Below are 85,685 nucleotides of genomic sequence, written 5' to 3'. Positions count from 1 at the left end.
GAAGCAGTCGTAAATCCGGCTGACGCGTTATGTCTGACACACCGAAGGTGCTGGATATTGCTGTCGCTTCGCGCCAGATCGCAGGCAAGCCAGCTCCCACGGCCTTCGGCCAGAATCAAAAGCCTCATCGCAGCGTAATCTGCTTCTGCCGAAGGCGTAGGAGCAAGCTTGCTCGCGATCGGCTGCGAAGCAGTCGTAAATCCGGCTGACGCGTTATGTCTGACACACCGAAGGTGCTGGATATTGCTGTCGCTTCGCGCCAGATCGCAGGCAAGCCAGCTCCCACGGCCTTCGGCCAGAATCAAAAGCCTCATCGCAGCGTAATCTGCTTCTGCCGAAGGCGTAGGAGCAAGCTTGCTCGCGATCGGCTGCGAAGCAGTCGTAAATCCGGCTGACGCGGTATGTCTGACACACCGAAGGTGCCGGATATTGCTATCGGTTCAGTCGGCCGCGACCCCGGGCCCATCGCGGGCAAGGTGGAGCGCCACCCCGGCACTCCCACGGCCTTCGGCCAGAATCAAAAGCCTGGTCGCGCCATCCGGGCATGTCCACGGCCTTCGGCAGACGCTCGTTTAGGCTTGCCCCAGGGAAGGGGCCGTTACATCAGCCATTCACCCACTTCATCGCCGCTTCCGGATATCGCCCACCGGACACCGCTGCCACCGGGAACAAATCCTTCAGCGCCTGCAACTCACCGGCGCTGAGCGTCACGTTCAGCGCCGCCGCGTTCTCTTCCAGGTATTTACGCTGCTTGGTCCCGGGAATCGGGATCACGTCGTTGCCTTGGGCCAGCACCCAGGCCAATGCCAGTTGCCCGGCACTGATGCCTTGGTCCGCTGCAAGTTGCTGGACCTTTTCCACCAACCGAAGGTTTTTCGCGAAGTTTTCGCCCTGGAAGCGCGGGCTGCTGCGGCGGTAGTCGTCGGCTGCAAAGTCGTCAGGGCTTTTCAGGGTGCCGGTGAGAAAGCCACGCCCCAACGGGCTGTACGGCACGAACGCGATGCCCAGTTTGCGACAGGTCTCCAGTACACCGTTTTCTTCAGGCTCCCGGCTCCACAGCGAATATTCGGTCTGCAGGGCGGCAATCGGATGGACCTTGTGTGCGCGTTCCAGCGTGGCCGCCGACGCTTCGCTCAGCCCCAGGTAACGGACTTTACCGGCCTTGACCAGCTCGGCCATGGCGCCCACCGATTCTTCAATGGCGATCTTCGGATCGATCCGGTGCTGGTAGTACAGATCCAGCGTGTCGATCTTCAATCGCTTCAACGTGCCATCGATGGCGTTGCGAATGTATTCCGGGCTGCCGTCGACGCCACGGGCACCGGCATCGCCCGGGGTGCGCACGATGCCGAACTTGCTGGCGATGAACGCCTGATCCCGCTTGCCGACCAGTGCCTTGCCCAGCAGTTCTTCGTTGGTGTGCGGGCCGTACATGTCGGCGGTGTCGAACAGCGTGACCCCCAGTTCCAGCGCACGGTGAATCGTCGCAATGGCTTCCTGTGTGTCGCCGCCGGTGGTGTAGAAATCGGTCATGCCCATGCAGCCCAGCCCGACGGCCGATACCTGAGGCCCGTTTTTACCCAGTTGACGCGTTTGCATGCTGCGTTCCTTTTGAATGTCGAACGGTTTCAAGACTCACCCATGGTGCCCCTCGACAGGAGCGGGATAAACCGGCTAAAAGTGCTTTCACTGTTGGCTTTTTCTAAATAATCCTCGACCGCCGGAGCCACGATGGACCGTTTCAATGCCATGCGCGCTTTCACCCGCATCGTCGACCTGGGCGGTTTCGGCAAGGCCGCCGACAGCCTGCACATGCCTCGGGCGTCAGTGACGATCTTGATCAAACAGCTCGAAGCGCACCTTGGCGTGCAGTTGCTTCGGCGCACCACCCGGCAAGTCACACCGACGCCTGACGGGCAGGCGTATTACGAGCGCTGCGTCAGCCTGCTCAATGACTTGGACGACACCGAATCGATCTTTTCCTCCAGCGCCAAAGCCCCGGAAGGCGTGCTGCGGGTGGACATGCCGTCGGGCGTGGGGCGGCTGATTCTCATGCCTGCGCTGCCAGCCTTTACGGATCGTTATCCCGGTCTGGAAATGGAGGTGGGCATGAGCGACCGCCCGGTGGACTTGATCCGCGACGGCGTCGATTGCGTGATCCGGGGCGGGCAGGCGCTAGACCATTCGCTGGTGGCGCGCCCGTTGGCGCAGATGCGGCAAGTGGTGTGCGCCAGCCCGGCGTACCTGGAACGTCATGGCACGCCGCTGACCCTGGATGACCTGAAGCGGCACAAGGTCATTGAGTATTTTTCCGCGACATCGAATAAACGCTATGGGCTCGAATTCGTCATTGACGGCAGGGATCAGGAGCTCAGCTTGCCCAAGACCCTGGCGACCAACAGCGCGGACGGCTACCTGGCGGCATGCGCGGCGGGCTACGGTCTGGTGCAGACGCCCTGGTATCACGCCGCCGAGGCCTTGCAGCGCGGCGAAGTGGTCGAAGTGCTGAGTGATCATCCGCAGCCCCGATTGCCCCTGACCGCGCTGTACCCGGCGCACCGCCAGATGTCGCGGCGGGTGAGGGTGTTCGTCGACTGGATGGTCGAATTGTGTGCCACGCCGGGCCTGTTGAACAAACCCGCGGACTGACCGTGTCCCGACACCTCAATCGGGAACATTTTCGTGTATACCGGTAGGTCGCTAACCGGTTTCGTGGTTAACTTCCGGTCTTGTCGTACACCGAACCTGCCACCTCAGAATAAGGACTCAGCTCATGGCTCAAGTGACTCGTAGAGGCTCCCCGGTACAAATCAGCGGCGAACTGCCAAAAGTCGGCAGCAAGGCCCCGGCCTTCAAACTGGTCGGCGCCGACCTGTCTGACGTCACCCTGGACACCTTTGCCGGCAAGCGCAAAGTGCTGAACATCTTCCCAAGCGTCGACACCCCGACCTGCGCCACCTCGGTGCGCAAATTCAACGCCCAGGCCAATGACCTGAACAACGCCGTCGTGCTGTGCATTTCGGCTGACCTGCCGTTCGCTCAAGCCCGTTTCTGCGGCGCCGAAGGCCTGGAAAACGTGAAAAACCTGTCCACCATGCGCGGCGCAGAGTTCTTGGAGAACTACGGTGTGGCCATCGCTGACGGCCCAATGGTCGGCCTGACCACCCGTGCGGTCGTGGTGCTGGACGAAAACAACACCGTCCTGCACAGCGAGCTGGTGCCGGAAATCGGTCAGGAGCCGAACTACGACGCGGCGCTGTCCGTTCTCAAGTAACGCGCCGCCAGGTACTGCCGGACCGTTCCCGGTAATACTTCGAAACATAAGACGGCCTGACTCGATCAGGCCGTTTTCATTTGCAGTTCAGCACGTTAGCCACGTAAGCGTTGGGTAAATTGCCGGTAAAGGCCCTTTGCTTGGCACCTAACTATGCTTATTGTTCAGCCTCCCGCGCATTCTGGTCTTTTTATTCATGCAATCGTCCGTTCCTCGCAGTTCCCGTCGCTGGCTGATCAGCCTGTTGGTGTTAGTGATCGTTGCCGCGGTTTGCTGGCATTACTGGCCCGGCTCGGCCACCAAGACCGACGCGACGGCGCAAAAGAGCGAACAGGCCCATAAGGGCGCGGCTCGCAGCGGTGGCACGAGCAAGACCGGCGCACCACGGCCTGGCTTCGGCGGTTCCACCGGACCTGTGCCGGTCCGCGTCGCCCCGGCGAGCACCGGTGATTTCCCGATCTATTACAAGGCGCTGGGCACCGTCACCGCGCTCAACACCATCAACGTCCGCAGCCGGGTGGCGGGTGAACTGATGAAGATCAACTTCCAGGAAGGCCAGCAAGTCAAGGCCGGTGATTTGCTCGCGGTCATCGACCCGCGCAGCTACCAGATCGCCCTTCAGCAAGCCGAAGGCACGCTGATGCAGAATCAGGCGCTGTTGAAAAACGCGCAGATCGACGTCCAGCGGTATCGCGACCTCTATAAAGAAGACAGCATCGCCAAGCAGACGCTGGACACCGCCGAGTCCCAGGTGGGCCAATACCTGGGCACCATAAAGACCAATCAGGCCGCCGTCGGCGACGCCAAACTCAACCTCGACTTCACCCAGATCCGTGCACCGATCTCCGGCCGCATCGGCCTGCGCCAACTGGACGTCGGCAACCTGGTGGCCGCCAACGACACCACGGCACTTGCTGTGATCACCCAGACCAAGCCGATTTCGGTCAATTTCACCCTGCCGGAAAAAGACCTGGCGGATGTGATCAGCCACTATCGTACCGGCGAAAAGCTGCTGGTCGAAGCGTGGGACCGGGGCGACGTGAAACTTCAGGCCAAGGGTTTTCTGGCGAGCATCGACAACCAGATCGACATCACCACCGGCACCCTGAAGTTCAAGGCCCGCTTCGATAACGACAACGAAGCGCTGTTCCCCAATCAGTTCGTCAACGCGCGCCTGTTGGCGACGACCCTGAAAAACGTGGTGCTGGTGCCGTCTGCGGCGGTGCAGTTCGGGGTCAACGGCACCTTCGTCTACGTGATGGACGGCGACAAGAAAGTCCGCATCCGCCCGCTGAAAACCGGGCCGAGTGACGAAAACGCCACCGTGATCACCGAAGGCCTGGTCGCTGGTGACCGTGTGGTGCTGGAAGGCACCGACCGCCTGAAAGACGGCAGCACCGTGGAAGTGGTGAACGACAGCAAGGACGTGCCGGTGACGCCGGGCGAGAAACTGCAAGGGCAACCGTCCAAGGAGTCCGGTGAATCGGCCAGCGCCGACGCCGCGAAAAAAGGCAACGTATGAACCTGTCCCGCCTGTTCATCCTCAGGCCCGTCGCCACGACGCTGAGCATGCTGGCCATCGTGCTGGCCGGTCTGATCGCGTACACGCTGTTGCCGGTGTCGGCGCTGCCGCAGGTGGATTACCCGACCATTCGCGTCATGACGTTGTACCCCGGCGCCAGCCCGCAGGTAATGACCAGTGCCGTGACGGCGCCGCTGGAGCGCCAGTTCGGCCAGATGCCGGGCCTGACGCAAATGGCCTCCACCAGTTCTGGCGGCGCGTCGGTCATCACCCTGCGTTTCAGCCTCGACATCAACATGGACGTCGCCGAGCAGGAAGTGCAGGCCGCGATCAACGGCGCCACCAATCTGCTGCCCAATGATCTGCCCGCGCCGCCGACCTACAACAAGGTCAACCCGGCGGACACCCCGGTGCTGACCCTGGCGATCACCTCGAAAACCATGCTGCTGCCCAAGCTCAACGACCTGGTCGATACGCGCATGGCGCAGAAAATCTCGCAGATCAGCGGCGTGGGCATGGTCACCATCGCGGGCGGTCAGCGTCAGGCGGTGCGGATCAAGGTCAACCCGGATGCGCTGGCGGCCAATGGCCTGAACTTGTCGGACGTGCGCACGCTGGTCAGCGCCTCCAACGTCAACACCCCCAAGGGCAACTTTGACGGTCCAACCCGGGTGTCGATGCTCGACGCCAACGATCAGCTCAAGTCTCCCGAGGAATACGCCAACCTGATCCTCGCCTACAGCAACGGCGGGCCGCTGCGTCTGAAAGACGTGGCGCAGATTGTCGACGGCGCCGAAAACGAACGCCTCGCCGCGTGGGCCAATGAGAACCAGGCCGTGCTGCTGAACATCCAGCGCCAGCCGGGGGCCAACGTCATCGAGGTGGTGGACCGGATCAAGGCGCTGTTGCCGAGCATCACCAACAACCTGCCGGCCGGTCTGGAAGTCGTGGTATTGACCGACCGTACCCAGACCATCCGGGCCTCGGTGAGCGACGTGCAGCACGAATTGCTCGTGTCCATCGCGCTCGTGGTGCTGGTGACATTCCTGTTCCTGCGCCGTTTCAGCGCGACGGTCATTCCGTCGGTGGCCGTGCCGCTGTCGCTGATCGGTACCTTTGGCGTGATGTACCTTGCAGGCTTTTCGGTCAACAACCTGACCCTGATGGCCATGACCATCGCCACCGGTTTCGTGGTGGACGACGCCATCGTCATGCTGGAAAACATTTCCCGGCACCTGGAGGAGGGCGAGACTCCGTTGCAGGCCGCGCTCAAGGGCGCGAAGCAGATCGGCTTCACGTTGGTGTCGCTGACCGTTTCGCTGATTGCCGTGCTGATTCCGCTGCTGTTCATGGCGGACGTGGTGGGGCGGCTGTTCCGCGAGTTCGCCATCACCCTGGCCGTGGCGATCCTGATTTCGCTGGTGGTGTCCCTGACCCTGACGCCGATGATGTGTGCCCGCTTGCTCAAGCGTGAACCGAAGGAAGAGGAGCAGGGCCGTTTCTACCGCGCCAGCGGCGTGTGGATCGATTGGCTGGTCGAGGCCTACGGTCGCAAGTTGCAGTGGGTGCTCAGACACCAGCCCATCACCTTGCTGGTTGCCATCGCCACCTTGGGCATCACGGTGTTGTTGTATCTGGCCGTGCCCAAGGGCTTTTTCCCGGTGCAGGACACGGGCGTGATTCAGGGCATTTCCGAGGCGCCGCAGTCGGTGTCGTTTGCGGCCATGAGTGAGCGGCAGCAGGCGCTGGCGAAGATCGTCCTGCAAGACCCGGCCGTGGCCAGCCTGTCGTCCTACATCGGCGTGGACGGCGACAATGCCACGCTGAACAGCGGGCGCATGCTGATCAACCTAAAGCCACACGCCGAACGCAGTGAATCTGCGACCGAGGTGATTCAGCGTCTGCAACCGGAAGTGGATCAGCTCTCGGACATCCGCCTGTTCATGCAGCCGGTGCAGGACCTGACCATCGAAGACCGCGTTAGCCGCACGCAATACCAGTTCAGCATGTCCTCGCCGGACGCCGAGCTGCTCAGCCTGTGGAGCGGCAAACTGGTCGAGGCGCTGGTCGAACGCCCTGAACTCACCGACGTCGCCAGCGACCTTCAGGACAAAGGCTTGCAGGTGTACCTCAACATCGACCGCGACGCAGCGAGTCGCTTGGGCGTGACCGTTTCGACCATCACCGACGCGCTGTATGACGCTTTCGGTCAGCGGCAGATTTCCACCATTTACACCCAGGCCAGCCAGTACCGCGTGGTGCTGCAAGCGGCGGCGGGCAGCGAGCTGGGGCCGAAGGCGCTGGAGCAGATTCACGTCAAGACCACCGACGGTGGCCAGGTCAAACTGTCCAGTCTGGCGAAAGTGGAGCAGCGTCAGGCGCAGTTGGCCATCGCCCACATCGGCCAGTTCCCGGCGGTGATGATGTCGTTCAACCTTGCGCCCGGTGTGGCGCTGGGCAAGGCCGTTGAAGTGATTCAGCAGGTGCAGAAGGACATCGGCATGCCGATTGGCGTGCAGACAGAATTCCAGGGCGCCGCCGAAGCGTTTCAGGCCTCGCTCTCCAGCACGCTGCTGTTGGTGCTGGCGGCCGTGGTGACCATGTACATCGTGTTGGGCGTGCTCTACGAGAGTTACATCCATCCGATCACCATCCTCTCGACCCTGCCGTCGGCGGCCATCGGCGCCTTGCTGGCGCTGATCCTCAGCGGCAACGACCTGGGGATGATCGCCATCATCGGCATCATTCTGCTGATCGGCATCGTCAAGAAGAACGCGATCATGATGATCGACTTCGCCCTCGACGCCGAACGCAACCGGGGCATCGACCCGCAGACCGCGATCTACGAAGCGGCGTTGCTGCGCTTCCGGCCGATCCTGATGACCACCCTGGCCGCGCTTTTCGGCGCCATTCCCCTGATGTTCGCCACCGGCTCGGGTGCGGAATTGCGCCAACCGCTGGGGCTGGTGATGGTGGGCGGGTTGCTGGTCAGCCAAGTCCTGACGCTCTTCACCACGCCGGTCATTTATCTGTATTTTGATCGGTTGGGGCGCCGGTTTCGTCGTTCCGGTGACACCGAGGTGGTGGTATGACCGGCAGCTTCGAGTTTCGAACTGCAAGCTGCAAGCTGGTCGGTGGCGCGGCTTTTTCTTGGATTTCGCCGCTCGAATTTCGTAGCTGCGATAGAGGCAGCCACGAGCTTGAAGCTACAAGCTGTAAGCTGATTGGCGGCGGGGCTTTTTCTTGCAGCTTGCAGCTCGAAACTCAAGGCTGCTCTTCATGAACCTGTCGGCGCCTTTCATCCGTCGGCCCGTGGCGACGATTCTGCTGAGCCTGGCGATCATGTTGCTGGGCGGCATGAGCTTCAATCTGCTGCCGGTGTCGCCGCTGCCGAACATGGATTTCCCGGTGATCGTGGTGTCGGCCACGTTGCCCGGCGCGAGCCCGGAAATCATGGCGTCCAGCGTGGCCACGCCGCTCGAACGTTCCTTGGGTACGATTGCCGGGGTGAACACCATGAGCAGCCGGTCGAGCCAGGGCACCACGCGGATCATTCTGCAATTCGACATGGACCGCGACATCAACGGCGCTGCCCGTGAGGTGCAGGCCGCGATCAACGCGTCGCGCAGCTTGTTGCCCAGCGGGATGCGCAGCATGCCGACTTACAAGAAGGTCAACCCGTCCCAGGCACCGATCATGGTGCTGTCGCTGACGTCGGACGTGCTGGAGAAGGGCGAGCTGTACGACCTGGCCTCGACGATCCTGTCCCAGAGCCTGTCGCAGGTGAATGGCGTCGGTGAAGTGCAGATCGGCGGCAGTTCGTTGCCTGCCGTGCGGGTTGAGTTGGAGCCTAAGCTGTTGGACCAGTACGGCGTGTCGCTGGACGAAGTGCGCACGACCATTGCCAACGCCAACGTGCGTCGCCCGAAAGGTTCGGTGGAGAACGCCGACCACAACTGGCAGGTGCAGGCCAACGATCAACTGGAGAAGGCCAAGGATTACGGCCCGCTGGTGATTCGTTACCAGAACGGTGCGGCGCTGCGCCTCAAGGACGTGGCCCGGGTCAAGGATTCGGTCGAGGACCGCTACAACAGCGGGTTCTTCAATGAAAAATCCGCCGTGTTGCTGGTGATCAACCGGCAGGCAGGCGCGAACATCATCGAAACCGTGGCGGCGATCAAGGCGCAATTGCCCGCGTTGCAGGCCGTGCTCCCCGCCAGCGTCAAGCTCGACCTGGCGATGGACCGCTCGCCAGTCATCAAGGCGACGCTGCACGAGGCGGAAATGACCCTGCTGATCGCTGTGGTGCTGGTGATCATGGTGGTGTTCCTGTTCCTCGGCAATTTCCGCGCCTCGCTGATTCCCACGCTGGCCGTGCCGGTCTCGCTGGTGGGCACGTTCGCCATCATGTACCTCTATGGTTTTTCGTTGAACAACCTGTCGCTGATGGCGCTGATTCTCGCCACGGGGCTGGTGGTGGACGACGCCATCGTTGTGCTGGAAAACATTTCCCGGCATATCGACGAGGGTGTGCCGCCGATGGAGGCTGCGTATCGCGGGGCCCAGGAGGTCGGCTTCACGCTGCTGTCGATGAACGTGTCGCTGGTGGCGGTGTTCATCTCGATCCTGTTCATGGGCGGGCTGGTGGAAAGCCTGTTCCGCGAGTTCTCGATCACGCTGTCGGTGTCGATCATCGTGTCGTTGGTGGTTTCGCTAAGCCTGACCCCGATGCTCTGCGCCCGTTGGCTCAAGCCTCACGTGCCGGGCACGGAGAACCGCTTGCAGCGCTGGAGCCAGCGGGTCAACGACCGCATGGTCGCCGGGTATGACCGCAGCCTCGGCTGGGCGTTGCGTCACCGACGCCTGACCCTGTTGACCCTGTTGATCACCATCGGCGTGAACATCGCGCTCTACGTGGTGGTGCCGAAAACCTTCCTGCCGCAGCAGGACACCGGCCAGTTGATCGGCTTCGTGCGGGGCGATGATGGCCTGTCGTTCTCGGTCATGCAGCCCAAACTCAATGTGTTCCGGGATGCATTGCTCAAGGACCCGGCCGTGGAAAGCGTCGCCGGGTTCATTGGCGGCAACGGCGGCACGGGCAACGCGTTCATCATCGTTCGCCTCAAGCCTATCTCCGAGCGCAAGATCGGCTCCGAGCAGGTGGTGGAGCGGTTGCGCAAGGAAATGCCGCTGGTGCCGGGGGGCCGACTGTTCCTGCAACCGGATCAAGACCTGCAACTGGGCGGCGGCCGTGAGCAGACCACCTCGCAATACCAGTACATCCTGCAAAGCGGCGATCTGGAAAGCCTGCGCGAGTGGTACCCGAAAGTGGCTGCCGCGTTCAAGACACTGAAGGAACTGACCGCCATCGACGCCCGTGACGGCGGCGGCACCCAGCAGGTGACGCTGATCGTCGACCGCGACGCCGCCAAGCGTCTGGGCATCGACATGAACACGGTGACCACGGTGCTGAACAACGCCTACAGCCAGCGGCAGATTTCGACCATCTACGACCCGCTCAACCAGTACCGGGTGGTGATGGAGATCAACCCGAAATACGCGCTTGACCCGATCACCCTGGAGCAGGTGCAGGTGATTACCGCCGATGGCGCGCGAGTGCCGCTGTCGACCATCGCCCATTACGAACGCAGCTTGGAAGATGACCGGGTCAGCCATGACGGCCAGTTCGCCTCGGAAAGCATCTCCTTCGACCTCGCCGAAGGCGTCAGCCTCGATGACGCCAACGCCGCCATCGAACGCTCAGTGGCCGCGCTGGGGCTGCCCGAAGACGTGATTGCCAAAATGGCCGGCACCGCCGACGCCTTCGCCGCGACGCAAAAGAGCCAGCCGTTTATGATCCTTGGTGCGCTGGTAGCCGTGTACCTGGTGCTGGGCATCTTGTACGAAAGCTACGTGCACCCGCTGACCATCCTCTCAACGCTGCCTTCGGCGGGTGTCGGTGCGTTGTTGAGCATTTACCTCACCGGCGGGCAGTTCAGCCTAATTTCATTGCTGGGGCTGTTTCTGCTGATCGGCGTGGTGAAAAAGAACGCCATTCTGATGATCGACCTCGCGCTGCAACTGGAGCGGGGCAGCGGCATGACGCCGATAGAGTCGATCCGCAACGCGTGTCTGCAACGCTTGCGCCCCATTCTGATGACCACGCTGGCGGCGATTCTTGGCGCCGTGCCGTTGCTGCTCAGCAGTGCCGAGGGCGCGGAAATGCGTCACCCGCTGGGCCTGACGATCATCGGCGGCCTGATCCTGAGCCAGATTCTCACGCTGTACACCACGCCCGTGGTTTACCTTTACCTCGACCGCCTGCGTCACCGCGTCAATAAATGGCGCGGCGTGCGGACGGATGCTGCCCTGGAAACACCGCTATGACCCTTCGCCAGAACCTTTTGACCCATCAGCGGACGTTGCCCGTGCGACGCCTCTTCGCCGTCAGTCTCAGCGTGTTGCTGCTCAGCGCCTGCGCGGTCGGGCCGGATTACAAGAAGCCCGACGTCACCACGCCCGCGCACTTCAAGCAGGCCGACGGCTGGACCCAGGCCAACCCCAGCGACGCCATCGCTCGCGGTGCGTGGTGGGAAATTTACGGCGACGCGCAACTGAATGGGCTGGTGGAAAAACTCAACACCTCCAACCAGACCGTCGCCCAGTACGACGCGCAATACCGTCAGGCCGAGGCGTTGGTGCGCAGCGCACGGGGGGCGTTTTTCCCGACGCTGGACCTGACCACCAGCAAAAACCGTTCGAGTCAGGGCACCGGCAGCAGCAATTCCAGCCTGAGCAGCTCCAGCAGCGGGATTCGCGACACCTACAACGCGCAGTTGGGTGTGAGTTGGGAGGCCGACGTGTGGGGTAAGTTGCGTCGAGGGCTGGAAGCCGACAAGGCCAGCGCCCAGGCCAGTCTGGCTGATCTGGCTTCGATGCAACTGAGCCTGCAATCGCAACTGGTGCAGAATTACCTGCAATTGCGGGTGATCGACGAGCAGAAGCGTCTGCTGGAGTCCACGGTCCAGACCTACGAGCGCTCCCTCAAACTGACGCAGAATCAATACCGCGCCGGTATTTCCGGGCGTGACGCCATTGCTCAGGCGCAGACCCAACTCAAAAGCACACAGGCCGACCTCATCGACCTCGCCTGGCAGCGGGCGCAGTTCGAGAGCGCCATCGCGGTGTTGATGGGGCAGGCCCCGGCGGATTTCAGCCTGGCGCCGACCACGAACATTCCGGCCTTGCCGCAGATTCCGGCACAACTGCCCTCGCAGTTGCTGGAGCGTCGCCCGGACATTGCGGCCGCCGAGCGCTCGGTCATGACCGCCAACGCCAACATCGGCGTGGCCAAGGCGGCGTATTACCCTGATCTGACCCTGAGCATGAACGGCGGCTACAGCAGCAGTACGTTCAGTAACTGGATCACCTTGCCCAACCGTTTCTGGTCGGTGGGGCCGCAGTTGGCCATGACCCTGTTCGACGGCGGTCAGCGCGCCGCCGAGGTGGATCGCACCCAAGCTGTCTACGATCAGACGGTCGCTCAGTATCGCCAGACCGTGCTCGACGGCTTCAAGGAAGTCGAAGATTACATGGCGCAATTGCGGGTCTATGAGCAGGAAGCCCAAGTGCGCGCCGAGGCGCTGGACGCCGCCCGCGATTCGTTGCGCCTGACGAGTAACCAGTACAAGGCGGGCCTGATTGGCTATCTTGATGTCGTCAACGTGCAAACCACCGCATTGAGCAACGAACGCAGCGTGCTGAATGTGTTGCAGAGCCGGTTGATCGCCAGCGTTCAATTGATCGCGGCACTGGGCGGTGGATGGAATGCCGAGAGCGGGCTGTCGCGTGACCCGGAGATAACCCGGCGCTGAGCAAGGGCTAAATGGCTCAGTGCCATTATTTCGATGGACTGACGCGACATTCTTGCGGATTTCGGTAGAATTGCGCCGAGTTCATGGGGCCATCTGGCCCTTGTCGTTGAGTCGCGAGTTACGCCCATGTTGATTGGACACTACACCTTTTCGCTGGTCCTGGTTTCCATCCTTGTGGCGATCCTGGCGTCGTACACGGCGCTCGACCTTGCCGGCCGCATTTCCACCGCCAAAGGCAGAGCCAAACCCCTGTGGATTCTGGGCGGCGCGCTGTCCATGGGCATTGGCGTCTGGTCAATGCACTTCATCGGCATGCTCGCGTTCAAACTGCCCATCGACCTGGGTTTCGACCTTGCCCTGACCCTGCTTTCCCTGCTGCTCGCTGTGCTGTCTTCCGGCCTGGCCTTGTGGCTGGTGAGCCATGAGCGCGTGCCGTTGCTGCACGTCGTATTCGGTGCGCTGGCCATGGGCGTCGGCATCAGCACCATGCACTACACCGGCATGGCGGCGCTGCGCATGCTGCCGGGCATCGACTACGACCCGACGCTGTTCGGCGCGTCGCTGATCATCGCGGTCACGGCGTCCGGCGCTGCGCTGTGGATCGCCCTGAGATTGCGTAAAGAAACCCCCTATATCCGCTTGATGCGCGGCGGGGCGGCGGTGGTCATGGGCTTCGCCATCGTCGGCATGCATTACACCGGCATGGCGGCGGCCAACTTTCCCGAGGGCAGTTTCTGCGGCGCGGCGGCCACGGGGCTGCGCACGGACGGCCTGGATAAGCTGGTGCTGATCACCACCCTCGCGGTCCTGGCCATCACCTTACTGACGTCGGTGCTCGACGCGCGCCTCGAAGCCCGTACCGCTCAACTGGCCGAGTCACTGAGTGAAGCCAATCGCGAGCTGACCCAACTGGCGCTCCATGACACCCTGACCGGGCTCCCCAACCGTATTCTGCTAGCAGACCGCATCGAGCAGGCCATGCGCAAGGTGGATTCCCAAGGCGGCCTGTTCGCCCTGATGTTCATGGACCTGGACGGCTTCAAGCCGGTCAATGACGCCTTTGGCCACCACGTTGGCGACCAGCTGTTGCGTGAGGTGGCGTTGCGCATGCGCGACAACTTCCACCGGCATGACACGCTGGCCCGTATCGGCGGCGACGAGTTCGTGTTGCTGGTGGAACTGGAAGAAGTCGACGACGCAACCACCGTGGCGTCCCGTCAGGTCAGTCTGGTGGGCAGGCCGTTCAACGTGCAGGACCATGACCTGCAAGTGACGGTGAGCATCGGCATCAGCCTTTACCCCGGTAACGGGCGCACCCAGCAGGAATTGCTGATGAACGCCGACGCGGCCATGTACCACGCGAAAAGCGCGGGCAAAAACGGCTACAGCTTCTTCGATGCGTCGATGAACACCAACGCCCGCAACCAGCTGCAATTGCTGCAGGATCTGCGCATCGGCCTGCGTGAAGGGCAGTTCTGCCTGCATTACCAACCGAAATTCGCGGCGGGGTCGGGCACACCTGTCGGGGCTGAAGCGCTGGTGCGCTGGAACCACCCCGAGCACGGTTTGCTGATGCCGGATGCGTTCATCGGCCTGGCGGAGAAAACCGGGCTGATCATCAACCTCGGCGAGTGGGTGCTCAATGAGGCCTGTCGGCAGATGCGCGTCTGGTATGACGCGGGGTACACCGACTGGCGCATCGCGGTCAACCTGTCGGCTTTGCAGTTCTGTCACGCCGGGCTGGTCAGAAGTGTGGCGACGTCGCTGGCGGCCCACGGTTTGCCCGCCAACTGCCTGACCCTGGAAATCACCGAAACCACGGCCATGAGCGACGCTGACGCCAGCATGTCCGTGCTGCAAAAACTGTCGGAGATGGGCGTCGACATTTCCATCGACGACTTCGGCACCGGCTACTCCAGCCTGATGTACCTCAAGCGGTTGCCGGCCAACGAGCTGAAAATCGACCGTGGCTTCGTTCGCGACCTCGAACATGACAGCGACGACGCTGCGATCGTCTCGGCCATCGTCGCGCTGGGGCAGGCGTTGAACCTGCGAATCGTTGCCGAAGGGGTAGAGACCAGCAGCCAGCAGAATTTTCTGACGGAGCTGGGGTGCGATTCATTGCAGGGGTATTTGCTGGGCGTTCCGTTGCCAGCAGACCGCTTCATGGCGGATATTAGCGCGGCGCAGAACCGCGTCTCCGAGAACACCGTTTGACGTTTCACGCTTGGCATAACACTGGGACGCTACGAAAGACGGCGCATGCAGCTGGCGATTGGCAGAACCCGGAAAAAGATTAGAGCTTTGATTCGGATACTCCCATGGATAAAAACCTCCTCATCACTGGCGGCTCCAGAGGTATTGGTGCCGCCACGGCAGTTCTGGCGGCGTCGCAAGGTTATCGCGTGTGCATCAATTATCTGTCTGATCATGACGCGGCGGAACGCGTTTGCCATCAGATCCGCGAGGCAGGGGGTCATGCCATCGCGATTCAGGCGGACGTCAGCAACGAAGACGAAATCATTCGTCTGTTTGCCAAGGTGGACGCCGAGCTGGGGCGCATCAGTGCACTGGTGAACAACGCGGGCACCGTGGGCGAACAGTCCCGGGTCGAAAACATGTCCGAATTCCGCATGCTCAAGATCATGATGAGCAACGTCGTCGGCCCGATGCTGTGCAGCAAACACGCGTTGCTGCGCATGCTGCCGCGTCATGGCGGCCACGGCGGCAGCATCGTCAACGTCTCGTCGGTGGCGGCACGCCTGGGGTCGCCGGGCGAGTACGTGGATTACGCCGCGTCCAAGGGCGCGCTCGACACCTTCACTCTGGGTCTGTCCAAAGAAGTGGCGGGCGAGGGGGTTCGGGTCAACGCGGTGCGCCCTGGCTACATCTTCACCGATTTCCACGCCCTGAGCGGCGACCCACAACGGGTGACCAAGCTCGAACCGACCCTCCCGATGGGCCGTGGCGGGTTGGCGGACGAAGTGGCAGAGGCGATTTTGTGGCTGCTGTCGGACAAAGCGTCGTATTCGACCGGGACATTTATTGATCTGGGTGGCGGTCGCTGATCCTGCTACAGGACGGGATATTCCCCACATCCCGCCTGGAGATGATCATCTCTGTGGGAGCGAATTCATTCGCGAATGGGTCCAGCCGATGAAGAGGGGTCGTCTGTACCGACGTATCGCGAATGAATTCGCTCCCACAGGTCATGTGCCCTTCTGATCGTCACCCCATCATCGACTTGATGATCTTCCCCAACGTTTCCATCGCCCGCTCGGCCGTCTCGCTCCACGGGCTGCCGTAGTTCAGGCGGATGCAGTGCTGAAACCGTCGCGTCGGGGAGAAGATCGGGCCGGGCGCGAGGCTGATGCCTTGGGCGGAGGCGACCTGAAACACCTTCAACGAATCAATCTGCTCAGGCAGTTCAACCCACAGAAAATACCCGCCTGACGGCTGGCTGACCCGCACTTGCGACGGAAAATACCGGGCGACGGCGCTGAGCATGGCGCGCAACTGATCTTCCAGGCTGTTGCGCAATTTGCGCAGGTGCCGGTCGTAGCCGCCGTGTTGCAGGTAATCGGCAATCGCCGCCTGTGCCGGCATCGACGCACACAGCGAGGTCATGATTTTCAGCCGCTCGACCTTCTGCGCATAACGCCCGGCCGCCACCCAACCCACGCGATAGCCGGGGGCCAGGCTCTTGGCGAACGACCCGCAATGCAGCACCAGACCCTCGGTGTCGAAGGCCTTGGCGGGTTTCGGCGCGTGCTGCCCGTAATACAACTCGGCGTAGACATCGTCTTCGATCAGCGGGACCTCATGCTTGCGCAGCAGCTCCACCAGTTCACGTTTGCGCGCTTCAGGCACCGTCGCACCAGTGGGGTTCTGAAACGTGGTCATGCTCCAGCAGGCTTTGATCGGATAGCGCTCCAACGCCTGTTCGAGCACGTTGAGGTCGATGCCGGTCTGCGGGTGCACCGGGATTTCCACGGCCTTGAGCTTCAGCCGCTCCAGCACTTGCAGGCAGGCGTAGAACGCCGGGGCTTCGATGGCCACCAGGTCACCCGGCTCGGTGACCGCTTGCAGACACAGGTTCAAGGCTTCCAGCGCGCCGTTGGTGATCAGCAGCTCTTCCATCGGCAGCATCTGCCCGGCCACCATGTAGCGCAGGGCGATCTGCCGACGCAGGGTGGGGTTGCCGGGCGACAGGTCGCTGACCACCATGCTCGGGTCCATGTCACGGGTGGCGCTGGCCAGTGAACGGGCGAGGCGCTGCAACGGGAACAGCCCCGCGCTGGGAAACGCTGAGCCGAAAGGTACGGTGTTCGGGTCTTTGATCGATTCCAGCACGGAGAATACCAGCTCGCTGACATCGACTTCCGTGGACTCACTGACGTGGGCTTCCAGCGGGAGCCCCGACACGGGCTGGGCCTCAAAGCGAGGGGCTGCAAACGTTTCGGGGGCAAGGCTGTCGTTGACGAAGTACCCGGATCGCGGCCGTGCACGGATCAGGCCTCGACGCTCCAGTAGGTAATAGGCTTGAAAAACCGTTGAGGGGCTGACCCCGTGGGTCTGGCTGGCGTAACGCACCGAGGGCACTCGTTGTCCCGCGCCCAGTACGCCCGAACGGATGAGTTCTGCAATGTCGTCGGCGAATTTCTCATAGCGTTTCATGGCGGGCTCACACGGAAAGATGCCCGCACTATGCTCGCCCAACTGTTTTTAGTACAGAGGCAGTTTTTTCGATAAAAAGCAGATCAGAAGGTTGGTTTGTAGCGATCAGAGGACCGGAGAGTCTTCACCCGGTTCGACGCCAACGGTGTGATGCCTCCGATCCTGGGCCAGATACACCGTCAGCGCGTCAGCTTCGGCTTCGGTAATCGGCACCTGTTGCCCGCGAAGGTTGGCTTCGGACATGTGGGTCGCGTCGTTGGTGGTGATCACCACGTCAGTGATCGGGCTGCTGTAGGGGATTCCGTCGACCACCGCCGTACAGGTGGTGTGGTCGCTGTTGAATTCGAGAGGCATGGTCGTGCTCCTTCATAGGCCTATAAAGGTGCGACTGCGCAGAACGCTCATTGTTTCGGGCTTCAGACGTGAGGCGCAGGTTCGTCTGGCGGGTGAGCGAGCCGGCGGCGCGATACGCAAGATCGCCACCGCCGACACGTCAAGCTGTTAGGAGAGAGGGCCTTCGCTGTCAGCGGAGCACAGACACCATTTGCCCCAGCACGGTCAGCACATCCCGGGCCAATTGCATCGAGCGTTTGCCCGACCAGCCGGTGACGATGTCCGGTGCGTCGTCGTTGTCCTTGAACGGCATTTCAAGGGTCAGCGACAGGCATTTGTAGCGTTCGCCCACGCTGTTGCACGCGAGGTTCATGTTGGCCTTGCCGGGTTGACCTTTCGGGTAGCCATAGCGGGTCTGGAAATCTTTGGTCAGGTCACTCAGGCGAGCGCGGAAGTCGGCTTCCAGTGCTTTCTGCTGCTCGGTGTACCCCGGATTGCCCTCACAGGCGGCCGTGAAGACGTACGGAATTTCCTCGTCACCGTGGACGTCGAGGAACATGTCCACGCCGTATTTTTCCATCTGTTCCCTGGCGAAATACACTTCGGGGCTGAGTTCCGGTGTCGAGTCCTGCCACGCACGGTTCAAGTCTTTGCCTTGGGCGTTGGTGCGCAAATGACCATGGAACGAGCCGTCCGGGTTCATGTGCGGTATCAGGTACAGATCGGCCGAGGCGAGCAGGGCCTGTAATTCAGGGTCATTCTCTTGCAGCCGCTCGATAATGCCTTCCATGAACCATTCGGCCATGTGCTCGCCGGGGTGTTGCTGGGCGATGATCCAGATCTTGCGTTTGCCGGGTGCGCCGTCGCCTTTGCGCAGCAGCGGAATGTCGCGGCCCTCGACGCTTTTGCCCGTCGCCAGCAACTCGGTGCCAGCCTTGTTCAGCGCCTGATCGATCAGCCAATCGTGACGTTCACGGCTGTACGGCTCGAAATAGGCGAACCATATTTGCGGCTGTTCAGGTGACAGCTCGAAATTCAGCGCTTTGCCGTCGAAGTGGCTAGGGACACGGAACCAGGTTTTCTGGTCGTAGGAGGCGGCAGCGTTGTAGCCGGTCCACGCGCGGTTGTAGCTGGATTCGCTGGCGTTGGTCAGGCTGAACGCGTGAGGTTCGCCCACTTGCATGCCATCGACCTTGAAGTGGAACCACTGAAAATGCGGGCTGCGGGTGTCGGGGCGAATGGCCAGTTGGACATTCTGAGGGCTGCTTGCATCGAGTACGACGATGTTGCCGCTGTCGAAATCGCAGGTAACGGAGAGGGCGGTCTGAATCACGGAAAAGTCCTGAGTACGTAAGTGCCAACTCAGCGCCATGGCAGACCGTATCCATCAAAAGAGGAGGGCGCTGCTGGGCTGTTATGACCGCTACTTTACACGCATCAGGTCGAGGACCGGCGACAGAAACGGTTGCTGATGAGACTCAGGTGAACGCTTCGGCGGTGACCAGCAGGCTGCACAGAAAGGCGGTCAGCAGTAGCCAGCCGATGTAAACCCGGCGTTTGCGGCGGTGCCAGCCGCTGGCGCCCATCAGCGCAGCGGGTGCTTCCAGGCTACGCCAGAGGCGTTCGGCGTCTTGAAATACGTTCAAATGGCGTGAGTCGGCGTCGAGCCAGTGGCGGAATTCGATGCGCTGGCTGGCGGTGGCGAGGGGGCTTTGCAAATGGGCATACCAGCGAAGCGCCTTCTCTGCGGTTTCGTCGGCGCTGAGACTGCAATGGACGAGAACGCGGACGATCTTGCGCTCGACTGAGTCGACGTCCAGTTCAAGCAACTGAGCAATGGAGGTGTAGGGCAACTGATCGAGACGGCTGAGCAGAAAGACCTGCTGAGTCTTGCGCGGCAGCTTTTGAATCCGGCGACGACAGGTGTCGGTCTCGGCGCTGGCAGGCACGTTGGGTTGGCGAGGGGGCAAGGAAAACATCGAGCTGAGCTGATGGGTCATGGCGTATCACTCGCGGTCATCCGTTGATCATCCTGAAGAGCATCGTCCTGAACAGAGGCGTGGGGGCATCGTCCGTGATGCTCGTCGATGCTAGTGGGTATGAGATTCATTCTCAAGTAAAAGGTCGGTTATCCTCTACCTTTTTACTAAATATGTCGTTTTTGACCGCATCCCTGGTTCAGCGCTCATTTTTCTTTTGCTATGATGCGCGCCATCAAGCAGTCACCCTCTTCATTAGCCTGAAGATGCAACACCCGACCGAACCGCAGCACGAAATCAGACCCTTAAAGGGCACAAAAAAAGACCCGGCAAAAAGCCGGGTCAAAAACCGTGATTAGCCTGATGAGGAGATAATCCGGAAGCCGACCTAAGGCTTCTGGGTTACCGGCCCGTCTCGCGACGGGTTGCGCTCAATAATAATCATTATCATTTGCACGTCAAATGTTTTTTTACGTCTGCGCGAAAAAAGTCTCTGCACGCCAAGCTGCGCGCCGCGAACTCAAGCTCACCCCTAACACCTCTTGCAGCTTGAAGCTCGCCACTCGTCGCTGCTACTCGATGGGCAGTTCCGTCGTCCTCTTCACCACACTCATCGCGATATTCGAATGCGCCTCCTGAACATGGGGGCTTTGCAGCAAGTGATCGCGCAGAAATCGTTCATAACTGGCGATGTCCTGCACCACGACCTTGAGCATGAAATCCATGTCGCCCGCCATCGTGTAGCACTCCAGGACTTCGGGAAAACCGATGACCGCCGCTTCGAATTCGGTCAGGTAACGTCGACCGTGGCCTGACAGTTTCACGTCGACGAACACGGTCATGGTCAGCCCGAGCTTTGCCGGGTTGAGCAGGGCGACCTTGCGCTCGATCACCCCTTCTTCCTCCAGACGATTGATCCGCCGCCAGCAGGGTGACTGCGACAGTTCGACCCGTTCAGCGATTTCAGCGGCGGACAGGTCGGCGTCGTGCTGCAACAGGCGGAGAATTTTGCGATCGATGGGGCTCAGTTTGACCTGCATGAATTGACCCTTTTTTATTATAAAAATGAAACAGGCATGCAGAATATCAGCAGAAACCGGCCAAAAGAGAAAGAAAAAGCCCGCGCCGCACAGGCAGTATTTGGGCTGTGAGCGTTGGGCTGAACCGTCCCGGCGACCGAATGGCAGGACCACGGCCCACAAGGCACGAGACGCCGCCATTCGCCACATTCAAAACGCACTAATAACAATAAAGGAGTGCCTGAATGTCTTTGGCTGATATTCGTCTGGACGATAAATACCGACTCGCCACCGGTCATCTCTACCTGACCGGAACCCAGGCGTTGACCCGCCTGCCGATGCTGCAAAAGCAGCGCGACGAGGCCCGGGGCCTGAACACCGCCGGTTTCATCTCCGGTTATCGCGGCTCGCCACTGGGCAACCTCGACAAGAGCCTGTGGGACGCCAAGGATTACCTCCAGGAAAACGCCATCCATTTCCAGCCCGGCGTCAACGAAGAGTTGGCCGCCACGGCCGTCTGGGGCAGCCAGCAAGTCAACCTGTTTCCCCATGGCAAGTACGACGGCGTATTCGCCCTGTGGTACGGCAAGGGGCCTGGCGTTGACCGCTGCGGCGACGTTTTCAAGCACGGCAACTCGGCCGGCGTCGCGGAAAAGGGCGGGGTGCTGATCCTCGCGGGCGACGACCACGGCTGCAAATCCTCGACCATCGCCCACCAGAGCGAACACGCGTTCATTGCCTCGATGATCCCGGTGCTCAACCCGAGCAACGTTCAGGAAATCCTCGATTACGGCATCATTGGCTGGGAACTGTCCCGCTACAGCGGCTGCTGGGTGGCGATGAAGACCATTGCCGAAAACGTCGACTCCTCGGCCGTGGTCGAAGTCGATCCACTGCGCATCGAAACCCGCATTCCCGAAGATTTTCAGCTGCCGAAAGACGGCCTGCACATCCGCTGGCCCGACACGCCGCTGGCCCAGGAAGCGCGCCTCAACACCTACAAAATCTACGCCGCTCGGGCTTTTGCACGGGCCAACGAACTGAACAAGGTGGTCATCGATTCTCCCGAGCCGCGTCTTGGCATTATCACCACCGGAAAGTCCTACCTCGATGTGCGTCAGGCGCTGGAAGAGCTGGGCATCGACGAAGCGCTGTGCGCCTCAGTGGGCATTCGCGTGCTGAAAGTCGGCATGAGCTGGCCGCTGGAGCCGGTGTCGGTGCACGACTTCGCCGAAGGGCTCGACGAAATCCTGGTGGTCGAGGAAAAGCGCAGCGTCATCGAGGACCAATTGACCGGCCAACTGTACAACTGGCCCGTCGATAAACGCCCTCGTGTGGTGGGTGAGTTCGACGAAGAAGGGCGCTCGTTGCTGCCTAACCTGGCTGAATTGACCCCGGCGATGATTGCCCGGGTGATCGCCAAACGCCTGGCTCCGATCTACAGCAGCCCGACAATCGAAGCGCGGCTGCAATTCCTGCAAGACAAGGAAAAAGCCCTCGCCGCGCCGCTGTTCAACACGCAGCGTACCCCGCATTTCTGCTCCGGTTGTCCGCACAACAGCTCGACCAAAGTTCCGGACGGCAGCCGCGCGCTGGCGGGTATCGGTTGCCACTACATGACCATCTGGATGGACCGGGAAACCGAGACCTTCACCCAAATGGGCGGCGAAGGCGTGACCTGGATCGGTCAGGCGCCATTCACCGAGACCCCGCACGTGTTCCAGAACCTGGGCGACGGCACCTACTTCCACTCCGGCCATCTGGCGCTGCGGGCGGCGGTGGCTTCGAAGGTCAACATTACCTACAAGATTCTCTACAACGACGCGGTGGCCATGACCGGCGGCCAGCCCATCGACGGCATCTTGCGGGTCGATCAGCTCAGCCGTCAGGTGTTCAACGAAGGCGTGCAACGCATTGCGCTGGTGTCGGATGAGCCGGATAAATACCCGAGCCGCGAAGCGTTCGCGCCGATAACGACCTTTCACCATCGCCGCGATCTGGACGGTGTTCAACGCGAATTGCGCGAGTTCAAAGGTGTGTCGGTGATCATCTACGACCAGACCTGCGCCACCGAGAAACGCCGTCGCCGCAAGCGCGGCACGATGCTTGATCTGGACAAGCGCGCGATCATCAACCCGGCCGTCTGTGAAGGCTGCGGCGATTGCGGGGCGAAATCCGGGTGCCTGTCGGTTTTGCCGAAAGAGACCGCCGAAGGGCGTAAACGCGAGATCGATCAAAGCGCGTGCAACAAGGATTTCAGCTGCGTTGAGGGCTTCTGCCCGAGCTTCGTCACCGTTCACGGTGGAAAGCTGCGCAAGCCGCAACTGCCAAAACAGGCCCAGGCGTTCGCGGAGTTGCCTGAACCGACGCTGCCGAGCCTCGATCAGCCGTTTAACATCCTGCTGCCGGGCGTGGGCGGGACGGGTGTGACGACTGTGGGTGCGATGCTGGGTTACGCTGCGAACCTCGAAGGGAAGGGATGCAGCGTGCTTGATCAGGCCGGTCTGGCGCAGAAATTCGGCCCGGTCGTCAGCCACATTCGCATTGCAGCGCGGCAGGAAGACCTGTTCGCCGTGCGCATTGCGGCCGGTGAAGCGCATTTGCTGTTGGGGTGTGATCTGCTGGTGTCGTCCGGACCTGATGCGATTGCCAAGCTCAACAGCGCCAAATCCCACGCAGTGGTGAACAGTCAGCAAACGCCGACTGCGGAGTTCACCCGCAATCCCGATGCTGAGTTCCCGGCGGACGCGATGATGCAGACCATTCGCGAGGCCGTGGGCGCGGACAAGACCCACTTCGTGCCTGCCACCGACCTGGCGACCAAACTGATGGGCGACAGCATTGCCAGCAACCTGTTTATGCTCGGTTATGCGTTCCAGAAGGGGCTGATTCCGTTGACTTCAGCGGCCATCGAAAAAGCCATCGAGCTGAACGGTGTGGCGGTCAACCTGAACCAGCAAGCGTTTCTGTGGGGGCGTCGAGCGGCGTTCGATTTGAAAGCGGTGCAGGCGGCGGCCAATCCCGAAGCGGTGACCGTGTTCGAACCCGAGACGCTGAGCCTTGAGCAGCGCCTGGTGAACAATACCAAAACCCTCACCGCGTATCAGAACCTGGCGTATGCCGAGCGGTATCTGTCGCTGATCTATAAGGTGCGCGATGCCGAAGCGCGGCTGTTTCCGGGCGAGCAACCGGCGTTGACCGAGGCCGTTGCGTTCAACTACTTCAAGCTGTTGGCCTACAAGGACGAGTACGAAGTGGCGCGTCTGTACAGCAACGGCGAGTTCACCCGTCAGTTGCAGGCGCAGTTCGAAGGCGATTACCGGCTCGAATTTCATCTGGCGCCGTCGTGGCTGGCCAAGCGCGACCCGCACAACGGCACCCCGCGCAAACGCAGCTTCGGCCCGTGGATGTTGAAAGCGTTCGATGTGCTGGCAAACTTCAAATTCCTGCGTGGGACGGCGTTCGACCCGTTTGGCCGGAGTCTGGAGCGTCGGCAGGAGCGTGGGTTGATCGACAGTTATGTCGCGGATGTCGAGCTGATCCTGACGCATTTGAACGCCAGCAATCGCCACATGGCGCTGAGCCTGGCGCGTCTACCTGAGCGGATTCGCGGGTACGGCCATGTGAAGGAAAGCGCGATGAACGCGGCGGCGTTGCAGGCGGTGCGGATGCGTCAGGGGTTGGTGAATGGGGAGGTTGAGCTGCCGAAGTTGTATGAGGTGGCGGCTTGATGTGAATGAGAGCCGGGAGGACCTGTCATTCTTCCGGCTCTGCTAATCCTCTGACGGAACGGACTCCTACAGGATTTGCGTCCAACTGTGGGTTTTGCGCGCGGCGTTAGACCTCCTTCAGCTCCACCAACACCGTCCCTTCACTGACCATCTCGCCCTCTGCGCAATACAGTGCCGAGACGGTGCCCGCCTGATTCGCCCGAATGCTGTGCTCCATTTTCATGGCTTCCAGCACCACCAACGGCGTGCCTGCTTCCACCGCCTGACCCACGTCGACCAGCACGCGAACGATACTGCCGTTCATGGGCGCGCTGAGGCCGCCTTGTTGGCTGTGGCTGGCTTCAACGGCAGCAATCGGGTCGAACGGGGTGATGGCGTGCAGTTCGCCCTGCGAGCGCAGGTACAGGGTGTCGCCTCGGCGGATCGCCAGGATCTGGCGACGCAGCCCGTTGTGTTTGAGGGTCAGTTGTTCCCCTTGCAACGTCACGTCGGTCGAAGGCGCGCTCAGGGCCACTTTGCGGGTTTCGCCTGCACAGCTCAGCTTCAGCTCGACCTCATTCGGCAAGCCCAAACGCAAGCCGTTCGTGTTGGACCACGACGAATGAGGATCATCGGCCCGCACGGTGTTCGACGAGCCCTGACGGTACGCCTCGGCGGCTACCGTCCAGAATTCATCGGAGAGTCCTTCGGTCGGCGGCAACAACTCGGCCTGATAACGAGGAATGAACCCGGTGTCCAGTTCGCACGCCGCAAACGCGGAGTGCGCGATGATCCGGCGCAGAAACGCCAGGTTGGTGCGCAATCCGCCGATGGCGAATTCGTCGAGCATGGCCAGCAGCCGCAGCCGCGCCTGTTCGCGGTCTTCGCCCCAGGCGATCAGCTTGCCGAGCATCGGGTCGTAAAACGGCGAAACTTCATCGCCTTCTGTCACGCCACTGTCCACCCGGCGTCCGAGCCCCAGCGTCGACTCACGGTAGACGTCAAGGGTGCCGGTCGCAGGTAGGAAATCGTTGGCGGGGTCTTCAGCGTACAAGCGCACTTCGATGGCGTGGCCGTTGAGCGGCACCTGCGCCTGTGTGATCGGCAACGGCTCGCCCTGGGCGACGCGAATCTGCCAGGCCACCAGGTCCAGGCCAGTGATGGCCTCGGTCACCGGGTGTTCGACTTGCAGCCGCGTGTTCATCTCCATGAAGAAAAACTCGCCCCGCGCATCCAGCAAAAATTCCACCGTGCCCGCACCGACATAGCCGATGGCTTGCGCGGCACGCACGGCGGCTTCGCCCATGGCCCGGCGCAACTCAGCGCTGAGGCCGGGCGCCGGGGCTTCTTCGACGACTTTCTGGTGACGGCGTTGAATCGAGCAATCCCGTTCGTTCAGGTACAGGCAGTGGCCGTGCTGATCGGCGAACACCTGAATCTCCACATGACGCGGTTTTAGGACGTATTTCTCCACCAGCATGCGCGAATCGCCGAACGACGACTGCGCTTCACGCTGCGCTGAAGCCAGGGCGTCGGCGAGGTCTTCGTCACGCTCGACCACCTTCATGCCTTTGCCGCCGCCACCTGCCGTGGCCTTGAGCAGCACCGGGTAGCCGATGCGCGCGGCGGCATCGCGGAAGGTCTGGGCATCCTGGGCGTCGCCGTGGTAACCGGGCACCAGCGGTACACCTGCGATTTCCATCAAGGTCTTGGCGGCGGATTTGCTGCCCATGGCGTCGATGGCCGAGGCGGGCGGGCCAAGAAAAATCAGGCCGGCTTGCTCTACCGCTCGGGCGAATGCCGCATTTTCCGAGAGAAACCCATAGCCCGGATGAATGCCTTGGGCGCCGCTGCGCTTGGCGGCGGCGATCAGTTTGTCGATCTGCAAATAGCTGTCGGCGGCTTTGCTGCCGCCCAGGTCCACAGCGATGTCGGCCTCGCGCACGTGGCGGGCGTCGCGGTCAGTGGCGCTGTGTACCGCAACGGTCGTCAGGCCCATGGCCTTGGCGGTGCGCATCACACGGCAGGCGATTTCGCCCCGGTTGGCCACCAGCACGGACGTCAGGGCGTGGGTGTTCGGGCGGCTCATGGTGTGTCTCCGTTCTTGGATTCGTCTCGCCAGCTCGGCTCGCGCTTGTGCAGAAAGGCGCGCAGGCCTTCCTGGCCTTCGGGGCTGACGCGGATGCGGGCGATGGCGTTTTCGCAGTAGCGGCGCAGGGACGGGGTCAATTCGCCGTGGCCGACTTCGCGCAGCAAGTCTTTGCTGACCCGCATGGCCTGAGGGCTGTTGAGCAGCAGGTTCGACACCCAGTGTTGCAACTGGGCCTCAAGCTCGGCGGCCGGGTAAGACTCGGCCAGCAGACCGATCTCTCGCGCTCGCTGGCCGTCGAAACGTTCGGCGGTCAGGGCATAACGGCGGGCATGGCGCTCGCCAATGGCCTTGACCACGAAGGGGCTGATCACCGCCGGGGCCAGGCCGATCTTCACTTCCGACAGGCAGAACTGCGCGTCGTCTGTGCCGATGGCCATGTCGCAGCAACTGATCAGGCCCAGCGCGCCGCCATAGGCCGCGCCTTGCACCACGGCCAGCGTTGGCAATTTCAGCTTGGCGAGGCCGTACATCAACTCGCCCAGTTCGCGGGCGTCGCCCAAATTGGTTTGATAATCGAGGTTCGCGGACTCCTGCATCCAGGCCAGGTCGGCCCCGGCGCTGAAGTGCCGACCGCGCCCGCGCAGCAGCAGAAAGCGCAGGCGACTGTCGCTCTGGACCTTGTCCAGCGCCAGGATCAGCTCGCGAATCATTTGTGCGTTGAACGCGTTGTTCTTGTCAGGACGGTTGAGCCAGAGGGTCGCGAAACCTCGCGGGTCGTATTCCAGCTCGACGGTGTCGAAATCGGTCATGGTGGTTCCTCGGGTCACATCCGGAACACGCCGAAGCGGGTCGGTTCGATGGGGGCGTTGAGCGCCGCGCTGAGGGCCAGGGCGAGGATGTCACGGGTCTGCGCCGGGTCGATCACGCCGTCGTCCCAGAGGCGGGCGCTGGAGTAATAGGGGTGGCCCTGATGTTCGTACTGATCGAGAATCGGCTGCTTGATCTCGGCTTCCTGCTCGGCGCTGAAACCTTGGCCGCTGCGTTCGGCCTGCTCGCGCTTGACCTGCACCAGCACGCCCGCCGCCTGTTCGCCGCCCATCACGCCAATGCGCGCGTTGGGCCACATCCACAAGAAACGTGGATCGTAGGCCCGCCCACACATGCCGTAGTTACCGGCGCCGAAACTGCCACCGATGATCACCGTGAATTTCGGCACCTTGGCGCAGGCCACGGCGGTGACCAGCTTGGCGCCGTGCTTGGCGATGCCGCCCGCTTCGTATTTCTGGCCGACCATGAAGCCGGTGATGTTTTGCAGGAACAGCAGCGGAATGCCCCGTTGGCAGGCCAGTTCGATGAAGTGCGCGCCTTTCTGCGCCGCCTCGGCGAACAGGATGCCGTTGTTGGCGAGGATCGCGAGGGGGTAGCCGTTAAGGTGCGCGAAGCCGCACACCAGCGTGGTGCCGAACAGCGCCTTGAACTCATCGAACACCGAACCGTCGACCAGCCGCGCAATGACTTCACGTACGTCAAAAGGCTGTTTGGGGTCAGCGGAAATCACGCCGTATAGTTCGTCGCTGGGGTAGCGCGGGGCTTCAGGAGGACGTGTTTGCAGTGCGCCCAATTTGCGCCAGTTCAGGTTGGCGACGCTGCGTCGGGCCAGTGCCAGCGCGTGTTCGTCGCTGTCGGCGTAGTGGTCGGCCACGCCGGAAATCTTGCAGTGCACGTCGGCGCCGCCCAACTCTTCAGCACTCACGACTTCACCCGTCGCGGCTTTCACCAGCGGCGGTCCGGCGAGGAAGATCGTCGCCTGCTGGCGCACCATGATCGCTTCGTCGGCCATGGCCGGCACATAAGCGCCGCCCGCTGTGCATGAACCCATGACCACGGCGATTTGCGGGATGCCTTCGGCGCTCATGTTGGCTTGGTTGAAGAAGATCCGGCCAAAGTGTTCGCGGTCAGGAAACACCTCATCCTGGCGGGGCAGGTTGGCGCCGCCGGAGTCCACCAGATAGATGCACGGCAGGCGGTTCTGCTGAGCGATGGTCTGGGCGCGCAGGTGTTTTTTGACGGTCAGCGGATAATACGACCCGCCTTTGACCGTCGCGTCGTTGGCGATGATCATGCATTCCACGCCCTCGACCCGCCCGATGCCGGCGATCACACCTGCGGCGGGCACCTCCTCACCATAGACGCCGTGGGCCGCCAACTGACTGATTTCCAGAAACGGCGATCCCAAGTCCAGCAACCGATTGATGCGCTCACGCGGCAGCAACTTGCCCCGCGACGTGTGCCGCTCCTGTGCCTTCGGCCCACCGCCCTGATACACCTGCGCCAACAGCGTGTGCAGATCATCGACTTGCTTGCGCAACGCCTCGCTGTTCGCCAAAAACTCCGCCGAACGCGGATTGACCTGTGTCTTGAAAATCATCACTCATTCCCCCAGCGCAATTACTGCCGCCACCCAGAAAGGCCGGCCTCCACGGACCGCTTTTACTTGCAGCTCGCCACTTGCAGCTCGGCGCTGCCTCACTTCGTGTCGTTGAACAGCTCGCGCCCGATCAACATGCGGCGGATTTCACTGGTGCCAGCGCCGATTTCGTACAGCTTGGCGTCGCGCAGCAGACGACCTGCGGGGAATTCGTTGATGTAGCCGTTGCCGCCGAGAATCTGGATCGTGTCCAGCGCCATTTGCGTGGCGCGTTCGGCGCTGTAGAGGATGACCCCGGCGGCGTCCTTGCGCGTGGTTTCGCCGCGTTCACACGCCTGCGCCACGGCGTACAGGTAGGCGCGGCTGGCGTTGAGTTGGGTGTACATGTCGGCGACTTTGCCCTGGATCAGCTGGAATTCGCCGATGCTTTGGCCGAACTGTTTGCGGTCATGAATGTAAGGCAACACCACGTCCAGGCAGGCTTGCATGATGCCGGTCGGGCCGCCGGAGAGCACGACGCGCTCGTAGTCCAGGCCGCTCATCAGGACGCGGACGCCGCCGTTCAGCGCGCCGAGCAGGTTTTCTTCCGGCACTTCGACGTCGTCGAAAAACAGCTCGCAGGTATTGGAGCCGCGCATGCCGAGCTTGTCGAATTTGCTGCCACGGGAAAACCCTTTCCAGTCGCGCTCGACGATAAACGCGCTGATGCCGTGAGCGCCTTTTTCCAGGTCGGTCTTGGCGTAGATCACGTAGGTGTGGGCGTCGGGGCCGTTGGTGATCCAGGTCTTGCTGCCGTTGAGGACGAAGCGGTCACCGCGTTTATCGGCCCGTAGTTTCATCGACACCACATCGGAACCGGCATTGGGCTCGCTCATGGCCAGGGCGCCGATGTGCTCGCCGCTGATCAGCTTTGGCAGGTAACGGGCTTTCTGCTCAGAATTACCGTTGCGGTTGATCTGGTTCACGCAGAGATTGGAATGAGCGCCGTAGGAAAGGGCGACAGAGGCGGACGCCCGGCTGATTTCTTCCATGGCCACCACATGAGCGAGATAGCCCAGGCCCGCGCCACCGTATTGCTCTTCGACGGTGATGCCCAAGAGGCCCATGTCACCGAACTTGCGCCACATGTCGGCAGGGAACAGGTTCTCCTGATCGATCTGCGCCGCGCGGGGCGCCAGTTCCGCCGCGACGAAGGATTGCACCTGGTCGCGGAGCATGTCGATCGTCTCGCCAAGGCCGAAATTGAGCGTGGGGTAGTTCATGAGACTGCGTTCCCTTGTTGTTTTTGGAGGGGCTGTCAGACGGAAATGATCTGTATCACCTTTACGTTAACGTAAACCTGCGGACGAGGGGCTGTCAACGAGGAGGCGGGACGTGGAGGTGAAATGAGATGAGGGGTAGGTGTGCGATCCGGCCAGAATCAAAAGCAATGGTAAAGGCACATGGATATGCCTCTGCCGACGCCTCGGCCTTTGCTTCTGCTTCTGCCGAAGGCGTGGGAGCTGGCTTGCCTGCGATCGGCTGCGCAGCAGTCGTAAATCCGGTATCCGTGGTTTGCCTGACACAGCCCAAGTGTCCGGGTTTACTGCCGCTTCGCGCCAGATCGCGAGCAAGCAACGCTCCTACGCCTTCGGCAGAGTCAAAAGCAGGCAGTGCATCGGCTTATATCCTCGCCATAGCACCTCCATCAAAGGCGCAGGGGCCACGCCCATTGGGCCGGGTCAATCCACCGCCTTGGCCAGCATCGCGTGCAGCAACACATTCCCGCCGGCTTCCGACCAGTGAGGATGGATGTGCTCGGCTTCGTTATGACTTAGCCCGTTCACGCAGGGCACGAAGATCATTGAAGTAGGGGCGACTTTGCTCAAGTAACAAGCGTCGTGACCGGCGCCGGAGATCATGCGGCGGTGGCTGTAGCCGAGGTCCGAAGCGGCCCGTTCTACGCGGTCGATGCAGTCGGCGTCGAAGGCAATCGGCGCGTATTGAAAGATCTGCTCCAGCTTGAGTTGCAGGCCGATGGTGTCGGCGATGGTCTGCACTTCCTGACGCAACTGCCAGTCGAGCACTTCGAGCACCGCTTCGTTGGGATGCCGAAACTCCACGCTGAACACCACGCGCCCCGGCACCACGTTGCGAGAATTGGGGAACACGTTGACCCAACCGACCGTCGCACGGCCCTCATCGCCTTGGGCAACGCCCATCGCGTTGACCGCTTCGACCACCCGCGCCAGGCCGAGCAGGGCGTCCAGGCGATGGTCCATGGGCGTTGTGCCCGCGTGGGCGCTGCGTCCGGTGAGTTCGATTTCGTACCAGCGTTGGCCTTGAGCACCGGTCACCACGCCGATGGTCAGGCCTTGTGCTTCAAGGATCGGGCCTTGCTCGATGTGCAGCTCAAAGGCGGCGTGAATCTCGCGGCCGCCCATGGGTTCATCCCCTGCGTATCCGATGGTCTGCAACGCTTCGCCAAGGGTGATGCCCTTGGCGTCAGTGCGGGACAGGCCGTATGCCAGATCGAACACGCCGGTGTAGACGCCCGACGCAATCATCGCCGGGGCGAACCGAGAGCCTTCCTCGTTGGTCCAGTTCACCACTTCAATCGACCGATCGGTCTGAATGTCGTGATCGTTCAACGTGCGGATGACTTCCAGGCCCGCGAGCACGCCATAGATGCCGTCGAACTTGCCGCCAGCCGGTTGTGAATCGCCGTGAGAACCGGTGATCACCGGGGCCAGGCTGTCGTCACGCCCCACGCGGCGGGCGAACATGTTACCCATGGCATCGACGCGGACGGTGCACCCGGCTTCAGTGGCCCAGCGGGCGAACAGGTCGCGTCCAATACGATCCTCCTCGGTCAGTGCCAGCCGGGAAACGCCGCCCTTGGGCGTGCCGCCGATCTGCGCCATTTCCATCAGCGAGTCCCACAGACGTGCGCCGTTGATGCGAGGGGCGGCGCTCATGATTGCGGCTCCTGATCCTTGACCTTGTAGCGAAAATTGCAGTGACTGGCGCCTTGCATCAGCGTCTGGGTGCGGGTGAGTTCGACGCTGGGGTCGTAGCCGACGATGAACAGTTCGTCGCGGTTGCAGGACAGCAGGTGCCCGATCTCGCCAAGGCCCATCTCGTGGTACATCTCGGCGTAGCGGCAGCGGTGCACGTCGTAGTCGAAGTGGGTGGCGTCGCTGGCGATGATGTCGACTTTCAGCGCGTCGTCCTTTTCCCACAGCTCTTGCAGGGCCACGAAACCTTCGAGGCTTGGGCCTTCTGGCTCGCGGGACGCGAAGTAAGCCCCGGCCTTGACCGCCGCTTGGGAAACCGCTTCGCCAATCACGGCCTGGGCGTGCTGTTTGCCGTAGTCGCGCACCAGTATTTCGTAGATTGGCTTGATGATTTCAGCCTCGATTCGCCGCCGGGCCAGAATGCCCAGTTCACCTTCGACAGCGCTCATGTGGTTTTCCTCGGGTTCACGGTGTGAGAGGGGCCTTTTATGAAAAGCAGGTAGGCCTCGTTGGAAAGAACACTAATTAACCATTCTATATTTATCAACTGTTAAGGCCGTATAGGCTTATAACCGTCTTTATGTCGATGTTATTTCCCGCTTTTCGGCATCTAATATCCGTATTAAGCTCAATACATGAATAATACAGAACAGTTTGCAAACGACCCGCCCCTGCGTGCCGTGCGCACCTTCGAAGCCTTCGCCCGTCACGGTGGAGTGAATGCCGCCGCCCGTGAACTGGATGTCTCGCCATCCGCGATCAGCCACCAGTTGCGATTGCTGGAAGATTTCCTCGGCCAGTCGCTCACTTCGCGGCAAGGCCGCAACCTGATCCTCACCGACGACGGCCGGGAGTATTACCGGGCAATTCGCTCGGCGTTCGCGGTGTTGCGCAGCGCCACCGAGCACGTGCGCGAGCAGTCCGCGACACGGCAAGTGACCATCAGCCTGATCCCCATGCTCGGGATCAACCTGTTCATCCCGCGCCTGGGCGAGTTTCTGGCCGACAACCCGGCAGTGGACGTCAACGTGACCTACGCCAACCACCGCAGTTACCCCAGCGATGCGGCCGACATTTCCATCCGGTTTGGTACGGGGCATTGGCCGGGGTATCAGAGCGAGCCGTTGATACCCGGCGACGTGACGGCCTGGTGCAGCCCGTCGCTGCTGGAGCGCGTCGGCCCTATCAACTCACCTGAGGCATTGACCGACCTGCCGTTGCTGCACGATGAAGAGCGCGGCACCTGGGCGCAGTGGTTCCAGCGTGCAGACGTTCGCCATCCGGGAGCGTTGCAGGGCTTGCTCTTTGAGGACGGCCAGTTGGCAATGACCGCCGCCCTTAACGGATTGGGCTGTGCACTGCTTCGCGAGCCATTGGTGGCACCGCTGCGGGACCGGGGGGCGTTGGTGAAGCTGTTCGGGCACGCACTGGACGACGGGCGCGCGTATTACCTGTGTCGGCGGGCGGACGGGGAGCTGTCGAAGGAGGGAATGAGTCTTTACAGCTGGTTGAAACGGGTGTTGATGACTCAGCCGCTGTCGACGGACTCGTCGAGCGCCGAATCGCGTCCATAAAAAAGCCGCCAACCCGTTATCTCGGACGGTGTGGCGGCTTGAAGGACATCCATCAAATCGGCGGATTTGATGGACCAAACGTTAGCAAGCTATCAAAGCCTCGGCCATGTGGATTTTGGCAAATCTCTGTTACCGAACTGGCAACAATCCTGCTTTGTTCACTGAACACAATCCACAAATCAGATTGTACCCAGCGCTTGAGCCAGGTCCGCTCGCAGGTCTTCGACGTCTTCGATGCCCACCGACAGGCGCACCAACGAGTCGCCGATCCCCAGCTTCGCCCGGTTTTCAGCAGGGATGCTGGCGTGGGTCATGATGGACGGGTGTTCGATGAGGCTTTCGACGCCGCCGAGGCTTTCAGCCAGCGCAAACAGCTCGACGTTCTCCAAGAACCGCCGAGTGCCGGCCAGGTCGGTGTTCAGGTCCAGCGAGATCATCCCGCCGAAGCCGCGCATCTGCCGGCAGGCCAGCGCGTGCTGCGGGTGAGTGGGCAAGCCGGGGTAATAGACCCTTGCCACCTGCGGCTGGCGTTCCAGCCATTGCGCCAGTTCCAGCGCGTTGCCGCTGTGCCGCTCCATGCGCAGGGCCAGGGTTTTCACGCCGCGCAGGGTGAGGAAGGCGTCGAAAGGCCCGGCGATGGCGCCCACGGAGTTTTGCAAAAAGCCCAGCCGTTCAGCCAGTTCCGGATTGTCGCCGACCACGGCAATGCCGCCGATGACGTCCGAATGGCCGTTCAAATATTTGGTGGTCGAGTGCACCACGATGTCGAAGCCCAACGCCAGCGGGTGCTGAATCCAAGGGCTGGCGAAGGTGTTGTCGGCCACGCAAATGATCCCGCGATCCCGGCAGAGGCGTGCGATGGCCGCCAGATCGCTCAGGCGCAGCAGCGGGTTGCTCGGGGTCTCGACCCAGATCATTTTGGTGTCATCCTGCAAACCGGCTTCGAAGGCCGACAGGTCGGTCATGTCGACGAAGCTGAAACGGTGCCCCGCGCTGCGTTTGCGCACCTTGTCGAACAGCCGGAACGTACCGCCGTACAGGTCATCGCCGGACAGAATGTGCGAGCCCGCGTCGAGCAATTCCAGCACCGAGGAAATCGCCGCGAGCCCCGAGGCAAAGGCGAAGGCCTGAGTGCCGCCTTCTAGGTCCGCCACGCAACGCTCCAGCGCAAAGCGCGTTGGGTTGTGAGAGCGCCCGTAATCAAGCCCCTTGTGCACGCCGGGGCTTTCTTGCAGGTAGGTGGAGTTTGCGTAGATCGGCGGCATCAGCGCGCCGGTGGACGGGTCGGGCGACTGTCCGGCGTGGATCACGCGGGTGGCAAAACCGTGGGGCTTGGCGTGTTCGTCGTGCTGGCTCATGCAAGGGATCTCCGCAAGTGATTGAGCAGGTCGACGCGGGTGATCAGGCCGTGAAAGCCCGAAGCGTCGGCGATGATGGCGACATGGCCGCGGTCCAGTTCTTCCTGCAGCCGGGCAAGGGAAGCGTCGGGCGGCAGGGTGTTCAACTGATCGGTCATGGCGCTGGCGACGGTGGTGCGAAAGTGAGAGGTGTCGTTGTGCACGTCCAGCAGGATGTCGGATTCGTCGATCACACCCACCAGCCGTGTGTTGTCCACCAGCACCGGCAGTTGCGACACGTCGGCCAGGCGCATGCGCTGGAACGCTGTCAGCAGAGTGTCGTCCGGGCCGACGCTGATCACCCGGCCATCCTCGAAGCGACGGGCAATCAAGTCGCGCAAATCACCGTATTTGGTGCGTTGCATAAGGCCCTGATCGGTCATCCACTGGTCATTGTAGACCTTGGATAAATAGCGGGTGCCGGTGTCGCAGACGAAGCTGACCACGCGTTTCGGCACGGTCTGTTCGCGGCAATAGCGCAAGGCAGCGGCCAAAAGCGTGCCGGTAGACGAGCCCCCCAGAATGCCCTCGGCGCGCAGTAACTGCCGGGCGTGTTCGAAGCTGTCTTCGTCGCTGATGGAATAGGCCTGGCGCACACTGGTGATGTCGGTGAAGGAGGGGATGAAATCTTCGCCGATGCCTTCCACGGCCCAGGAACCGGGAGTGGGCAGCGTCCGCGTGCGGCTGTACTCGGCGACCACCGAACCGACGGGGTCAGCGAGGACCATTTCCAGGTCCGGTTGCACGCGCTTGAAGAATCGAGTCAGGCCGGTGAGGGTGCCTGCCGAGCCGACCCCGACGACGATGGCGTCCAGGTCGTGTTGGGTCTGCGCCCAGATCTCTGGCGCGGTGCTGCATTCGTGGGCGAGCGGGTTGGCGGGGTTGTTGAACTGGTCGGCGAAGAACGCGTCAGGTATTTCGCTGGCCAGGCGGGCGGCGACGTCCTGGTAATACTCGGGATGGCCCTTGCCGACGTCAGAGCGGGTGATGTGCACCTCGGCGCCCATGGCCTTCAGGTGCAAGACTTTTTCGGTGGACATCTTGTCCGGAACCACCAGCACCACGCGATAGCCTTTGGCACGGCCGACCAGTGCGAGGCCGAGACCGGTATTGCCCGCCGTGGCTTCTACGATGGTGCCACCGGGGCGCAAACGGCCGTCGCGCTCGGCGGCGTCGATCATGGCGAGACCAACGCGGTCCTTGATCGAGCCGCCGGGGTTTTGCGATTCAAGCTTCAGGAAGAGGGTGCAGAGACCGGTGTCGATGCGACTGACGCGCACCAACGGGGTATTGCCGATCAGTTCGAGTACGGCTGGACGCGAATCAGCTGACATGTCAAATCCTCATGTGCAGAACACTCATCGGATGGACAGCAGCATAGTTCAAACGTGCACCGGAATGAGGCGGGGCAACTCTAGTCGCTCATCAACTTCCTTCCAGCAACTTCGCATCCTGGAAGAAATAATCTTTCCACGAGGTTGGCTTGGTCTTGATCGCGCCGACACGGTAGAGGAATTCGGCCATCGGGTAGGTGTTCTTCGGGTTGATGGTGAATTCAAACTGCGGGTTTTCGATAATCTTGATCAATTGCGCACGGTCGATGCTGGAATGGGTGACGCGAATGTAGGTGTCCGCCGCGCCGGGCTTGTCGCGCTTGATGTAGTCCGCGGCGTCCGCCAATGCGTCGATAAACGCCTGATACGTCTTGGGGTTTTCGTCGCGGAATTTTTCCGTGGCGAACAGCACCGTCGGCGAGTTCGGGCCCAGCACGTCGTAGGAATTCAGCACCACATGGACGTTCTTGTTCTCCACTTCTTGCTCCTGAAACGGCGGATTGGAGAAGTGGCCGTTCAGCTCGGTGCCACCGGTCTTGAGGGCTGCGGCGGCGTCCGGGTGCGGCAGGTTGACGGTGTATTTGTCGAGCCGGTTGTATTCGGCATCGCCCCATAACTTCGCCGACGCAAATTGCAGGTAGCGCGATTGCACCGACACGCCGACGGCGGGCACGGCGATGCGGTCTTTCTCGCTGAAATCAGCGATGGTTTTGACGTTGGGGTTATTGCTCACCAGGTAATACGGGAAGTTACCCAAGGAGGCGACGGCTTTGACGTTCTGCTTGCCATGGGTGCGGTCCCAGATGGTCAGTAATGGGCCCACGCCTGCACCGGCGATGTCCACGGCGCCAGAGAGCAGGGCGTCATTCACCGCCGAGCCGCCTGACAGCTGCGTCCAGTCCACCTTGATATCGACGCCCGCTTCCTTGCCGTGCTTCTCGATCAACTGCTGGTCACGCGCCACGTTGAGCAACAGGTAGACCACACCGAACTGTTCAGCGATGCGCAATTGGCCTTCAGCCTGAGCGGCTTGTGGCGCGCCCAGTGTCGCGGCCAACACACTGGCGGCCAGCGTCAGCGCAGCGCCAAAGCGGCCTTTGCCAGGAAATGTCGAGCGTTTTTGAGGCATCACAGGCTCCATCGTTTGTGGGACCGGAGCACATTGCGCCGTCCTTAATGGGCCCGACTTTATAGATATAACCAGCGTTATTTAAATATCAAAATCGCATATCAATATGTTCGCGCAAACAGGCCTGCCAAGCGCGTATCAGCGCCGAAAGACCCCGGGGCTGACGCCGAGCCGTTGGGTGAAAGTCGCGGTCATGTGCGCCTGAGACGAAAACCCACAGGTGTGTGCAATGTCGGCCAGCCGTTGTGTCGGGTCGCGCAACAGTGAACGGGCGCGAGCGATGCGGCGGTCGATCAGGTAGCGGTGAGGGCTGGTTCCCGTCGCCTCGGTGAAGGCGCGCATGAAATAGCCCTCGGACAGGTCGAGCAGGACGGCCATTGCCTGCACGCTGATGGGCTCACTCAAACCGGCGTCGAGAAACTCGTCGAGCAAACGCAGGCGGCGAGGGGTGATCGATCCTGATCCTGCGCTTTCTGCATCGGCGCAGACGCGACTCTCCAGCGTCATCGCCCAAAGCTCCCAGTCATCGTCCGACGCTGGCTTCAACAGCGCGTTGCGCATGCGTTGAGCCAGGCGAATGGCTTGAGGGTCGATCCGGTTATTGAACAGGCGTTCGTCATTCAGCGCCCAACCCTCCGGGCGCAGCACCCGCAGGTACTCGCCGCCCTTGGGCGACTGCGAATAGACGTCACACCCGGCAGGCACGAAGGCCAGTCCATTGGGGAGGGCATCGAACGGGCGCACGCGGTCGCTGCCGATGGCATGCACACCGCGCTGGCTGTCGAAGGCGAAACCGATGGACGAATGCATCGCGACGTAGCGGGCCTCGTACGCGCTGGCAGGCAGTAATTCGATCAGCCACGGCCCGACGACGGCGCGTCGGACCGGGTCGTTGAGGGGCAGAGAGGCAGGCTGATCAAGGGTGCTCATGGGCCTCATCTTACTGAGCGTTTCAACGAAGGTCAGGTGGTTTTTTTGAAAGCCTTCGAGGCCAGCCGGGGCCTAGACTCGGCAAAAAACAGGAGAGTGCCATGCCCGAGTTGACGCTGGAAGCCATCGAAGACGCCGCCCGCCAGGTGTACCAAGTCATGCCCCCGACGCCGCAGTTCGTCTGGCCTTTACTGGCGCAGCGCCTGGGCTGCACGGTGTGGGTCAAACACGAGAACCACACGCCCACCGGCGCGTTCAAGGTGCGCGGTGGCATCACCTACATGGCGTGGCTCAAGCGCAACTGGCCGAACACCACGGGCGTCATCGCCGCCACCCGGGGCAATCACGGGCAAAGCGTGGCCATGGCCGCGCAGGCGTTGGGGATTCGATCAGTCATCGTCGTGCCGAAGGGCAACTCGGTGGAAAAGAACAAGGCCATGGCCGGCTTCGGCGGCGAGGTCATCGAGTACGGTCAGGACTTCGACGAGGCGCGCGAAGAAGCGATCCGTCTCGCGCAGGTCGAGGGGCTGTTTCTGGTGCCCGCGTTCCACCCGGAACTGGTCAAGGGCGTGGCGACCTATGCGCTGGAACTGTTCAAGGCCGCGCCGGACCTGGACACCGTGTACGTGCCGATCGGCTGTGGTTCGGGAATCTGCGGGGTGATTGCCGCCCGCGATGCGCTGGGCCTGAAGACTCAAGTGGTCGGCGTGGTTTCCACCGAAGCCGACGCGGCCAAGCAATCCTTCGACGCGGGCGCATTGCGGGAAACGGCGTCGGCCAACACCTTTGCCGACGGCTTGGCCGTGCGTAAACCGGTGCCCGACGCGTTCCGGATTTACGCCAGCGGTGCCGCGCGGATCGTCTCTGTTAGTGAAGTCGAGATTGCCGAGGCGATGCGCGTGTATTACGCCGACACCCACAACCTGGCCGAGGGCGCAGGGGCCGCAGCGCTGGCCGCGCTGATGCAGGAGCGGGCGGCGATGGAAGGAAAACGGGTCGGGGTGATTCTGTCGGGGGCGAACGTCGATAAACAGATTTACGCAAAGGTCTTGGGCTGACGCGCGCACGCCGGTTTACAACTGCGGCAGCTGCGCGCGGATATGCGCTTCCATGGCGGCAACCGGCCCGGAGGTTTTCTGGCGGTCGAGTTTCAGGCTGATGGAGATCTGCGGCAGCGCGGGCAATCCGCTGTCACTGCGCAGGATGTGCAGATCGGCAGGCACGGCGGTCTGAGTCAGCACGGCGATGGCCTGACCCGACCGCACGACCGCACACAACCCGGTCAAACTGTGGCTGGCGTAGGCCAGGCGAAACGGTCTCCCCACGGTTTCCAGGCTGTTCACCGCCGCTTGGTGATCAAGGGTGTCCGGGTCTGAAAGGGCCAGTTGCAGCGTCTCCATCTGCGCCGCGTCGCTGCCCTTGGCTCCCACCCATACCAAAGGTTCCAGGCGAATGGCTGAGGGGGCGTTGTCGGTGTGGGCTTCAGATATGATCGCGATGTCCAGCAAGTGGGTGTTGATGCGCTCAATCAGCCGTGGCGTCGGTGCGCAGAACACTTCGACCTGCACCTGCGGGTGCAAGGCCGCGAAATCCCGGAGCAGGGCAGGCAGAAACACCGTGGCGTAGTCGTCGGGGCAGCCCAGCCGGATGATCCCCGAGAGCGCGTCGCCGCGCAGTTGCGCCATGGCCTCATCGTGGGCGCGCAGAATCTTGCGCGCATGGGGCAGCAGGCGTTCACCATGGGCTGTCAGGTTCACACCTCGACCGGTGCGGGTGAGCAGCGGCTGACCCACGATGTCTTCGAGGCGTTTCATTTGCATGCTGACCGCCGCCTGAGTACGGCCAACGCGGCCAGCGGCTCGACTGAGCGCGCCGGTTTCGGCAATCAGAAGAAAGGTGCGCAAAAGGTCTAGGTCGAGGTAGCTGCTCAAGAGAAAGCATCCTGTGAAATCAGGGGGCACAACCAGGGTTTATCCCTGGATAAGTCAACTGCGGTCGCCCGATTCACGCCTTGGCGGGAACCTCTGGCACCTCGATCCATTTCTCGAAACCGTCCAGCAGGATCGACACCCCGGTTTCATAAGTGGCAGGACTGTTGAGCGAGGCGAACGGCGCTGCGAGAAATGCTGCACCCGGATAACTGTCGTTGGCGAAGCGGGCGAGGTAACCGCTGATGAAATCCCCGTGGGTCTTGGGCGACTGACGGTTTTCCTTTTCGGCGGCGATGACCGAAACGAACAACAGCAGCAGGTGGTAGATCATCGCGCCCATGGGCCCCGAAACGCCCATGCTCATCAGAATCCGTCCCATGTGATCGAAGTACGCCAGGCCGTAATCAGTCTCGCCGGGCTGGACCCGCTGAAACAGGCGGAATTTGTTCTCGGTCAGGATGTAGGTCGCCAGCCCCGGCCAACGGCCCATCGTGTCCAGCGACGACAGCGCGAACTGCTCCAGATCGTGACGCCACGCGCCGGTGGGTGCTGGCAGCCGTTCCAGACGCTCCTTGAACGCGGCGTTGATCACGGCGCTGATCAGTTCGTCGCGGCTGCCCAAATGATAATGCACCATGCCAGCGGCGACCCCGAGTTCCTTGCCGATCCTGACCATGCTGACTTCGTTCAAGGATTCGCTGCGGGCGATCCTCACGGCGCATTCGATCATGGCTTCCCGCGAGACATCCTGGCCGCTCTTGGGCCGCCGTCCGACCTTTTTGACGGGCGCGGCCTTGGGGGTTGCAGCGGCTTTGGTTTTCTCTGACATCCGACAGTTCCCTGGAATTAATTGATACGGCCTCAGATTATCACTGCCTGTCACGTTTTCTAAAGCCCTCAATGAATGCAAGGCCAGAGCAGGGTTGCAGGATCAGGGAGGGGAAAGCCTCGGAAACTATTTTTCTTAACGCTAATTGACACCCTCTCAGATAGTGCTCTATCTTCTGCTCAACGCCTAATTGAGCCTATCTCAAAAAGCGATCTCAACGGCCTTTCGAGGCTTGGCAGGAGGGCCCACAGTGGCTGATTCCAATAACAAGAAAGTGGCAGTGACGGCAGGTTTGCGCGGCGCGTCCTGGCAAGCGGATCGTATGACCGTTCCGTTCAGCTCGACGCCGGTGCCGCTGACGACACAGGACGGCCAAGGTGCGCTCGGCGTGCTCTTCTCCCGAGGCGGCGAGCGCAAAGTGCTGTTCATCATGCATCCCCGGGAGTTGGTGGTGACCCATTACCTGGTGCCGGATGCGCTGGACGCGGGATGGGCGTGCTGGGTGCAAGGCGCGCGCTCGATTGGCAATGACCTGCGTCTGGAACACGAATTCGCGCTGTACGACGTCGCCGCAGGCATGCGTCATCTGCGTGCCGCCGGGTTCGACACCATCGTGCTGCTGGGCAATTCGGGCGGCGCCGGTCTGTTCGCTTACTACAACCAGCAATCGACACAGGCCGCGGAAAGACGCGTCGATAAAACCCCGGCCGGTCGCGCCACGAAGTTCGACACTGCCGAGCTCCCTGTTGCAGACGGCATTGCGCTGGTGTCGCCGCATCCCGGCCAAGGCATTCTGCTGATGAACGCGTTGGACCCGTCGGTTACAGATGAGCGCGACCCGTTCTCCACCGACCCGACGCTGGACCCGTTCAGCGAGGCCAACGGCTTCCGCATGCCGCCTGACTCTGCCCGTTACAGTGCAGACTTCATCGAACGCTATCGGGCGGCGCAGCGTCAGCGTGTCGTGCGTATCGATGCCCATGCCCGAGATTTGATTGAACGTCGTCAGGCAGCACGTCATCGCCTGAAAACCAGTGGCGCGAACGCGGACCGGGCGCTGGCGGGGCATGGGGCGATCTTCCAGGTGTGGCGAACCGACGCCGACCTGCGCAGTTGGGACATTTCCCTCGACCCGTCCGACCGTTTCGTCGGTTCGTTATGGGGCGCCGACCCGTTTGTTTCCAATCTGGGCAGTGTGGGTTTCGGTCGCATTGTCACCCCGGAATCGTGGCTCTCGACCTGGTCGGGCCTGTCCTCGAACGCGTCCCTGAGCAAATGCGCGCATTCCATCGAACAGCCCACGCTGCTGATCGAGTACAGCGGCGACAACGCGGTATTTCCGCAAGACGTGGACGCGATTTACGAGGCGATCCCGGCTTCACGCAAAGAACGGCACCGCGTGCGTGGCAACCACCACGGTCAGGCACTGGAGGCGGGCGAGACGTCCGGCCAGGTCCTCGCGGGCCAGCACCTAAGACGTTGGCTTCAAGAAAACTTCTGATAAGACAAAGGCGTTCGCTCATGACAATTACAAGAAATGAATCCGCTGCTGTACACACTCCACGATTGAACCGGGTCGCCGAGCCGATTGCCGGTGTCGTCTATCCACGACAGGCCGACCTTGACCGCTACGTCGCGGGCGGTGCATTGCGTCATGAAACCCTCGTTGACGGACTGAAAGAAGTGGTTCGGCATCACCCGGACAACGTCGCGCTGCTGGGTCCGAAACTGCGCGTTACCTACCGCGAGCTGGATGCGCTGTCCACTCGGCTGGCCGGGGCCTTCATCCAACAAGGGCTCAAGCCGCTGGATCGCGTGATCTACCAGCTGCGCGACAGCGAGCAATTGGTCATTTCGTTTTTCGCCTGCCTCAAGGCCGGGCTGATTCCTATCTGCACCATGGCCGCCCACCGCGAGCGTGAAATCGGCTATCTGGCCAACCACGGTGAGGCCAAGTTACACATCGTGCAGGGCGATGAAGTCGAGAAATTCGACAGCGTGGCCTTCGCCCGCAAGATGCAGGAAGCGGCGCCTTCCCTGAAGCTCATCATGCAAGTGCGCGGCGAGCCCCAGGACGGCGTGCTGTTGCAGGACGCGCTGATCGCGGGCATCGACCTGGCCGAAGCCGAAGCGCTGGTGGGGCAGGTGCGACTGGACCCTTTTCAGGTCGCCGTTTTTCAGCTGTCCGGTGGCACCACCGGCGTGCCGAAGATCATTCCGCGCTTCCACAACGAATACCTCTACAACATGCGTTCGGTGGCCAAGTGGTTGGGTTTTCGTCCGGACGACACACTGTTCATGCCACAACCGATGGTGCACAACCTCAACATGGGGTGCTGTTTCGGGCCGTTCCTGATGACCGGCGGCACGGTGACGATTACCCCGGATCTGCAGCCTGAAACCCTGATTTCGCTGATCGCCACCACCCAGCCGACCTGGCTGATGCTGGGCGGCCCGATCATCGCGCGTCTGGAGTCGGCGATTCAGGAAGGGCGTGTCGACCTGTCCAATGCCCGTGGCGTGATCGTCGCCAACAGCGCGGCCAAGTTGCAGAAGCTGCTCGGCGTGCGCACCCACAACATCTTCGGCATCACCGAGGGCGTGATCGCGCTGACTCATCGCGATGACCCGGCAGAAGCCCATGACACCACCAACGGCCGCCCGGTGTCCGAGTTCGACGAGATCCGCATCGTGGTGCCCGGCACGGACGAGGACGCCAAGCCCGGCGAAATCGGCGAGCCGGTGTTCAAGGGTCCGTACACCATTCACGGCTATTACAACGCCGAAGACCGCAACCGCGAGACCTTCACCCGCGACGGCTACTACCGCTCCGGCGACCTGATGTTCACCAAGCTCATCGACGGCAAGACCTACTACGTGTTCTGCGGCCGTTTGAAGGACCTGGTCAGCCGTGGCGGTGAAAAGATCAACTGCGAAGAAGTGGAAATGGCGGTCTCCGGTCACCCGGCCGTCGCGGCGGTGGCGGCGGTCGGCTACCCGGACCCGGTGTTCGACGAGCGCCTGTGCGTGACGCTGGTGCTGCGCGATGGTTTTGCTGCGCCGAGCGTGGCCGAACTCGGGGAGTTCCTGCAGGACTACGGAATGGCCAAGTTCAAGTGGCCGGAGCGCGTGGAAGTGCTGGTGTCGTTCCCGCTGACCGCGTCCGGAAAACTCAGCAAAGAAGGCCTGCGCGACATCGTGAAAAAGAGCGTCGAGCTTGAGCGTGCCCAGCTTGCGGGCTGAGTGCGGGCTGTCGAGTTCATTTGATTAAAGGGGCTGCGCGTCAGCCCCCTGGCAACAGGCGTCCTCCGGCGCCGTTCACAGGAGTCGTTCCCATGACTGTAAAACAGCCCGTTCTCAAAGGCGTTCACCACAGCGCCAGGCCCACCTGGAAGCTGCGTGAAACCGTGGAGTTCTATCGGGACAAACTTGGCCTGCCATTGGTGCATGCCATCTCGGCACGCGCCTGGGGGCCCTCCAACCATCCGGATTTCCTGCACTTCTTTTTCGACAGCGGCAACCACAGCACCATCGCGTTTTTCTACTACATCAACACCGAACAGCCGGATTTCGCTCTGCCCGTGGCCGACTATCGCTACGAGGCGACGCACACCGCGTGGCGCGTGGACACTCGCGAAGAGTTGCTGGAGTGGCGCGACCGTCTGGAGGCGCAACAGATCCCGTTGATCTTCCAGATCCGCCACGAGTTGATCGAGTCGATCTACTTCAACGACCCGAACGGCTATTACATGGAAATCACCATTCAAGAGCGCCCGATGAACGCGCTGGATGGTGAGGACGCGACCCGCACGCTGGAAGCGGCGATGGCCCATGAAGACGCGCACCTCGCGGGTACTGCACCGTTCGTGGGGATCGATCAGGTCTGGCTGGACAAGGCGGCCGATATTGCCCCGGACAACACCGACGAAATCGCGCTGTTCGTACTCGATGCCCCGGAATTTCAGCCGCTGGTGGACGCCGCCCGAGCGAACCCGGACTACGGTCTCGAACACCTGAGCAATGGTTACTGGAAAATCACTGCCCAGGACGCGCTGGTGTTCGAACGCAAGAAACTGGGTTTTGTCCCGGCGTTGTGGAATGCGGCGCTGACCGGCGGGTTCGTCGGTCAGGTCACCGAGTTCGACCGCTATCGCCTGCAGATCAGCCGGGGAGCGCAATGATGAAAGTGGCCATTGTCGGCGGCGGTCCGTCCGGTCTGTACCTGGCGCTGTTGCTCAAACGCGGCGCGCCAGACTGGTCCGTTGAAATCATCGAACAAAATGCCGCAGACGCCACGTTCGGCTTTGGCGTGGTCATGGCGGACACCGGTCTGCAACAGCTTCGCGAAGCAGATGCCGGTTCGTACGACGCGCTCTCCGAAGCGACCCGTCAGCACCAGCATCAGGTGATCGTGCAGGATGAAACCGCCATCGGCTTTCGCCTGCCAGTGAAGGGCGGAGCGATTCCGCGCCTGACCCTGTTGCAGATTCTGGAGCGGCATGCGGAAGCGGCGGGGGTGGTCATTCATTATCGCCAACGCATCGACAGCACGGCCGATCTGGCGCGATTCGGGTTGCAGGACGCAGACGTCGTGGTCGGTGCCGATGGCATCAATTCGGTCATCCGTCGCGAGTTCGAACCCGGTTTCGGCACCACCACCCACACCCTCGGCAATCACTTCGCCTGGTATGGCACGCCGAAGGTCTTTGAGGCGTCTGCACTGGTCTTCCGCAAATACCAGGGCGGTCATTTCGTGGCGCACTATTACGCCTACAGCGATGAAATGAGCACCTTCGTCGCCGAATGCGACGACGCGACCTGGGAGCGTCTGAACCTCGGCGCGCTGTCCGAGGAAGCACGCCAGGCGTTGATGGAACAAATATTCGCCCCTGAACTGGAAGGCGCGCCGTTGATCAGTGGCAACGTGCGCGTGGTCTGGCGCCAGTTCCCGGTGATTCGCAACGCCCATTGGGTCAGCGGTCGTCACGTGCTGGTGGGGGATGCCTTGGCCAGCGCGCATTTCTCCATCGGTTCGGGCACACGCATCGCCATGAACGACGCCGTTGCACTGGCTAATGCGCTGCTGGCCCACGAGGACAACGCGCTGGCAGGTTTGCAGGCCTATGAAAGCACCCACCGTCCCAGCAAGCAGAAGCTGATCGGTGCGTCCGAACGTTCTTACCTGTGGTACGAGCGGATGGGGCAGTGGATGGACACGTACACCCCCGAGGAATTCGTCTACCAGTTCATGACCCGTACCGGGCGTGTCGACGACGATCGCCTGCGTGACCAGTACCCTGAGCTGATGGTGCGCCTCGGGCGTACGGGAAGTGCGGCATGAACGGTGGCATTGAATACGTCGTTGCCGAACGGCCCTTCACGGTCCGGCGCACGGTGCGCTGGGTCGACTGTGATCCTGCCGGTGTCGCGTACACCGGTCGGTTCACCGAATTTCTGATCGGCGCGGTCATGCATTTCTACGGCCACATCGGCTGGGGACCGGAAGCCAGGACCGGCAACGGCGGCCTCGCCTGCAAACACATGTCGCTGACCTTCAACAAAAGCCTGCCGCCCGGTTCGGTGGTGGACATTCGCATCGACGTGGGCGAGGTCCGTCAGCGCACGTTCGATCTGCACGCCACCGCGTTTTTGCCGGATGGCAGCGTGGCGTTCGAAGGGGTGTTCTCGCCGATCTGCGTTACCCCGCAGATGACCGGCCTGCCGCTGCCCGATGCGCTGAAAACGGTGCTGCGTGAGCATCAGCGCGACAGGAGGCCACCATGCGTGAAGCCCTGATCGTGTCAACGGCGCGCACACCCATTGGCAAGGCCATGCGCGGCTCGCTCAATCACATCAAGTCGCCGACCCTCATGGGCCACGCGCTGCGCCATGCCGTGGAGCGCGCCGGGGTTGATCCTGCGCTCATCGACGACGTGGTGATCGGCACGGTGTTAGCCGCAGGCACCGCCGGTTCGAATCTGGCGCGCAACGCGGTGTTCGCGGCCGGTCTGCCGGTGTCGGTGAGCGGGATGACCCTCGACCGGCAATGTTCATCCGGCCTGATGGCCATTGCGACCGCAGCCAAGCAGATTCTGCATGACGGCATGGACGTGGTGGCTGCTGGCGGGCAGGAAAATATCTCTGCCGTGCAGGACGCTTATTTCCAGTGGGTGGCCCAGGAAGCGGATCGCACCGTGCAGCAAGCCGTGCCTCACGCCTACATGCCGATGCTGCAAACCGCTGAACACGTGGCGCGCAAATATGGCATTTCCCGTGAAGCGCAGGATGCATTCGCCCTGAGTTCGCAGTTGCGCACGGCCCGCGCCCAAGCCAACGGCCTGCTGAACGATGAGATCGTGCCGATCAGCGCGGAGCGTCGCATCGTCGAGAAAGCATCCGGCGCGGTGCGGTTCGAGTCAGTGCTGCTTGCGCGGGACGAGGGCAATCGGGCCGACACCACCCTCGACAGCCTGGCGAAGCTGTCGCCAGTGATTGCGGGAGGCAGTGTCACGGCGGGCAATGCCAGTCAGCTATCGGACGGCGCCAGCGCGTGTGTGCTGATGGACAGTCGGCGCGCGGTGCAAGAGGGCGCCACTCCGCTGGGTCTGTACCGCGGCATCGCGGTCGCAGGCTTGGCGCCGGAAGAAATGGGCATCGGACCGATCTTTGCCATCCCCAAACTGCTCAGGCAACACGGGCTGAAGGTTCAGGACATCGACCTGTGGGAACTCAACGAAGCCTTCGCCTGCCAGGCGCTGTACTGCCAGCAGCAACTAGGGATCGACCCCGAACGCTGCAACGTCAACGGCGGAGCCATTTCCATCGGCCACCCGTATGGCATGACGGGCGCTCGCCAAGTCGGGCATGTCCTGCTCGAAGGTCGGCGACGCAAGGCGCGCTATGCCGTGGTGTCGATGTGTGTGGGCGGCGGCATGGGCGCAGCGGGGTTGTTTGAAATCCTCTGATCCGGCTCTTGCGACAAACCGTTTTTTTGCGTGCATGAACAACGCCGTGGACCTGCACGGCGACCTCAACAATCTCTAACAACAAAGGTGGTAGGTGACATGTCCTCACAACAACAAAAATACGTGGTAGAGAAGCTGACCGACGGCCTGATCTTCGGTGAAGGCACCCGCTGGAGGGACGGCAAGCTGTACGTCTCCGACATGCTGGGCAAAAAGGTCTACACCGTCGATGCTGATGGCAACAAGACCGTCATCGCCGAGATGCCGCACAAACCCAACGGCATGGGCTTTCTGTCCGACGGCACACTCATCCTGAGTTCGATGCACGAAACCCGGCTGTACCGCTACCTGCCGGGCAAGCCGCTGGGTGAAAACCTTGAACTGTACGCCGACCTGTCCAGCGTGTTCACGGGCTACATTGGCGACATGGTGATCGATAAAAACGACCGCATCTATGTCGACGACGTCGGTGCCCGGGTGTTTGAAGGCGAAGGCCTGAAACCGGGTCGCATCGTGATCGTCGAGCCGGGCGGCAAGGACGTGTACGTGGGGCTTGAGGACTGCCACTTTCCGAACGGCATCGTGATCACCCCGGACCAGAAACACCTCATCTTCTCCGAGACCTTTGTCGAGCACCTGTCCATCGTCGACATCGTTGACGGCAAGCTGGTCAACCGTCGCGTGTTCCTCGACATGAAGAAAGCCTTCCCCACCGATGAAGATCGCGCGGGCCAACTGGGTTGCGTGGACGGTATCGCCATCGACGCCGAGGGCGGCATCTGGCTCGCCGTGTTGCGTTCGCACCAGTTCGCGCGCATCGATGCTCAAGGCAACATCACTGACCGGGTTCACATTCCGGGTCACGAGGTGGTCTCCGTCGCACTGGGCGGCGAAGACGGGAAAACGCTGTACATGACGGGCACCCGGCTCAAGGGCGATCACCCCAACATCTTTCTGGCCATGGTCGCGCTGGACGTCGAAACCTCGATCTTTACCACCCGCGTCGCGGTAGGTCGTGGTGACGGTCGCCCGTAACCGCAGCGGCCTCTGAGGGGCAGGCGGACTGCCCCTTTTCTGAACAAGCTTTGATCGTGTCTACCGGCGTCAGCCCTCTCGCTGACGTTGCGGGTTCGGCTTGCCTGAAGCAACGCCGTGGGCACTGACCTGCCAACAATAAATATAAAGGAATCAGGGTCATGAAAAATGTGCTGGGCGTCATCCTTGCAGGAACGGTGATGTTAGCGGCGAGGGTAGAAGCGGCAGACGGCCCTCAGTATGCGGGGTATGGGGTCACCGCCATGGGCATGGGCGGGGCATCCATCGCCAATCCCGTGGATGCCACCGCCGCGATCAACAACCCGGCTGGCATGGGCGCGGTGGGGTCTCGGGTGGACGGCAACGTGATGGCGACCGTGGGGCAGTTGCGCTCCAACGTCCATGGGGCCAAAAACAGCGATGACATCTTTCTGTTGCTGCCGGGCTTCGGCGCCAACTACCAATATTCGTCTGATGTCACGTTTGGGATCACGGCCGCTGGGTATGGTGCTGGGATCGATTACGGCAAGCCGATTCCAGCGTTCGGCACCTCTAAGGTCAAATCGGAACTGGCGCAACTGATTCTCTCGCCCACAGCGACCTACCAGTTCGCGCCGGGCCATTACCTCGGTTTCTCGGTGAAGCTGGGGTATGAAAGCCTGATGCTGCATGGTCTGGAAAACTTCGGGGCTACCAACGATACCGATCACGCGTTGGGGATCGGTTTTGGCGTCGGCTACCTGGGCACCATCGCACCTAATTTGCGCCTGGGGCTGACGTATTCGTCACCGGTGTGGTTTCAGAAACTGGACGCCCATGACGACATCATTCCAAACGGGCAGTTGAACGCACCACAACAGGCGGGCGCGGGGCTGGCGTACGACTGGGGCGACTGGACGTTCGCCTTTGATTACGTGTGGTTGAACTGGGCGAGCCAGAAGACCTTCAACAACTCGCTGGTTGAAGGAGGTGCGCCCGGTTCCAGCCATGGGCCGGGCTTCGGCTGGCAGAACCAGAACGTCTTTCGCTTCGGGGCCAATTACAAAGTCAATGAACGGTTGCAGGTTCGCGGGGGCGTGTCGCTGGCCAACCACCAGGTGCCGAACGATGAGGCGACGCTGATCGCCATCTGTCCGTGCAACCAACCTAAAAGCGTCACGGCCGGGTTGACCTACACCGTATCCAAAGACCTCGAAGTGAGCGGCTCGTACATGTACGACTTGCGTCACATCACCAAGGGCACCGGTCCCAGCGAAGGCACGGAAGCGGGCGGCGAGCTGCACATGCTCGCCGTCGGTTTCGGCTATAAGTTCTAACGCTGGCCTGGGCCACCGTCCGGCACCCCGCATGCCGGACGGTGTTTTCTTCCGGTGGCTACAAACCCCAAGCCATGAACGCAGGATGGAACTGAAAACACTCACCGAACCACTCAAACTCTGCGGATCGTGTGGTTGCCGCTTCAGCCTGCCCCGCGGACCTGCCGAGGCAACGGTCCTCGTTCTTCTAAACCCTGCTCGCGAACGACGCGCTCCGGACACGCCATGGATCCAGTCAATCATTCCCTGTTCAACCCCCACTTCTCGTTCGGCACCCACAGCACCCAAGCGGCTCACGCTTCCACCCCGACGGTGCCTATGGATGCCGCACAAGCCCTCGATCACAGCATCCGGCAGGTCGGCGACCAGACCGGCATTCCCGCCGAACACCTGCGCACATTGCACGACATTGCCCGTGAACATGACTGCGTGATCGCTTTCCGGCCGTTCGATCCGTTGAACCGGTCGCTTATCGAGCAGGGCTATCCGACCAAGAGCCAGCAGATCAAAGGCAAGAGTTCCGATCTGGGTCCGCTGTACGGTTTTATTCCAGTGGAGCAGGGGTTCAGCAAGTTGCGAGGAGGGGATCGCGGGGCGATCGAAAAGGCCAACCAGAACACTCAGTCGGGGCTGGAAAAACAGCACGCCAGGGCCATCCCCTTGCAGTTGCCGCTGGAGCGCCTTGCATTGCTTCAAGATGCCGGACGGCTCCGGTTGCACGCACCGTCGGTCGATGGCACGCGCATGATCACGGTCGCCGACGGGGCAGCGGAGTTCATGGCGCGACCCCTTCATGACGGCCAATCGTTCGACATTCTGCATGAAGGCGAGCCGGTGCAGGTCTTGGCACCCATGAAACGCCAGGACGATCCCCGTCAGGACAAACCGCTGACCGCCGACTACGACCTGTTCGTCATCATGCCCAATTGGCGTCAGATGGGGGCGGACACCAACCGGCGACCGTCCCAACCGGGCTTGCGAGGTGGTTTGAGTGGTGCATTGCCGACGCCCTCGAACGAGGCCGGGGCCGGGGCCGATCACATCACGGGGCTGGAGCGAAACATCGCCAATCAGATCAACGCACGGCTGCGGCCCGAGGTGGATTTCAGTCAACCCGAGAACGCGGCCTGGCGCCTGGTCCATCACGGCGCGGACCAAGGCAATCCGCACAGCGATCTGGCCGCCAACTTTCCCGCGACGCTGATCCTGCCACGCTCGTTGGGGGAGCACGGGCCTGTGACGGTGTTGCGTGATCCTGAGGCGATGAACACCTTCAATCAGCAACACGGTCAGCGTTACCCAATGGCGCGCAACAGCGCGTGGAGCCAGCTCTCGGGGCACGTGGGCCGTCGCGCCAGTGAATTCGAAGCGCGCAGCAACGAGGCGAGCCCTGTCTCCAGCCGCAAGTCCAGTCTGGCGCCTCACGACCTTCAGGCGTTGCAGGCCGCTTCGGCGCGACGCAACAGCCGTCCCGCCTTGTTCGGAGAGCGACGTGGCTCGCTGGCGCCTCCTCAAGGTCAGGAGCCTTCTTGAAACAACCGGCGTGAAGACCTGAACTATTGATGCAACGGCACACCACTGAGCCGTTGCAGTTCTTCAAAACTAATATCCGCCACGATTTCGCGCACTAACAGACCCTGATCCGTCACATCCAGAATCGCCAGGTCGGTGTAAATGCGGGTCACGCAACCGATTCCGGTCAGCGGGTAGCTGCACTGGTCGACGAGTTTGCTTTCGCCGGTTTTGGTCAGGTGGTCCATCATCACGAACACTTGGCGAGCCCCTGTGGCCAGGTCCATCGCGCCGCCGACGGCAGGGATGGAGCCTTCAGCGCCGGTGTGCCAGTTGGCGAGATCACCGGTGACGGACACCTGAAAGGCACCGAGCACGGCGATGTCGATGTGGCCGCCGCGCATCATCGAGAACGAATCGGCGTGGTGGAAAAACGCGCCGCCGGTCAACAGGGTCACGTGCTGTTTGCCCGCGTTGATCAGGTCATCGTCTTCGGCGCCGGGCTCGGGGGAGGGGCCCATGCCGAGGATGCCGTTCTCGCTGTGCAGGAAGACTTCCTTTTCGCCCAGGTAATTGGCCACCAGCGTGGGCAGGCCAATGCCCAGGTTCACGTAAGCCCCTTCGGGGATGTCGGCGGCCACGCGTTGGGCCATGTCGGTGCGCGACAGTTTTTGAGTGACGGTCATGGCAGGCCTCAGACGGCAGTGGCAGTGGCGGTGGCGGTGGCGGTGGCGGTGGCGGAAGGAGAGACGGCGTAGCCCGGCACGGCCACCACGCGCTGGACGAAAATCCCGGGGGTGATGACGTGTTCCGGGTCCAGTTGGCCCAGTTCCACGATTTCATCGACCTGAGCAATGGCGACTTTCGCAGCCATCGCCATGATCGGTCCGAAATTGCGTGCCGCCTTGCGGTACACGAGGTTGCCCCAGCGATCGCCCTTGTGGGCCTTGATCAGGGCGATGTCGGCGTGCAGGGGCATTTCCAGCACGTAGTCCCGGCCATCGATCACGCGGGTTTCCTTGCCTTCGGCGAGCAGGGTGCCGAAGCCGGTGGGCGAGTAGAACGCGCCAATGCCCGAGCCCGCGGCACGAATGCGTTCGGCCAGGTTGCCCTGAGGCACCACTTCCAGTTCGACTTTACCGGCGCGGTACAGCGCGTCGAACACGTAGGAGTCCGACTGGCGCGGGAAGGAGCACACGACCTTGCGTACGCTGCCCGCCTTGAGCAATGCCGCCAGGCCGTGATCGCCGTTACCCGCGTTGTTGCTGATGATGGTCAGCTCCCGCGCACCCGTGGCGATGACGCCATCAATCAATTCGGACGGCATGCCGGCACTGCCGAAGCCCCCGACCATGATGACGGCGCCATCACGTATGCCTTCCACCGCAGCGGCGATGGATTCGAATCTCTTGTCAATCACGGACAGCTCCTCGTTCTGAAAGGGCGGCGTCAGGAAGGGGGGCACTCACGATCCCGGTTACTTCGACTGCGCGGCCACGTGTAAGCGACCGGCGCATCACACCATAAAGTGCGCGGACAGAGGGGGCTGTGGTGGCGAAGTTGGGCGATTATCGGACGGGATTTTGGAGGCGTGGACGAGGGCAGGGTGCGCTACAGGCCAACTGTGGGAGCGAATTTACTTGCGAGAGGCCCGTTCGGTCGATAGAGCTGTATTGCCTGACCCACCTTCGCGAATGAATTCGCTCCCACAGAGGTTCCAGTGTCGCCGCAAGCTTCCGGTATGGCACTGGCTTAACTGTAGGAGCGAATTCGTTCGCGAGAGGCGCGTCCGGTCGATAGAGCTGTGTCGCCTGACCCACCTTCGCGAATGAATTCGCTCCCACAGAGGTTCCAGTGTCGCCGCAAGCTTCCGGTATGGCGCAGGCTCAACTGTAGGAGCGAATTCATTCGCGAGAGGCCCGTTCGGTCGATAGAGCTGTAGTGCCTGAGCCACCTTCGCGAATGAATTCGCTCCTACAGAGGTCCGGTGTCGCCGCAAGCTTCCGGCATGGCACTGGCTTAACTGTAGGAGCGAATTCGTTCGCGAGAGGCCCGTTTGGTCGATGGAGCTGTTGTGCCTGACCCACCTTCGCGAATGAATTCGCTCCTACAGAGAAATGCGTCAGGCCCAAGAGGAGCGGCCGACGCAAAACCTGTGCAAACGATCGAGGACTCACACCCTGAACTGGCCAACCGCCGTGGTCAGTTCCTGGCTGAGCAGCGACAGCTCCCGTGCCGTATTGGCCCCTTGTTGCGTGTCTTGGGCGACGGTTTCGATAGAGGATGCAATCTGCTGAACGCTGCGGTTGATCTCTTCGGAGACGGCGGTCTGTTGCTCGGCGGCGCTGGCGATCTGGGCGTTCATCGCGTTGATGGTGAAAATCAGCGCGCCGATGGCGTCCAGCGAGGTGGTGGCCCGGGCGGCCTGTTCGCGGGTCTGGTTACCCGCTTCACTGGACTGCTTCATGGCGCTGACGGTGTCGACCGTGCCCGCTTCCAGTCGGCCGATCATGCCGTGAATCTCTTTGGTGCTCTCCTGGGTACGGCTGGCCAGTGCCCGAACCTCATCCGCAACCACCGCAAAGCCACGACCCGCTTCACCGGCCCGTGCGGCTTCGATGGCGGCGTTGAGGGCCAGCAGGTTGGTCTGTTCGGCGATGGCGCGAATCACCCCGAGCACCCCGGCGATGGCGTCCACCTCGGTTTGCAATTTTGTCAGGGAGGTGCCGCTGACGCGCAGGTTGTCCACCAACCCGTGAATGCTGTCGACACTGGCGCTGACGATCTGCCCGGCGGACGCCCCCTCGTGCTGCGCCTGATTGGCTGCCCGAGCCGCTTCCTGAGCGTTTTGCGCGACTTGCAACGCGGCGGCGCTCATTTCGTTGATCGCCGCTGCGACCTGATCGGTCTCCTGACGTTGCAGGTCCATGGCCCGTTCCGAGCGCTGCGCCTGATCGGTGACACCCGTCACTAACGTGTTCAGGCGCAGTGTCATGCCGGTGACGTTGCCGATCAGCCCCTGAATTTTCTCGACGAAACGGTTGAAGGCCACCGCCAGTTCGCCGAGTTCATCGTGCCTCGTCACAGGGAGTCGACGGGTCAGGTCGCCGTCACCCGAAGCGATGTTCTCCAACTGCAGGCGCAGTTGCAGCAGCGGATTGAACAGGCGTTTCACCTGCCACGCGGCCAACAGCGCCAGCAGGATGGACGCCACGATGCTCAGCGCCAGGATTTGCCAAACCAGTTCCGCGCGACGGGACTTGAGCTCGTCACTCACTTGGGCGACCTGAGCGTCGATGTCGTCCATGTTCACGGCCGTGCCGATCATCAAATTCCATTTTTCGAGGTACAGCGCATAGCCGATCTTGGGCACGACCTTATCGCTGTTCGGCACCGGGAAGCGATACCGCTGATAGTGCGACCCGGCCTTGGCAACCCGCACCAGTTCGTTGATCACGAACACGCCATCAGGGTCGCGAAAGTTGCTGAAACTCTCGCCAATCTTCACGTCCTTGTCGGCCCAGAACACTCGCACGCTATTGGCGTCGTAACCGAAGTAATAACCGTCGGTGCCGTAACGCAGTTGTTTGAGGACATTGACGGCCTTGTCGCGCGCGGTCAGATCGCCGGGTGCGGAGGCGTCGTAAAGGGAGGCGATCGCACTTTGCGCAACCTGGACCGAATGTTCCAGGGCGTTTTGGCGATCGGTGATCAGGGTACGGCGCGTGTCGTTGATCTGGTCGTCGGCCGTTTTCTGCAACAGCATCACCGCCAAACCCGTAATCAGCACGGCGAGCAATAGCGCAGGGACAACGCACAGCAAAACGACTTTGCTACGGATAGAAAGGGTCATGTTTTCAGCACCGGAAATTTGTTATTGGGGTCGGCACGAAGGCGGCCTGATGATAACCAGCATGTAACAGATTTGATGCTCGTAGTAGTACGTAGGAATGTTTGAGCCGTATTAGACATCTGTCTAATTGAATAGTAGGGATGGAACTTTCTGGCGATAAAAATGACGGGGCTTTCACAATGTAAATAATCTGAAAAGGTCATCTTTACAGCTTGTTACAACTCTCCATGGAGGGCTAAATGACACTACACCGACCGCGTTCCAAGCCGCGTCGTTGACCGTTGCACGCGTTATCCCTTGTCCAGCAGAAGTCCCCCATGACCCAGATCCCGGCAGCCCGTTCACGCAAGCGCATCGTTGTCATTGCGCTCCTGATAGTCGCAGCCCTCGTCGCTGTCTTTCTTTACCTTCGGCACACGCCCGCCAATGCGCCGACCCAGCGTGACGGCAGCGCCGTGCCTGCCAGCCCCGGCGGACGTCATGCCGGGCCGGGGATGACCGACCCCAACGCCACGGTGAGCGTGGCGGTCGGGACGGCAGCAGCAGCGGATGTACCGGTGATTCAGCAGGCGCTGGGCACGGTGATCCCGAATTATTCGGTCACGGTCACCAGCCGTGTCGACGGTGAGCTGATGGCGGTGTACTTCACTGAAGGCCAGTACGTGAAAAAAGGCCAGTTGCTGGCGCAGATCGACCCTCGCGCCTATCAGGCCACGCTCGATCAGTACCAAGGCGACATGGCCCAGAATCAGGCGCTGCTCAAAAGCGCGCAACTGACCGCCGAACGCTATAAACGGCTATTCGCCAAGGACTCGCTGGCCAAACAGGACCTGGACACCCAGATGGCCACGGTCGGGCAGTACGCCGGTGCGGTGAAGGCCGATCAGGGCCAGATCGATGCGGCGAAGCTGAACCTGGTCTACGCCAAAATCGTCTCGCCCATTGACGGCTACGTCGGCCTGCGCCTGGTGGACCCCGGCAACATCGTGTCGTCCAGCAGCACCACGGGCATCGTCACTGTCACCCAGACCAACCCCATCGCCGTGACGTTCAGCCTGCCGCAAGCGCAACTGGCGTCGCTCTTGCCGAAAGTGCGCAAAGGCGAATCGCTGGGCGTGCAGGCCCTCGATCAACTGGGCACCACGCCGTTGGCCAGCGGCACACTGAAGTTCATCAGCAACGAAATTGACACCAACACCGGCAGCATCAAACTCAAGGCGCAGTTCGATAACCCGGATGAAAAGCTCTACCCCAACCAGTTCGTCAACGTGAAGCTGACCACCGACACCCTGCACAACGCCGTCGTCGTGCCATCAGCCGCCGTGCAGTTGAGCAGCACGGGCGAGTTTCTGTATGCAGTGAAGGACGGCAAGGTCAACCGTCGCAGCATCAAGGTCGGCCCGGTCATGGGCGATCAGACCGTGATCACCGAAGGTGTGGCGCTGGGCGAGCAAGTGGTGACGCGGGGCATCGATCACCTGCGTGACGGCAGCAAGGTCGAAATCGAGAAGGCCGGCACGGACGTCGCCACCGAGAAAACCGGCAAGCGTACTGCCGGTACCACCGCCCCATGAACCCATCACGGCTGTTTATCCAGCGTCCGGTCGCCACGATGTTGCTAATGCTGGCGGTCATGCTGGCCGGTATTTTCGCCTACCGTTTGCTCGCGACCTCGGCATTACCCGAAGTCGATTACCCGACGATTCAGGTCAGTACGCTTTACCCCGGCGCCAGTTCCAGCGTGTTGGCCTCGGCGGTCACCGCCCCCCTTGAACGCCAGTTGGGCCAAATGGCCGGGCTGGCCCAGATGTATTCCACCAGTTCGGCGGGGGCCTCGGTCATCACGCTGAAATTCTCTCTCGACCTGTCACTGGACGTTGCCGAGCAAGAAGTACAGGCCGCAATCAACGCCGCCAACAGCCTGCTGCCCAGCGATTTGCCCAACCCGCCGACGTACAAGAAGGTCAACCCCGCCGACACCGCCGTGCTGACCCTCGCCGCCACATCCGACAGCCTGCCGCTGACCCGCGTGCAGGACCTGATCAACACCCGCGTGGCCCTCAAACTCTCGCAGATTTCCGGGGTCGGCATGGTCAGCCTCGCGGGCGGTCAGCAGCCTGCGGTGAAAATCGAGGTCAACCCCACCAGCCTCGCGGCCCACGGCCTGACGCTGGAAGACGTCTACGACAAGGTCAACGCCGCCAACGTCAACGGCTCCAAAGGCGGTTTTGACGGCCCGTCGCACTCGATCACCATCGACGCCAATGACCAGCTGCGGGATGCCGTGGAATACGGCGAACTGGTCCTGGCCTACGAAAACGGCTCGGCCCTGCGCCTCAAGGACGTCGCCACCACCGCCGAAGCGCCCCAGGACCAGTACCTGTCCGCCACCGCCAACGGCCAGCCGGCCATTGTCATCGCGGTGCAGCGTCAGCCCGGCGCCAACGTCATCGAAGTGGTCGACAGCATCGAGCAGAAGTTGCAGACCTTGCAGTCGGCGCTGCCGGATTCGGTGAAGCTGACCGTGATCAGCGACCGTACCCAGACCATTCGTGCGTCGATCAAGGACGTGCAGATCGAGCTGATGCTGTCCATCGGACTCGTGGTGTTGGTGACGTTCGCGTTTCTCGGCAGTTTCACCGCCACCCTGATTCCCAGCCTCGCGGTGCCCCTGTCGCTGATCGGCACCTTCGGCGTCATGTACCTCGCCGGTTTCAGCGTGAACAACCTGACGCTGATGGCGCTGACCATCGCCACCGGCTTCGTCATCGACGACGCCATCGTGGTGGTCGAGAACATTTCCCGGCACCTTGAGGAAGGCGAAGAGCCGATGGCGGCGGCCTTCAAGGGTTCGCAGGAAATAGGTTTCACCATCATCTCGCTGACGTTCTCGCTGATCGCCGTGCTCATTCCGCTGTTGTTCATGGGCGACGTCGTGGGGCGACTGTTTCGGGAGTTCGCGATCACGCTGGCGGTGGCGATTCTGGTGTCGATGATCGTCTCGTTGACCCTGACCCCGATGCTCTGCGCGCACCTGCTGCGCCATGTGCCCGAAGAAGGGAAGGGCCGTTTTGCCGCGTGGGGCGACCGTCAGTATCAAAAGGTGCTGGACGGCTACGACCGGGGGCTGGTGTGGGTGCTGGATCACCAGAAGCTGACGTTGCTTGTGGCAGTCGGCACCGTCGCGCTCACCGCGTTTTTGTACCTCGTCGTGCCCAAGGGCTTCTTTCCGACTCAAGACACGGGGCTGATTCAGGGCTTTACCCGGGCCTCCCAGGACGTGTCGTTCAGTGAAATGGCGCGGCGGCAGCAGGCGATGGTGGAGGTGGTGCGTCAGGACCCGGCGGTGGCATCGGTGTCGTCCACCATCGGCGTCGACGGCAACAACGACTCGCTGAACAACGGCCGCTTGCAGATCGACCTCAAGCCCTTCGAAGACCGGGACGAAACTGCCACTCAGGTCATCACCCGTCTGGAAAAAGCCGCCAGCGCGGTGGCCGGGATTCAGCTGAATCTGGTGTCCTCGCAAGACCTCACCGTCGATGACCAACTGACCCCCAGCCAGTACCAGTTCACCCTCGACGATTCCGAAAGCGCGAACCTCTCGGCACTGCTGCCGAAGCTGATGGAGAAACTGCAACAGCGCCCGGAAATGCGCGACGTCATCGACAACCTGCAGGATCAGGGGCTGGTGGCTTATGTCGAGCTGGACCGGGCGGCGGCCATGCGTTACGGGATCAGCGCGTCTGATGTCGATACCGCGCTGTACAACGCCTTCGGCCAGCGCTTGATTTCGACGATCTTCACCCAATCCAACCAGTACCGCGTGGTGCTGCAAGTGCCGGGGCAGTTCCAGCAGAACCTTGCGGCGTTCGACAACATCTACCTGTCGGCTGTTACGGGCACCACCAACGCCACGGCCACGACCGGCGCGTCGTCGAGCACCAGCAGCACGGCGACCTCTACGACCACCACCACGCCTGCGCAGATGGTGCGCCTGACCGACATTGCCAAGGTCGGCCAGCGCACCGGTTCGCTGTCGTTGAGCCGGCTGGATCAATTCCCGGCCGTGACGGTGTCGTTCAACCTGGCGGACGGCTATTCGCTGGAGCAGGCGCAGCAGGCCATCGCTCAGGTCATGACCGATCTGGCCGCGCCGACCAGCATCACCCTGCGTTATCAGGGCGCCGCCGAAGCGTTCCAGACCGCCACCGGCAACACGCTGTGGCTGATTCTCGCGGCGTTGGTCACCATGTACATCGTGCTGGGCATGCTCTACGAGAGCTTCATTCACCCGGTGACCATCCTCTCGACCTTGCCCTCGGCGGCCATCGGCGCGTTGCTCGCGCTGTTGCTGACTGGCACCGAATTCAGCCTGATTGCATTGATCGGGGTGATTCTGCTGATCGGCATCGTCAAGAAAAACGCGATCATGATGATCGACTTCGCCCTCGAAGGCCGTCAGCAGCAACGCCTCAGCGCCCGCGATGCGATCCACCGCGCGGCCTTGCTCCGTCTGCGGCCGATTCTGATGACCACCCTCGCAGCGTTGTTCGGCGCCTTGCCGTTGATGCTGGCGACCGGGGCGGGCGCGGAACTGCGGCGTCCGCTGGGGCTGGTGATCGTCGGTGGGTTGCTGCTGAGCCAAGTGCTGACGCTGTTCACGACGCCGGTGATTTACTTGCTGTTTGATCGCCTGTCGGAACGGGCCAAGGCGCGCTTCAACCGTGGCAGCACGCGCATTGACCGAGGCGAGGCATGAACCTCTCGCGGCTGTTCATCCGGCGCCCGGTCGCCACCTTGCTGCTGAGCCTGAGCATCACGCTGGCCGGGATTCTCGGTTACACGTTGCTGCCCGTGGCGCCGCTGCCACAGGTGGACTTCCCGACGATCATGGTCAGCGCCTCATTGCCGGGGGCCAGTCCCGAAACCATGGCCGCCACGGTGGCGACGCCCTTGGAACGCAGCCTCGGGCAGATCGCCGGGATCACCGAGATGACGTCCACTAGCAGCCAGGGCTCGACCACGCTGATCCTGCAATTCGAACTCGACCGCGACATCAACGGTGCCGCCCGAGACGTGCAGGCCGCAATCAACGCCTCCCGCAGCCTGTTGCCCAGTTCCATGCCGTCGCTGCCGACCTACCGCAAGGCCAACCCGTCCGAAGCGCCGGTGTTGATGCTGGCGCTGACGTCATCGACCCGCAGCCCCGGCGAGCTTTACGACCTCGCGTATAGCAAGCTGCAGCAGAAAGTCGCGCAGGTGAACGGCGTCGGCGAAGTGTCGGTGCGCGGCGGTGCATTGCCGGCCGTGCGGATCGACATCCAGCCGAACCTGCTGAACCACGCGGGCATTTCGCTGGAAACCGTGCGCACCGTCATCAATAACGCCACCAAGGCCAAGCCCAAGGGCATCTTGCAGGGCGACGGCCAGAGTTGGGTGGTCGACGCCAACGACCAGATCGACAAGGCCGCGGATTATCAGGCGCTGGTCATCACCTACCAGAACGGCAGCGCCGTTCACCTGCGGGACGTGGCCAATGTCTATGACTCTGTGGAAGACGCCTTCGTCGGCGGCTATTACAACGGCCAGCCCTCCGTGACCCTCGGAGTGACCCGCCAGGCTGGCGCGAATATGTTGCAGACCATCGACCGGATCAAGGCGCTGCTTCCCGAGTTGCAGCGCGAAATCCCCGGCGACGTGCAATTGATCAGCGTCATCGACCGTGGCCCGACGGTGCGCTCGTCCCTGCACGACACCGAGGAAACCCTGCTGATCGCCACGCTGCTGGTGATCGCCGTGGTCTTCGTGTTCCTGCGCAACGTGCGGGCGACGCTGATCCCCGCCGTGGTACTGCCGGTGTCGCTGATCGGCACCTGCTCACTGATGTACCTGCTGGGCTACAGCCTCGACAACCTGTCGCTGATGGCGCTGATCATCTGCACCGGTTTCGTGGTGGACGACGCCATCGTGGTGCTGGAAAACATCGCCCGTTATCAGGAAATGGGCATGCGACCGCTGCGTGCGGCGCTGATGGGCACCCGGGAAGTGGGCTTCACGGTGCTGTCGATGACCCTGTCGCTGATCGCGGTGTTCATCCCGATTCTGCTGATGGGCAGCATCGTCGGGCGGCTGTTTCGGGAATTCGCCGTGACGTTGAGCATCGCGCTGGGGCTGTCAATGATCGTGTCCCTGAGCCTGACGCCCGTGCTGTGCGTGTTGCTGTTGCGCCAACCGGCCCACGATGCCTCTGAGCCGCGGCTGTATCGCTGGATCGAAGCCGGACTGGCCCGAATGCAAGGCGCGTACATCACGGCGCTGGGCTGGGTCATGCGTCATCGGCTGTTGACCCTGTTCAGCCTGCTGCTGACCGTGGTGCTCAACGTGTACCTGTACGCCACGGTGCCGAAGGGTTTCTTTCCGGCCCAGGACACCGGGGTGTTGATGGGCGCCGTGCGGGCCGACCAGAACATTTCGTTTCAGGCCCTCAAGCCGTACCTGATGAAGATCGCCCACGATCTCGCGGCGGACCCCGACGTTGAAGCCGTGATGTCGTCAACCGGTAGCGGGCGGGCAGGCTCGCGCAACACCGGTGACTTCTTCGTCCGGCTCAAGGATTACACCCAGCGCACCAGCAGCGCGGCGGTGATCGCCAACCGTCTTACCAAGGCGAATAACACGTCAGCAGGAATTCAGGTGTTCCTGACCCCGGCGGAAGACATTCGCGTAGGCGGGCGCAGCGCCAACGCCACGTACCAGTTCAGCCTTCAGGCGGACGACCTCGACGTGTTGCGCCAGTGGGAACCGAAGGTCGAGACCGCCTTGCGCGCCTTGCCGGAACTGACCGGCATCGATTCCGATGCGCAAACCGGCGGGCAAGAACTCAAGCTGCACATCGACCGCGCCGCAGCGAGCCGGCTGGGCGTGAGCGTCACTGACATCGACAACCTGCTGAACAACGCCTACAGCCAGCGGCAGGTCGCGACCCTCTACAAAACCCTCAACCAATACCACGTGGTCATGGGCCTGGACCCGTTCTACACCCGCGACCCGACCATGCTCGACCGCATGTACGTGATCAACAGCGACAACCAGCAAGTGCCACTGACCGCCTTCGCGACCTTCAGCCCGGATAACGCGCCGCTGGCCGTGGCGCACCAGGGCCAGTCTGCCACCAGCACCATTGCGTTCAACTTGCAGGACGGCGTCTCGCTGGATCAGGCGACCGTGGCGATCAACAAAGCGGTGGACAAGGTCGGCATGCCTCGCGACGTGCAATACGGTTTCGCGGGCACCGCTCAAGCGTATGCCGCCCTCGCCGCGAGCATGCCCTGGCTGATCGCGGCAGCGTTGCTGGCGGTCTACATCGTCTTGGGCGTGCTGTACGAGAGCTACATTCACCCGCTGACCATCCTCTCGACCTTGCCTTCGGCCGGGGTGGGGGCGCTGTTATTGCTCAAGGCGGTGAACATGCAGCTGACGGTGATCGCGCTGATCGGCATTCTGCTGTTGATCGGCATCGTCAAAAAGAACGCGATCATGATGATCGACTTCGCGCTGATGGCCGAGCGCGACCGAAATCTGCCGCCGGAGCAGGCGATCATCGAAGCCTGCCGCATGCGTTTCCGGCCCATCATGATGACCACACTGGCGGCGTTTTTCGGCGCCTTGCCGTTGGCGCTCGGCAGTGGCGGCGACGCCGACCTGCGCAAGCCACTGGGAGTGGCCATCGCCGGGGGCCTGGTGTTGAGCCAGGTGCTGACGCTGTTCACCACGCCGGTGGTATACCTCTATCTCGACCGCTTGAGCCGTGCCTCCCGGCACGTCTGGCACACGCGTATTCGCCGCACTCACGTGCCCGGCTGACTGACAGGGTTGAATGAATGAACGCTCCACTGTTTTCCCGTTTGTGTCTTTTCGTGGTGCTGACCAGCGGCCTGTTGAGTGGCTGCATGGTCGGCCCGGATTACCACCGGCCCACCGCGCCGATCTCGGCGACCTTCAAGGAGGCCGAAGGCTGGAAGGCCGCCAGTCCGCAGGATGATCAGCCCAAAGGGCCGTGGTGGACGCGGTATCAGGACCCGCAGTTGAACGCGCTGGTGGATCAGGTGCAGCTCAATAACCAGAACGTCGCGCTGTACGCCGCGCAATACCAGCAGGCCTTGGCACTGGTGCGACAGTCTCGTGCCAACCTGTTCCCGACGCTGGACGCCACGGGGTCCGGGACGCGCAGTGAAACGGGCACGGGCTCTTCGTCCGGCACGAGTGGCACCACCGGGGGCAGCAGTGCGGGCGGGGTGCGGAAGGAATATTCGGCGAGCCTTGATTTGAGCTGGGAAGCGGACATCTGGGGCAAGCTGCGCCGCACCACCGAGCAGGACCGCGCCAGTGCCCAGGCCAGCGCGGCCGATTTGGCCAACGCCACCCTCAGCGCGCAATCGTCACTGGCTCAGGATTACTTTCAATTGCGGGTGCTGGACCAGCGCATCGTGCTCTACCGCGAGACCATCACCGGTTACGAGCGCTATTTGCAGATCATCCAGAACAAGTACGACGAGCAGATTTCGTCTCGGGCAGACCTCGCTACGGGCAAAACGCAGTTGCAGAGCGCCCAGGCCTCGATGCTTGATCTGCAATGGCAGCGGGCTCAGTTCGAACACGCCATCGCGCTGTTGATCGGCAAACCCCCGGCCGACTTTGCACTGGCGGCTGACCCGGCCTGGCAGTACCACGTGCCCAACGTGACGACGGGTGTGCCGAGCCGCTTGTTGGAACGCCGCCCTGACATCGCCTCGGCCGAACGGCAAATGGCCGCGGCCAACGCGGCAGTGGGCGTAGCGACGGCTGCGTACTACCCCGACCTGACGCTGAGCGCCAGCGGAGGCTATCAAGGCTCGACGATCAGCAACCTGTTCTCGATCCCGAACCGCTTCTGGTCCATCGGCCCGAGCCTGACCGGCAACATCCTCGATTTCGGCGCCACCGAAGCCAGCGTCGATCAGGCCCGCCACGCCTACGACGCGACCGTCGCCACCTACCGTCAGACCGTGCTGACGGGATTAGGGGAGGTGGAGGATTATCTGGTGGAACTGCGCACGCTCGAACCGGAATTGCTGGCGCGTCGCAACTCGGCGCAATCGGCGGAAGAATCGGCGTCGGTGAGCCGGGACCAGTATGAAGCCGGGGTGATCGATTATCTGGACGTCGCGACGACGCAGGCGACCAGCCTCAATGAGCGGCAGACGTTGTTGAGCCTGGTGGCGACGCAACTCACCGCCAGTGTGCAACTTCAAGCGGCACTCGGTGGGGGATGGGAGGGGTTGTGAGGATTTGGCGAGGGTGGTGGCGCGCCAATGTCGAGGGTCCGACGTTGTCCCTGTGGGAGCTGCCGGAGCTGTGCGACGGCCGCGAAAGCGGTGTATCAGGCAACGCATTTTCTACTGACCCACCGCTGTCGCTGCCGTCGTTCCTCCGGCGTCTCCCACGAGGGTGGTGGCGCGGCAATGCCTAGGGTTCGACGCTGTCCCTGTGGGAGCTGCCGGAGCTGTGCGACGGCCGCGAAGGCGGTGTGTCAGGCAACGCATTTTCTACTGACCCACCGCTGTCGGTGCCGTCGTGCCTCCGGCGTCTCCCACAAGGGCTGTGTCAAGCCCGAGAGCTGCGACACCCGCTGAACCTGTGGGTGTGAATGAAGGGTCCGATGCCGAAACCCGGCACCGGACTGCTTTCTTGCCTCAGTCGATGTGGTGCGTCTCGGCCAGCTTGTACACCGGCGTCGACAACCCTTCGAACCGCGCTTTCAGCTGCAACGCCAGGTACAGCGAGTAATGCCGCGACTGGTGAAGGTTGCCGCCGTGGAACCACAGGTTTTCCTGTTGTGTCGGCTTCCACATGTTGCGCAGTTCTCCTTCGTACGGGCCTGGGTCTTTGGTGGTGCCTGAACCCAGTCCCCAGCAACGCCCGACCTTGTCAGCCACTTCCTGAGAAATCAGCTTCGCCGCCCAGCCGTTCATGGAGCCGTACCCGGTGGCGTAGACGATCAGGTCAGCCGGCAGACGCGTTCCATCGTTGAGGATGACGGCATCGGCTTCGATCCGGTCGACACCAAGGTTCGGCGAGCTCTTGAGCTTGATCGTGCCATTGGCGATCAACTCGGACGCGCCGACGTCGATGTAGTAACCCGACCCGCGACGCACGTACTTCATGAACAGCCCGGAGTCGTCATCGCCGAAATCGAGCATGAACCCGGCCTTGCTCAAACCGTCGTAGAAATCCTTGTCACGTTCCTGAATGGCTCCGAACACCGGTTTATGAAAACTCGGCATCACCTTGTACGGGATCGACGCGAACAGCATGTCCGCCTTGTCCGTGGTCAGGCCGCTTTCCACGGCGTCTTCCGAATACAGCCCGCCGAACACCAGCTCCATCAAACTGTCGGACCGCACGATATGGGTGGACGAACGCTGCACCATCGTCACGTCAGCGCCGTTTTCCACCAAGTCGGCACAAATATCGTGAGCCGAGTTGTTCGCGCCGATCACCACTGCTTTCTTGCCACTCCACGCATCGCCACCGGGATGACGGCTGGAGTGGTGCTGTTGCCCCTTGAAGGCGTCGGCGCCGGGATAGGCGGGGACGTTGGCGACCCCGGACATCCCAGTCGCCAGAATGAGTTGGGTCGGCTGCAAGACGAGACGCTCGCCGTTGCGTTCCACTTCGACGCGCCACGTCCGGGACGGCTCGTCGAAGCGCGCATTCACGCATTCGGTGCGCGCCCAGTAGTTGAGCTCCATGACCTTGCTGTACATCTCCAGCCAGTCGCCGATCTGGTCCTTCGGCGTGAACACCGGCCAGTGATCGGGGAAGGGCAGGTACGGCATGTGGTCGTACCAGACCGGGTCATGCAGGCACAGGGATTTGTAGCGCCCCCGCCATTGGTCGCCAGGCCGGTCCGCCTTGTCGATGATCAGGGTTGGCACGCCAAGGCGCTTGAGGCGTGCGGCAAGACCGAGACCGCCTTGCCCGCCGCCGACGATCAGGCAATAGGGCTGCGTGGTGATGCCCAGTGACGCTTCTTCATCGCGACGGCGTTCCAGCCAGTTGCGTTTGTCGGCATGGCCATGACCATGATTGGCGCCGAATGGACGGCGACGGCCGCTGGGTTCTTCATGGCCCTTCAGTTCGCGCATGGTGGTCAACAGCGTCCAGCACACACCGTCCTTGAGACGCACGTAACCCTTGCCACGGGCCTCGGCGGTTTCCAGCGTGATCCAGCCCTCCAGCACGCCGTCGTTCAGGGTCGCTTCCCCGTCCACTTCCCAGTGGTCCGGTTTTGTCTGTTCGAGCCGTTCGGTCAACAGGTCGGAAATGGAGGCTTTGCCTTCGAGGGTCACCAGGTTCCAGCTGAACAGCAGCAGATCCCGCCAGTAGCATTCGTCTGCGAACAGTTCCAGAGTGCCGGGAATGTCTCCTTGGGCGAGGTGAACACTCAGGCGCGCCAGCCAGTCGCTAAGTTGGGCAGTGGGGGTTTGCAGCGAGGTTTCAATCGCAACATTCATGGGGCTTCTCCCTGTTTTTTGTTGTTGTGGCCCGTGAGCTGAGCAAACCCCGGGCCACGTCGGAAAAACCGCTCTGGACAGCGCACCGGAGCGACGCGAGCCCACATCCGACGCCACCATTGCCAGTGATGTGTCACGCATTTGGAAATCACGCTGAACAAAGTGTCACGTTGGGCAGATGAAGGCGCACGGGCTGGCCTTTTCGCCTAAGCTGCGGAATAAAGTGCATACCGATATGCAGCGGAGAATAAAAATATGACGTCCGCATTGCTCAGCGCCCATGCCCAGCAGGTGCTGCAGGCCGTACAGGGCTCGCCGAAGACTGCCGATTTTGCGAAAGACCCCGCGATCACCCGGTCCTGGCGTCGCTGCCTGGACCAACACGGGCTGGACCCGGCCAGCCGACGCCCGCCCAATGTGCTGGAAAACCACACCCTCAACGCCCACCGTGCGCCCCTTGAACACATCATCAAGGTGGCGCGCTGGCAGATGAGCAGCCTGCATCAGCAGCTGGGCGGCGATGGCCATGTGGTCATGCTGACCGATGCTCAGGGCGTGGTGATCGACAGCGTGTTCAATGACGCGGAACGCACCGACTTCCAGCGAGCGGGCCTCTGGCTCGGCGCGATGTGGGGGGAGGACGTCGAGGGCACCAACGGGGTCGGAACGTGCCTGGTGGAGCGTCAACAGGTGACCATTCGCCGGGATGAGCACTTTCGGGGAAAGCACGCCGGGTTGAGTTGTTCGGCCAGTCCTGTGTTCGACGACCAGGGCGAGTTGCTCGCTGTACTGAACCTGTCCTCAGCGCGGGAAGACCAGAGCCCTTCCGCCATGCTGCAAGCGATGGCGTTGACCAACCTGTCCGCCAAACTGATCGAAAACTGTTTCTTTCTGGGCCATGAACCCCAGATGTACCTCCTTCGGTTTCACCCCGAAGCGCGGTTCGTCGGGCTGCTGGGCGAAGGGCTGGTCAGCTTTGATGACACGGCCCGCATACGTTCGGTGAATCAGGCGGCGCTGGATCTTCTGGGCGCCACGCGGGATCAATTGATCGGGCAGTCCCTGTCGACGCTGCTCGAAATGCCTGCTGAGCAGGTCATCCGGTATTCAAGCCATCAGCCCACTCTTTGCTGGCCCATGCGATTGGTCGACGGTCGCCTGTTTTACGGTCAGTTGCGCGCACCCGTTCGCATCGCGACGCCGACGGCTCTCAACGCCAGGCGTGCGCTGCCGCACATCAACGATGACCAGTTCTGCATGGAAGACGAGCGTTTGCAGCGCGGGTTGAGCCGTGCGCTCAGGGTGTTGGAGCGGGACGTGCCGGTGTTTTTGCAGGGTGAAACGGGCACCGGTAAAGAGGCGTTCGCAGCAGCGTTGTACCGTGCAAGTTCGCGATCGAATCAGCGGTTCGTCGCGATCAATTGCGCGGCGATCCCGGAAAGCCTCATCGAAAGCGAGCTGTTCGGCTATCAGGGTGGCAGCTTCACCGGGGCCCGCAAGGAGGGCATGGTCGGCAAGCTCGAACAGGCCCACGGCGGCATTCTGTTCCTCGATGAAATCGGCGACATGCCGCTGGCACTGCAAACCCGGCTGTTGCGCGTGCTTGAAGAGCGGCAAGTGGTGCCGCTGGGCAGCGGCACGCCACGTCCGATCGACATTCGGCTCATCAGTGCGAGCCACCAGGACCTTCAGGCAAGTGTCGTGGCAGGGCGCTTTCGTGAAGACCTGTTTTATCGCCTTGGCGGGTTCACGGTGCAGATTCCACCGCTGCGTGAGCGTTCGGACAAGGGCCCGCTGCTCGACTTTCTGCTGCGCAAGGAAGCGGGCGACAGTGCGATACAGCTGGAACCCGGCGTGCGTGAACATCTCATGGCACAGGCCTGGCCGGGGAATGTGAGGCAACTTCGAATCTGCCTTCGTACGCTGGTCGCGCTCGCGTGGGAGGGGCGGATCACGCTGGAGGATGCGTTGGAGTTGCTTCCTGCGCCACCGGCATCGGAGACCGACTGCGAGGACCCTCTCGGTGCATCGGAGCGGCAGACGCTCATGGCGCTGGTCGATGAAGAGCGTTGGCACATCGGTCGGGTCGCCACTCGCCTCAACATCAGTCGGAATACGCTGTACCGCAAACTGCGACAACACGGGATAGCGCGCCGAACGGAAAGCTAGCGTCTAGAAGAGGGGGTAGGGTTGTCAGGACGTGGGAGGCGCTGCCGAAACAGCCGCCTCCCTTTCGGGTATCAAACATGCGAACTCAACGACACGAACTCAACGATTGCGCGTCACACGCCAGACCGTATTGGACAGGTCATCCGCAATGATCACGCCACCGCGAGAGTCCACCGTGACCCCGACCGGACGGCCTCGGGTCTTGCCGTCGTCACCCCGGAAACCGGTGGCGAAATCCACCGGCTCGCCGGAAGGCTTACCGTTGCTGAACGGCACGAACACCACTTTGTAGCCCACCGGATTCTCGCGGTTCCAGCTGCCGTGCTCGCCGACAAAAACGCCGTCTGCGAACTTGTCGCCAATGGCCGGCACTGAGAAGTCCAGACCCAGCGCGGCCACGTGAGACCCCAGGCTGTAATCCGGTTTCACTGCCAGCGCGACCTTTTTCGGGTCTTGCGGCTGGGCGCGGGTGTCGACGTTCTGACCCCAATAGCTGTACGGCCAGCCGTAAAACGCGCCTTCACGGATCGACGTCAGGTAATCGGGCACCAGGTCTTCACCCAGTTCATCCCGCTCGTTGGCCACGGCCCAGAGCACGCCGGTGCCGGGCTGGATTTTCAACGACGTCGGGTTACGGGTGCCCGTGGCGTACGGTTTGTGCGCGCCAGTCTTGGCGTCGATCTGCCAGATTTGCGCCCGGTCCAGTTCGACCTCCATGCCACGCTCAGTGACGTTGCTGTTCGAACCGATGCCCACGTACAGCGTGTTGCCGTCCGGGGTGATGGCCAGCGATTTGGTCCAGTGGTGATTGATCTTCGCTGGCAGCTCGGTGACGGTCACGGGCTCGCCCGTGGCCTTGGTCTGGCCGTCGGTGTAGTCGAAGCGCACCAGCGCGTCTTGGTTGGCGACGTAGAGTTTCCCGTTCGCGTAGGCTAACCCATACGGTGCATTGAGGTTTTCGGCGAACACGGTCTTCATCTCGTATTTGCCGTCGCCATCAGCATCGCGCAACAGGGTCAGGCGGTTACCGCCTTTGACCTTCGTGTTGCCTTCGGCCTTGATGTAACTGGCGATCACGTCCTTGGGCTTGAGCTTCGGCGCTTCGGTGCCGCCTTTGCCTTCGGCGATCAGAATGTCGCCGTTGGGCAGCACCAGCGTCTGGCGCGGCACTTTCAGGTCAGTGGCGATCGACGAGATGCTGTAACCCTCGGGCACCTTGGGTTTCTGGTCGCCCCAGGCCACGGGCTCGGCGATTTTCATGCTCGGCAGCAACCCGCGTTCAGCCTGGGGCATTTTCGGGTCTGGGCCGTGGGCTTGCGGGTTGTCCTTTCCTGCACCGCAAGCGCTCAGCAGCAGGGCCATGGACAGGGCAGTCAGTGCGAAGGCAGGTTTCATCGTGCGTCTCCCGAGCGAAGGTTGGTCAGACCGATCCAGGCGGAAACGATGCTCAGCACGGTCACGATCACCGACAGAATCAGCCCCGACGGCATCACGGCCCAGGCGTCCTTGGCGTGTTCGAATGAATTGATCCAGCCCAGTGCCCACGTGATGAGCAGGAGCAGCAAATACAGGACCGGGCGGCCGGATTTGCGCTCCGCCCGGATCAGGTTGACCAGCGCGAACAGCAACGCCAGACCACAGAACAGCATGGCCCCGGCAATCAACCACGACGCAAAGTTGCTCCACTGGATCAGGTAACTGTTGTAGTAGGCGATGTCGCTCAGCAGCCCGCCGAGAAACAGCGGGACCGTGCCCGCCAGCAGAATCGCGTGAAGCGGGCCAGGGAGATGGCGGTAGGGGGAGTAGGCAGTGTCGGTCACGTGAGCTCCTTGTCGTTCATCGACCTGTACCCAAGCCGTGAGCGGCCGCGAACGAGGAGCGCTCGCGAATGGGCATCGCGCTCAATGCGCGCGTAAAAAGTGATCCTCAAGCAGACGCGTTAGTTCAACGGATTGTTCGATGACGCTCTATTTGTCGGCGCTTGATGTCTTCTTCTGCGCGGTTTTCCGGGGTTTGGCTTTGCGGGCGGCACCCAGGCGAATCCAGGTCGGGGCGTGATCGCTGGGGTGTTCTTCGCCGCGCACCCAGGCATCGACGCCTGCGTCGTGCAGGTGCGGCGCTAACACCGGATTGACCAACAGGTGATCGATGCGCAAGCCGGAGTTCTTCTGCCAGTGCTGACGAAAATAGTCCCAGAAGGTGTAGACGCGTTCGTCCGGGTACAGGTGCCGCAGCGAGTCCAGCCAGCCTTGGGCGAGGAGCCGGGCATAACAGTCGCGGCTTTCGGGCTGGAGCAGGGCGTCTTTCAGCCATGAGCGGGGGTTGTAGATGTCTTCGTCCGTGGGCACGACGTTGAAGTCGCCGGCCATCACCACCGGGTGCTCACTGACCTGCAATGATTCGGCGTGCTGGATCAGGTGCTCGAACCAGCGCAGTTTGTAGTCGAACTTGGGGCCGGGTTGCGGGTTGCCGTTGGGCAGGTACAGGCACGCGACCACCACGCCATGGGCGGCGGCTTCCAGATACCGCGCCTGGGTGTCCTGTTCTTCCCCTGGCAAGCCTTTGCGGATCAGCAGTGGCTCGGTGTCACGGGCCAGAATCGCGACCCCGTTCCACGACGTCTGCCCCAGGTGCAGCGAGCCATAGCCTGCCGCTTCGATCTCGTGGGCAGGAAACGCCTTGTCCGGCGCCTTGAGTTCTTGCAGACAGACGATGTCGGGCTGCTCGCGCTCCAGCCACTGCAACAGGTTCGGCAGCCGCGCACCGATGCCATTGACGTTGAACGTGGCGATTTTCAGGTTTTCCATGGCGGGCATTGCCTCGAACGATCAGGACCTGTTCATCAGAGGGTGTGCCGTTCACGGAGTTCGCCGCTTTATAACGCTGCCGCCCTGTCGAGTGACGACCGTTGGCGAACTTCATCGAACAAAGCGTTGGCGGGGGACTTCATATCTGTATGTCGCGACTCATTCGCGGCCTAGCGAGGTGTGCAATGAATCAATCAACAGGCATTCCAGGTGGCACTGAAAACGCGGTTGACTCCATCGAGCCGCTGGAACCCGGCAGGCCCGACGTCATCCCCAATCCGCCACCGGGCAGCGACGACGTGAGCGAAGGCGAGGGAGAAATTCCCCTGAAGCCCGACGACGAAGCGCCCCTGGAGGAGGACATGTCGGACGTCGAGGCCAATGACGCTGTGTCGGCAGAGCATCCGCCGCTGCGGTAACGAGAAAAAACGCGACACACTGGAGGGCGAGCTGGCTCGATCTCCAGTGTGATGCTCATTCGCAGGTCAGACCTTATCGAGGTCCACGTCCTTGGTTTCCTTCAAGAACAGCAGGCTGCAGACCAGGCTCACCGCCGTCACCAGCACCGGATACCACAACCCATAGAAGATGTCGCCCGTGTACACCACCAGCGCGAAGGAGATGGTGGGCAGCAACCCGCCGAACCAGCCGTTGCCGATGTGGTACGGGAGCGACATCGAGGTGTAGCGGATGCGGGTCGGGAACAGCTCGACCATCAACGCGGCAAGCGGGCCGTAGGTCATGGTCGCGATCAGCATCAGGGCCACGATCACCAGCACCACGCCGGACGCGTTTACCAGCGCGGAGTCAGCCTTGGCAGGGTAACCGGCAGCCTTGACCGCGCCGTTCAATGCGGCTTCGTCGTAACCGGTGATCTGCGTACTGCCCACGGTGACTTGCACGGTGGCGCCAGCGGCTGCGGATTGCGAAGTGTACGGCAGGCCTTGCTTGATCAGCAGGGTCTTGACCTTGTCGCACGGGCTGTCGAATTTCGCCTTGCCCACCGGATCGAACTGGAAGGTGCAGGTCGCCGGGTCAGCCACCACGACGATCGGCGACTGCTGGCGTGCGGCATCGATCTGCGGGTTGGCGTAATGGCCGAGCATCTTGAACAGCGGGAAGTACAGCACGGTCGCCAGCAGCAGGCCGGTGACGATGATTTTCTTGCGGCCGATTCGGTCGGACAGCCAGCCGAAAAACACGAAGAACGGCGCGCCGATGATCACACTGACGATCAGCAAGGTGTTGGCCAGCGACGGGTCGACCTTGAGCACTTGGGTCAGGAAGAACAGCACGTAGAACTGCGCGGCGTAGAACGTCACGGCTTGACCGGCGTTGACGCTGAACAGCGCGATCAACACCACCTTGAGGTTGGGCCAGACGGTAAACGAATCGCGGATCGGTGATTTGGACAGCTTGCCTTCGCTCTTCATCTTGGTGAAGGACGGCGACTCATGCAGGCTCATGCGAATCCACGTCGAAATCGCCACCAGCACGATCGACAGCAGGAACGGAATGCGCCAGCCCCAGGTGTCGAACCCGTCACCGGCAATCAGGCGAGAGGCCAGCACCACCGCCAGCGACAGCAGCAGCCCCAATGTGGCTGTCGACTGGATGAATCCTGTGTGAAAGCCGCGTTTGTTCTTCGGCGCGTGTTCGGCGACGTAGGTCGCCGCACCGCCGTATTCGCCGCCCAGCGCCAGGCCTTGAAGCATGCGCAGGACGACAAGAATGATGGGCGCCGCGATGCCGATGCTGGCGTAGCCGGGCAGCAAGCCCACGGCGAACGTCGAGAGGCCCATGATGATGATCGTGGCGAGAAAGGTGTATTTGCGGCCGACCATGTCGCCGATCCGGCCAAAGACCAGCGCGCCGAACGGCCTGACGATGAAGCCTGCGGCGAACGCCAGCAGGGCGAAGATGAACGCGGTGGTTTCATTTACGCCGGCGAAAAACTGCTTACTGATGACTGCCGCCAATGCCCCGTAGAGAAAAAAATCGTACCACTCGAAAACCGTACCCAGGGAAGACGCGATGATGATCTTGCGTTCTTCCTTGGCGGCGCTGCTCGCGTGCGCCGCGCCTTCTTGCTGCACATAACCTGCCATAAGTGTTTTCCTCGGCCCAAAGGCCCCAGCCATTATTGTTTTTATTGCATGTGGAAACGCTGTCTTTCTGCTTACGTATGCACCCGCAGTCTAATCAGCGGGGTTGGCAGGCGCCACGCCCGGGAGCGCGATGGCGCCTGCCTTTCATCGGATCACTTCATGGTCGGCATGGAGAATTCGGCGCCTTCGCGCACGTTCGCCGATGGCCAGCGCTGAGTGATCGTTTTACGTTTGGTGTAGAAGCGCACACCGTCCGGGCCATACGCATGCAAATCGCCGAACAGCGAACGTTTCCAGCCACCAAAACTGTGGGAGGCAACAGGGACGGGCAGCGGGATGTTGATCCCTACCATGCCCACTTGAATCCGGTCACTGAAGTACCGCGCCGCTTCACCGTCGCGGGTGTAGATGCAGGTGCCGTTGCCATATTCGTGGTCGTTGATCAGCTTCATGGCGTCGTCCATGGTCGCCACGCGGATGACTTGCAGCACCGGGCCAAAAATCTCGGCCTTGTAGCTGTCCATGTCGGCGTTGACCGCATCAATCAGCGTCGCGCCGACGAAGAAACCGTCTTCATGACCCGCCACACGGGCGTTACGCCCATCGACCACGATCCGGGCGCCCTGTGACTCGGCACTGTCGATGAAGCCCACGACCTTGTCGCGGTGGGCGGCGGTGATCAGCGGGCCAAAATCGTTGCTGGCGTCGGTGTGCACGCCGAATTTCAGGCCTTGCATGGCGTCGGTGAGTTTGCCGATCAGCGCGTCCGCCACAGCATCGCCCACGGCAACAGCCACCGACAGCGCCATGCAACGCTCGCCGGACGAGCCAAACGCGGCGCCCAGCAACGAATTGACTGCGTTGTCCAGATCAGCGTCGGGCATGACGATGGCGTGGTTTTTCGCGCCGCCCAGCGCCTGGCAGCGTTTGCCTTGGGAAGTCGCGGTGCGATAGATGTACTCGGCGATCGGCGTCGAACCGACAAAGCTGACGGCCTTCACACGCGGGTCGAACAGCAGGGCGTCCACGGCTTCCTTGTCGCCGTTGACCACGTTCAACACACCCGCTGGCAGGCCGGCTTCGTGGAGCAATTGCGCGATGTAGAGGGTGCTGCTCGGGTCGCGTTCAGAGGGTTTCAGGACGAAGGTATTGCCGCAGACGATGGCCATCGGCAGCATCCACAACGGCACCATCACCGGGAAGTTGAACGGAGTCACGCCTGCCACCACGCCCAGTGGCTGGAACTCGCTCCAGGAGTCGATGTTCGGGCCGACGTTACGGCTGTGCTCGCCTTTCAGCAGCTCCGGCGCACCGCAGGCGTACTCGACGTTTTCGATCCCGCGCTGCAATTCGCCCGCGGCGTCGTGGCTGATCTTGCCGTGTTCCTGGCCGATCAGTTCGCAGATTTTAGTCGCGTTCTGCTCCAGCAATTCCTTGAAGCGAAACATGACCCGCGCACGTTTGGCGGGCGGGGTGTCGCGCCAGGCCGGAAACGCCGCTTCGGCGGCGGCGATGGCCGCCTGCACGGTGACGGTGCTCGCCAGTGCCACTTGCGTGTTGCTTTCGCCGGTGGCGGGGTTGAAGACCGCTTGGGTGCGGCCATCAGGGGTGGTCGTTTCGCCGTTGATCCAGTGTCCGATAACGCTCATGAATGTGCTCCGTCTATCAAATAAGGTGGGAGAGGCGGGGAGGTCAGTCCCACAGTGCGTGATACAGCTCGACCATTTCCGGGACCGTCGGCACGCGCGGGTTGTTGCCCGGAGAACCTGAGGCCAAGGCCTGTTCGGCCATGGTGTTGACGACTTCATTGAAGCGCGCGCGCTCTACGCCAAAGTCCGCCAGCGTCGGCACTGACAACTCAGCGTTCACCCGCGTGAGAAACGCGATGAGTTTCTGGCCCGCCGTCGCGTCGTCATCGTGGGAGTCGGCGACGCCCAACGCCTTGGCGCACTGCGCATAGCGACCGGGCGCGGCGCTCAGCGACCACGCGGTCAGTGAGGGCAGCAGCATCGCGTTGGACAGCCCATGGGGCACGTGAAAGAACGCGCCAATCGGACGGCTCATGCCATGCACCACTGCCACCGATGCGGCAGAAAACGCGATGCCGGCAAGGGTCGCGCCGATCATCATCGCTTCGCGGGCGCTTTCGTTCTTGCCGTCCTGACAGGCCGTCAGCAGATTCGGGCCCAGATAGGCCAGCGCGGCCAGTGCTTGGCTGTCGCTGTAGGGGTTGGCCTTGCGCGAAACATAAGCCTCGATGGCGTGGGTGATCGCATCGATGCCCGTGTCGGCGGTGGTGCGCGCCGGGAGGCTGAGGGTCAGTTTGTAGTCGATCAGGGCGGCGACCGGCATGAAGCCGATGCCCGCACACAGCAGTTTTTCGTCGGTGGTCTCGTCGGTGATGATGGTGAATCGCGTGACTTCCGAACCCGTGCCCGCTGTCGTGGGGATCGCAATCAGGGGGAGTCCGGCTTCGTTGACCTGGCGGGGGAAACGGTAGTCGCGAATGACGCCGCCGTAGCGGGCAAGGATCGCCATGGCCTTGGCGCTGTCGATGGGGCTGCCGCCGCCGAGGGCGACGATGGCATCGAAGTCACCGCTGCGCAGCTTGTCCACGCCGGCTTGAATGGAGGCCGCGGTGGGCTCGGGAACGGTGTCATCGAAGACTTCGCTCTTGATGCCCTTGGCTTCAAGAATCTCGTAGAGGCGTTGCGCCTGGCCCAGTTTGACCATGGTTTTATCGGTCACGATCAGCGGGCGGCTGCAATTCAGGAAACCCAACACATCAGGCAGTCGCGCGCTGGCATCAGCTCCGACCTCCATGATGCGAGGCAGGATGACGGGTACAGACATATCACACCTCAGGAAATAGTTGTTATTGTCTTATTCCGGAACGAAATGTATCGCTATAGCGATTTAATGTCGATAGAGGTGCAAAAAAAAGAGCACCGTCAGTCGGCGCCCTTGGGTCGGTACGGGTGACAAAACGCGGTCAGTCCAGCTCCGTGGGTTCCTCCACCAGAATGCGCAGTTGCTCGGCGGCGCGGCGCATGGCGGGTTCGAACGTCATCAGTTCATCCAGGCTTTTGCGGATTGTCGGGGCGTGCGCGAACAGGCAGGCGATCAATCGGCCATCGCTGTCTCGGACGGGAACCGCGATGGCCACCATGCCATCGACGAATTCCTCGTTGTCGATGCCAATGTCCATCTGCCGCACGCGTTTGAGTTCGATTTCAAGCTCGACCGGGTCGGTGACGGTGTTGCTCGCCATCCGCCTGAGCGCCAGGTTGTCGATGATCTGCGTACGCCGCGTCTTGTTGAAACTGCTGAGGTAGAGCTTCCCGCTCGCCGTGCACCACATGGGCGTATGAGCCCCCACCGGCAGGTACATCTGCAACGGCCAGCTGCTTTGCACCCGGTCGTAATACACCATGTCGATGCCATCGGGGAGCGCGATGCCACAGGTCTCGTCGAGGGTGTCACACAGGTGACGCAGGATCGCCTGGCGTTGCGCCTTGTAGCGACTGGCGTAAATCACCCCCACGGCGATCTTGTGCAACCGGTCATTGGGCACGATGCCGCCGCGCATGTTCGTCTGCAAATACCCTTCGCCCTGCATCTGCTGGAGCAGCCGGTGCACGCTTGGTTTGGGAATGTCCAGCAGGTGGGAGAGGTCGGCGGGCGATAGCGCATGGTCGGCCTGAACCACCGCCTCGATGATGTCGAGCGCACGGGTGATGGAGGAACCGGAATTGCGGGTTTGCGGACTGTCGGACATGGAAACGGCCTTCTTTCAGAATGCGGCGATTCTTGCGTAGGCGTGGCGGGTTGTCCATGTGTCGCTAACCCTGCCGTTTGGCGTACCTCCTCGGAGGAATGGGCGCGACAAAGGATTCGGTTCAGGCTCCCGGCTATTCCACATCCACGGGAGGGGCCGCACATGGGCCACCTGGCGCAATGCTCGTTTCAATCACTGAACATCGCGGTGTTAACCATCAGCGACACCCGCACGTTTGACACTGACAGCTCGGGGCGGACCCTGTGCGAGCGGGTTCAGACGGCGGGACACAGGCTGATCGACCGTCAATGGGTCAGAGATGATGTCTACCAGATACGCGCCGCGCTTTCCGTCTGGATCGCCGACCCTGCCGTGCAAGTGGTGTTGACCACCGGGGGCACCGGGTTGACCCCGCGCGATAACACGCCCCAAGCGGTCTTGCCCTTGCTGGACCGGGAAGTCACCGGGTTTGGCGAGTTGTTTCGCCACGTTTCGCTGGCGGAGATCGGCATGTCCAGCCTCCAGTCCCGGGCCTTGGCAGGTATGAGCAATGGCGTGCTGATTTGCTGCGTGCCGGGCTCGCCAGGGGCCTGTCGGACCGCGTGGGACCAGATCCTGCGCGAACAGCTGGACAGCCGCACCGCGCCTTGCAATTTCGTGCCACACCTCAAACCGCTGGCATCACCGACCGGCACGGTGGTCGATCCCTGCGGGGTGCGCCCATGAGCGCTTCCCTGTGCGACAGCGGGTCGTTGATTCCGGTCGATCAGGCCATCCATCATCTATTGCAACAGGCGCCGCCTCCGCCGGCACAGCAGACCGTTCCTCTCGCGCAGGCGCTGGGTCGGGTGCTGGCCATCGACATCCATTCGCCTCGGGATTTACCCGCGTGGGACAACAGCGCCATGGATGGTTTCGCCCTGCGTGCGGCGGACGTGCCTGCGGCTGGAGGCCGCTTGAGCCTGGCAGGAAGAATTGCTGCGGGGCAGGGGGCTACGCCACCTTTACTGGCCGGGCAGGCGGTTCGGATTTTTACCGGCGCACCTCTGCCAGCCGGCGCCGATACCGTGGTGCCTCAAGAGCTGTGCCGGGTCGACGATGATCAGGTGTGGTTCCCTGCGACTCGTCGGGGCGATCACGTGCGCAAAGCGGGAGAAGAAGTGCGCGAAGGTGATCGATTGCTAGCGCGGGGCACGCGTCTGCGGGCGCAGGCGCTGGGGTTACTGGCGGCAGCAGGGATGGCATCGGTGGAGGTCTACCGCCCGCTGCGGGTGTGCCTGTTGAGCAGCGGCGACGAATTGCGCGCGCCCGGCGAAGCCTTGCAACCGGGGCAGATCTACAACGCCAATCGCCATTGCTTGTCGGCGCTGTTGCAGGGATGGGGCGTCGAGGTCCAGGACTATGGCGTCATGGCCGACGACTTGGCCGCCAGTCGGCACGCGTTGAGCCTGGCCGTCTCGGAATGCGACCTGTTGCTGACGTCCGGCGGCGTCTCGGTCGGCGAGGAGGATCACCTCAAGCATGCGATTGCCAGCCTGGGCCGCGTTGACCTGTGGCGGCTCGCCATCCAGCCCGGCAAACCCTTGGCGTTCGGAGACGTGGCCGGAAAACCGTGGATCGGTGTGCCAGGCAATCCCGCCGCCGCGTTGATCACGGTGCTGGTGGTGGTGCGGCCATTTCTGCTGAGGGCTCAGGGCGTGCGTAACGTGATACCCCGTCCGGTTGCGTTGCCCGCCGCATTCGAGTGGTTGCAACCCAACCGCCGTCGCCAGTATCTGAGGGCGCGGCTGGTGTCACAGGAAGGGGGGCAGCCCCGCGTGGAACTGCACCCGCAGCAGGGCTCGGCGATGTTGGCGCCCGCCTGCTGGGCGGACGGCCTGGCGATTGTGGAGCGCGACCGGCAAGTGCATCGGCACGACAACGTAGGGTTTCTGTCGTTTGCGGACCTCATGCAGTGACGACATCAGTGTTCATGTTCGCGTAAATGCGCCATGGCCCACACGGCAGCTTCCACGCGAGAACGCAGGCCCAGCTTGTGCAAGAGATTTTTCACGTGGACCTTGACCGTGCCTTCGGTGATGCCCAGCTTGCGCCCGATCACCTTGTTGCTGTGACCCCCGGCGATGACTTTCAACACTTGGCGCTCCCGTTCGGTCAGCGTCACGGCAGGGTTGCGCTGGGGGGAGCGCAGCGCCTGGGCCATCACGCGCGTCAGGTCGGGGCTGACCACCAGTGCACCGTTCATGGCGTCGCGGATGTAGTGGTTCAATAACTCCGGCTCCATGTCTTTGAGCAGGTAGCCGTCAGCGTCAAGGCGCAAGGCATCGCGAATGTCGTCCTCGGCGTCAGAGACCGTGAACAGCAATACCTTGCCTTCGAACGCGTGATGGCGCAGATGCCGCAAAGTCTCGATGCCGTTCATGCGGGGCATGTTGTTGTCCAGCAGCACAAGGTCCGGCTGCAAAGGACCGATCATCGCCAGCGCTTCTTCACCATCACTGGCTTCGCCGACAACCGTGAAGTCGTCTTCGAGTTCTAGCATCTGGCGAATGCCGCGACGCATCATGGGGTGGTCGTCGACCAGCAGGATGCTGCAAGGGGGGCGTATGTTCATGGAACCGTACCTTGAGTGTGGTGGCGGAGAAACTCCGGTTGAAATTCCACCTGCACGCTTGTCCCTCGGGGCTCACGGGGCAGGATACGCAGTTGGCCGTGCAAGCTGCGGGCGCGCTCGTCCATGATGTTCAGGCCATGGTGCTCCCGTGGATCGTGGCCTCCGACGAAACCCTTGCCGTCGTCTTCGATCGTCAACTGCACGGTTTCGCCAGATTGGCGCAACGCCAGCCAGACCGTCTGCGGATGGGCGTGACGCAAGCAGTTCGAGAGCGCCTCTCGGGTGATTTGCAGCAGGTGAATCTGTTCGCTGGCGGACAGCTCGAATGCCAGGTCATCGATGTGCAGGTGGACCTGAAAATCGCCGCGTTCACCGAATTCCCGGGCAGTTTCCCGCAAGCCTTGCGCCAACCCCGCATCGTGAAGTTGCAGGCGAAAGGTCGTCAGCAACTCGCGCAACTGGCGATAGGCATTGCTCAACCCGTCGCGCAGTTCGACGGTGACAGCGTCCAGCGTCGCGACGGTCTCGCCTCGACGCATCAGCGTCTGCAAACGGCTGACTTGCAGTTTCATGTACGACAGCGCCTGGGCCAGTGAATCATGCAGCTCACGGGCGATGATCGCGCGCTCCTCCAGCAGCAACAGGCGATGCTCCTGTTCGCGCTGGTGCCTGAGGGACAGGGAGGTGCCGATGAGGTGCGCCAGCGCCTCGATCAGCCGGGTTTCCCACGGGAAAGGCACATGTCCGTCGAGGAAATGTGCCTTGAGTTCGCCCATCACCTGGCCCTGATGACTGACGCTGTAAGGGTGCGGATGCCGCTCGCAGGTCGCGCACGCGCTGCTGAGGCAGACGACCGGATGCTCGGTCCCCTGAAGCGCGAGTCGCTGTCCGGCCGGGGCCTGTGACGCGCCTTGCAGGCACAGTGACAGGCGCAGGCCCGGCAGCCGTTGCTGGAATTCGCGAATCAACTCGTCCAGCATTTCGGCGTTCGCCAGCCGGGTCGCCAGGCTGTGGCTGCTTTGGTACAGCAGCTCAAGGGCGGCGTTGGTGTGCTGCAAATTCAGGGTTTTCTGCCGGACTTCGGTTTCCAGATGCCGGTGGGACTGCTCGATGGTCTCGGCCATGGCATTGAAGCGGGTCGCCAGCTGGCCAAGCTCGTCCTCGGACCGATGGTTGACCCGCGCGTGGAGTTCGCCACCGCCAAAGCGCTGCGTGACCTCCACCAGTTCCTGCAACGGGCCGATCACGCCGTTTTGCAGTTCATAGAGCCCCACCAGAAGAATGAACAGGGTGATGAACAACGCCGCCCCTTGAATCATCTGCTGCCAAGCCTGTTTTCGCTCGCTATGGCGTTGCAGCTGGCACACGAACTGGTTCAGCTGCTCGACGAATGTCTCGGCGCCGGTGTGGAACACCGCCGCGTCGCCACGGGTAAGGGCCGGAGACAGGAGGTCTCGCCAATACGACTGGAGTCGGCGGTAGCTGGCATTCAGTTCCGTTTCCTTGCCGTCTGCCAGCACGGCCTTGAGCGCCTGACTGTTGAGCCGTTGTTCGAGGCTCCGGCGGATGTCGGCGAGGGTGTCAGGTTCGGCCCCCGACGCCAGTTTCCAGCTCAGCCGGTAGGTTTCCATGCGCACCGAACCCGCCGTATTGATGGCGGCCGCGTCCCCTTGGCTGAACCAGGCGATCAGGCCGGCGCTCATTGAACTCGCCAGGGCCAGCACGGTGATCAAAATCACGGCCAGGCCCGCACGGGCGGGTAGAGAACTGCGCAGCCACCGGGTCATTGCAGCCGACCTTGAACAAGGTCGTATAAAAATTTCATGGGGGTCTACACTGAATGGAAGCAGATGGAACTGCCGCTCCTTGGCGATCTACCTCTAAAGAGTCTCACCCTGTCGGTGACCGCCCGAATCCATCGGGATGACACGGTTAAACACCGATAAACACAGGGTTTAGAGGTTCACGGGCGCTACCTCTTTGGAGGTAGACGGCCGGATCATAGTCCTGAAGGTGTCTTGGCTTCATTGATCGAAGTCATGTTTTGGTTGGGTTCGTCTCTCTAGTCTGCCGCTCACGGTTTATGACGGGAGACATAGGGATGAACCCACTGCATGTACGACAGGGCGTCGTGCTGGGCATGAGTACGCTGGCATTCACCATCTGTTTCATGATCTGGATGATGTTTGCGGTACTCGGCGTTCCCATCAAGGAACTGCTCGACCTCAACGAAACCCAGTTCGGTCTGCTGGCGGCCACGCCGGTATTGACCGGTTCGCTGGTGCGCTTGCCCCTCGGTCTGTTGGCGGACCGTTTCGGGGGGCGAAGCGTTTTCTTCCTGCTGATGCTGGTCTGCGTTTTGCCGCTGTACCTGATCAGTCACGCCACGGCTTACTGGCAATTTCTGGTGTTGGGTCTGTTCGTCGGCCTGGCCGGTGGGTCGTTCTCGGTTGGCATCGCGTACGTCGCCAAATGGTTCGACAAAGACAATCAGGGCTTCGCCATGGGCGTCTTCGGTGCGGGGAACGCAGGCTCGGCCGTGACCAAGTTTCTCGCCCCGGCGCTCATCGCCGCAGGCAGCTGGCAACTCGTCCCGCAAGTGTTCAGCGCCATGCTGTTCATCACAGCGCTGCTGTTCTGGTGGTTCAGCGCCGATGACAAGACGCATCGCAGCGCGCAAGGGGCAAACCTGCGCGAGCAGCTTCAAGCCTTGAAAGACCCGGCCGTGTGGCGTTACTGCCAGTACTACTCGATCGTCTTCGGCGGCTACGTCGCCCTGGCGTTGTGGATGACCCAGTACTACGTCGGCGAATACGGCTTCAGCCTGCAAAGCGCGGCGCTGCTGGCGGCCTGCTTCTCTCTGCCCGGCGGTGTGCTACGGGCGGTCGGCGGCTGGATGTCGGACCGCTGGGGCGCCCAGAGCGTGACGTGGTGGGTGCTGTGGGTCAGCTGGGTCTGCCTCTTCCTGTTGTCCTATCCGCAAACGCAACTGCAGATCCAGACCCTCAACGGTCCGATGGACCTGCACATCGGCCTCAACCCCGTGCTGTTCACTGCACTGCTGTTCATCATCGGCATCGCGTTCGCCTTCGGCAAAGCCTCGGTCTTCAAATACATCGCCAACGACTACCCCGACAACATGGGCGCAGTGTCCGGCATCGTCGGGCTCGCGGGCGGACTGGGCGGTTTTGTCCTCCCCATCCTGTTCGGTGCCCTGGTGGACCTGACCGGCGTGCGCTCCTCGGCCTTCATGCTCATGTATGGCGTGGTCTGGGTGTCCCTCATCTGGATGTACTTCAGCGAAATCCGCAAACGCCCGCTGCTCGGCAAGCAGCCGCCGGCGACCCCGAATCCGTTTTCCAGCATTGCTCAAGGAGACAACCATGTCGGTTCATAAACGGCCAGACGTCGGCCCGGTCATTCACGATTGGCGCCCCGAAGACCCTGCGTTCTGGGAACACAAGGGTAAAAAGATCGCGACCCGCAACCTGTGGATTTCGATTCCCGCGTTGCTGCTGGCCTTCGCGGTGTGGATGGTCTGGAGCACGGTGATCGTGCGCCTCAACGCCATCGGCTTCAGCTTCAGCACGGATCAACTGTTCTGGCTGGCGGCGTTGCCCGGTTTGTCGGGTGCGACTTTGCGGGTCTTCTACTCGTTCATGGTGCCGGTGTTGGGTGGCCGTCGCTGGACAGCGCTCAGCACCGCGTCGTTACTGCTGCCGACGGTGTGGATGGGCTATGCGGTCCAGGACCCGAATACGTCCTACGAGGTGTTCGTGATCATTGCACTGCTGTGTGGTTTCGGCGGCGGCAATTTCGCCTCCAGCATGTCTAACATCAGCTTTTTCTACCCCAAGGCACAGCAGGGCACCGCGCTGGGGCTGAACGCAGGCCTGGGCAATCTCGGGGTCTCGGTCATGCAGTTCGCCGTGCCCCTGGTGATCACCCTGGGCGTGTTCGGCACCTGGGGCGGTCAGCCGCAAACCCTGACGGATGGCAGCAGTCTGTGGCTGCAAAACGCGGGCTGGGTCTGGGTGCCATTCATTGCCGTGGTCACGCTGCTCGCCTGGTTTGGCATGAACGACCTGTCTAGCGCGAAGGCGTCTTTCAGCGAGCAGGCGGTCATTTTCAAGCGCAAGCACAACTGGCTGATGTGCTGGTTGTACCTGGCGACCTTTGGCTCATTCATTGGTTTTTCCGCAGCATTTCCGATGCTGATCAAGACGGCATTTCCGGACGTCAACGCCCTGGCCTTCGCCTTTCTCGGTCCTCTCGTGGGTGCGCTGGTGCGTCCGCTGGGTGGGTGGCTGGCCGACCAGTTGGGCGGCGCGCGGGTCACCTTGTGGAACTTCGTGCTGATGATTGTGATGGTGTTCGGTGTGCTGCATTTCATTCCCGAACAGGGCAACAGCGGCCATTTTTACGGCTTCCTGGCGATGTTCATGCTGCTGTTTTTCACCACCGGCATCGGCAACGGTTCCACCTTTCGCATGATTCCCGTGATCTTCCGCACCCTGCACGAGCGGGCCAGCGAGGGGCAGGATCTCAAAGCCCGGGAGCAAGCCATCAAGGATGCGAGCAAGGAGTCTGCCGCCGTGCTGGGTTTCAGCTCAGCCATGGGGGCCTTTGGCGCGTTCTTCATTCCCAAGAGCTTTGGCAGCTCGATGGCCATGACCGGCAGCCCGGCGATGGCCTTCTACATGTTCATCGGTTTTTACCTGAGCTGCATCGTCGTGACCTGGTGGTGGTACGCCCGCAAGGGCGCGCAAACCCCGTGCTGACATGACCCTAACCCAACCGTTGTGTGTATGGGGCACAGAACCCCACTGCAAGCCTGAGAGGACAGCATCATGAGCCATCTGCTCGATCAATTGCGGTACTTCAACCGCAAGCAAAACGAGTTTTCCGACGGTCACGGAGAGACGCGCAAAGAATCCCGCGA

62 protein-coding genes and 1 pseudogene (1 of these 63 running past the window's edge) are annotated in these 85,685 nt (G+C 62.0%); 31 read left to right on the top strand and 32 right to left on the bottom strand.

What is annotated here, in order from left to right; all coding sequences use genetic code 11:
* Positions 1 to 603 precede the first annotated feature (603 nt).
* On the bottom strand, positions 604 to 1,599 hold the full coding sequence (locus tag ACIQAL_RS19820; RefSeq protein ID WP_401148575.1) for an aldo/keto reductase: 996 nt from the start codon (positions 1,597 to 1,599) through the stop codon (positions 604 to 606).
* Positions 1,600 to 1,731: 132 nt separating this feature from the next.
* Here ACIQAL_RS19820 and ACIQAL_RS19815 point away from each other — a divergent pair, with 132 nt between their 5' ends.
* The 8 genes from ACIQAL_RS19815 to ACIQAL_RS19780 all read left to right on the top strand — a co-directional run bounded on the left by ACIQAL_RS19815 (position 1,732) and on the right by ACIQAL_RS19780 (position 15,738).
* Positions 1,732 to 2,649 (top strand): LysR family transcriptional regulator, encoded by a 918-nt coding sequence (locus tag ACIQAL_RS19815; RefSeq protein ID WP_401148572.1) that lies wholly within the window; start codon positions 1,732 to 1,734, stop codon positions 2,647 to 2,649.
* Between the two features lie 124 nt (positions 2,650 to 2,773).
* Positions 2,774 to 3,274 carry a thiol peroxidase gene (tpx, locus tag ACIQAL_RS19810; RefSeq protein WP_166594600.1) on the top strand — a complete coding sequence of 167 codons (501 nt, stop codon included), beginning with the start codon at positions 2,774 to 2,776 and terminating at the stop codon, positions 3,272 to 3,274.
* A gap of 196 nt (positions 3,275 to 3,470) precedes the next feature.
* The gene (locus ACIQAL_RS19805; protein WP_401148569.1) at positions 3,471 to 4,796 is read left to right on the top strand and encodes an MdtA/MuxA family multidrug efflux RND transporter periplasmic adaptor subunit; all 1,326 of its coding nucleotides are present in this window, start codon (positions 3,471 to 3,473) and stop codon (positions 4,794 to 4,796) included.
* On the top strand, positions 4,793 to 7,888 hold the full coding sequence (locus ACIQAL_RS19800) for an MdtB/MuxB family multidrug efflux RND transporter permease subunit (protein ID WP_401148567.1): 3,096 nt from the start codon (positions 4,793 to 4,795) through the stop codon (positions 7,886 to 7,888). The genes ACIQAL_RS19805 and ACIQAL_RS19800 overlap by 4 nt, the downstream gene beginning before the upstream one ends.
* 187 nt (positions 7,889 to 8,075) lie before the next feature.
* Complete coding sequence (locus ACIQAL_RS19795) at positions 8,076 to 11,183, top strand: efflux RND transporter permease subunit (protein ID WP_401148565.1); 3,108 nt, start codon at positions 8,076 to 8,078, stop codon at positions 11,181 to 11,183.
* Complete coding sequence (locus ACIQAL_RS19790) at positions 11,180 to 12,670, top strand: efflux transporter outer membrane subunit (protein WP_401148563.1); 1,491 nt, start codon at positions 11,180 to 11,182, stop codon at positions 12,668 to 12,670. Before ACIQAL_RS19795 ends, ACIQAL_RS19790 begins: the two co-directional genes overlap by 4 nt.
* Positions 12,671 to 12,796: 126 nt before the next feature.
* Positions 12,797 to 14,887 (top strand): putative bifunctional diguanylate cyclase/phosphodiesterase, encoded by a 2,091-nt coding sequence (locus ACIQAL_RS19785; protein ID WP_401148560.1) that lies wholly within the window; start codon positions 12,797 to 12,799, stop codon positions 14,885 to 14,887.
* A gap of 104 nt (positions 14,888 to 14,991) precedes the next feature.
* A complete protein-coding gene (locus tag ACIQAL_RS19780; protein ID WP_401148557.1) occupies positions 14,992 to 15,738 on the top strand; it encodes an SDR family oxidoreductase in 747 nt (248 codons plus the stop codon).
* 160 nt (positions 15,739 to 15,898) lie between these two features.
* Here the strand turns inward: ACIQAL_RS19780 and mapR are convergent, their stop codons facing one another.
* The 5 genes from mapR to ACIQAL_RS19755 all read right to left on the bottom strand — a co-directional run bounded on the left by mapR (position 15,899) and on the right by ACIQAL_RS19755 (position 20,699).
* Positions 15,899 to 17,347: a GntR family transcriptional regulator MpaR gene (mapR, locus tag ACIQAL_RS19775; RefSeq protein ID WP_401148554.1), complete on the bottom strand. Its 1,449-nt coding sequence runs from the start codon at positions 17,345 to 17,347 to the stop codon at positions 15,899 to 15,901.
* Between the two features lie 105 nt (positions 17,348 to 17,452).
* Complete coding sequence (locus ACIQAL_RS19770; RefSeq protein ID WP_401148552.1) at positions 17,453 to 17,701, bottom strand: DUF3203 family protein; 249 nt, start codon at positions 17,699 to 17,701, stop codon at positions 17,453 to 17,455.
* A gap of 169 nt (positions 17,702 to 17,870) precedes the next feature.
* On the bottom strand, positions 17,871 to 19,052 hold the full coding sequence (locus ACIQAL_RS19765; protein WP_401148549.1) for a M14-type cytosolic carboxypeptidase: 1,182 nt from the start codon (positions 19,050 to 19,052) through the stop codon (positions 17,871 to 17,873).
* Between the two features lie 106 nt (positions 19,053 to 19,158).
* On the bottom strand, positions 19,159 to 19,680 hold the full coding sequence (locus tag ACIQAL_RS19760; protein ID WP_401148546.1) for a sigma factor-like helix-turn-helix DNA-binding protein: 522 nt from the start codon (positions 19,678 to 19,680) through the stop codon (positions 19,159 to 19,161).
* 551 nt (positions 19,681 to 20,231) lie between these two features.
* Positions 20,232 to 20,699 (bottom strand): Lrp/AsnC family transcriptional regulator, encoded by a 468-nt coding sequence (locus ACIQAL_RS19755; protein ID WP_401148543.1) that lies wholly within the window; start codon positions 20,697 to 20,699, stop codon positions 20,232 to 20,234.
* A 224-nt stretch (positions 20,700 to 20,923) separates the two neighbouring features.
* Here ACIQAL_RS19755 and ACIQAL_RS19750 point away from each other — a divergent pair, with 224 nt between their 5' ends.
* The gene (locus ACIQAL_RS19750; protein ID WP_401148541.1) at positions 20,924 to 24,409 is read left to right on the top strand and encodes an indolepyruvate ferredoxin oxidoreductase family protein; all 3,486 of its coding nucleotides are present in this window, start codon (positions 20,924 to 20,926) and stop codon (positions 24,407 to 24,409) included.
* Positions 24,410 to 24,515: 106 nt separating this feature from the next.
* Here the strand turns inward: ACIQAL_RS19750 and ACIQAL_RS19745 are convergent, their stop codons facing one another.
* From ACIQAL_RS19745 to ACIQAL_RS19720, 6 genes are all read right to left on the bottom strand, one after another.
* Positions 24,516 to 26,477 carry an acetyl-CoA carboxylase biotin carboxylase subunit gene (locus tag ACIQAL_RS19745; protein WP_401148539.1) on the bottom strand — a complete coding sequence of 654 codons (1,962 nt, stop codon included), beginning with the start codon at positions 26,475 to 26,477 and terminating at the stop codon, positions 24,516 to 24,518.
* Positions 26,474 to 27,289, bottom strand: a complete 816-nt coding sequence (locus tag ACIQAL_RS19740) for a gamma-carboxygeranoyl-CoA hydratase (protein ID WP_401148538.1) — start codon at positions 27,287 to 27,289, stop codon at positions 26,474 to 26,476. Before ACIQAL_RS19740 ends, ACIQAL_RS19745 begins: the two co-directional genes overlap by 4 nt.
* A gap of 14 nt (positions 27,290 to 27,303) precedes the next feature.
* Positions 27,304 to 28,911: a carboxyl transferase domain-containing protein gene (locus ACIQAL_RS19735; protein ID WP_401148535.1), complete on the bottom strand. Its 1,608-nt coding sequence runs from the start codon at positions 28,909 to 28,911 to the stop codon at positions 27,304 to 27,306.
* A gap of 95 nt (positions 28,912 to 29,006) precedes the next feature.
* A complete protein-coding gene (locus tag ACIQAL_RS19730; protein WP_401148533.1) occupies positions 29,007 to 30,170 on the bottom strand; it encodes an isovaleryl-CoA dehydrogenase in 1,164 nt (387 codons plus the stop codon).
* 459 nt (positions 30,171 to 30,629) lie between these two features.
* Positions 30,630 to 31,865 carry a Zn-dependent hydrolase gene (locus ACIQAL_RS19725; protein ID WP_401148531.1) on the bottom strand — a complete coding sequence of 412 codons (1,236 nt, stop codon included), beginning with the start codon at positions 31,863 to 31,865 and terminating at the stop codon, positions 30,630 to 30,632.
* Complete coding sequence (locus ACIQAL_RS19720; RefSeq protein ID WP_401148529.1) at positions 31,862 to 32,353, bottom strand: L-2-amino-thiazoline-4-carboxylic acid hydrolase; 492 nt, start codon at positions 32,351 to 32,353, stop codon at positions 31,862 to 31,864. The genes ACIQAL_RS19725 and ACIQAL_RS19720 overlap by 4 nt, the downstream gene beginning before the upstream one ends.
* Before the next feature lie 186 nt (positions 32,354 to 32,539).
* Between ACIQAL_RS19720 and ACIQAL_RS19715 the strand changes: the two genes are divergently transcribed.
* Positions 32,540 to 33,478: a LysR substrate-binding domain-containing protein gene (locus tag ACIQAL_RS19715; RefSeq protein ID WP_401148526.1), complete on the top strand. Its 939-nt coding sequence runs from the start codon at positions 32,540 to 32,542 to the stop codon at positions 33,476 to 33,478.
* A gap of 179 nt (positions 33,479 to 33,657) precedes the next feature.
* Here the strand turns inward: ACIQAL_RS19715 and ACIQAL_RS19710 are convergent, their stop codons facing one another.
* The 4 genes from ACIQAL_RS19710 to ACIQAL_RS19695 all read right to left on the bottom strand — a co-directional run bounded on the left by ACIQAL_RS19710 (position 33,658) and on the right by ACIQAL_RS19695 (position 38,277).
* Positions 33,658 to 34,836, bottom strand: coding sequence for a trans-sulfuration enzyme family protein (locus ACIQAL_RS19710; RefSeq protein ID WP_401148524.1), 1,179 nt, complete (start codon positions 34,834 to 34,836; stop codon positions 33,658 to 33,660).
* Complete coding sequence (locus tag ACIQAL_RS19705; protein WP_166594577.1) at positions 34,833 to 36,209, bottom strand: cystathionine beta-synthase; 1,377 nt, start codon at positions 36,207 to 36,209, stop codon at positions 34,833 to 34,835. Before ACIQAL_RS19705 ends, ACIQAL_RS19710 begins: the two co-directional genes overlap by 4 nt.
* A gap of 91 nt (positions 36,210 to 36,300) precedes the next feature.
* Positions 36,301 to 37,338, bottom strand: coding sequence for an ABC transporter substrate-binding protein (locus ACIQAL_RS19700; RefSeq protein WP_401148521.1), 1,038 nt, complete (start codon positions 37,336 to 37,338; stop codon positions 36,301 to 36,303).
* Positions 37,339 to 37,476: 138 nt separating this feature from the next.
* Positions 37,477 to 38,277: a helix-turn-helix transcriptional regulator gene (locus tag ACIQAL_RS19695; RefSeq protein WP_401148519.1), complete on the bottom strand. Its 801-nt coding sequence runs from the start codon at positions 38,275 to 38,277 to the stop codon at positions 37,477 to 37,479.
* A gap of 92 nt (positions 38,278 to 38,369) precedes the next feature.
* Between ACIQAL_RS19695 and ACIQAL_RS19690 the strand changes: the two genes are divergently transcribed.
* Positions 38,370 to 39,326, top strand: a complete 957-nt coding sequence (locus tag ACIQAL_RS19690) for a threonine dehydratase (protein WP_401148517.1) — start codon at positions 38,370 to 38,372, stop codon at positions 39,324 to 39,326.
* A 15-nt stretch (positions 39,327 to 39,341) separates the two neighbouring features.
* On the opposite strand, the gene ACIQAL_RS19685 is transcribed toward ACIQAL_RS19690, so the two are convergent.
* Together ACIQAL_RS19685 and ACIQAL_RS19680 are read right to left on the bottom strand one after the other, a co-directional pair.
* On the bottom strand, positions 39,342 to 40,199 hold the full coding sequence (locus ACIQAL_RS19685) for a LysR family transcriptional regulator (RefSeq protein WP_401148515.1): 858 nt from the start codon (positions 40,197 to 40,199) through the stop codon (positions 39,342 to 39,344).
* A 73-nt stretch (positions 40,200 to 40,272) separates the two neighbouring features.
* Positions 40,273 to 41,028 carry a TetR/AcrR family transcriptional regulator gene (locus ACIQAL_RS19680; RefSeq protein ID WP_401148512.1) on the bottom strand — a complete coding sequence of 252 codons (756 nt, stop codon included), beginning with the start codon at positions 41,026 to 41,028 and terminating at the stop codon, positions 40,273 to 40,275.
* 250 nt (positions 41,029 to 41,278) lie between these two features.
* Here ACIQAL_RS19680 and ACIQAL_RS19675 point away from each other — a divergent pair, with 250 nt between their 5' ends.
* From ACIQAL_RS19675 to ACIQAL_RS19635, 9 genes are all read left to right on the top strand, one after another.
* Complete coding sequence (locus tag ACIQAL_RS19675) at positions 41,279 to 42,529, top strand: alpha/beta hydrolase (RefSeq protein WP_401148510.1); 1,251 nt, start codon at positions 41,279 to 41,281, stop codon at positions 42,527 to 42,529.
* A gap of 20 nt (positions 42,530 to 42,549) precedes the next feature.
* Positions 42,550 to 44,271 (top strand): AMP-binding protein, encoded by a 1,722-nt coding sequence (locus tag ACIQAL_RS19670; RefSeq protein WP_401148507.1) that lies wholly within the window; start codon positions 42,550 to 42,552, stop codon positions 44,269 to 44,271.
* Between the two features lie 92 nt (positions 44,272 to 44,363).
* The gene (locus ACIQAL_RS19665; protein ID WP_401148505.1) at positions 44,364 to 45,209 is read left to right on the top strand and encodes a VOC family protein; all 846 of its coding nucleotides are present in this window, start codon (positions 44,364 to 44,366) and stop codon (positions 45,207 to 45,209) included.
* Positions 45,209 to 46,369, top strand: coding sequence for an FAD-dependent monooxygenase (locus ACIQAL_RS19660; RefSeq protein WP_401148503.1), 1,161 nt, complete (start codon positions 45,209 to 45,211; stop codon positions 46,367 to 46,369). Before ACIQAL_RS19665 ends, ACIQAL_RS19660 begins: the two co-directional genes overlap by 1 nt.
* Positions 46,366 to 46,824 (top strand): acyl-CoA thioesterase, encoded by a 459-nt coding sequence (locus ACIQAL_RS19655; protein WP_401148501.1) that lies wholly within the window; start codon positions 46,366 to 46,368, stop codon positions 46,822 to 46,824. The genes ACIQAL_RS19660 and ACIQAL_RS19655 overlap by 4 nt, the downstream gene beginning before the upstream one ends.
* Positions 46,809 to 47,993: an acetyl-CoA C-acyltransferase gene (locus ACIQAL_RS19650; protein ID WP_401148499.1), complete on the top strand. Its 1,185-nt coding sequence runs from the start codon at positions 46,809 to 46,811 to the stop codon at positions 47,991 to 47,993. Before ACIQAL_RS19655 ends, ACIQAL_RS19650 begins: the two co-directional genes overlap by 16 nt.
* Before the next feature lie 99 nt (positions 47,994 to 48,092).
* Positions 48,093 to 49,028 carry an SMP-30/gluconolactonase/LRE family protein gene (locus ACIQAL_RS19645; RefSeq protein WP_401148497.1) on the top strand — a complete coding sequence of 312 codons (936 nt, stop codon included), beginning with the start codon at positions 48,093 to 48,095 and terminating at the stop codon, positions 49,026 to 49,028.
* 161 nt (positions 49,029 to 49,189) lie between these two features.
* On the top strand, positions 49,190 to 50,344 hold the full coding sequence (locus tag ACIQAL_RS19640) for an OmpP1/FadL family transporter (RefSeq protein WP_401148496.1): 1,155 nt from the start codon (positions 49,190 to 49,192) through the stop codon (positions 50,342 to 50,344).
* Positions 50,345 to 50,569: 225 nt separating this feature from the next.
* The gene (locus ACIQAL_RS19635; protein WP_401148494.1) at positions 50,570 to 51,877 is read left to right on the top strand and encodes an anthrax toxin-like adenylyl cyclase domain-containing protein; all 1,308 of its coding nucleotides are present in this window, start codon (positions 50,570 to 50,572) and stop codon (positions 51,875 to 51,877) included.
* A gap of 23 nt (positions 51,878 to 51,900) precedes the next feature.
* Here the strand turns inward: ACIQAL_RS19635 and ACIQAL_RS19630 are convergent, their stop codons facing one another.
* From ACIQAL_RS19630 to ACIQAL_RS19615, 4 genes and pseudogenes are all read right to left on the bottom strand, one after another.
* Positions 51,901 to 52,542, bottom strand: a complete 642-nt coding sequence (locus tag ACIQAL_RS19630; protein WP_401148491.1) for a 3-oxoacid CoA-transferase subunit B — start codon at positions 52,540 to 52,542, stop codon at positions 51,901 to 51,903.
* A gap of 8 nt (positions 52,543 to 52,550) precedes the next feature.
* On the bottom strand, positions 52,551 to 53,276 hold the full coding sequence (locus ACIQAL_RS19625) for a 3-oxoacid CoA-transferase subunit A (RefSeq protein WP_401148488.1): 726 nt from the start codon (positions 53,274 to 53,276) through the stop codon (positions 52,551 to 52,553).
* Positions 53,277 to 54,029: 753 nt separating this feature from the next.
* Positions 54,030 to 54,785 (bottom strand): methyl-accepting chemotaxis protein, encoded by a 756-nt coding sequence (locus tag ACIQAL_RS19620; protein ID WP_401148602.1) that lies wholly within the window; start codon positions 54,783 to 54,785, stop codon positions 54,030 to 54,032.
* A 102-nt stretch (positions 54,786 to 54,887) separates the two neighbouring features.
* Positions 54,888 to 55,622, bottom strand: a pseudogene (locus tag ACIQAL_RS19615) (cache domain-containing protein); the annotation flags it as partial.
* Positions 55,623 to 56,026: 404 nt separating this feature from the next.
* Between ACIQAL_RS19615 and ACIQAL_RS19610 the strand changes: the two are divergent.
* The 4 genes from ACIQAL_RS19610 to ACIQAL_RS19595 are packed head-to-tail and all read left to right on the top strand — an operon-like array spanning position 56,027 to position 65,035.
* Positions 56,027 to 57,283: an efflux RND transporter periplasmic adaptor subunit gene (locus tag ACIQAL_RS19610; RefSeq protein ID WP_401148486.1), complete on the top strand. Its 1,257-nt coding sequence runs from the start codon at positions 56,027 to 56,029 to the stop codon at positions 57,281 to 57,283.
* Entirely contained in the window at positions 57,280 to 60,471 is a 3,192-nt protein-coding gene (locus ACIQAL_RS19605) for an efflux RND transporter permease subunit (protein WP_401148483.1), read from the top strand. The genes ACIQAL_RS19610 and ACIQAL_RS19605 overlap by 4 nt, the downstream gene beginning before the upstream one ends.
* Positions 60,468 to 63,575: an efflux RND transporter permease subunit gene (locus tag ACIQAL_RS19600; protein ID WP_401148480.1), complete on the top strand. Its 3,108-nt coding sequence runs from the start codon at positions 60,468 to 60,470 to the stop codon at positions 63,573 to 63,575. Before ACIQAL_RS19605 ends, ACIQAL_RS19600 begins: the two co-directional genes overlap by 4 nt.
* A gap of 17 nt (positions 63,576 to 63,592) precedes the next feature.
* On the top strand, positions 63,593 to 65,035 hold the full coding sequence (locus ACIQAL_RS19595; RefSeq protein ID WP_401148478.1) for an efflux transporter outer membrane subunit: 1,443 nt from the start codon (positions 63,593 to 63,595) through the stop codon (positions 65,033 to 65,035).
* A gap of 408 nt (positions 65,036 to 65,443) precedes the next feature.
* Here the strand turns inward: ACIQAL_RS19595 and ACIQAL_RS19590 are convergent, their stop codons facing one another.
* Complete coding sequence (locus ACIQAL_RS19590) at positions 65,444 to 67,267, bottom strand: NAD(P)/FAD-dependent oxidoreductase (RefSeq protein WP_401148475.1); 1,824 nt, start codon at positions 67,265 to 67,267, stop codon at positions 65,444 to 65,446.
* Positions 67,268 to 67,522: 255 nt separating this feature from the next.
* On the opposite strand from ACIQAL_RS19590, the gene ACIQAL_RS19585 reads away from it, so the two are divergent.
* Positions 67,523 to 69,436 carry a sigma-54-dependent Fis family transcriptional regulator gene (locus ACIQAL_RS19585; protein ID WP_401148473.1) on the top strand — a complete coding sequence of 638 codons (1,914 nt, stop codon included), beginning with the start codon at positions 67,523 to 67,525 and terminating at the stop codon, positions 69,434 to 69,436.
* 99 nt (positions 69,437 to 69,535) lie between these two features.
* Here ACIQAL_RS19585 and ACIQAL_RS19580 read toward each other — a convergent pair whose 3' ends face one another.
* From ACIQAL_RS19580 to xth, 3 genes are all read right to left on the bottom strand, one after another.
* Positions 69,536 to 70,831 (bottom strand): PQQ-dependent sugar dehydrogenase, encoded by a 1,296-nt coding sequence (locus ACIQAL_RS19580; protein ID WP_401148471.1) that lies wholly within the window; start codon positions 70,829 to 70,831, stop codon positions 69,536 to 69,538.
* A complete protein-coding gene (locus ACIQAL_RS19575; RefSeq protein WP_401148469.1) occupies positions 70,828 to 71,256 on the bottom strand; it encodes a DUF2231 domain-containing protein in 429 nt (142 codons plus the stop codon). Before ACIQAL_RS19575 ends, ACIQAL_RS19580 begins: the two co-directional genes overlap by 4 nt.
* Positions 71,257 to 71,403: 147 nt before the next feature.
* Positions 71,404 to 72,243, bottom strand: coding sequence for an exodeoxyribonuclease III (gene xth, locus ACIQAL_RS19570; protein ID WP_401148467.1), 840 nt, complete (start codon positions 72,241 to 72,243; stop codon positions 71,404 to 71,406).
* A 185-nt stretch (positions 72,244 to 72,428) separates the two neighbouring features.
* Here xth and ACIQAL_RS19565 point away from each other — a divergent pair, with 185 nt between their 5' ends.
* Positions 72,429 to 72,662 (top strand): hypothetical protein, encoded by a 234-nt coding sequence (locus ACIQAL_RS19565; RefSeq protein WP_401148465.1) that lies wholly within the window; start codon positions 72,429 to 72,431, stop codon positions 72,660 to 72,662.
* 66 nt (positions 72,663 to 72,728) lie between these two features.
* Here ACIQAL_RS19565 and ACIQAL_RS19560 read toward each other — a convergent pair whose 3' ends face one another.
* The 4 genes from ACIQAL_RS19560 to ACIQAL_RS19545 all read right to left on the bottom strand — a co-directional run bounded on the left by ACIQAL_RS19560 (position 72,729) and on the right by ACIQAL_RS19545 (position 78,129).
* Positions 72,729 to 74,351 carry an MFS transporter gene (locus ACIQAL_RS19560; protein ID WP_401148463.1) on the bottom strand — a complete coding sequence of 541 codons (1,623 nt, stop codon included), beginning with the start codon at positions 74,349 to 74,351 and terminating at the stop codon, positions 72,729 to 72,731.
* Positions 74,352 to 74,503: 152 nt separating this feature from the next.
* Positions 74,504 to 76,000 (bottom strand): CoA-acylating methylmalonate-semialdehyde dehydrogenase, encoded by a 1,497-nt coding sequence (locus tag ACIQAL_RS19555; RefSeq protein WP_401148460.1) that lies wholly within the window; start codon positions 75,998 to 76,000, stop codon positions 74,504 to 74,506.
* Between the two features lie 43 nt (positions 76,001 to 76,043).
* Positions 76,044 to 77,204: an iron-containing alcohol dehydrogenase gene (locus ACIQAL_RS19550; protein ID WP_401148458.1), complete on the bottom strand. Its 1,161-nt coding sequence runs from the start codon at positions 77,202 to 77,204 to the stop codon at positions 76,044 to 76,046.
* Positions 77,205 to 77,343: 139 nt separating this feature from the next.
* Positions 77,344 to 78,129, bottom strand: a complete 786-nt coding sequence (locus ACIQAL_RS19545; protein ID WP_401148457.1) for an IclR family transcriptional regulator — start codon at positions 78,127 to 78,129, stop codon at positions 77,344 to 77,346.
* 162 nt (positions 78,130 to 78,291) lie between these two features.
* Between ACIQAL_RS19545 and moaB the strand changes: the two genes are divergently transcribed.
* Positions 78,292 to 78,855 (top strand): molybdenum cofactor biosynthesis protein B, encoded by a 564-nt coding sequence (gene moaB, locus ACIQAL_RS19540; protein WP_401148454.1) that lies wholly within the window; start codon positions 78,292 to 78,294, stop codon positions 78,853 to 78,855.
* Complete coding sequence (gene glp, locus ACIQAL_RS19535) at positions 78,852 to 80,087, top strand: gephyrin-like molybdotransferase Glp (RefSeq protein ID WP_401148451.1); 1,236 nt, start codon at positions 78,852 to 78,854, stop codon at positions 80,085 to 80,087. Before moaB ends, glp begins: the two co-directional genes overlap by 4 nt.
* Before the next feature lie 5 nt (positions 80,088 to 80,092).
* Here the strand turns inward: glp and narL are convergent, their stop codons facing one another.
* Entirely contained in the window at positions 80,093 to 80,743 is a 651-nt protein-coding gene (gene narL / locus ACIQAL_RS19530) for a two-component system response regulator NarL (RefSeq protein ID WP_401148449.1), read from the bottom strand.
* Positions 80,740 to 82,530: a HAMP domain-containing protein gene (locus tag ACIQAL_RS19525; RefSeq protein WP_401148446.1), complete on the bottom strand. Its 1,791-nt coding sequence runs from the start codon at positions 82,528 to 82,530 to the stop codon at positions 80,740 to 80,742. The genes narL and ACIQAL_RS19525 overlap by 4 nt, the downstream gene beginning before the upstream one ends.
* A 314-nt stretch (positions 82,531 to 82,844) precedes the next feature.
* Between ACIQAL_RS19525 and ACIQAL_RS19520 the strand changes: the two genes are divergently transcribed.
* The 3 genes from ACIQAL_RS19520 to ACIQAL_RS19510 form a co-directional block, all read left to right on the top strand.
* On the top strand, positions 82,845 to 84,140 hold the full coding sequence (locus ACIQAL_RS19520) for a nitrate/nitrite transporter (protein ID WP_401148443.1): 1,296 nt from the start codon (positions 82,845 to 82,847) through the stop codon (positions 84,138 to 84,140).
* On the top strand, positions 84,127 to 85,524 hold the full coding sequence (locus ACIQAL_RS19515) for a NarK family nitrate/nitrite MFS transporter (protein ID WP_401148441.1): 1,398 nt from the start codon (positions 84,127 to 84,129) through the stop codon (positions 85,522 to 85,524). Before ACIQAL_RS19520 ends, ACIQAL_RS19515 begins: the two co-directional genes overlap by 14 nt.
* Before the next feature lie 69 nt (positions 85,525 to 85,593).
* Positions 85,594 to 85,685, top strand: partial view of a nitrate reductase subunit alpha gene (locus ACIQAL_RS19510; RefSeq protein WP_401148439.1) — the 5' portion only. 3,676 nt of this gene lie beyond the right edge of the window; the window shows 92 of its 3,768 coding nt (coding positions 1–92); its start codon is at positions 85,594 to 85,596; its stop codon lies off the right edge, out of view.

This window comes from Pseudomonas sp. NPDC088368, from assembly GCF_044753445.1.
Lineage (GTDB): Bacteria > Pseudomonadota > Gammaproteobacteria > Pseudomonadales > Pseudomonadaceae > Aquipseudomonas > Aquipseudomonas bambusae.
This window is presented reverse-complemented; position numbering and strand designations above follow the sequence as displayed.

Excerpts from the sequence above, each read along its gene's own strand:
- ACIQAL_RS19820 (WP_401148575.1), bottom strand. The coding sequence starts at position 1,599 with ATGCAAACGCGTCAACTGGGTAAAAACGGGCCTCAGGTATCGGCCGTC.
- ACIQAL_RS19815 (WP_401148572.1), top strand. The coding sequence starts at position 1,732 with ATGGACCGTTTCAATGCCATGCGCGCTTTCACCCGCATCGTCGACCTG.
- tpx (WP_166594600.1), top strand. The coding sequence starts at position 2,774 with ATGGCTCAAGTGACTCGTAGAGGCTCCCCGGTACAAATCAGCGGCGAA.
- ACIQAL_RS19805 (WP_401148569.1), top strand. The coding sequence starts at position 3,471 with ATGCAATCGTCCGTTCCTCGCAGTTCCCGTCGCTGGCTGATCAGCCTG.
- ACIQAL_RS19800 (WP_401148567.1), top strand. The coding sequence starts at position 4,793 with ATGAACCTGTCCCGCCTGTTCATCCTCAGGCCCGTCGCCACGACGCTG.
- ACIQAL_RS19795 (WP_401148565.1), top strand. The coding sequence starts at position 8,076 with ATGAACCTGTCGGCGCCTTTCATCCGTCGGCCCGTGGCGACGATTCTG.
- ACIQAL_RS19790 (WP_401148563.1), top strand. The coding sequence starts at position 11,180 with ATGACCCTTCGCCAGAACCTTTTGACCCATCAGCGGACGTTGCCCGTG.
- ACIQAL_RS19785 (WP_401148560.1), top strand. The coding sequence starts at position 12,797 with ATGTTGATTGGACACTACACCTTTTCGCTGGTCCTGGTTTCCATCCTT.
- ACIQAL_RS19780 (WP_401148557.1), top strand. The coding sequence starts at position 14,992 with ATGGATAAAAACCTCCTCATCACTGGCGGCTCCAGAGGTATTGGTGCC.
- mapR (WP_401148554.1), bottom strand. The coding sequence starts at position 17,347 with ATGAAACGCTATGAGAAATTCGCCGACGACATTGCAGAACTCATCCGT.
- ACIQAL_RS19770 (WP_401148552.1), bottom strand. The coding sequence starts at position 17,701 with ATGCCTCTCGAATTCAACAGCGACCACACCACCTGTACGGCGGTGGTC.
- ACIQAL_RS19765 (WP_401148549.1), bottom strand. The coding sequence starts at position 19,052 with ATGGCGCTGAGTTGGCACTTACGTACTCAGGACTTTTCCGTGATTCAG.
- ACIQAL_RS19760 (WP_401148546.1), bottom strand. The coding sequence starts at position 19,680 with ATGACCCATCAGCTCAGCTCGATGTTTTCCTTGCCCCCTCGCCAACCC.
- ACIQAL_RS19755 (WP_401148543.1), bottom strand. The coding sequence starts at position 20,699 with ATGCAGGTCAAACTGAGCCCCATCGATCGCAAAATTCTCCGCCTGTTG.
- ACIQAL_RS19750 (WP_401148541.1), top strand. The coding sequence starts at position 20,924 with ATGTCTTTGGCTGATATTCGTCTGGACGATAAATACCGACTCGCCACC.
- ACIQAL_RS19745 (WP_401148539.1), bottom strand. The coding sequence starts at position 26,477 with ATGAGCCGCCCGAACACCCACGCCCTGACGTCCGTGCTGGTGGCCAAC.
- ACIQAL_RS19740 (WP_401148538.1), bottom strand. The coding sequence starts at position 27,289 with ATGACCGATTTCGACACCGTCGAGCTGGAATACGACCCGCGAGGTTTC.
- ACIQAL_RS19730 (WP_401148533.1), bottom strand. The coding sequence starts at position 30,170 with ATGAACTACCCCACGCTCAATTTCGGCCTTGGCGAGACGATCGACATG.
- ACIQAL_RS19725 (WP_401148531.1), bottom strand. The coding sequence starts at position 31,865 with ATGAGCGCCGCCCCTCGCATCAACGGCGCACGTCTGTGGGACTCGCTG.
- ACIQAL_RS19720 (WP_401148529.1), bottom strand. The coding sequence starts at position 32,353 with ATGAGCGCTGTCGAAGGTGAACTGGGCATTCTGGCCCGGCGGCGAATC.
- ACIQAL_RS19715 (WP_401148526.1), top strand. The coding sequence starts at position 32,540 with ATGAATAATACAGAACAGTTTGCAAACGACCCGCCCCTGCGTGCCGTG.
- ACIQAL_RS19710 (WP_401148524.1), bottom strand. The coding sequence starts at position 34,836 with ATGAGCCAGCACGACGAACACGCCAAGCCCCACGGTTTTGCCACCCGC.
- ACIQAL_RS19705 (WP_166594577.1), bottom strand. The coding sequence starts at position 36,209 with ATGTCAGCTGATTCGCGTCCAGCCGTACTCGAACTGATCGGCAATACC.
- ACIQAL_RS19700 (WP_401148521.1), bottom strand. The coding sequence starts at position 37,338 with ATGCCTCAAAAACGCTCGACATTTCCTGGCAAAGGCCGCTTTGGCGCT.
- ACIQAL_RS19695 (WP_401148519.1), bottom strand. The coding sequence starts at position 38,277 with ATGAGGCCCATGAGCACCCTTGATCAGCCTGCCTCTCTGCCCCTCAAC.
- ACIQAL_RS19690 (WP_401148517.1), top strand. The coding sequence starts at position 38,370 with ATGCCCGAGTTGACGCTGGAAGCCATCGAAGACGCCGCCCGCCAGGTG.
- ACIQAL_RS19680 (WP_401148512.1), bottom strand. The coding sequence starts at position 41,028 with ATGTCAGAGAAAACCAAAGCCGCTGCAACCCCCAAGGCCGCGCCCGTC.
- ACIQAL_RS19670 (WP_401148507.1), top strand. The coding sequence starts at position 42,550 with ATGACAATTACAAGAAATGAATCCGCTGCTGTACACACTCCACGATTG.
- ACIQAL_RS19665 (WP_401148505.1), top strand. The coding sequence starts at position 44,364 with ATGACTGTAAAACAGCCCGTTCTCAAAGGCGTTCACCACAGCGCCAGG.
- ACIQAL_RS19660 (WP_401148503.1), top strand. The coding sequence starts at position 45,209 with ATGAAAGTGGCCATTGTCGGCGGCGGTCCGTCCGGTCTGTACCTGGCG.
- ACIQAL_RS19655 (WP_401148501.1), top strand. The coding sequence starts at position 46,366 with ATGAACGGTGGCATTGAATACGTCGTTGCCGAACGGCCCTTCACGGTC.
- ACIQAL_RS19650 (WP_401148499.1), top strand. The coding sequence starts at position 46,809 with ATGCGTGAAGCCCTGATCGTGTCAACGGCGCGCACACCCATTGGCAAG.
- ACIQAL_RS19645 (WP_401148497.1), top strand. The coding sequence starts at position 48,093 with ATGTCCTCACAACAACAAAAATACGTGGTAGAGAAGCTGACCGACGGC.
- ACIQAL_RS19640 (WP_401148496.1), top strand. The coding sequence starts at position 49,190 with ATGAAAAATGTGCTGGGCGTCATCCTTGCAGGAACGGTGATGTTAGCG.
- ACIQAL_RS19635 (WP_401148494.1), top strand. The coding sequence starts at position 50,570 with ATGGATCCAGTCAATCATTCCCTGTTCAACCCCCACTTCTCGTTCGGC.
- ACIQAL_RS19630 (WP_401148491.1), bottom strand. The coding sequence starts at position 52,542 with ATGACCGTCACTCAAAAACTGTCGCGCACCGACATGGCCCAACGCGTG.
- ACIQAL_RS19620 (WP_401148602.1), bottom strand. The coding sequence starts at position 54,785 with ATGGACCTGCAACGTCAGGAGACCGATCAGGTCGCAGCGGCGATCAAC.
- ACIQAL_RS19610 (WP_401148486.1), top strand. The coding sequence starts at position 56,027 with ATGACCCAGATCCCGGCAGCCCGTTCACGCAAGCGCATCGTTGTCATT.
- ACIQAL_RS19605 (WP_401148483.1), top strand. The coding sequence starts at position 57,280 with ATGAACCCATCACGGCTGTTTATCCAGCGTCCGGTCGCCACGATGTTG.
- ACIQAL_RS19600 (WP_401148480.1), top strand. The coding sequence starts at position 60,468 with ATGAACCTCTCGCGGCTGTTCATCCGGCGCCCGGTCGCCACCTTGCTG.
- ACIQAL_RS19595 (WP_401148478.1), top strand. The coding sequence starts at position 63,593 with ATGAACGCTCCACTGTTTTCCCGTTTGTGTCTTTTCGTGGTGCTGACC.
- ACIQAL_RS19590 (WP_401148475.1), bottom strand. The coding sequence starts at position 67,267 with ATGAATGTTGCGATTGAAACCTCGCTGCAAACCCCCACTGCCCAACTT.
- ACIQAL_RS19585 (WP_401148473.1), top strand. The coding sequence starts at position 67,523 with ATGACGTCCGCATTGCTCAGCGCCCATGCCCAGCAGGTGCTGCAGGCC.
- ACIQAL_RS19580 (WP_401148471.1), bottom strand. The coding sequence starts at position 70,831 with ATGAAACCTGCCTTCGCACTGACTGCCCTGTCCATGGCCCTGCTGCTG.
- xth (WP_401148467.1), bottom strand. The coding sequence starts at position 72,243 with ATGGAAAACCTGAAAATCGCCACGTTCAACGTCAATGGCATCGGTGCG.
- ACIQAL_RS19565 (WP_401148465.1), top strand. The coding sequence starts at position 72,429 with ATGAATCAATCAACAGGCATTCCAGGTGGCACTGAAAACGCGGTTGAC.
- ACIQAL_RS19560 (WP_401148463.1), bottom strand. The coding sequence starts at position 74,351 with ATGGCAGGTTATGTGCAGCAAGAAGGCGCGGCGCACGCGAGCAGCGCC.
- ACIQAL_RS19555 (WP_401148460.1), bottom strand. The coding sequence starts at position 76,000 with ATGAGCGTTATCGGACACTGGATCAACGGCGAAACGACCACCCCTGAT.
- ACIQAL_RS19550 (WP_401148458.1), bottom strand. The coding sequence starts at position 77,204 with ATGTCTGTACCCGTCATCCTGCCTCGCATCATGGAGGTCGGAGCTGAT.
- ACIQAL_RS19545 (WP_401148457.1), bottom strand. The coding sequence starts at position 78,129 with ATGTCCGACAGTCCGCAAACCCGCAATTCCGGTTCCTCCATCACCCGT.
- moaB (WP_401148454.1), top strand. The coding sequence starts at position 78,292 with ATGGGCCACCTGGCGCAATGCTCGTTTCAATCACTGAACATCGCGGTG.
- glp (WP_401148451.1), top strand. The coding sequence starts at position 78,852 with ATGAGCGCTTCCCTGTGCGACAGCGGGTCGTTGATTCCGGTCGATCAG.
- narL (WP_401148449.1), bottom strand. The coding sequence starts at position 80,743 with ATGAACATACGCCCCCCTTGCAGCATCCTGCTGGTCGACGACCACCCC.
- ACIQAL_RS19525 (WP_401148446.1), bottom strand. The coding sequence starts at position 82,530 with ATGACCCGGTGGCTGCGCAGTTCTCTACCCGCCCGTGCGGGCCTGGCC.
- ACIQAL_RS19520 (WP_401148443.1), top strand. The coding sequence starts at position 82,845 with ATGAACCCACTGCATGTACGACAGGGCGTCGTGCTGGGCATGAGTACG.
- ACIQAL_RS19515 (WP_401148441.1), top strand. The coding sequence starts at position 84,127 with ATGTCGGTTCATAAACGGCCAGACGTCGGCCCGGTCATTCACGATTGG.